The sequence below is a fragment of the Streptomyces sp. DSM 110735 genome (assembly GCF_016482685.1).
Classification (GTDB): Bacteria; Actinomycetota; Actinomycetes; order Streptomycetales; family Streptomycetaceae; genus Streptomyces.
Genome location: NZ_JACYHF010000002.1, coordinates 342762 through 458104 on the forward strand (window position 1 = coordinate 342762; position 115343 = coordinate 458104).

At 72.0% G+C, this 115343-nt stretch carries 94 protein-coding genes and 1 pseudogene (2 of these 95 cut by a window edge); 57 read left to right on the forward strand and 38 right to left on the reverse strand.

Translation table 11 applies throughout. The features are described 5' to 3' along the window. Nucleotides 1–131: the 3' portion of a tetratricopeptide repeat protein gene (locus IF655_RS04330; protein ID WP_199582145.1), read on the forward strand. Its footprint begins 1027 nt before the window's first position; the window shows 131 of its 1158 coding nt (coding positions 1028–1158); its start codon lies off the left edge, out of view; it ends in the stop codon at nt 129–131. A 17-nt stretch (nt 132–148) separates the two neighbouring features. Here IF655_RS04330 and IF655_RS04335 read toward each other — a convergent pair whose 3' ends face one another. Next, nucleotides 149–1141, reverse strand: a complete 993-nt coding sequence (locus tag IF655_RS04335) for a DUF5937 family protein (RefSeq protein WP_199582146.1) — start codon at nt 1139–1141, stop codon at nt 149–151. A 70-nt stretch (nt 1142–1211) separates the two neighbouring features. Between IF655_RS04335 and IF655_RS04340 the strand changes: the two genes are divergently transcribed. Then, a complete protein-coding gene (locus IF655_RS04340) occupies nt 1212–2111 on the forward strand; it encodes an oxidoreductase (protein WP_199582147.1) in 900 nt (299 codons plus the stop codon). A gap of 5 nt (nt 2112–2116) precedes the next feature. On the opposite strand, the gene IF655_RS04345 is transcribed toward IF655_RS04340, so the two are convergent. Continuing rightward, nucleotides 2117–3583: an MFS transporter gene (locus IF655_RS04345; RefSeq protein ID WP_277952646.1), complete on the reverse strand. Its 1467-nt coding sequence runs from the start codon at nt 3581–3583 to the stop codon at nt 2117–2119. A gap of 81 nt (nt 3584–3664) precedes the next feature. Between IF655_RS04345 and IF655_RS04350 the strand changes: the two genes are divergently transcribed. The 8 genes from IF655_RS04350 to IF655_RS04385 all read left to right on the forward strand — a co-directional run bounded on the left by IF655_RS04350 (nt 3665) and on the right by IF655_RS04385 (nt 10914). Then, nucleotides 3665–4042: a helix-turn-helix domain-containing protein gene (locus tag IF655_RS04350; RefSeq protein WP_199582149.1), complete on the forward strand. Its 378-nt coding sequence runs from the start codon at nt 3665–3667 to the stop codon at nt 4040–4042. A gap of 133 nt (nt 4043–4175) precedes the next feature. Further along, the gene (locus tag IF655_RS04355; RefSeq protein ID WP_199582150.1) at nt 4176–4577 is read left to right on the forward strand and encodes a PPOX class F420-dependent oxidoreductase; all 402 of its coding nucleotides are present in this window, start codon (nt 4176–4178) and stop codon (nt 4575–4577) included. Nucleotides 4578–4683: 106 nt separating this feature from the next. Continuing rightward, the gene (locus IF655_RS04360) at nt 4684–5028 is read left to right on the forward strand and encodes a hypothetical protein (RefSeq protein ID WP_199582151.1); all 345 of its coding nucleotides are present in this window, start codon (nt 4684–4686) and stop codon (nt 5026–5028) included. 202 nt (nt 5029–5230) lie between these two features. Continuing rightward, nucleotides 5231–5605: a hypothetical protein gene (locus tag IF655_RS04365; RefSeq protein ID WP_018546566.1), complete on the forward strand. Its 375-nt coding sequence runs from the start codon at nt 5231–5233 to the stop codon at nt 5603–5605. 204 nt (nt 5606–5809) lie between these two features. Further along, a complete protein-coding gene (locus IF655_RS04370) occupies nt 5810–6184 on the forward strand; it encodes a helix-turn-helix transcriptional regulator (RefSeq protein WP_199582152.1) in 375 nt (124 codons plus the stop codon). A 98-nt stretch (nt 6185–6282) separates the two neighbouring features. Beyond that, nucleotides 6283–8004 (forward strand): ABC transporter ATP-binding protein, encoded by a 1722-nt coding sequence (locus IF655_RS04375; protein ID WP_199582153.1) that lies wholly within the window; start codon nt 6283–6285, stop codon nt 8002–8004. Then, nucleotides 8001–9830 (forward strand): ABC transporter ATP-binding protein, encoded by a 1830-nt coding sequence (locus tag IF655_RS04380; protein WP_199582154.1) that lies wholly within the window; start codon nt 8001–8003, stop codon nt 9828–9830. The genes IF655_RS04375 and IF655_RS04380 overlap by 4 nt, the downstream gene beginning before the upstream one ends. A 13-nt stretch (nt 9831–9843) precedes the next feature. After that, nucleotides 9844–10914 (forward strand): iron-siderophore ABC transporter substrate-binding protein, encoded by a 1071-nt coding sequence (locus IF655_RS04385; RefSeq protein ID WP_199582155.1) that lies wholly within the window; start codon nt 9844–9846, stop codon nt 10912–10914. Nucleotides 10915–10984: 70 nt separating this feature from the next. On the opposite strand, the gene IF655_RS04390 is transcribed toward IF655_RS04385, so the two are convergent. Together IF655_RS04390 and IF655_RS04395 are read right to left on the reverse strand one after the other, a co-directional pair. Then, nucleotides 10985–11188, reverse strand: a complete 204-nt coding sequence (locus IF655_RS04390; protein WP_199582156.1) for an MbtH family protein — start codon at nt 11186–11188, stop codon at nt 10985–10987. Nucleotides 11189–11210: 22 nt separating this feature from the next. Beyond that, complete coding sequence (locus IF655_RS04395) at nt 11211–33212, reverse strand: non-ribosomal peptide synthase/polyketide synthase (protein ID WP_199582157.1); 22002 nt, start codon at nt 33210–33212, stop codon at nt 11211–11213. 227 nt (nt 33213–33439) lie between these two features. Between IF655_RS04395 and IF655_RS04400 the strand changes: the two genes are divergently transcribed. The 3 genes from IF655_RS04400 to IF655_RS04410 are packed head-to-tail and all read left to right on the forward strand — an operon-like array spanning nt 33440 to nt 36478. After that, nucleotides 33440–34465, forward strand: coding sequence for an iron ABC transporter permease (locus IF655_RS04400; protein WP_199582158.1), 1026 nt, complete (start codon nt 33440–33442; stop codon nt 34463–34465). 2 nt (nt 34466–34467) lie between these two features. Beyond that, nucleotides 34468–35595 carry an iron chelate uptake ABC transporter family permease subunit gene (locus IF655_RS04405; RefSeq protein WP_199582159.1) on the forward strand — a complete coding sequence of 376 codons (1128 nt, stop codon included), beginning with the start codon at nt 34468–34470 and terminating at the stop codon, nt 35593–35595. 4 nt (nt 35596–35599) lie between these two features. Beyond that, nucleotides 35600–36478, forward strand: coding sequence for an ABC transporter ATP-binding protein (locus tag IF655_RS04410; RefSeq protein ID WP_199582160.1), 879 nt, complete (start codon nt 35600–35602; stop codon nt 36476–36478). A gap of 28 nt (nt 36479–36506) precedes the next feature. Here IF655_RS04410 and IF655_RS04415 read toward each other — a convergent pair whose 3' ends face one another. Beyond that, entirely contained in the window at nt 36507–37463 is a 957-nt protein-coding gene (locus tag IF655_RS04415) for a methionyl-tRNA formyltransferase (RefSeq protein ID WP_199582161.1), read from the reverse strand. Between the two features lie 53 nt (nt 37464–37516). Between IF655_RS04415 and IF655_RS04420 the strand changes: the two genes are divergently transcribed. Continuing rightward, nucleotides 37517–38872: a SidA/IucD/PvdA family monooxygenase gene (locus IF655_RS04420; protein WP_206775399.1), complete on the forward strand. Its 1356-nt coding sequence runs from the start codon at nt 37517–37519 to the stop codon at nt 38870–38872. A 39-nt stretch (nt 38873–38911) separates the two neighbouring features. Here the strand turns inward: IF655_RS04420 and IF655_RS04425 are convergent, their stop codons facing one another. From IF655_RS04425 to IF655_RS04475, 11 genes are all read right to left on the reverse strand, one after another. Then, nucleotides 38912–39613: an isochorismatase family protein gene (locus tag IF655_RS04425; RefSeq protein ID WP_206775400.1), complete on the reverse strand. Its 702-nt coding sequence runs from the start codon at nt 39611–39613 to the stop codon at nt 38912–38914. Between the two features lie 290 nt (nt 39614–39903). Then, nucleotides 39904–41424: an amidohydrolase gene (locus IF655_RS04430; RefSeq protein WP_199582163.1), complete on the reverse strand. Its 1521-nt coding sequence runs from the start codon at nt 41422–41424 to the stop codon at nt 39904–39906. A 60-nt stretch (nt 41425–41484) separates the two neighbouring features. After that, nucleotides 41485–42249, reverse strand: a complete 765-nt coding sequence (locus tag IF655_RS04435; protein WP_199582164.1) for an alpha/beta fold hydrolase — start codon at nt 42247–42249, stop codon at nt 41485–41487. A gap of 119 nt (nt 42250–42368) precedes the next feature. Further along, on the reverse strand, nt 42369–42815 hold the full coding sequence (locus IF655_RS04440) for a response regulator (RefSeq protein ID WP_199582165.1): 447 nt from the start codon (nt 42813–42815) through the stop codon (nt 42369–42371). Then, nucleotides 42812–44356 (reverse strand): CHASE3 domain-containing protein, encoded by a 1545-nt coding sequence (locus tag IF655_RS04445; protein WP_206775465.1) that lies wholly within the window; start codon nt 44354–44356, stop codon nt 42812–42814. Before IF655_RS04445 ends, IF655_RS04440 begins: the two co-directional genes overlap by 4 nt. 95 nt (nt 44357–44451) lie before the next feature. Beyond that, nucleotides 44452–45675: a PP2C family protein-serine/threonine phosphatase gene (locus tag IF655_RS04450; RefSeq protein ID WP_199582167.1), complete on the reverse strand. Its 1224-nt coding sequence runs from the start codon at nt 45673–45675 to the stop codon at nt 44452–44454. A gap of 237 nt (nt 45676–45912) precedes the next feature. Further along, on the reverse strand, nt 45913–46620 hold the full coding sequence (locus tag IF655_RS04455) for a potassium-transporting ATPase subunit C (protein ID WP_199582168.1): 708 nt from the start codon (nt 46618–46620) through the stop codon (nt 45913–45915). Nucleotides 46621–46624: 4 nt separating this feature from the next. Continuing rightward, the gene (gene kdpB, locus IF655_RS04460) at nt 46625–48724 is read right to left on the reverse strand and encodes a potassium-transporting ATPase subunit KdpB (protein WP_199582365.1); all 2100 of its coding nucleotides are present in this window, start codon (nt 48722–48724) and stop codon (nt 46625–46627) included. Between the two features lie 32 nt (nt 48725–48756). Then, nucleotides 48757–50418, reverse strand: a complete 1662-nt coding sequence (gene kdpA / locus IF655_RS04465) for a potassium-transporting ATPase subunit KdpA (protein ID WP_199582169.1) — start codon at nt 50416–50418, stop codon at nt 48757–48759. 8 nt (nt 50419–50426) lie between these two features. Next, a complete protein-coding gene (gene kdpF, locus IF655_RS04470; protein ID WP_199582170.1) occupies nt 50427–50516 on the reverse strand; it encodes a K(+)-transporting ATPase subunit F in 90 nt (29 codons plus the stop codon). A gap of 201 nt (nt 50517–50717) precedes the next feature. Further along, nucleotides 50718–51977: an MFS transporter gene (locus IF655_RS04475; RefSeq protein ID WP_199582171.1), complete on the reverse strand. Its 1260-nt coding sequence runs from the start codon at nt 51975–51977 to the stop codon at nt 50718–50720. 139 nt (nt 51978–52116) lie between these two features. On the opposite strand from IF655_RS04475, the gene IF655_RS04480 reads away from it, so the two are divergent. Genes IF655_RS04480 through IF655_RS04495 form a run of 4 tightly spaced genes read left to right on the forward strand, consistent with a single transcriptional unit; the run spans nt 52117 to nt 54497 of the window. Beyond that, on the forward strand, nt 52117–52593 hold the full coding sequence (locus IF655_RS04480) for an NUDIX domain-containing protein (protein ID WP_199582172.1): 477 nt from the start codon (nt 52117–52119) through the stop codon (nt 52591–52593). A 37-nt stretch (nt 52594–52630) separates the two neighbouring features. Next, entirely contained in the window at nt 52631–53200 is a 570-nt protein-coding gene (locus tag IF655_RS04485) for an NUDIX domain-containing protein (RefSeq protein ID WP_199582173.1), read from the forward strand. Continuing rightward, a complete protein-coding gene (locus IF655_RS04490; RefSeq protein WP_199582174.1) occupies nt 53197–53721 on the forward strand; it encodes an NUDIX domain-containing protein in 525 nt (174 codons plus the stop codon). Before IF655_RS04485 ends, IF655_RS04490 begins: the two co-directional genes overlap by 4 nt. Continuing rightward, on the forward strand, nt 53718–54497 hold the full coding sequence (locus tag IF655_RS04495) for a PIG-L deacetylase family protein (protein WP_199582175.1): 780 nt from the start codon (nt 53718–53720) through the stop codon (nt 54495–54497). The genes IF655_RS04490 and IF655_RS04495 overlap by 4 nt, the downstream gene beginning before the upstream one ends. Before the next feature lie 69 nt (nt 54498–54566). Here IF655_RS04495 and IF655_RS04500 read toward each other — a convergent pair whose 3' ends face one another. Further along, on the reverse strand, nt 54567–55475 hold the full coding sequence (locus tag IF655_RS04500) for a UTP--glucose-1-phosphate uridylyltransferase (RefSeq protein ID WP_199582176.1): 909 nt from the start codon (nt 55473–55475) through the stop codon (nt 54567–54569). Between the two features lie 193 nt (nt 55476–55668). Here IF655_RS04500 and IF655_RS04505 point away from each other — a divergent pair, with 193 nt between their 5' ends. The 4 genes from IF655_RS04505 (at nt 55669) to IF655_RS04520 (ending at nt 61050) form a co-directional block, all read left to right on the forward strand. After that, nucleotides 55669–57195 (forward strand): M1 family metallopeptidase, encoded by a 1527-nt coding sequence (locus IF655_RS04505; RefSeq protein WP_206775401.1) that lies wholly within the window; start codon nt 55669–55671, stop codon nt 57193–57195. A gap of 254 nt (nt 57196–57449) precedes the next feature. After that, nucleotides 57450–59378, forward strand: a complete 1929-nt coding sequence (locus IF655_RS04510; protein WP_199582177.1) for an N-acetylmuramoyl-L-alanine amidase — start codon at nt 57450–57452, stop codon at nt 59376–59378. 105 nt (nt 59379–59483) lie between these two features. After that, complete coding sequence (locus IF655_RS04515; RefSeq protein ID WP_199582178.1) at nt 59484–59846, forward strand: DUF779 domain-containing protein; 363 nt, start codon at nt 59484–59486, stop codon at nt 59844–59846. Nucleotides 59847–59853: 7 nt separating this feature from the next. Continuing rightward, complete coding sequence (locus IF655_RS04520; protein WP_374100164.1) at nt 59854–61050, forward strand: phosphodiester glycosidase family protein; 1197 nt, start codon at nt 59854–59856, stop codon at nt 61048–61050. A gap of 27 nt (nt 61051–61077) precedes the next feature. On the opposite strand, the gene IF655_RS04525 is transcribed toward IF655_RS04520, so the two are convergent. The 5 genes from IF655_RS04525 to IF655_RS04545 form a co-directional block, all read right to left on the reverse strand. Then, nucleotides 61078–61272: a hypothetical protein gene (locus IF655_RS04525; RefSeq protein ID WP_199582179.1), complete on the reverse strand. Its 195-nt coding sequence runs from the start codon at nt 61270–61272 to the stop codon at nt 61078–61080. A 135-nt stretch (nt 61273–61407) separates the two neighbouring features. Next, nucleotides 61408–62520 carry an acyl-CoA dehydrogenase family protein gene (locus IF655_RS04530; protein WP_199582180.1) on the reverse strand — a complete coding sequence of 371 codons (1113 nt, stop codon included), beginning with the start codon at nt 62518–62520 and terminating at the stop codon, nt 61408–61410. Beyond that, nucleotides 62517–63734 (reverse strand): acyl-CoA dehydrogenase family protein, encoded by a 1218-nt coding sequence (locus IF655_RS04535; protein ID WP_199582181.1) that lies wholly within the window; start codon nt 63732–63734, stop codon nt 62517–62519. The genes IF655_RS04530 and IF655_RS04535 overlap by 4 nt, the downstream gene beginning before the upstream one ends. Beyond that, a complete protein-coding gene (locus IF655_RS04540; RefSeq protein ID WP_199582182.1) occupies nt 63731–64702 on the reverse strand; it encodes an NADPH:quinone oxidoreductase family protein in 972 nt (323 codons plus the stop codon). Before IF655_RS04540 ends, IF655_RS04535 begins: the two co-directional genes overlap by 4 nt. Before the next feature lie 129 nt (nt 64703–64831). Further along, nucleotides 64832–65455 (reverse strand): helix-turn-helix domain-containing protein, encoded by a 624-nt coding sequence (locus IF655_RS04545; RefSeq protein WP_199582183.1) that lies wholly within the window; start codon nt 65453–65455, stop codon nt 64832–64834. Between the two features lie 70 nt (nt 65456–65525). Between IF655_RS04545 and IF655_RS04550 the strand changes: the two genes are divergently transcribed. The 8 genes from IF655_RS04550 to IF655_RS04585 all read left to right on the forward strand — a co-directional run bounded on the left by IF655_RS04550 (nt 65526) and on the right by IF655_RS04585 (nt 73407). Continuing rightward, entirely contained in the window at nt 65526–66545 is a 1020-nt protein-coding gene (locus IF655_RS04550) for an NAD(P)/FAD-dependent oxidoreductase (protein ID WP_307814856.1), read from the forward strand. Between the two features lie 81 nt (nt 66546–66626). After that, a complete protein-coding gene (locus IF655_RS04555; protein WP_199582185.1) occupies nt 66627–68165 on the forward strand; it encodes an ATP-dependent DNA ligase in 1539 nt (512 codons plus the stop codon). Next, on the forward strand, nt 68162–68635 hold the full coding sequence (locus tag IF655_RS04560) for an NUDIX domain-containing protein (protein WP_199582186.1): 474 nt from the start codon (nt 68162–68164) through the stop codon (nt 68633–68635). Before IF655_RS04555 ends, IF655_RS04560 begins: the two co-directional genes overlap by 4 nt. 74 nt (nt 68636–68709) lie before the next feature. Next, a complete protein-coding gene (locus tag IF655_RS04565; protein ID WP_199582187.1) occupies nt 68710–70095 on the forward strand; it encodes an NADP-dependent succinic semialdehyde dehydrogenase in 1386 nt (461 codons plus the stop codon). A gap of 25 nt (nt 70096–70120) precedes the next feature. After that, nucleotides 70121–70351, forward strand: a complete 231-nt coding sequence (locus tag IF655_RS04570) for a DUF6213 family protein (protein ID WP_199582188.1) — start codon at nt 70121–70123, stop codon at nt 70349–70351. Between the two features lie 251 nt (nt 70352–70602). After that, complete coding sequence (locus IF655_RS04575; protein ID WP_199582189.1) at nt 70603–71655, forward strand: type III polyketide synthase; 1053 nt, start codon at nt 70603–70605, stop codon at nt 71653–71655. Between the two features lie 11 nt (nt 71656–71666). Continuing rightward, nucleotides 71667–72881: a cytochrome P450 gene (locus IF655_RS04580; RefSeq protein WP_199582190.1), complete on the forward strand. Its 1215-nt coding sequence runs from the start codon at nt 71667–71669 to the stop codon at nt 72879–72881. Nucleotides 72882–72888: 7 nt separating this feature from the next. Further along, nucleotides 72889–73407 (forward strand): cupin domain-containing protein, encoded by a 519-nt coding sequence (locus tag IF655_RS04585; RefSeq protein WP_199582191.1) that lies wholly within the window; start codon nt 72889–72891, stop codon nt 73405–73407. 85 nt (nt 73408–73492) lie between these two features. On the opposite strand, the gene IF655_RS04590 is transcribed toward IF655_RS04585, so the two are convergent. Then, complete coding sequence (locus tag IF655_RS04590) at nt 73493–74719, reverse strand: acyl-CoA dehydrogenase family protein (protein WP_199582192.1); 1227 nt, start codon at nt 74717–74719, stop codon at nt 73493–73495. A gap of 172 nt (nt 74720–74891) precedes the next feature. Between IF655_RS04590 and IF655_RS04595 the strand changes: the two genes are divergently transcribed. Beyond that, nucleotides 74892–75536 (forward strand): TetR family transcriptional regulator, encoded by a 645-nt coding sequence (locus IF655_RS04595; RefSeq protein WP_199582193.1) that lies wholly within the window; start codon nt 74892–74894, stop codon nt 75534–75536. A gap of 17 nt (nt 75537–75553) precedes the next feature. Here IF655_RS04595 and def read toward each other — a convergent pair whose 3' ends face one another. Then, on the reverse strand, nt 75554–76093 hold the full coding sequence (gene def, locus IF655_RS04600; protein ID WP_199582194.1) for a peptide deformylase: 540 nt from the start codon (nt 76091–76093) through the stop codon (nt 75554–75556). Between the two features lie 150 nt (nt 76094–76243). Here def and IF655_RS04605 point away from each other — a divergent pair, with 150 nt between their 5' ends. The 8 genes from IF655_RS04605 to rocD all read left to right on the forward strand — a co-directional run bounded on the left by IF655_RS04605 (nt 76244) and on the right by rocD (nt 83566). Beyond that, entirely contained in the window at nt 76244–77482 is a 1239-nt protein-coding gene (locus IF655_RS04605) for a MurT ligase domain-containing protein (protein ID WP_199582195.1), read from the forward strand. A gap of 19 nt (nt 77483–77501) precedes the next feature. After that, complete coding sequence (locus IF655_RS04610) at nt 77502–78230, forward strand: type 1 glutamine amidotransferase (RefSeq protein WP_161183228.1); 729 nt, start codon at nt 77502–77504, stop codon at nt 78228–78230. Between the two features lie 214 nt (nt 78231–78444). Further along, nucleotides 78445–79470: a 6-phosphofructokinase gene (locus IF655_RS04615; protein ID WP_199582196.1), complete on the forward strand. Its 1026-nt coding sequence runs from the start codon at nt 78445–78447 to the stop codon at nt 79468–79470. Between the two features lie 104 nt (nt 79471–79574). Beyond that, nucleotides 79575–80525 carry a cytochrome c oxidase assembly protein gene (locus tag IF655_RS04620; RefSeq protein WP_199582197.1) on the forward strand — a complete coding sequence of 317 codons (951 nt, stop codon included), beginning with the start codon at nt 79575–79577 and terminating at the stop codon, nt 80523–80525. A gap of 123 nt (nt 80526–80648) precedes the next feature. Further along, entirely contained in the window at nt 80649–80828 is a 180-nt protein-coding gene (locus IF655_RS04625; protein WP_199582198.1) for a hypothetical protein, read from the forward strand. 51 nt (nt 80829–80879) lie between these two features. After that, nucleotides 80880–81365, forward strand: a complete 486-nt coding sequence (locus tag IF655_RS04630; protein ID WP_199582199.1) for an Lrp/AsnC family transcriptional regulator — start codon at nt 80880–80882, stop codon at nt 81363–81365. Between the two features lie 165 nt (nt 81366–81530). Then, on the forward strand, nt 81531–82343 hold the full coding sequence (ddaH, locus tag IF655_RS04635) for a dimethylargininase (protein WP_199582200.1): 813 nt from the start codon (nt 81531–81533) through the stop codon (nt 82341–82343). After that, nucleotides 82340–83566: an ornithine--oxo-acid transaminase gene (gene rocD, locus IF655_RS04640; RefSeq protein ID WP_206775402.1), complete on the forward strand. Its 1227-nt coding sequence runs from the start codon at nt 82340–82342 to the stop codon at nt 83564–83566. Before ddaH ends, rocD begins: the two co-directional genes overlap by 4 nt. A 53-nt stretch (nt 83567–83619) precedes the next feature. On the opposite strand, the gene IF655_RS04645 is transcribed toward rocD, so the two are convergent. The 6 genes from IF655_RS04645 to IF655_RS04670 all read right to left on the reverse strand — a co-directional run bounded on the left by IF655_RS04645 (nt 83620) and on the right by IF655_RS04670 (nt 88243). Further along, nucleotides 83620–84240: a DUF305 domain-containing protein gene (locus IF655_RS04645; RefSeq protein ID WP_199582201.1), complete on the reverse strand. Its 621-nt coding sequence runs from the start codon at nt 84238–84240 to the stop codon at nt 83620–83622. A gap of 74 nt (nt 84241–84314) precedes the next feature. After that, nucleotides 84315–84707 (reverse strand): DUF6153 family protein, encoded by a 393-nt coding sequence (locus tag IF655_RS04650; RefSeq protein WP_199582202.1) that lies wholly within the window; start codon nt 84705–84707, stop codon nt 84315–84317. 114 nt (nt 84708–84821) lie between these two features. Continuing rightward, the gene (locus IF655_RS04655; protein ID WP_199582203.1) at nt 84822–85382 is read right to left on the reverse strand and encodes a cysteine hydrolase family protein; all 561 of its coding nucleotides are present in this window, start codon (nt 85380–85382) and stop codon (nt 84822–84824) included. A gap of 19 nt (nt 85383–85401) precedes the next feature. Continuing rightward, nucleotides 85402–86358, reverse strand: coding sequence for a TIGR03557 family F420-dependent LLM class oxidoreductase (locus IF655_RS04660; RefSeq protein WP_199582204.1), 957 nt, complete (start codon nt 86356–86358; stop codon nt 85402–85404). Between the two features lie 109 nt (nt 86359–86467). Further along, nucleotides 86468–86953: a hypothetical protein gene (locus tag IF655_RS04665; RefSeq protein ID WP_199582205.1), complete on the reverse strand. Its 486-nt coding sequence runs from the start codon at nt 86951–86953 to the stop codon at nt 86468–86470. Nucleotides 86954–87055: 102 nt separating this feature from the next. Next, nucleotides 87056–88243 (reverse strand): zinc-dependent alcohol dehydrogenase, encoded by a 1188-nt coding sequence (locus tag IF655_RS04670; protein WP_199582206.1) that lies wholly within the window; start codon nt 88241–88243, stop codon nt 87056–87058. 225 nt (nt 88244–88468) lie between these two features. On the opposite strand from IF655_RS04670, the gene IF655_RS04675 reads away from it, so the two are divergent. The 11 genes from IF655_RS04675 (at nt 88469) to IF655_RS04725 (ending at nt 97688) form a co-directional block, all read left to right on the forward strand. Then, entirely contained in the window at nt 88469–89500 is a 1032-nt protein-coding gene (locus tag IF655_RS04675) for an NAD-dependent epimerase/dehydratase family protein (protein WP_199582207.1), read from the forward strand. A 25-nt stretch (nt 89501–89525) separates the two neighbouring features. Next, nucleotides 89526–90314 carry an Fpg/Nei family DNA glycosylase gene (locus tag IF655_RS04680; protein ID WP_199582208.1) on the forward strand — a complete coding sequence of 263 codons (789 nt, stop codon included), beginning with the start codon at nt 89526–89528 and terminating at the stop codon, nt 90312–90314. 214 nt (nt 90315–90528) lie between these two features. Continuing rightward, nucleotides 90529–91326, forward strand: coding sequence for a GAF and ANTAR domain-containing protein (locus IF655_RS04685; protein ID WP_199582369.1), 798 nt, complete (start codon nt 90529–90531; stop codon nt 91324–91326). An 84-nt stretch (nt 91327–91410) separates the two neighbouring features. Continuing rightward, on the forward strand, nt 91411–91647 hold the full coding sequence (locus IF655_RS04690; RefSeq protein ID WP_307814857.1) for a hypothetical protein: 237 nt from the start codon (nt 91411–91413) through the stop codon (nt 91645–91647). A gap of 111 nt (nt 91648–91758) precedes the next feature. Continuing rightward, nucleotides 91759–92895, forward strand: a complete 1137-nt coding sequence (locus IF655_RS04695; protein WP_307814858.1) for an aromatic acid exporter family protein — start codon at nt 91759–91761, stop codon at nt 92893–92895. A gap of 91 nt (nt 92896–92986) precedes the next feature. Continuing rightward, nucleotides 92987–93295 carry a hypothetical protein gene (locus IF655_RS04700; RefSeq protein WP_199582210.1) on the forward strand — a complete coding sequence of 103 codons (309 nt, stop codon included), beginning with the start codon at nt 92987–92989 and terminating at the stop codon, nt 93293–93295. After that, nucleotides 93292–93486 (forward strand): hypothetical protein, encoded by a 195-nt coding sequence (locus IF655_RS04705; RefSeq protein ID WP_199582211.1) that lies wholly within the window; start codon nt 93292–93294, stop codon nt 93484–93486. The genes IF655_RS04700 and IF655_RS04705 overlap by 4 nt, the downstream gene beginning before the upstream one ends. A 232-nt stretch (nt 93487–93718) precedes the next feature. Continuing rightward, the gene (locus tag IF655_RS04710) at nt 93719–95236 is read left to right on the forward strand and encodes an MFS transporter (protein WP_199582212.1); all 1518 of its coding nucleotides are present in this window, start codon (nt 93719–93721) and stop codon (nt 95234–95236) included. Between the two features lie 174 nt (nt 95237–95410). Continuing rightward, nucleotides 95411–97105, forward strand: a complete 1695-nt coding sequence (gene ctaD, locus IF655_RS04715; protein WP_199582213.1) for a cytochrome c oxidase subunit I — start codon at nt 95411–95413, stop codon at nt 97103–97105. A gap of 15 nt (nt 97106–97120) precedes the next feature. Continuing rightward, nucleotides 97121–97474 (forward strand): cytochrome C oxidase subunit I, encoded by a 354-nt coding sequence (locus IF655_RS04720; protein ID WP_199582214.1) that lies wholly within the window; start codon nt 97121–97123, stop codon nt 97472–97474. Between the two features lie 67 nt (nt 97475–97541). After that, nucleotides 97542–97688, forward strand: a complete 147-nt coding sequence (locus tag IF655_RS04725; protein ID WP_199582215.1) for a hypothetical protein — start codon at nt 97542–97544, stop codon at nt 97686–97688. Nucleotides 97689–97735: 47 nt separating this feature from the next. Here the strand turns inward: IF655_RS04725 and IF655_RS04730 are convergent, their stop codons facing one another. Beyond that, the gene (locus tag IF655_RS04730; protein WP_199582216.1) at nt 97736–98464 is read right to left on the reverse strand and encodes an SAVMC3_10250 family protein; all 729 of its coding nucleotides are present in this window, start codon (nt 98462–98464) and stop codon (nt 97736–97738) included. 131 nt (nt 98465–98595) lie between these two features. Here IF655_RS04730 and IF655_RS04735 point away from each other — a divergent pair, with 131 nt between their 5' ends. From IF655_RS04735 to IF655_RS04755, 5 genes are all read left to right on the forward strand, one after another. Next, nucleotides 98596–100434 carry a hypothetical protein gene (locus IF655_RS04735; RefSeq protein WP_199582217.1) on the forward strand — a complete coding sequence of 613 codons (1839 nt, stop codon included), beginning with the start codon at nt 98596–98598 and terminating at the stop codon, nt 100432–100434. A 44-nt stretch (nt 100435–100478) separates the two neighbouring features. Beyond that, entirely contained in the window at nt 100479–101651 is a 1173-nt protein-coding gene (locus tag IF655_RS04740; protein ID WP_199582218.1) for a serine/threonine-protein kinase, read from the forward strand. A gap of 227 nt (nt 101652–101878) precedes the next feature. Further along, complete coding sequence (locus tag IF655_RS04745; protein WP_199582219.1) at nt 101879–103288, forward strand: hypothetical protein; 1410 nt, start codon at nt 101879–101881, stop codon at nt 103286–103288. An 88-nt stretch (nt 103289–103376) separates the two neighbouring features. Continuing rightward, nucleotides 103377–104606: an AAA family ATPase gene (locus IF655_RS04750; protein ID WP_374100165.1), complete on the forward strand. Its 1230-nt coding sequence runs from the start codon at nt 103377–103379 to the stop codon at nt 104604–104606. Further along, nucleotides 104603–106003 carry a VWA-like domain-containing protein gene (locus tag IF655_RS04755; protein ID WP_242488534.1) on the forward strand — a complete coding sequence of 467 codons (1401 nt, stop codon included), beginning with the start codon at nt 104603–104605 and terminating at the stop codon, nt 106001–106003. The genes IF655_RS04750 and IF655_RS04755 overlap by 4 nt, the downstream gene beginning before the upstream one ends. A 32-nt stretch (nt 106004–106035) precedes the next feature. On the opposite strand, the gene IF655_RS04760 is transcribed toward IF655_RS04755, so the two are convergent. Beyond that, nucleotides 106036–108450, reverse strand: coding sequence for a glycoside hydrolase family 32 protein (locus tag IF655_RS04760; RefSeq protein WP_199582221.1), 2415 nt, complete (start codon nt 108448–108450; stop codon nt 106036–106038). A 136-nt stretch (nt 108451–108586) separates the two neighbouring features. Continuing rightward, nucleotides 108587–109213 (reverse strand): TetR/AcrR family transcriptional regulator, encoded by a 627-nt coding sequence (locus tag IF655_RS04765; RefSeq protein WP_199582222.1) that lies wholly within the window; start codon nt 109211–109213, stop codon nt 108587–108589. Nucleotides 109214–109317: 104 nt separating this feature from the next. Here IF655_RS04765 and IF655_RS04770 point away from each other — a divergent pair, with 104 nt between their 5' ends. Continuing rightward, nucleotides 109318–109770, forward strand: coding sequence for an SRPBCC domain-containing protein (locus IF655_RS04770; protein ID WP_199582223.1), 453 nt, complete (start codon nt 109318–109320; stop codon nt 109768–109770). On the opposite strand, the gene IF655_RS04775 is transcribed toward IF655_RS04770, so the two are convergent. The 5 genes from IF655_RS04775 to IF655_RS04795 all read right to left on the reverse strand — a co-directional run bounded on the left by IF655_RS04775 (nt 109758) and on the right by IF655_RS04795 (nt 113808). Further along, nucleotides 109758–110231, reverse strand: coding sequence for a pyridoxamine 5'-phosphate oxidase family protein (locus tag IF655_RS04775; RefSeq protein WP_199582224.1), 474 nt, complete (start codon nt 110229–110231; stop codon nt 109758–109760). The two genes, IF655_RS04770 and IF655_RS04775, sit on opposite strands and share 13 nt — an antisense overlap. An 86-nt stretch (nt 110232–110317) precedes the next feature. Further along, nucleotides 110318–111142: a maleylpyruvate isomerase family mycothiol-dependent enzyme gene (locus tag IF655_RS04780; RefSeq protein ID WP_199582225.1), complete on the reverse strand. Its 825-nt coding sequence runs from the start codon at nt 111140–111142 to the stop codon at nt 110318–110320. A gap of 107 nt (nt 111143–111249) precedes the next feature. After that, nucleotides 111250–111849: a hypothetical protein gene (locus tag IF655_RS04785; RefSeq protein WP_199582226.1), complete on the reverse strand. Its 600-nt coding sequence runs from the start codon at nt 111847–111849 to the stop codon at nt 111250–111252. 86 nt (nt 111850–111935) lie between these two features. Then, nucleotides 111936–112985, reverse strand: coding sequence for an amidohydrolase family protein (locus IF655_RS04790; protein ID WP_199582227.1), 1050 nt, complete (start codon nt 112983–112985; stop codon nt 111936–111938). A gap of 187 nt (nt 112986–113172) precedes the next feature. After that, nucleotides 113173–113808 (reverse strand): TetR/AcrR family transcriptional regulator, encoded by a 636-nt coding sequence (locus tag IF655_RS04795; protein ID WP_199582228.1) that lies wholly within the window; start codon nt 113806–113808, stop codon nt 113173–113175. Between the two features lie 212 nt (nt 113809–114020). Between IF655_RS04795 and IF655_RS04800 the strand changes: the two are divergent. Continuing rightward, nucleotides 114021–115343 (forward strand): annotated as a pseudogene (locus IF655_RS04800) (bifunctional 3-(3-hydroxy-phenyl)propionate/3-hydroxycinnamic acid hydroxylase); its annotated part runs 63 nt beyond the window's last position; the annotation flags it as partial.

The following is a 115343-nucleotide window of genomic DNA, read 5'->3' on the forward strand; positions in this document are numbered from 1 at the left end:
GCGAGCGCGCCGAGGCAGCCGACCTGCTGCGCCGCTGCCAGTCCGACTACGCCCGCGTGTTCGGTCCGAACCACCCGCTGACCCGGACGGCCGCCGAACGGCTCGCGTGGCTCCGGGACAACCCCGCCTAGCGACCGGACCTTCGGCGTCAGGAGGAGGCGTTGAGGAGGGTCTCGGCGGCGGCGGTGCGGGCGTAGAGCACGGAACGTCCGGCGCGATGGGCGCTGACCAGCCCCGCGTCGCGCAGCGCGGTGAGGTACTGGGACACCCCGGCCGGGGAGAGTCCGGTGCGGTGGGACAGGTCGGTGGTGGAAGCCGGGGTCGCCAGCTCGGTCAGCAGCAGCGTGCGTGAACGGCCGAGCACGGGGACGAGGGCACGGGCGCCGGTGGTGGTCGTCCGCGTCTCCCACAGCGTGCCGATGCCCCGTGCCGGATAGGCGAGTTGGGGCGCGTCCGGCGGGCTCACCTGGGTGCGCAGTCCGGGTCCGGTGAACACGGAGGGGATCAGCAGCAGCCCCGCGCCCACGGACGGGCGGGGCATGTTCCGCTTCCGGCGGACCAGCGTGAGCGCGTTGTCGTCCCAACTCATCGAGGGATGGAGGTCGTTGAAGAGCCGTCCCGCGCCGTGCTCGGCGACCGTACGGGCCCGGTGGAACACGTCGGCGTCCAGTACGGCCCTGATCCGCGCCCAGTACGGGGCGAGGGCCAACTCCCAGTAGGTCTCGATCTCTTGGGTGAGCCTGGCCAGGCGCGCGGGCGGGTCGGCGCGCAGGCTCGACAGGCGGGGGCCGAGGTGTCCCTGGTGGCGCGCGAGATGGTCGAGGTCCCGGCGTATCCGGTCGGTGGGCGAGGTCCGGATCGCGTCCCACTCGGACGCGGGTGTGGGGGCAGGCTCAAGGGGAGCGGGGGTGAGGAAGTCGGGCACGTAGCCGGACGATCCGATCAGCTCGGCCAGCCATCCTCGGTCCAGACCGGCGGCGAGCACGCGTGGCCGCGCCTGCTGGATCCAGGGGCGGTGCACCGGGTGCGCCGTGTCCGACATCAAGAGCCGGAAGCTGGGCGCGACCTCCCACATCGGGGAGACGGCGAACCGCACCTTCGCCAGGTCGTTCGCCGAGAACGCCAGTTCCGCCACGACCATCGCCTCCCGGAGGATTCAGACATGCCTTAATCAATGGTCCGCCAGGCTAGCGTGCGCCGATCATCCCGCCATGACCTCACAGACGATCACCGCGGCGGCAGCGGGCACCTGGAAGCTCGGGGACCGTACGGTCCACCGGATCGGATTCGGCACGATGCGCCTCCCCCAGCACGGCGAGGCGCTCGTGCCCGACGCCGTCCCGCGCGACCGCGACCAGGCCGTCGCGGTGCTGCGCCGGGCGGTCGAACTCGGCGTGAACCACCTCGACACCGCCGCCTTCTACTTCTCGCCCCTGCGCTCCGCCAACGAGCTGATCAACCGCGCCCTCGCGCCCTACCCGGACGACCTCGTCATCGCCACCAAGGTCGGTCCCGGCCGCGACCCGTCGGGCGACTGGCTGCCCCACGCCACCCCCGAGCGGCTGCGCGGCCAGGTCGAGGAGAACCTGCGCCAGCTCGGCCGCGACCACCTCGACGTGGTCAACCTGCGCATCGTCGGCACCGATTCCATCGCCGACCGCTTCGGCGCGCTCGCCGAACTGCGCGACGCCGGGCTCGTCCGGCACCTCGGTCTGTCCAACGTCCGCCCCCACCACCTCGCGGAGGCGCAGGCGATCGCACCGGTGGTGTGCGTCCAGAACATGTACGGCATCGGCGCGTCGCCCGAGCAGGAGGAACTCCTGCGGATCTGCGGCGAACAGGGCATCGCGTTCGTGCCGTTCTACTCGATCGCGGGCAGCGGACGTACGGTCGGCGCCCCCGCGCACGACAGCGATCAGGTGCACGCCGTAGCCCGCGCCCGTGGGGTGAGCGCGGCGCAGGTACGGCTGGCGTGGACGCTGCACCGCGGGTCGCACGTCCTGGCCATCCCCGGCACCGGCGACCTCGACCACCTCGCCCAGAACGTGGCGGCCGGCTCGCTGCGCCTGTCCGAGGACGAACTGGCCGATCTCCAGCGCGCGACGGCGTGACCGGGTCATGGGGCGGCGTTCTCGGTGACCGGCTTTCCCTCGGTCGCCGGGCGTCGCACCGTGGCGCGGGACCGCAGCAGGGTGGCGGCGAGGAGGAGGGCGACGGCGACGAGGCAGGCACCGGCACGGAAGGCGAGCCGGTAACCGCCCGTGAGAGCAAATGAGTTGCTCGCGCCGTCGCCCAGCAGGGTGTCCGTGTGCGCGGTGGCGAGGGTGGTCAGGACCGCGAGCCCGAAGGCGCTGCCGATCTGCTGCATGGTGTTGAACATGCCGGACGCGATCCCGGAGTCCTGGGGCGTGGCCGCCGACATCGCGAGCGTGGCCAGGGACGGCATCGCGAGACCGAAGCCGATGCCGAGGGGCAGCAGCGCGGGGAGGACGTCCACGGCGTAGCTCCCGTCGGCCGGTACGCGGCCGAGCGCGGCGAGACCCGCGGTGATGAGCACGAGTCCGGGGAGGAGTACGGCGCGGGGTCCGAAGCGTGCGATCAGGCGGGGCGCGAGACTTAGGGAGAGCGCGCCGATCGAGACGGAGACCGGGAAGAGCCCGAGCCCGGTGCGCGTCTCGTCGAAGCCGAGCACCTTCTGGAGGTAGAGCACGCACAGGAACTGGAAGCTGAACATCCCGGCGACCATGAGCGCCTGGATGCCCAGCGCGCCCGAGACGTCGCGCGAGCGGAACACCCGTAGCGGCAGGAGGGGATGGGACGCCGTCGCCTGGCGGGCGACGAAGGCCAGGAGCAGGGCGAGTGCGGCGGCGCCGCGGCTCAGCGTGTGGGCGGAGGTCCAGCCGTGGTCGGTGGTGCCGACGATCGTGTAGACGCCGAGCATGAGGGCGGAGGTGACCAGCAGCGCACCCACCGCGTCGGTGCCCTTGCCGAGACCGACCCCGGGCTCCGGGGCGAGGACCCGTACGGCCGCCAGCGCTGCCGCGATGCCGATCGGGACGTTGACGAAGAAGATCCAGTGCCAGCCGACGGTCTGGGTCAGGGCGCCTCCGGCAAGGAGACCCAGCGAGCCACCGGCGGACTGGACGAAGCTGTAGACGCCGATGGCCCTGGCCCGTTCCCTCGGCTCCGGGCACAGGGTGACGACCATGCCGAGCGTGACGGCGGAGGTCACCGCGCCGCCGACGCCCTGGACGAACCGGAAGCCGAGCAGCGTCGCCGGGTCCTGCGACACACCGCACAGCAGCGAGGCGGCCGTGAAGAGGCTGAGGCCGGTGACGAAGACGCGCTTGCGTCCGACGAGGTCGCCGAGGCGTCCGGAGAGCAGCAGCAGACCGCCGAAGGGGACCAGATAGGCGTTGACCACCCAGGCAAGACCGGACGAGGAGAAGCCGAGGTCTCCCTGGATGGCGGGCAGCGCCACGCTCACGACGGTCCCGTCGAGGATGACCATCAACTGCCCGGCGCAGAGCACGGCCAGCGCCGACCACCGTGAAGTCCCTGCGGATGTGTGGGTTCGCCACATGTGGATTCCCTCCCATGGTGCACGACTTGTTACAGCGGTCATCGTCTGTAACCATGGCGCGCGGCGGAAGGAGGCACTTTCGTGTCACACAGTCACACCGATGTGTCCGACCAGGTCAGCAACGAGGCGTGCCCGCTGACCGAGGTCCTCGACCATGTCGCGGGCAAGTGGAGCATCGGCATCATGGTCGCCGCCGCGCACGGACCGGTCCGGTTCACCGAGCTGGAGCGCGCCATCGCGGGCATCAGCCGCCGGATGCTGACCCTGAACCTGCGCAAGCTGGAACGCGACGGTCTGCTCGTCCGGACCGTCTACCCCACCGTGCCGCCCAAGGTGGAGTACACCCTCACGCCCATGGCCCGCGAACTCCACGCGACCCTCGCCGGACTCGTCGGCTGGGCGGAACGGCACCGGGCGGACATCACCGCCGCGCGCGCCGCGTACGACGCCGCGCCCTGAGGGTCCTCGACGACGGCGCCGGGGCGACGGCGCCGGGGCAACGCCCCTTCGGCGAGGGCGACGCCCGTCGGCGGTGCGGGAGGCGGTCCCGGATACGGTGGCCCTCTCAGCGAACAGATCCGGGAGAAGCCCCATGCCCGTCCCCCTCGGCCAGGACCTGGTGGCGCTGCTGCGCCGCCCCAGCACCTGCTACATCGCGACCACGATGCCCGACGGCTCGCCCCAGCTCACCCAGACCTGGGTGGACACCGACGGCGAGTACGTCCTGATCAACAGCGTCGAGTCGCACCAGAAGACCCGCAACATCGAGCGCGACCCGCGCGTCGCCGTCGCGGTCTCCGACCCCTCGGACCCCTCGAACTACGTCCAGATCCGCGGCCGGGTCGTGAAGGTGACCAAGGAGGGCGCGGTCGAGCACATCGAGGCGCTCTCGCAGAAGTACCTCGGCGGCCCGTACCCGTGGTTCGGCGGACGCGACCAGGTCCGGGTGATCTACGTGATCCAGCCGGAGCGGATCAGCAGCCCGCGCGGCTGACGTCGTCGGCGTCCTGCGGCGCGGCTCGCGCGGCTGCGGGACGCCCGCCTCAGAGTCTGCTCAAGTCGCTTGGCGGACCCTCCTGTTGACCCGCACGATGATCCGCATGACCGACATCAAGCACCTCAAGGATCTCACCGGCAAGCGCGAGTTCGCCCTGGTCGTCCGGGACACGGACCTGGTGACGGCGGCACTGCGGCAGGCGCTCGCGGATGCCGCGCCCGAGGAACGCCCGGGTCTGGAGCGGGCGTTGGCGGTCGTCGCGGACGCCGGTACCGCCGACGACGAACGGCTCTGCGCCCGCTGGTTCCGGGACCGGCTGGCCGCCACCGGATTCACGGGGGACATCGGCTCGGTCGCCGCCCTGAAGGCGCTGCGCCAGGCGGAGCGAGGGCTCGGTCTGCTGACGGCGGTCCGGCTGCAGAAGGCGGCGGTGGCTCACCCGGAGTGACGGTCGAGTCCACGCCATACGGTCAACTTCCGTCACTCGACGCCCAATTGTGCTCGGTGAGCGATCAGCAATCGACACCAGCCCGTCAACAAACGTCACTCCCGAAGACCTTCGCACCAGCCGCGGTGCGGCTCGCCTAGCGTGCGGGCACCGGGCGGATCACGTCGCACCGGTTCGGACGAGGTTCAAGGGGAGGATCACCATGGCGAGTGTCGAGGTTTCGCTGAAGGAGATGATGGCCGGGGTCGAGGGCGCCGTGGGGGCGGCGGTGGTCGACTACACCAGCGGCATGGCCCTGGGCACCCTGGGTGGGGGCAAGGACCTGGACCTGAACATCGCGGCGGCGGGGAACACGGACGTGATCCGCGCCAAGGTCCGCACGATGGAGGAGCTGGGGCTCAAGAGCCAGATCGAGGACGTGCTGATCACGCTCGGTTCGCAGTACCACCTGATGCGGCTGGTCACCGGCCGCAACGGCAACGGTCTCTTCCTCTACCTGGTGCTGGACAAGTCGCGTTCCAACCTCGCGATGGCCCGCCACCAGCTCAAGCGCGTCGAGGAACAGCTTGAGGTCTGACGTCTTCTCCTGTCCCGGGCCGACGCATGCCCATGATGTGAAGACTTCTTCAAGTCGCTACATCAGCATGATCCCAACTCGCGGTTGCGCGCGGCCCGGGACGAGAAGGATCGCCCGTACAGGGCGTATGGCACGCGGCGGCGCCCTCCGGACCGCCGCCGCGTCCTGGACCGACCGACCCCGACGCGGCAGGGAGCGAGCCCGATGCAAGTCCCCCTCTACCAGGCCAAGGCGGAGTTCTTCCGGATGCTCGGACACCCCGTGCGCATCAGGGTCCTCGAACTGCTCCAGCACGGCCCCGTGCCGGTGCGGGACCTGCTGGCGGACATAGAGATCGAGCCGTCCAGCCTCTCCCAACAGCTCGGCGTGCTCCGGCGGTCCGGGATCGTCGTGTCCATCCGGGAGGGCTCCACGGTGAGTTACGCGCTCGCCGGGGGCGACGTGGCCGAGCTGCTGCGCGCTGCCCGCCGCATCCTCACCGAGCTGCTGGCCGGGCAGAACGAACTCCTGGCGGAACTACGGCAGTCGGACGCGTCCACCGCCGACGGCCCCGCGATGCCCTCGCGTACGGCGCACTAGCGGCGCCCGTGCGCCCACCTCCCCGTCGAAAGCATTGACGCGGGCGCGCTTACTTAGACTAGCCTTCCCTAAGTTGACCGGTTCCGGAGGGTGGGCTGGTGGGAACAGGGAAGCCGTCGGGGCGGGACGTCCTGGCACATGCCGTCCGGCGTCAGGGGCGCCGCCTCACGCTCGCCGTGCTGCTCGGCGCGGGGCACCAACTGGGCGAGGTCGCCGTGCCGGTGCTCATCGGCGTCGTCGTGGACCGCGCCCTGGCCCGGTCGGACGGACGCCTGCTGGTCCTCTGGCTAGGCGTGCTCGCCGTGGTCTACGTGGCTCTGTCCTGGAGCTTCCGGCTGGGCGCCCGCGCCGGTGAACGCGCCGCCGAGGAAGCCGCGCACGATCTCCGGGTGGCGCTGGTACGCCGGGTCCTGGACGCCCGGGGCGGCGCGGAGACGGGACGGCTGCCCGGCGAGCTGGTCAACGTCGCCACCGAGGACGCCAAGCGGGTCGGTGCGGTCAACATGGCGCTGATGAGCGGCATTTCGGCGTTCGTCGGCGTCGCGGCGGGTGCGGTGGCGCTGCTGTTCGTGTCCGTGCCGCTCGGTCTGATCGTGCTCCTGGGGACGCCCGCGCTGCTGTGGGCCGGGCATCTGCTCGGCAAGCCGCTGGAGCGGCGCAGCGAGGCGGAGCAGGAGCGGGCCGCGCACGCCTCCGGGGTGGCCGCCGACCTGGTCGCCGGACTGCGGGTGCTCAAGGGGCTCGGTGCCCAGCGGGCGGCGGTGGAGCGGTACCGGCGCACCAGCCGCGACTCCCTCGACGCGACGCTGCGGGCGGCTCGCGCCGAGTCCTGGCAGACCGGTCTCGTCCTCGCCCTCACCGGTGTCTTCATCGCGCTGATCGCCCTGGCGGGCGGTCGGCTGGCGCTGAGCGGCGCCATCACGCTCGGGCAGTTGGTCTCCGCCGTCGGTCTTGCCCTCTTTCTCCTGGGGCCACTTGAGGTGTTCGCCTGGGTCAACGCCGAACTCGCGCAGGGTCGCGCCTCCGCCACCCGCGTCGCCGCCGTCCTCGCCGCCGAGCCCGCTGTACCTGCCGTGCCTGCCGCGTCCTCGGGCGACGCGGCTCTGCCGAGCCCGCTCCACGGTGGACTGCGGCTGCGCGACGTACAGCTCGGCAGTCTGGCCGGGGTGGACCTCGACCTGCGTCCCGGCGAGCTGACCGGCATCGCGGTCACGGACCCGGCCGACGCCCAGGCGCTGCTGCGCTGCCTCGCCCGCGAGCGGGACCCGGAGACGGGCGGCATCGAGCTGGACGGCGTGCCGCTGACCGCCCTGGACCCGGCGCTGCTGCGCACGGCGGTCCTGGTCGCGGCGCACGACGCGGCGCTGTTCGAGGGCACACTGGCGGAGAACCTGGGCTCCTGGGCGACCACCGGTCCAAGCCTCGCGCAGCACGACCACGTCCTCACCGCCTCCCGGGCCGACGAGGTCGTCCGCACCCTCCCCCACGGTCCCGCCACCCCCGTCGGCGAAGGCGGGCGCTCCCTCTCCGGCGGCCAGCGACAGCGCGTTCTCCTCGCCCGCGCCCTCGGCGCCGCACCGGACGTCCTGGTCCTTCACGACCCGACAACCGCCGTGGACGCGGTCACCGAAGCCCGGATCGCCCAGGGCGTGCGGGATGTGCGCGGCGGCCGGACCACGGTCCTGGTGACCAACAGCCCCGCCCTGCTGTCCGTCACCGACCGGGTGGTCCTGCTGGCCAGCGGCCGCGTCGAGGCGGAGGGCACGCACGCGGACCTCGTACGGACCCACGCGGCCTACCGGACGGCGGTACTGGCATGACCCTGCCCGAGACAGCTCCGCCCGCACCGGACCCCGACCTCCTGCCCACCGCCACCCCCGCCCGCACCCGCGCCGCCGTACGCGAGCTGCTGCGCCCCCAACGCGCCCTAGCCGCAACAGGGTTCGGGCTGCTGATCGTCTCCACCTCCGTCGGGCTGGCCACCCAGCCACTGCTCGGACGGGTCGTGGACCTGGTGACCGGGCACCGACCGCCGAGCGCGCTCACGGCGCCGGTCGTCGCCCTGGCCGCCGTCGCGGTGGTGCAGGGCGTGACGACCGCGCTCGGCATGGCCCGGGTGTCCCGCCTCGGCGAGACGGCACTCGCCCGGCTTCGCGAACAGTTCGTGGAGCGCGCCCTCTCCCTGCCCCTGGACCGGCTGGAGCGAGCCGGGTCCGGGGACCTCAACTCCCGTGTCACCCGCGACGTTTCCCGCGTCGCCGAAGCGGTCCGCAGCGCACTGCCCGAACTCGCCCGCTCCGCCCTGTCGATCGTGCTGACCCTCGTCGCCCTCGCCGTGCTGGACTGGCGGTTCCTGCTGGCCGCGCTGGTGGCGGTTCCCGTGCAGGCGCACACGGCGCGCTGGTACGTGCGCAACGCCGTGCCGCTGTACGCCCGCGAGCGCGTCGCCACCGGCGCCCAGCAGCAGCAACTCCTCGACAGCATCGGCGGCGCGGCGACCGTACGCGCCCTGCGCCTTGAGGCACCGCATCTGCGCCGGGTGACCGAGCGCTCGCGTGCCGCGGTGGACCTGACCATGCGCGGGGTCGGTCTCGTGCTGCGCTTCTACGCCCGTCTGCACATCGCGGAGTTCGCCGGACTCGCGGCGGTCCTGGCCACCGGCTTCCTGCTGGTCCGCTCCGGTTCGGCCTCCCTCGGCACGGCGACGGCCGCGGCGCTGTACTTCCACAGCCTGTTCGGTCCGGTCAACACCGCGCTCGTCCTCCTCGACGACGCCCAGTCCGCCACCGCCGCGCTCGCCCGGCTGGTCGGTGTCGTGGACGAACTTCCGGCCGAGGAACGGCGAGTTGGGGAGCCGGACGACTCCGATGCGGCTGTCACGGTCGACGCTGTCTCCCACGCCTATCTGCCCGGTCGCCCCGTGCTGCACGACGTCCACCTCACCGTCCACCCCGGCGAGACCGTCGCCCTGGTCGGCACGACCGGAGCGGGCAAGTCGACGCTGGCGAAGCTGGTTTCGGGGCTGCACCGCCCGGACGCGGGACGGATCGAGGTGGGCGGCGCGGAGCCGGACGAGTACGGCCGCTCGGTCGCGCTGGTCACGCAGGAGGTGCACGTCTTCGCCGGACCCCTCGCGGACGACCTGCGGCTGGCCCGCCCGGACGCGACCGACGGGGAGCTGCTGGAGGCGCTGACCGCCGTGGGCGCGCTGGACTGGGCCGAGGCGCTGCCGGAGGGGCTCGCCACGGTGGTGGGCGACGGCGGGCACCGGCTCACCGCCGACCGCGCTCAGCAACTCGCCCTCGCGCGACTGTGGTTGGCCGATCCGCCGGTCGCCGTGCTGGACGAGGCGACGGCGGAGGCGGGCAGTTCGGGCGCCCGGCTGCTGGAGTCAGCCGCCCGGCAGGTGCTCAAGGGGCGGACGGCGATCGTCGTCGCGCACCGGCTCGGGCAGGCGGCCACCGCCGACCGCGTGGTGGTGATGCGCGAGGGCCGGATCGTGGAGGAGGGCCGTCACGAGGAGCTGCTCGCCGCCGAGGGCGCGTACGCGGAGCTGTGGCACGCCTGGTCCGCTCAGCGCCCCGCGTCCCCCGACCACTCCCCCGCCCAGGAACCCCCCGCACCGACCGACCGTTCACGACCGTAAGGATGATCACTCGATGGCCCGTGCCCGTAGAGCCACCCGGCTGACCGGACTGCTCACCTCCGTACTCCTGCTCGTCGGCGCGGCCGTCGCGTGCGGCTCCTCCTCCGACGACGACCACGCGGGGTCGTCCGGCGGTTCGGGCGCGTCGGCGTCGAGCGGCGCCTTCCCCGTCACCATCGCGCACAAGTTCGGCACCACGACGATCAAGTCCGAGCCCCAGCGGATCGTCACCGTCGGTCTGACCGACCAGGACGCGGTGCTCGCCCTCGGCAAGGTGCCCGTCGGCACGACCGAGTGGGTGGGCGGGTACAAGGGTGCCGTCGGACCCTGGGCCACCGGCAAGCTGGGCTCGTCCCCCGCGCCGACCGTCCTCAAGGACACCGGCACCGGACCGCAGGTGGAGAAGATCGCCGCGCTCAAGCCGGACCTCATCCTGGCCCTGTACTCCGGGCTGACCAAGTCCCAGTACGCGAACCTGTCGAAGTTCGCCCCGGTGGTGGCGCAGCCCAAGCAGTACAACGACTACGGCATCCCCTGGCAGCAGCAGACCGAGGAGATCGGCAAGGCGCTCGGCAAGCCGGCCGAGGCGAAGCGCCTGGTCGAGGGCGTGCAGGACAAGTTCGCGGCGGCCAAGAAGGCGCACCCGGACTTCGCGGGCAAGACCGCCGTGATGGCGACGCCGTACCAGGGCGTCTTCGTCTTCGGCAGCCAGGACCCGCGCTCACGCCTCCTGGCGGACCTCGGCTTCTCGCTGCCGAAGGACCTGGACAAGCTGATCGGCGACCAGTTCGGCGCCAACATCAGCAAGGAGCGGTACGACCTGCTCGACCAGGGTGTGGTGGTGTGGATCGCGCCCGACACGACCTCGTCGGTCACCAAGCTGCACAAGAACCCGCTGTACGGCGACCTGAAGGTGGTCGAGCAGGGCCGTGAGGTCTTCGTCAAGGAGAGCAGCGACTACGGCAACGCGGTGTCCCTGTCGACCGTGCTGAGCATTCCGTACGTCCTCGACCGGCTGGTGCCGCAGCTCGACCAGGCGGTGGACGGCAAGGCGTCGACCAAGGTGGAGCAGCCGGCGTCCTGAGCGATCCCGGTCAGCGCGGAAGGGGCGCCTCCCCGGTCCGGGGGCGCCCCTTCCCCATGCCTGCCGCCCCTCAGGACCGCTCGATCAGGCTCTTGGGTCGCAGGTCCGTCCAGTGGGTCTCCACGTAGTCCAGGCACTCCTGGCGTCCGGCCGGTCCGTGCGCGACCTGCCAGCCCGCGGGTACGTCGGCGAAGTCGGGCCACAGGCTGTGCTGGCCCTCGTCGTTGACGAGGACGGAGTAGACGCCGTCGGGGTTCTCGAACGGGTTGGTCATGGGATGCCTTTCCGGGTCGGGGTCAGTCGGTCTCGGCGCGGGCGTCGGCCCGTCGTACGAGGGCTTCCAGGGCGCGGAACCAGGTCCGGGCGAGGTCGTCCACCGCCTCCTCGGTGAGCAGGTGGGTCGCCCAGGCCCAGTGGGCGTTCAGCCGGGGACCGTCGGCGCGGTCCTCGGTGAGGGCGTTGAGCGTGAGGGCGTGCGACATCGGCATGGCGGGGTCGGCGTCGAGGTCGGCGGCGTCCTCCTCGGGGGCGTAGGACCAGTCGGCTGCCTCGGCGTGGCCGAAGCGGCCCATGTAGTTGAACTCGATCTGGGGTTCGTCGAGTTCGGCGAGCAGCGGTCCGGTCTCCGGGTCGAGGTGGCGCAGGAGCCCGTGCCCGATGCCCGAGGCGGGCAGCTCCGCGAGGTGGCGGCCGATCGCGGCGAGCGCGGTGTCCACCGCGGGTCCGCCCGCGAGGGCGTCGGCGGGGTCGATGCCGCCCGGGTCGAGCCGGACGGGGACCACGCTGGTGAACCAGCCGACGGTACGGGACAGATCGGCGTCCCCGGTCAACTCCTCCTCGCGACCGTGCCCTTCGAGGTCCACCAGGACGGCTCCGCCCGTGTTCCCGGTGTCCAGTGCGCGTTCCCGCCAGTCCGCCACGGCGAGCGCGAACGCGGTGAGCAGCACGTCGTTGACGGTGGCGCCGAAGGCTGCGGGGACGCGCCCGAGCAGCGGTCCGGTGATCTCGGGTGGCAGCGTGAGGGACAGATAGCGGGTGGTCTCCACCGTGTCCCGCGCGGGGTCCAGCGGTCGGGCCAGCGGGAGTCCGGCGCCGGGGGCGAGTTCGGTGCGCCAGTGGGGCAGTTCGTCGGTGCGTGCCGGGTCGGTGGCGTGGGCGGCGAGCAGCCGGGACCAGCGGGCGAACGAGGTCTCCACGGGCGCCAGTTGGGGCGTGCGGCCAGCTCGCAGGTCGCCCCAGGCGGTGGCGAGGTCGGGCAGCAGGACCCGCCAGGACACGCCGTCGACCACCAGGTGGTGCACGAGGAGCAGCAGCCGTCCCGGGCGGTCGGGTCCGGCGTCGAACCACACGGCCCGGACCATCGCCCCGCCGTCCGGGTCGAGCCCGTCGCGGGCGCGGGCGGCGTGCCGGGCGATGGTCTCACGCAGTCCGGTGTCGTCGGCGTCGCGGACATCGACGCGGGTCAGCCAGGTCTCCGTGTCCTGGGAGGCGGGCACCCGCAGGGTCCACGTCTGCCCGTCCGGACCCCGGTCCAGGCGGGCGCGGAGCATGTCGTGGCGGTCGGCGAGCGCCCGCAGCAGGGTGCGCAGACCGGGTTCGTCCAGGTCGGCCGGGGTCTGGACGAGGACTGCCTGGTGGTAGGCGGCGATGGGGCCGCCGCGCTCGCGCAGGGCGTACATGATCGGTGTGAGCGGGACGGTCCCCGTGCCGTCGTCGTGCCCGGGCACGCGCTCGGCGGCGCCGAGGGGTAGGGCGACGGTGGCCAGCTCGGCGACCGTGCGCAGCCGGAACACCTGGCGGGGCGTGATCCGCAGCCCGGCGGTCCGGGCGCGGGCGACCAGGTGCATGGCGACGATACTGTCCCCGCCGAGGGCGAGGAAGTCGTCGTCGGCGCCGACCGTGTCCTCCGGCAGACCCAGCACCTCCGCGAACAGGTCGCGCAGCAGACGCTCGGTGTCGTTCGCGGGTGCCCGCCCGGGCGCTCCGGTGAGCCGGGGTGCGGGGAGGGCGGCACGGTTCAGCTTGCCGTTGGACAGCAAGGGGAGTTGGTCGAGCACCACGACTGCGGCCGGGACCATGTACTGCGGCAGCCTCGCGGCCAAGTGGGCGCGCAGATCGCCCGGTTCGGCGTCACCGCCGGGGACCTCGGCGTACGCGACGAGCTGGCGTACGCCCGGCCGCGGTTCGCGTGCGGTGACGACCGACCGCGTGACCGCCGGGTGGGTGTTCAACGCCGCCTCGATCTCCGCCAGTTCGACGCGGTACCCGCGGATCTTCACCTGGTCGTCGGCGCGGCCCGCGAACTCCAGCAGTCCGTCCTCGGTCCAGCGGGCCAGGTCGCCGGTGCGGTACATCCGGGCGCCGGGTGCCCCGAAGGGGTCGGCGGTGAAGCGCTCGGCGGTCTGACCGGGCAGACCGAGATACCCGCGCGCCAGTCCGGGTCCGGAGAGGTACAGCTCGCCCGTGACACCGGGCGGGACCGGGCGCAGCGCCGAATCCAGCACATAGGCACGGGAGTTGTGCACGGCCCGCCCGACGACGGGACGCTCGCTGTCGCTCACCCGCCCGATCAGGGCGTCGACGGTCGCCTCGGTGGGTCCGTACAGATTCACCGCGTCGGTGTCGCGCAGCGCCGCCAGCCGGGTCCACAGCGACTCGGGCACCGCCTCCCCGCCGAAGCCGACGGCCGCGAGCGGGCACTCGCCGTCCGGGGTGAACAGTCCGGCGTCCGCCATCCGGTCGAGCACGGACGGGGTGACCTCGATGAAGTCGATGCCCCTCTCGCGGATGAACGGGGTGAGCAGCTCCGGGTCGCGGCAGGTGTCGTCGTCCGCGATGTGCAGCGCGTGCCCGTCCAGGAGCCAGAGCTGCGGCTGCCAGGAGGCGTCGAAGGCGAACGACCAGGCGTGGCCGACGCGCAGGTGACGGCGGGCGGTGCGGCGCTTGGCCGGGTCGTGGAGGTCGTGCCGGTGGCTGTGGAAGAGGTTGACGAGCCCCCGGTGGGTGACGACGACACCCTTGGGGCGCCCGGTGGAGCCGGAGGTGTGGATGACGTAGGCGGGGTGGTCGGGTCCCGGCGGGGTGACGGGCGCCTCCGGGGCGTCGGTCAGGTCCTCCAGGCGTACGACCGGAACGTCCGTCTCGGGCAGGGCGGTTGCCAGGTCGGCGGTGGTCAGGATCAGGGTCGGGCGGGTGTCCGCGAGCAGGTCGCGCAGGCGGGACTCGGGCAGGTCCGGGTGGAGGGGTACGTACGCGGCGCCCGACTTCAGCACGGCGAGGATCGCGGCGATGTGGTCGGCGGTGCGGGGCAGCGCGAGGGCGACCAGTCGCTCGGGGGCGGCACCCCGGGCGGCGAGGGCACGGGCCAACCGGTCGGTGCGGGCGTCGAGTTCGGCGAAGGTCCAGGTGGTCGTGGCGTCGCTGACGGCGGGTGCGTGCGGGGTGGCGGTCGCCTGTGCGGTGAACAGGGCGGGGACGGTCGCGCTCGCGGAGTCCGCGTCCTTGGGCAGCGTGGTGTCGTTCCAGGTCTCCAGGACCCGTTGGCGGCTCTCGGTGTCGAGCAAGTCGAGTGCAGTGACCGGCAGTTCGGGCTGGTCGGCCATCGTGGTCAGCAGGGTGACCAGGGCGGCGGCGATGTGCCGTACGGTCCCCTCCTCGAAGAGGTCGGGGCGGAACTCGGCGGTGAGCCGGAGCCGTTCGGCGGGCTCGACCGCCCAGGCGAACGGGTAGTGCGTGGCGTCCTCGTGGTCGCGGACGGTGCTCCGGGGTCGGTCCGTGTGCTCGTCGTCGGGCTCCTCGGCCACCGGGTACGACTCGAACACCATCAGGGTGTCGAAGAGTTCACCGAGTCCGGCGGCTCGCTGGATGTCGGCGAGTCCGAGGTGCTGGTGGTCGATGAGCCGGGACTGCTCGTCCTGGAGGCGGGCGAGCAGGGTCGCGACGCTCTCCCCCGACCGCGTGCGGACCCGTACCGGCACGGTGTTGATGAACAGACCGATCATCGTCTCGGCGCCGGGCAGTTCGGGCGAGCGGCCCGCCACCGTGGCGCCGAACACCACGTCCTCACGCCCGGTGAGCCGGCCGAGCAGGATGCCCCAGGCCGCCTGGACCAGGGTGTTGAGGGTGAGCCCCTGGGCGCGGGCGAAGGCGTCGAGGGCGGCGGTGCGGTCCGGGTCCAGCTCGACGGTGTGCGTGTGCGGGACCCCGGAGGCGCGGCCGGGGTCGGCGGGGGCGAGCCGGGTGGGCTCGGTGAGACCGTCCAGGGCGTCGGTCCACGCCGTGGCGGAGACCTGGGGGTCACGGGCGGCGAGCAGGCGGAGCTGGGCGCGGTAAGGGGCGGGTGCGGGCAGGTCGCGGCCCTCGTAGAGCTGCCACAGCTCGGCGGTGAGCAGCGGCAGTGACCAGCCGTCCAGCAGGAGGTGCTGGTGGGAGAGGACGAGCCGGTGCCGGTGCGGACCGAGGCGGGCGAGGAGCAGCCGCAGCAGGGGCGGGCGGGCGGTGTCGAAGCGGCGGCGCTCCTCGCGCAGGAGCCGATCCCATGTGCCCTGGTCACCGGCGTCCTCGGCGCCGAGGTCGACCTGCCGCCAGGGCACGGCGACCGTGCGCGGTACGACGGCGACGGGACGCCCGGAGGACAGGTGCCGGAATCCGGCGCGCAGGTTCTCGTGCCGGTCGAGCAGGTGCTGGGCGGCGGCGCGCAACCGCTCGGCGTCCAGGGGACCTTCGAGGTCGTAGGAGACCTGGACGGTGTACACGTCCGGTCCCTCGTCGCCGTCGTCCAGGGCGGCGTGGAAGAGCAGTCCGGCCTGGAGCGGGGTGACGGGCAGCAGCTCGGTGCCCGGGGGCAGCGCGGCGAGTTCGGCGCGTTCGGCGTCGGTGAGGGCGAGCAGGTCGGTGGTGTCGTCGGCGCCGTCGGACGGGGTCGGGTCGGTCGCCGTGGCGGCGAGTCCCGCCGCCGTCTTGTGGCGGAAGACGTCACGCGGGCTGAAGGCGAGACCGGCGGCGCGGGCGCGCGCGACGAGCTGCATGGCGACGATGCTGTCGCCGCCGAGGGCGAAGAAGTCGTCGTCGGGACCGACCCGTTCGAGCCCGAGGACTCCGGCGATCAGGGCGCACAGGGTCGCCTCGCGCGGGGTGCGCGGGCGCGTGTCCGTGACCTCGGCGGCGAAGTCGGGCGCGGGCAGGGCGGCGCGGTCGAGCTTGCCGTTGGGGGTGAGCGGGAGCGCGTCGAGGGTGACGACGGCGGCCGGGACCATGTGGTCGGGCAGGGTGGTCGCGGTATGGGCGCGCAGCAGCGCGGAGTCGAGGTCCCCGTCGCCGGACGGGACGACGTAGGCGACGAGGTGTTCGTCGCGGAGCAGGACGGTCGCGTGGGCCACGGACGGGTGGGCGGCGAGGGCAGCCTCGATCTCGCCGGGCTCGACGCGGAAGCCGCGCAGCTTCACCTGGTGGTCGGTGCGCCCCAGGTACTCCAGCTCGCCGTCGACCGTCCACCGGGCCAGGTCTCCGGTGCGGTACATGCGGGTGCCGGGCGCGTCGAAGGGGTTGGCGACGAAGCGTTCGGCGGTGAGCGCCGCGCGGCGGAGGTATCCGCGCGCCAACTGGGCGCCGGACAAGTACAGTTCACCGGCAACTCCGGGCGGCACCGGGCGCAGTCCGGCGTCGAGGACGTAGGCGCGGGTGTTCCAGACCGGTCGGCCGATCGGCACGGTCAGCGGGTCGGGGCGCACCTCGTGCGCGGTGACGTCGACGGCAGCTTCGGTGGGACCGTAGAGGTTGTGCAGCGCGGTGTCCGGGAGCACCCGGTGGAAGCGGGCGGCCAGCGGTGCGGGCAGCGCCTCGCCACTGCTGAACACCCGGCGCAGGACCGTGCCGTTGGCGGCCGTGGGCTCGTCCAGGAAGGTGCGCAGCATGGACGGCACGAAGTGCGCGGTGGTGACGCCCTGTTCGCGGACGAGGTGTGCGAGCCGGGCGGGGTCCTTGTGTGCCTCGGGCGGGGCGACCACGAGGGTGGCGCCGGTGATCAGCGGCCAGAAGAACTCCCACACCGACACGTCGAACCCGGCGGGGGTCTTCTGCAACACCCGGTCGTCGGCGCCGAGTTCGTAGGCGTCCTGCATCCACAGCAGCCGGTTGACGATGGCCGTGTGCAAAACGGTGACGCCCTTGGGGCGGCCGGTGGAGCCGGAGGTGTAGATGACGTAGGCGGGGTGGAGCGGGTCGTAGGCGTCCGGGAGCGCCGCCTCCCGGGTGGTGGCGGGGGTGCCGTCCGGGTGCACGGTGAGCCGGGGGACGCCGGTGTCCGGGAGGTCGATGCCGTCGGCGGTGACCAGGCAGACCGGGCGCGCGTCGGTGAGCGTGTACGCCAGCCGGTCGGTCGGGTGGTCGGTGTCCAGCGGCAGGTAGGCGGCGCCCGCGCGGTGTGCGGCGAGCAGGGCGACGACCAGTGCGGTGGAGCGGGGCAGCGCGACGGCGACCGTGGACTCCGGCCCGGCGCCGTGGGCGCGGAGGGCGCGGGCGAGCCGGTCGACGCGTCGGTCCAGCTCGGCGTAGGTGAGTGAACTGCCCTCGAAGACAAGGGCGGTGGCGTCGGGGGTGCGGGTCACCTGGTCGCGGAACAGCTCGGGCAGCGTGACGGACGGGACGGGGTGGTCGGTGGCGTTCCATTCCGTGCGGACGCGGGCGCGTTCCTCGTCCTGGAGCACGTCGAGGTCGCGGACCCGGCGCCCGGGATCGGCGGCGGCCTGCGTCAGGAGCCGTTCCAGACGGCGGGCGAGCAGCTCGGCGGTGGAGTGGTCGAAGAGGTCGGCGCTGTACTCGATCCAGCCCTGGATGCCCTCGCCCTCCTCCACGAAGTCGAAGCTCAGGTCGAACTTGGCGCTGGTCTGCCCGACCGGTTCACGGCGGGCTTCGACGCCGGGCAGCGCGGGTCCGGCGCCGGTGCCCGCGAGGTGGACGACCATGACCTGGAACAACGGGTGCCGCGCGAGCGAGCGTTCGGGGTTCACCGCCTCGACCAGCCGCTCGAACGGCAGCTCCTGGTGGTCGTAGGCGGCGAGGTCGGTCTCCCGTACGCGGGCGAGCAGATCGGCGAAGCTCGGATCGCCGGACAGATCGGTGCGCAGCACAAGGGAGTTGACGAAGAACCCGACCAGGTCCTCCAGCGCCTCGTCGGTACGCCCCGACACCGGGGCGCCGAGCGGGATGTCGTCCCCGGCACCGAGCCGGTGCAGCAGGGCGGCCACGGCTGCCTGGGCGACCATGAACATGCTGACGCCGTGCGTACGGGCCAGTCCGCGCAGGGAGTTGGCCAGTTCCGTCGGCACGGTGAAGCCGACGGTTCCGCCGCGCCCGCTGGACTCGGCGGGGCGTGGCCGGTCGGCGGGCAGGTTCAGCTCGGCGGGCAGTCCGCGCAGCACCTCGGTCCAGTGGGCGAGCAGCTCGGTTTCCGTCGCCTCCAGCAGGTCGCGCTGCCAGAGGGTGTAGTCGGTATAACTCGCGGACAGCGGCGCCCAGTCGGGGGCGCGACCTTCCGTGCGCGCCGCGTAGGCGGTACTCAGGTCCTCCAGCAGGGGCCGGTCGGACCACTCGTCGGTGGCGATGTGGTGGAGCAGGAGCAGCAGCACGTGCTCGTCCGGACCGGTCTCGAAGAGGGTTGCCCGAAGGGGCAGTTCATGCTCCAGTTCGAAGACATGGGCGGTGTGGACGGCCAGTTCCTCGTACGGCGCCTCGGCGAATGGCACCTGAGCCTCTGCCGGGTCGAGCACCCGCTGGTACGGCACTCCGTCGACGGCCGGGAAGACCGTGCGCAGCGGGGCATGCCGTGCCACCACGTCGTTGAGCGCGTCCTCCAGCGCCCGCCGGTCCAGCGCACCGGTCAGCCGCCAGGCGGCCGGGACGGTGTACGCCGTGCTGTCCCGCTCCACCTGCGCCAGCAGCCACAGCCGTCGCTGGGCCGCCGACAGCGGCAGCGGCTCCGGGCGCGGCCGGGGGTCGGCCAGGGCGGGGCGCTGCGCCGAACCGGGCGTGTCGAGGCGGGCGGCGAGCCGGGCCGGGGTGGGGGCGTCGAAGACGGTGCGCAGGGTGAGTTCCGCGCCGAGGTGGGCGCGGACGCGGCTGACCAGGCGCATCGCGAGCAGGGAGTGGCCGCCGAGGGCGAAGAAGTCGTCGTCCGGACCGACCCGTTCCGCACCGAGGACGGCGGCGAACTGCTGGCACAGCAGCTCCTCGCGCGGGGTGCGCGGCGCCCGGCCGCCCGGCGCGGAAGACGCGACCGGATCGGGGGCGGGCAGCGCCGCCCGGTCGAGCTTGCCGTTGACCGTGCGGGGCAGCGCGTCGAGGGTGACGAAGGCCGCGGGGACCATGTGCTCGGGCAGCCGGGCGGCGGCGTGAGCCCGCAGGTCGGCGGGGTCGGGACCGGCGGTGTCCCGCACCGGGACGACATAGCCGACCAGACGCGGCACCCCCGGCTGGTCCTCCCGTACGACGACGGCGGCAGCGGATACACCAGGGTGCCCGGTGAGGACCGTCTCGATCTCCCCCAGCTCGATCCGGAAGCCGCGCAGCTTCACCTGGTCGTCGGCGCGCCCGAGGAAGACGAGCGTGCCGTCGGGACGGCGCCGCACGAGGTCGCCCGTGCGGTACATCCGCGCGCCGGGTTCCCCGAAGGGATCGGCCACGAAGCGCTCGGCGGTCAGCCCGGGGCGCCCCAGATAGCCCCGCGCCAGTCCGGCGCCCGCGAGGTACAGCTCGCCGGGCGCCCCGACGGGGGCGGGGCGGAGCCGCGGGTCGAGGACGTGGGCGCGGAGGTTGTCCAGTGGAGCCGCGCTGTCGCCGTCGGCGGTGTGGTGCCAGCCGTAGGCGTCCACGGCGCACTCGGTGGGTCCGTACAGGTCGTGGACGGCGGTGCCGGGGAGCGCGGTCAGGCGCTGCCACAGGGCGGGCGGGGTGGCTTCGCCGCCGACGGCGAGTACGGCGGGCACCCGGGTTCCGGGGGTCAGGAAGCCGTGGTGGATCAGTTCGCGGAGATAGGTCGGCGTGAGGTCGGTGAAGTCGATCGCGCTGTCGTCCAGGCGGCGCAGCAGCGCGGCGGGGTCGAGCATGGTCGTCTCGTCCACGACGTGCAGTTCGTGGCCCGCGAGCAGCCAGAGCAGGGGTTCCCAGGAGCCGTCGAAGACGAAGGAGGCGGCGTGTACGGCGCGCAGCGCGTCGCGGCCGGTGTCGCGCATCGCCGGTTCGACGAGGTCGCGCAGGTGGGAGCCGTAGAGGTTGCTCAGCCCCTGGTGGGTGCCGACGACACCCTTGGGGCGGCCGGTGGATCCTGAGGTGTAGATGACGTAGGCCGCGTCCTGGGGCTCGGGCGTCGTCCGGTACGCGCCGGGGGCGGGGAGCGGGTCCTCGTCCAGCAGGATCAGCGGGGTGCCTGGGGGGAGGCGGTCGGCGAGGGCGCGGGTGGTGAGGACGCGGACGGGTGTCGCGTCGCCGAGCATGAACTCCAGGCGTTCGGCGGGGAGTTCCGGGTCGAGCGGCAGATACGCGGCGCCGGAGGCGAGGACGCCGAGGAGTGCGGGCACCATCGCGTGCCGGGGCAGGGCGAGACCGACGACGGAACCGGGCGTGACACCCCGGGCGTGCAGAAGGGCGGTCAATCCCTCCACGTCACGCTGGAGTTCGGTGAAGGAGGTGCGCCGCAGGTCGTCGTCCGGACCGGTGACGAGCGCCGTACGGCCGGGGTACGCGCGCGCCGTGTCCGCGAGGATCCGCGGAACGCTGCGGGACTCCACCGTCCGCGCGGTGTCGTTCCAGTCGGCGCCCCGCTCCCCCTCGGTGAGCAGGTCCAGCGCGGCGATCGGGGCGTCCGGGGTGCGGGCTGCCTCGGCGAGGAGCAGGACGAGACGCCGGGCGAGGAGGTCGGCGGTCTCCGGGTCGGCCAGGTCGGTGGCGTACTCCAGCAGGAGCGTGATGCGCCCGGTGCTGTCGGACTCGTCCACGAAGGTGAAGTCGAGGTCGAACTTGGCGGTCCCGGTGTCCATGTCGTACCAGCGGCTCACCGGCAGCCCCAGCAGGGTGCCGGGGTCGCCGTCGGGGCGGTGGTGGTAGCCGAGCATGACCTGGAAGAGGGGGTTGCGCCCGCTGACGCGGGGCGGGTTGACGGCTTCCACCACGTGGTCGAACGGCACGTCCTGGTGCTCGAAGGCGGCGAGCGAGGACTCCCGTACCCGGTCCACGAGTTGGCGATAGGTGAGGTCGTCGCCGGTCAGGTCGGCGCGCAGCACCAGCGTGTTGACGAAGAAGCCGACCAGGTCGTCCAGTTGACTGTCGGTGCGGCCCGCGATGGGGGCGCCGAGGGGAATGTCGTCGCCCGCGCCGAGGCGGTGCAGCAGGGCAGCCGTGGCGGACTGGAGCAGCATGAACATGCTGGCGCCGGTCGCGGTGGACAGCTCGCGCAGGGCGCGCCCGGTGTCCTCGGGGACGGTGCACCGCACGGTGGCACCCGCACCGGTGGGCGCGGCGGGACGCGACCGGTCGAGCGGCAGGGTCAGCTCGTCCGGGAGACCGCTCAACGCCTGCTGCCAGTAGTCGAGTTGCTGCACCCCCAGCCGGTCCAGCAGACCGTCCTGCCAGAAAGTGTAGTCGGCGTACTGCACCGGCAGCGGTGCCCACTCGGGGGCGTGCCCGGCGACCCGCGCGGTGTAGGCGGTGTCGAGGTCGGCGAGGAAGGGACGGTCGGACCACTCGTCGGTGGTGATGTGGTGGAGGACGATCGCCAGGACGTGGTCGTCGGGCGCGAGGTGGAACACCTCGGCGCGCAACGGGAGTTCGCGGGTGAGGTCGAAGGGGCGCCGCTGGGCTGCCTCGATCAGCTCGGGCAGCTCGCCCTCGGTGCGGTCGGTGACGGTCAGGGTGGGCGCGGTGAGGGGCGGAAGGATGTGCTGGTACGGCTCTCCGTCGTGCTCGGCGACGAGTGTGCGCAGGGATTCGTGGCGGGCGGCCACGTCACGCAGCGCGAGCCGCAGGGCTTCCGTGTCGAGGGTGCCGCGCAGCCGCACGACCAGCGGGAAATTGTAGGCGGCGCCGTTGCCGGTGAGGGATTCCACGAGCCAGAGGCGCCGTTGCGCGGCTGACAGGGGCACGCGGTCCGGGCGGTCGGCGGCGGCCGTGACGGCGGGGCGGGCGGGCCTGCCGTTGTCGGCGCGGGACGCGAGCAGGGCGGGGGTGGGGGCTTCGAAGAGGTCGCGGATGGCGAGTTCGGTGCCCAGCTCGGTGCGGGCGCGGCTGACCAGCCGGGTCGCGAGCAGGGAGTGCCCGCCGAGGTCGAAGAAGCCGTCCTCGGCGCCGACTTCGGGCAGTCCGAGCACCTCGGCGAAGAGCCGGCACAGCGTCTCCTCCTCGGGGGTGCGGGGTCCGCGTCCGCCGCCGAGCGCGGTGACGGGCTCGGCGTCGGGCAGGGCGCGCACGTCGAGCTTGCCGTTGGCGTTCATGGGCAGCGTGTCGACGGTGACGAAGGCGGACGGGACCATGTAGTCCGGCAGTTCACGCCCGAGGTCCTCGCGGAGTCGGCGTACCAGCGCGCTGGTCTCGCGGGCGGCGGTGGGGTCGTTGGCGTAGGGGGCGGTGCCCGCGCCGGGACGGTAGAGACCCGCGGTGAGCCGGAGTTCGCCGGGGGCGATGAACACGGCGTCGTAGGTGCCGGGCGTGGCGGACCAGGTGGTGAGGACCTGGTGACCGGTGCGGGCGCCGAGGTCGTGCAGCGCCTCGGGCTCGATTCCGCCCTCCGCGGTACGTCCGTCGGGGACACCGGTGACACGCAACGGACCGTCCGGCAGGCGCTGTTCCAGCGACGCCGTACCGGGCCACGCGAGGGTAGGCAGCTCGTCCAGGCGGACATCCGGCTCGCCCCGGTACATCACCACGTCGTACCGGTGCCGGGTGAGTTCGTTGTGGTGGTGACCGCGCTTGGTGCGCAGGTCCACCCGGTGACCGAGCGTGGTGAAGTAGTCGGGATCGACCAGGAGTTCCTTCTCCAGTCGCAGCCCGCGCTCCACCGCCCGCTCCAGGTCGGACTCCTCCGTGCCCCGGGCGCGCTGGATCTCGGTGTGGAAGAGGCGGGCGTTCCGGAGGTTGCGTACGTCGCCGACGAACAGGGCGCCGCCGGGCGCGAGGAGGTCCATGGCGCCCTGGACGACCGTGGTGAGGTGGTCGATGCTCGGGAAGTACTGGACGACCGAGTTGATGACGACGGTGTCGAACCAGCCGGTGGGCAGCCCGGTGAAGTCCTCCGCGTGCTGACAGCGCAGCTCGACCTTGACGGCCGACTCGGGCACGTGCGCACGCAGTTCCTCACCGATCTTGCGGATGACGGGTGCCGCGAAGTCGGTCGCCCAGTACGCCTCGATGTGCGGGGCGAGTCCGGAGAGGAGCAGCCCCGAGCCGACGCCGATCTCCAGGACGCGGCGCGGGCGCAGCGCGGTGATGCGGGCGAGGGTGCCCTCGCGCCACTCGTGCATCTCCTCGAAGGGGATGGGCATCCCGTCGTAGGAGCTGTCCCAGCCGTCGTAGCGCTCGGTGCGGACGGCGGTGCCGATCTCCTCGTACTCGTCGGAGTAGATCTCCTGCCACTCCCCCACCTGGGCGTCCTCGGCGGTGGAGCGTTCCTCGGCAGCGGTGCGGGCGGGGACGACGTAGCCGACGAGGCGTTCGTCGCGGACGACGACGGCGGCCTGGGCGACGAGCGGGTGGCGGCTGAGGGCGGTCTCGATCTCGCCGGGCTCGACGCGGTAGCCGCGGATCTTCACCTGGTCATCGGTGCGCCCGAGGAAGTCGAGGTTGCCGTCGGGACCCCGGCGCACCAGGTCGCCGGTGCGGTACATGCGCTCGCCGGGCTCTCCGAAGGGGTCGGCCACGAAGCGGTCGGCGGTCAGTCCGGGGCGGTCCAGATAGCCCCGGGCCAGACCGATGCCCGCGATGTACAGCTCGCCGGGCACGCCGTCGGGCACCGGGCGCAGCCAGGCGTCGAGGATGTGGGCGCGGGTGCCCCGGATGGGGCGTCCGACGGTGGGGGTGGCGCTGTCGTGGGTGCCGCCGCCGAGGGTGTTGATGGTGTACTCGGTGGGTCCGTAGAGGTTGTAGCCGTACGTCCCCTCGGTGTCGCGCAGCGCCGTCCACACCGTCTCGGGGACCGCTTCGCCGCCGAGCAGCACGAGCGGCGGGACGTGCCCCTCCAACAGACCCTGTTCGATGAGGATGCGGGCGTAGGTGGGGGTGACGTTGACGACGTCGACGCGGTGTTGTTCGCAGTAGGCGGTCAACGCCTCGGCGTCGCGGCGCAGTTCCTCGTCGCAGATGTGCACCTCGTGGCCCTCGACGAGCCAGAGCAACTCCTCCCAGGACATGTCGAAGGCGAAGGACACGGTGTGCGCGATGCGCAGCCGCCGTCCCCCGGCGGAGGCGACGGCGGGGGCGAAGATCTCCTTCTGGTGGTTCACCTGCATGTTGGTCAGCCCCCGGTAGGGGGTGACCACGCCCTTGGGGCGGCCGGTGGATCCTGAGGTGTAGATGACGTACGCGGGGTGCTCCAGGCTGAAGCGCCGCCGTACGGGTGTGGCGGGCAGGGCGTCCAGGGCGGCGCGCGTGGCCGGGTCGTCGAGGAGCACGCGGGGCAGGTCGCCGTCCAGGGTCGCGGAGACGGCGGTGGTCGTCAGGAGCAGCAGGGAGCGGGCATCGGCCAGCATGAGCGACAACCGGTCGGCGGGGTGGTCGAGTTCGAGCGGGAGGTAGGCGGCGCCGGTGCGCAGGACCGCGAACAGGGCGATCACGGTGTCGAGCGAGCGGGGCAGCCCGAGGGCGACGATCTTCTCGGGTCCCGCGCCGTGGTCGAGGAGCAGGCGGGCCATCCGGTCGACGGCGGTGTCGAGTTCGGCGTAGGTCAGGGCGCGGTCGCCGAAGACGAGGGCGCGCGCGTCGGGGGTGCGGGTGGCTTGCGCGGCGAGCAGGTCGGCGATGGTGTCCTCGGGGTCGGGAACACGGCTCGCGGCCCACTGCCGGGCGAGCGCGCCCCGCTCCTCGGGAAGCGCCGGGTCGAGGGAGCCGACGGGAGCGGCGAGGTCGGCGGTCAGCCGGTCGAGCAGCAGGGCGAAGCGGTCGAGCAGGGTGCGGGCGCGGTCGGCCGGGATCAGGTCGGGGCGGTGGGTGAGGGTGACCTGGACGTTCGGGCCGGGGGTGACGACGAGGTTGACCGGGTAGTGGGTGGCGTCCACGTTGGCGACGGCGGTGGCACCGTGCCGGGTGCGCAGGTCGCCCAGCCGTTCGGCGGTGTCGTTGTTCCGCAGCACGAAGAGGGTGTCGAACAGCTTGCGGTGCCCGGTCTCCGCCTGGAGCACGCCGAGGCTCAAGTGCTCGTGCGGCATGAGGTCGAGGCGTTCACCCTGGACGCGGCGGAGCAGGTCGAGCACCGGTTCGGCGGGGTCGTAGGCGATGCGCGTGGGAACGGTGTTGAGGAAGAGCCCGATGATGCGCTCGACCTCCGGGACCTCGCTGGGTCGTCCGGCGACGGTGGTGCCGAAGACCACGTCGGTGCGGCCGGTCGCGGAGGCGAGGGTGAGCCCCCAGGCGGCGTTGAGCAGGGTGTTGAGGGTGAGACCGTGCGCGCGTCCGGTCTCGCGCAGCCGGTCGCCCAGGGCGGTGGGCAGCCAGAGGTCCAACTGGTCGGGAATCACGGGGTCGAGACCGTCGGCGGTGGGAGCGAGCAGCGTCGGCTCCTCCAGCCCCGCGAGCGCGGTGCGCCAGGCGGTGGTGGCGTCGCTGTCGTCCTGTGCGTCGAGCCAGGTGAGGTAGTCGCGGTAACTTCCGGGCGCGGGAAGCTCGTTGGCGTCACCGCCGGTGGCGTACAGGGTGAACAGCTCGTCCAGGAAGAGCCATGCCGACCAGCCGTCCCACAGGATCAGATGGCGGCCGACGATCAGCCGGTCACCGCGCTCGGCGCCGAGCCGTACCAGCAGCAGCCGGAACAGCGGCGGCGCGGTCAGGTCGAAGCGGCGCTCGCGCTCGGCGGCGGTCAACTCGACCAGCCGGGCGTCCTGTTCGGCGGGCGGCAGCCCGGAGAGGTCTGCCTCTTCGAGCGGGACGCCGGGGTCCTCGGTGATGAACTGCACCGGACGGCTGAGCCCGTCACTTGTGAACCCGGCGCGCAGACCGGGGTTGCGGGCGAGCAGGGTGCGGACGGCTGCGCGCAGCCGCTCGGCGTCGAGGCGGTCCGCGAAGTCGAAGGTCTCGTGGACGGTGTAGACGTCCAGGGTGGAGGCGTCGTCGTAGTTCGAGTGGAAGAACAGACCCTCCTGGAGCGGTGCCAGCGGCCACACGTCCGCGAGCCCGGCCGCTCCGGCGAGGGTCCGCACGCGGTCCCGTTCGGCGTCGGTGAGAGCGAGCGCGCTGACCGTACGGTCGCCGGACGCGGCGGCGACAGCGGGTGCCGCCTCGGCCAGTGCCGCCGGGGTGCGGTGGGTGAACACATCGCGCGGGCTGATGTCGAGCCCCGCCGCGCGAGCCCGGCTGGAGACGGCGATGGAGCTGATGCTGTCGCCGCCGAGCAGGAAGAAGTCGTCGTCGGGACCCGCGTCCGGGATGCCGAGGACCGCGCCGAAGATCCCGGTGAGCAGCCGCTCCCGCTCCCCCTCGGGCGCCCGGCGTACGGCGCGCTCGGTCTCCGGCGCGGGCAGCGCGGTCTGGTCCAGCTTGCCGCTCGGGGTGAGCGGCAGCGCGTCGAGGACCACGTAGTCGTCCGGCACCATCGCTGCGGGGAGTGCGTCGGCCAGGGCGGCGCGCAGCTCGGCGGGCTCCACCGTGCGGCCGCCGGCCGGGACGACATACGCGACCAGGCGCCCGTCCCGTACGGTCACGGCGGCCCGCGCCACCATGTCCCGCGCCGTGAGCGCCGCCTCGATCTCGCCGGGTTCGATGCGGTTGCCGCGCAGCTTGACCTGGCGGTCGGCGCGGCCGAGGTAGTCGAGGGTGCCGTCGGGGCGGCGGCGCACGAGGTCGCCGGTGCGGTACATCCGCGCGCCGGGCGTGGCGGCGTACGGGTCGGCGAGGAACCGTTCCGCGGTGAGACCGGGGCGCCCGTGGTAGCCCCGCGCCAACTGGACGCCGGTGAGGTACAGCTCGCCGGGCACGCCGTCGGGCACCGGGCGCAGGCAGGAGTCGAGCACGCGCAGACCGGTGTTCCACACCGGGCGGCCCAGCGGCACGGTCGGGTCGGGGGCGCTGTCGTAGGTGTGGTGAGTGACGTCGACGGCAGCCTCGGTGGGACCGTAGAGGTTGTGCAGCGGCACCCCGGTCAGGGCGTGCCAGCGGGCGGCGGCGTGACCGGGCAGCGCCTCGCCGCTGCTGAAGACCCGGCGCAGGCTCGCCGCCCAGTGGGGGTCCGCGGTGACCTCGTCCGAGGCGAGGAACGCCTCCAGCATCGAGGGCACGAAGTGCAGGGTGGTGACCCGCTCGGTCTCGACCAACTGGGAGAGGTACGCCGGGTCGCGGTGTCCGTCGGGAGCCGCGAGTACGACGGCGGCGCCTTGGCAGAGCGGCCAGAAGAACTCCCAGACGCTCACGTCGAATCCGGCCGGTGTCTTCTGCAACACCCGGTCGTCGGCGGTCAGTCCGTACGCGCCCTGCATCCAGGCAAGCCGGTTGAGGATCGCCCGGTGGGTGACGACGACGCCCTTGGGGCGGCCGGTGGAGCCGGAGGTGTGGATGAGGTAGGCGGGGTGGTCGGGGTGCGGGACGTGGGCTGCCGCGGCGCCGGGCTCACCCGCGGCACGCTCGCCCGCATCGGGCTCGCCCGCGACGGCATCCTGCCCGGCGTCCACGCACACGAGGTCCAAGTCACCCGCGTCCGGCAGCCGTTCGGCGTCCCGTACCGTCGTGACGACCGTGCGGGCGCCGGAGTCGGCGAGCAGATACGCCAGCCGGTCCGCCGGATAGTCCAGGTCCAGCGGCAGATACGCGGCACCGGTCTTCAGCACGCCCAGCAGCGCCACCATCAGCTCGGCCGACCGGGGGACGGCGACGGCGACGAACCCCTCGGGACCCGCGCCCCGGGCACGCAACTGTCGGGCCAACGCCCCCGCCCGGGTGTCGAGTTCGGCGTACGTCAGCGAGGTGCCCTCGAAGACGACGGCGGTCGCGTCCGGGGTGCGCGCGGTCTGGGCGGCGATGACGGCGGGGAGGGTGCTCGCGGGGACCGGGTGCCGCTCGCCCTCGGGGTGGGCGCTCGCCCGCTCGGCCGGGGTGAGCAGGTCCAGCGAGGCGACAGTACGGCCGGGGTCGTCGGCCAGGGCGTCGAGGACCAGGGTGAGCCGGTCCGCGAGGGTCTGCACAGCCTCCCCGGACAGCCGTCCCGCGTGGTACTTGAGACGCAGGTCGAGGCGCTTTCCGGGCTTCACGATCAGCGCGAGCGGATAGTGCACGGTGTCGTGGAAGGCGTGCCCGGCGATCCCGACCGTGCCGGTGGGGTCGGTGAGGTGCGGTTCGGCGGGATAGTTCTCGAACACCACGAGGGTGTCGAAGAGTTCACCGCCACCGGGGTGCCCCACCACGCGCTGGATCTCCGCGAGCCCGAGGTGCTGGTGGTCGAGGAGGGCGCTCTGCTCCCGCTGGAGCCGTTCCAGAAGGGCGCCGAGGGTGTCCGAGGCACCCCAGGTGAACCGGGTGGGCAGGGTGTTGATGAACAGACCGATCATCGACTCGATGCCGTCCACCGCCGCGTCCCGCCCGGAGACGGTGGTCCCGAACAGCACGTCCTGGCGCCCGGTCATACCGGACAGCAGCAGTCCCCAGGTCGCCTGGACCACGGTCCCGAGGGTCACGCCGTGCTCACGGGCGCGGGCGGCGAGCAGCGCGGTGGCGCGCTCGGGCAGGACGACCCGGATCTGGGCCGGGGCGAGCGACCCGGACCCTGCCGGGGTCTCCACCATCCGGGTCGGCTCCTCGACCCCGGCGAGCGCGGTACGCCAGGCGTCGCGCGCGGCTTCGTGGTCGGCGCGGGCGATGCGAGCCAAGTACGCGCTGTAGGGAGCTGGTTCGGCGAGGGCTGCGGGCTCCTCGCCGTACAGCGCGAGGAGTTCGCGGTGCAGGACCGGCAGGGACCATCCGTCCGCCACGATGTGATGGAACGTCAGGATCAGCCGACTGCGTTCAGTGTCGAGATGGACGAGGGCGCAGCGCAGCAGGGGCGGCTGGGCGAGGTCGAAGCGGTGGGCGCGTTCGTCGGCGGCGACCGCCTCGGCGAGACCCGCGCGTACGGCGGGTTCCTGGGCGGCGAGGTCCACCTCGTGCCAGGGCAGTTCGAGTCCGGTGGCGACGATCTGGGCGGGGCGCCCGTCGGGGAGCTGGCGGAAGCAGGCGCGCAGCGGGGCGTGCCGGTCGAGCAGGCGTTGGGCGGCTCGGCGCAGCAGGGTGCCGTCGACAGGACCGGTGAGTTCGATGACCTGCTGGACGACATAGGCGTCGCTCTCGCCGCCGTCGACCAGGGCGTGGAACCAGAAGCCCTCCTGGAGCGGTCCGAGCGGCAGCACTTCGCCCACGTCGAGGGGGTACTCCCCTTGCAGCGCGGCGAGTTCGGCGTCCGTCGGCGCGGACCAGGGAGTGTCCTTGGTGTCGTCCTGGGCTGCCGGTACGCGCGCGGCGGTGGCGAGTTGGGCCACGGTGCGGTGCCGGAACACATCGCGCGGGGTCAGTTCCAGACCGGCGCGGCGGGCCAGGACGAGCAACTGGATGGCGGTGATGCTGTCGCCGCCGAGGGCGAAGAAGTCGTCGTCCACGGTGACGGAGGGCACCCCGAGAGCGCGGGCGTACAGCTCGCACAGCAGACGTTCGCGCGGGGTGCGCGGGGCACGCCCCGAGCTGAGCAGCCCATAGTCGGGAACGGGCAGCGCCGCCGCGTCCAGCTTGCCGCTCGGCGTGACGGGCAGCCGGTCCAGCGGGACGAGGGCGGCCGGGACCATGTACTCGGGCAGCGACGCGGCGGCGTGCGCGCGCAGGGCGGTCATCAGGGCGGTGACGTTGCGGAACGGCGCGGGGCGGTTGGTGAGGGGGTGGCGGCTCTGGCCGGGGACGTAGAGCGGCAGGGGCGGGGCGCCGTCGCCCTCGTCGCCCTCGTCGCCCTCGTCGCCCTCGTCGCCCTCGTCAGCCTCGTCGCCGAGGGAGAACACCGCGTCCACGCTGCCGTCCTCTGCGTCCCCGTTCCAGGTGAGGTCGGCGCGGTAGCCGTGCCGCGCGGCGGTCTCGTACAGCGTCTCGGGGTCCACGCCCGCGCCGCCGGTCCCGGAACGGCTGCTGTCGTCCAGGGCGCCGAGGGCGGCGAGGTCGGGGGCGAGACGCGCGTTGGGCACACCGGTGACGCGGAGTGCGGTCGGACGGTCGCCGCCGAGGCGGTCACCGAGGGCGGCGGGGCTGCCGAAGGCGGACCACGGGACGGTCTCCTCCTCCCGGGCGCCGTCGGCGAGTTCGGACGACGGACGCAGCACCACGTCGTACCGATAGCGGGTCAGCTCGTTGTGATGGACACCCCGCTTGATCCGCACCTCGGCGGTGAACCCGTCCAGCGTGGCGAAGTAGTCCGGATCGACGAGGAGTTCGCCCTCCCAGGCGACCGCCCGGTCCACGGCCGCCCGCAGCGCCTCCTTGTCGGTCCCGTCCTCGGCGCGGGTGTGCTCGATCGCCGCGCACAGCGTGCGGTGCAGGCGCAGATTGCGCACGTCACCGACGAAGAGGGAGCCACCCGGGGCGAGCAGCCGGGAAGCGGCACGCAGCACATCGGTCAGGTACTCCGCGCCGGGGAAGTACTGGATCACCGAGTTGACGACGACCGTGTCGAAGTGGCCCTCCGGCAGCCCTGTGGTGTCGTGCGCGGGGCGGGCGAGCAGGGTCACCCGGTCCGCGAGGCCCGGTACGGCGGACACCTGCGCGCGGAGGGCGCCGACCGCCTCCTCGGACAGGTCGGTGCCCCAGTACTCGGCGCAGTCAGGGGCGAGCCGGGACAGCAGCAGACCACTGCCGACGCCGATCTCCAGGACGCGTCGGGGCCGCAGCGCGCGGATGCGGGCCACGGTGGCGTCCCGCCATTCGCGCAGGTCGGCGAGCGGGAGGGGCAGCCCGTCGTACATGCTGTTCCAGCCCGCGAAGTTCTCCTCGAAGCCCTCCGCACCCGCCGCCGAGTAGAGGAGTTCGTGCAGGTCCTTCCAGTCCGCGACCTCCGCCTCCCCGTCCAGCGAGGGCACGACGTACGCGGCGAGCCTGCGGTCGCCCGGGCGGTCCTCGCGGACGACGACGGCGGCCTGGTCGACGGCAGGGTGGGCGCGGAGTACGGATTCGATCTCGCCGGGCTCGATCCGGAAGCCCCGGATCTTGATCTGGCTGTCGGCGCGACCGTGGAACTCCAGCCTGCCGTCGGCCTTCCAGCGCACCAAGTCGCCCGTGCGGTACAGCCGTTCGCCGGGCGCGCCGAAGGGGTCGGGCACGAACCGCTCGGCGGTGAGCGCGGGGCGCCCGAGATAGCCGCGCGCGAGCCCGTCGCCGCCGAGGTACAACTCCCCGACGACACCGGCGGGTACGGGTCGCAGCCGGTCGTCGAGGACATAGGCGCGGGTGCCCGGGTCGGGGACGCCGATGGGCACGATGGTCCCCGCCGGGGTGTCCGGATCGCACAGACCCAGCGTGGAGTTGGTGGTCGCCTCGGTCGGACCGTAGGCGTTGAACATCATCCGGCCGCGCGCGTACCGCCCGACCAGCTCGGGCGAGACCCGCTCGGTTCCGGCCAGCAGGGTTGCCGTGGCGGGGAGTTGTACGTCGTCGGGCAGCGCGGCGAGCAGGGCGGGCGGCAGGATCATGAAGGTGATGCCGCGCTCCAGGGCGTACTCCGCGAGCGGTGCGCCGGGGTAGCGGCGGTCGGCGGGGACGACGACGAGCCGACCGCCGGAGAGCAGTCCCAGGCAGAGGTCCCAGAACGCCACGTCGAAGCTGGGCGAGGCGAACTGGAGGACGCGGCTGTGCGGACCGATCCCGAAGCGCTCGCTCTGGGTGGCGACGAGCCCCGCGACGCCCGCGTGGGTGAGGACGACGCCCTTGGGGCGGCCGGTGGAGCCGGAGGTGTAGATGACGTAGGCGGCGTGGGCGGTGGTCAGGGCGCGGGCGGTCTCGGGGTCGCGCGGCGGAAGTCCCGCCAGTTCGGTCTCGGTCTCCGGGGCGTCCATGACCAACAGCGCGATGTCCGAGGGCAGTTCGCAAACGACATCGCTGGTGGTCAGCACGCAGACCGGCTCCGCGTCCCCGAGCATGTACGCCACGCGGTCCGCCGGATAGTCGGTGTCCAGCGGGAGGTAGGCAGCCCCCGACTTCAGCACGGCGACCTCGGCGACGATCAGGTCCGCCGAGCGGGGCACCGCGATGGCCACGACCTGCTCGGGTCCGGCGCCGCGCGCGGCGAGTGCCCGCGCCAACCGGGAGGCGCGGTCGTCCAGTTCGGCGTAGGTGAGGGTCACGTCCTCGTGGACGAGGGCGACGGCGTCGGGGCGGGCGGCGACCTGGGCGGCGAACATCTCGGGCCAGGTCAGCGCGGGCACGTCGTGTGCGGTGTCGTTCCAGGCGTCGAGGACGACCGCGCGTTCCGTCGCCGTCAGCAACTCCAGGTCGCCCACCGGGGTTTCGGGGCGGGCGAGGGCGTCGGCGAGGAGGGTGGCGTAGTGGCCGAGGACGCGGTCGGCGGTGGTGGGCTCGAAGAGGTCGGTGCGGTAGGAGAGTTGGAGGGCGTCCGTGACGTCGAGGGCGAGGTCCGGCGGGCTGCCCCAGGGCTCCGGTCCGAAGCCGGTGGCGCACAACAGGGTTCCCCCACGGCCCGGTTCGAGGGTCAGCGAGGCGAGCACCTCGGCGGTGGGCAGCCGGTGTTCCTCGGCGGCGGCGATCTCCGCCTCCACCCGGGAGCACAGCTCCGCGAAGGTCGTCGCACCTTCCACGGCGACCCGCAGCGGGAGTCCCGCGCGGGCCACGACGACGTCGGTGGCCGCTCCGCCGTACCGGTGCAGGAGCGCGAAGTGGGCGGCGAGCAGGACGTGTTCGGCCGGGCGCGGCACGCCGAGCGGGCGGCGCCGGGTGGCGGTGGGAGCCGGACCGGCTGCCGCGTCAGAGGCGGGGTCGGCCGGGGCGCGGGGTGCGGTCAGGTCGACCGGCAGGGCGGTGTCCGCCGGTGGGCGGGCGAACCGTTGCCGCCAGTACTCCATGGTCGCGCCCCCTGGGGTCCGCGGTCCTTCGGTCATCGCCTCTTCAGCAGAACGCGTGTTACCCGACACAGCGGCCCGTGCCTCCCTTGTCGCGAGACGGAACCGGCTCCGGGGAGCCGCAACCGCTCGCATAGTAAGGTAAGCATTGCCTTACCTGATAGCCCTCTTCGAGAAGATCGACCCGATGGGCGACAACTGAGGTTATGCTCGCCTTACCTGTCAACCAGGCGCCCGCGAACGGACGATGACGTGGAGAGAGTCCAGTGGCCCCAGGCGGAAAGCTGCGCGGCTCGGTGCTCGTCGGGCTCGTCGTCGCCGCGCTCCTGCTGCTGTCCCTGCTGTCGGTCGCGCTGGGCGCGCTGAGCGTCCCGCTGGACCAGGTGGTCCACGCCCTTCTCGGGCACGCGCCCAACAGGACGGTGGACAACGTCATTTGGGAGGCGCGCCTCCCCCGCACCCTGCTCGGTCTGACGACCGGCGCCGCGCTCGGTCTGTCCGGGGCGCTGATGCAGGCGCTGACCCGCAATCCGCTGGCCGACCCGGGCATTCTCGGGGTCAGCGCCGGGGCGTCGTTCGCGATCGTCGTCGCGGTGGGCGTGTTCGGGCTCTCCTCGCTCTACGGCACCGTGTGGTTCGCGTTCGCCGGGGCGCTCGCGGCGAGCGTCCTCGTCTACTTCCTCGGCAGGCTGGGGCGTTCGGGGGCGACGCCGGTGAAACTGGCGCTCGCGGGCGTCGCCATCACCTTCATGCTCTCCTCCTGCACGAGCGCGATCGTGCTCACCGACCCGGACGCGCTGGACCGCTACCGCTTCTGGTCGGCGGGTTCGCTGGCCGACCAGGACTGGGGCGATCTGACCAGCGTGCTGCCGTTCCTCGCCGTCGGCGCGGTGCTCGCGCTCGCCTCGGCGCCCGCGCTCAACAGCCTCGCGCTCGGCGACGACGTCGCCGCCTCGCTCGGGCGCCGTCTCGGGCTGGTACGGCTCCAGGGGGTGACGGCGGTCATGCTGCTGACCGGCGCCTCGGTGGCCGTGATCGGACCGGTGGTCTTCCTCGGTCTGGTCGTCCCGCACATCGCCCGCGTGCTCGCCCAGGCGGCCGGCATCGGACCCGACCACCGCTGGCTGCTGCCGCTGTCGGCGGCCATCGCGCCCATGCTGCTCCTCGCGGCGGACATCCTCGGCAGGCTCGCCGCCCGCCCGACCGAGATCCAGGCGGGTGTCCTGGTGGCGTTCGTCGGCGGTCCGTTCTTCATCGCCCTGGTACGGCGCCGCAAGCTCGCGGAGGTCTGAGGATGCCCAGCCGCTCCACCACAGCACGCTCCAGCACCGCACGGTCCACCACCGCACCCTCCGCCCCCGCGATCCCGGCGCCCCCCGTCCTGCGCGGGCGTCCCTTCCGCCTCGCGGTGCCCCCCGTCTCGGGCGTCCTGCGCCCGCGGCTCCTCGTAACCGGCGTACTGGTCGGCGTCGCCGCGTTCCTGCTGTTCTGCTGGGGGCTGACGCTCGGGGACTACCCGATCTCGCTGCCCGACGTGGTCCGCGCGCTCACGGGCGCGGGCGATCCGGGCACGGTGATCGTCGTCCAGGATCTGCGCCTGCCGCGCGCGCTGACCGGGCTGCTCGCCGGGATCGCCTTCGGGGTCTCGGGCGCGGTGTTCCAGACGATGACGCGCAATCCGCTGGCCAGCCCGGACATGATCGGGCTGACCGAGGGCGCGGGTACGGCGGTCGTGGCGGCGGTCGTGCTCGGCTGGACCGGCGGGCTCGGACTGCAGACGCTGGGGCTGCTCGGCGCGCTCGCCACCGCCGCCGTCGTGTACGCGCTCGCCTGGCGGCGCGGAGCCACCGGGTACCGGATCATCCTGGTCGGCATCGGGGTGTCCTGGATCTGCACCAGCGCGACCGACTTCCTGGTGGCGCGCGGCAACCGCTTCGAGGCGCAGGAGGCGGTCGGCTGGCTGGTCGGCAACCTCAACGGTCGCACCTGGGAGCAGGTGGACACCCTCGCCGTGGCGATGGCGGTGCTGCTGCCCGTCACGCTGGCGATGGGCCGCTGGATGCGCACGCTCCAGCTCGGGGACGACGTGGCGGCCGGGCTCGGCACGCCGGTGCAGCCGGTGCGGCTCGCGCTGCTGGTGACCGGGGTGGGGCTGGTGGCCTTCGCGACGGCTGCGGCCGGTCCGGTCGCCTTCGTGGCGCTGTCCGCCCCGCAGATCGCCCAGCGGCTGGCCGCGACCGACTCGCCGCCGCCGCTCGTCTCCGGTCTCACCGGCGCCCTCGTCGTCCTCGGGTCCGACCTGATCGCCCGCGAGGCGATCCCCGGTACGGAACTGCCCGTGGGGATCGTCACCGGTGTGCTCGGCGCGCCGGTCCTGCTCTGGCTGCTCATCCGCGCCAACCGCGCGGGCTCAGGAGGCTGATCGCATGGCATCCACCGACGCGCGCACCCCGCTCACCGAGAAGGTCACACAACCTCAGGCGCACGAGCCGAGGTTGACCGCGCACGACCTCCATCTCGCCTACGACGGACGAGCGGTGGTGGAGGGTCTGGAGCTCGCCGTGCCGACGGGTCGGATCACCGCCATCGTGGGCGCCAACGCCTGCGGGAAATCAACACTGTTGCGGGCGCTCGCCCGGCTGCTGGCTCCGCGCCAGGGGGCGGTGGAGCTGGACGGCGCCGCGCTGCGCTCGATCCCCACCCGCGAACTCGCCCGCAAGCTCGGCATCCTGCCGCAGACCCCGGTCGCCCCCGAGGGGCTGACCGTGCTGGACCTGGTGAGCCGGGGTCGCGCACCGCACCAGACATGGTGGCGTCAGTGGTCGAAGGCGGACGAAGAAGCCGTGAACGGCGCCCTCGCGGCGACGAACCTGACCGACCTCGCCGACCGGCCGGTGGACGAACTCTCCGGCGGTCAGCGGCAGCGCGCCTGGATCGCCATGGCCGTCGCCCAGGGCACCCCCGTCCTGCTCCTGGACGAGCCGACCACCTACCTCGACCTCGCCCACCAGATCGACGTGCTCGACCTGATCACCGACCTCAACCGGCGCGAGAGCCGCACCGTCGTCATGGTGCTGCACGACCTCAACCAGGCGTGCCGGTACGCCGATCACGTCATCGCCATGAAGGCGGGGCGGATCGTCGCCGAGGGACCCCCGGTCCAGGTGGTGACCGAGGAGACGGTCGAGCACGTCTTCGACCTGCGCTGCCGGATCACCACCGACCCGGTGAGCGGCACCCCGTTGGTGATACCGATGGGCCGCCACCACGCGGACTCCAAGGAGCCCGCGACAGCGGCGGATTGACGCTCATTCAGGCGACGGCAGCGCGCGGTCATTCGGGTCGCGAGGTGAGATACCCGCCCATCGTGCGGAAGTACTCCGTGGCGGCCAGCTCCGTGCCGTCCTCGGTCCGCACCCGCCGCACCAGCAGTCCCCGCCCCTGTCCGCTGTGCGCGTCGGGACCCGCAACGACCACCACGCCGTCGCCCTCGCGGATGAAGATCCTGCCCGGCGTGCCGCCGTAGCGCCCCTCGGAGACGGCGGCGGACACGATCCGCAGGCGTTCGCCGCGGTGGAAGGCGTACGCGTTCGGATACGGGTCGGACTGCGCCCGCACCAGGCGTTCCAGGCGCTCGGCCGGCCAGCTCCAGTCGATGCGGCTGTCCTCCAGCGAACGCTTGTGGAAGAAGCTCGCCCGGCTGCGGTCCTGCGGTCGCCAGCGCCCGGCGTCGGCGCCGGAGGCGATCAGGTCGAGGGACTCGCGGACCACGGGGGCGATGAGGTCCACGGTCAGGTGGAAGAGGTCGGTCGCGGTGTCGGACGGTCCGACGGGCACCGCGCGCTGGATGAGGATGTCGCCCGCGTCCAGCTCGCCGTTCATGCGGTGCGCGGTGACGCCGACCCGCTCCTCGCCGTTGACGAGCGCCCAGATCAGGGGCGAGAACCCGGCGTAGGACGGCAGCAGGGAGTCGTGGATGTTGAGCGTGCCGTGCGGGGGCAGGTCGAACAGCTCCGGGGGCAGCCAGGTGCGCCAGTTGTTGGCCACGATGATGTCGGGGCGCGCCTCCCGCACGGCGGCGAGGACTTCCTCGTCGTCGGGGCGGTTGCGCAGCAGCACGGGTATGTCGTGCTTCTCGGCGAGTTCGGCGACGCTGTCGTCCCAGATTTTCTCGTACGCGTGCTCGCTCGCCGGATGGGTGAGGACCAAAACGACCTCGTGACCGGAGTCCAGCAGAGCCTGGAGGGTGCGGTGGCCCCAGGTCTGATAGCCGAACATGGCGACGCGCATGAGGATCTCCTCTTCGACGACTCCGTTGCTAGGTAAGGCTAACCTTATCTAACATGTGGCTGCCTGAGGGAGGCGATGCCACGGTGAAGTCACCCCGCACGGAGTTCGACAGCGTCCACGATGTCCTCGGAATCGGGTTCGGTCCGTCAAATCTCGCACTGGCCATAGCCGTTGAGGAACACAACGCGGGGCGCCCGGAGGGAGAACGCCTCGCCGCCCGCTTCCTGGAACGTCAGCCGCGCTTCGGCTGGCACCGGGGGATGCTCATCGACGACGCCACCATGCAGGTGTCGTTTCTCAAGGACCTGGTCACCCTGCGCAATCCGACCAGCGACTTCAGCTTTCTCTGCTTCCTGCGCGAGCGCGGCAGGCTCATCGACTTCCTGAACCAGAAGACGCTGTTCCCGCTGCGCGCCGAGTTCCACCAGTACTTCGAGTGGGCCGCCGACCGGGTCGGACATCTCGTCGGCTACGACAGCGAGGTCACGGCCGTCGAGCCGGTGCGCGACGAGGTGGGCACCATCGCGTACTTCGACGTGCACTGCCGTGACCCGGAGCACCCCGACCGCACGGTCACGTACCGGACGCGCAACATCAGCGTGGCGATGGGGCTTGAGCCGCATGTGCCGCCCGGTCTGGAGCTGGGTGAACGCGTCTGGCACAACAGCCAGTTGATCCCCCGCGTCGCCGAACTCGGCACCACAGGAAAGCCCGTGCGCCGGGCGGTCGTGCTCGGTGCCGGGCAGAGCGCCGCCGAGGCGGTGGACTTCCTGCACCGCTCCTTCCCGGACGCGGAAGTGTGCGCGGTCTTCGCCAAGTACGGCTACACCCCGGCCGACGACAGCCCGTTCGCCAACCGCATCTTCGACCCCGAGGCGGTGGACCTGTACTTCGGCGCCCCGGCCGAGGTGAAACAGTCCCTGTTCGACTACCACCGCTCCACCAACTACTCGGTGGTGGACATGGAGTTGATCGAGGCGCTGTACGCGACCTCGTACCGCGAGAAGGTAGCGGGACGCGAGCGGCTGCGCTTCCTCAACGTCTCCCGGGTGCGCGACGTACGGCCCCGGTCCGGCGGCGAGGCGCTCGACATCACCGTGGAGTTCCTGCCGACCGGCGAACACGAGGCGCTGGAGGCGGACTTGTTCGTCCTGGCCACGGGGTACCGCCCCCGCGACCTGACCACGCTCCTCGGGGAGTCGGCCAAGCTGTGCCTGCGCGACGACGGCGACGAACTCCGGGTGGGGCGCGACCACCGGGTGGCGACGGCACCGGAGGTCACCGCCGGGATCTACCTCCAGGGCGGGACCGAGCACACGCACGGTCTGACCAGCACCCTGCTGTCCACGACGGCGGTCCGCGCGGAGGAGATCCACCGCTCCCTGCTCGCGGGACGAACGCCCGCCTAGCGGACGGCACTTCGGCGCCCCCGGACCCCCGGAGCAGGTTCACCCGGGGGTGCCGGCCCACCGCTCCACCGGCGCCTCCTGAGCCGTCCCGCAGCCGCCGAACGCCGCCACCAGCGCGTCGGTGTCCATGACGACGGCACAGGTGGCGGCCAGCCAGCGCACGGCCATCGCATGCTCGGCGGCCGTGCGGTCGGCCACCGCGTCGGCGGCGACGAACGGCTCCAGGTCCTGCATCCAGGCGTCCGCCGCGGTGAGCAGTATGTCCGTCGCGGCGGCGACCCCGGCGACCACCACCTGGTCGCGACCCAGCTCCGTCAGCCGCGCCCGCAGCCGGGTCCCGGCGAAGGCGCTGCACCGCTTCCCGGTGAACAGGCTGTCCCCTGGCCGGGGTTGGACGGCGTCGACGACACGGCGCCCGACCCCGCGCCCGGGCTGGGCGGCGCCCTGCTCCGGCACCCGCACCGCGTAGACGACCGGCACTCCGGCGTCCCGCGCCGCCCGGACCAGCCGCTCGGCGTGCCCGACGAACCCGGAGCCGTCCTCCACGGGACAGCCGCGCACGTCACGGACGAGGAGCACGGCCCGGCCCGCCTCCAGACACCAGGAGGGACCGCCACCGGGCTCGGGCGTGCCGTACGGAGCCGCCGCGCCCGGGAGTTGGGCGGGTCCGGGCGGCGGGACGGCGTCGGCGGGCGGGATCGTTCCGGACGGCGTCACGGTCTCGGGGAACGGGAACGGCATGGGCTTCGCCTCTCGCGGTCGGCTCGACGGGTCGCACCCCGCCCTCGGGTACGGCCGCGCGTCGACGCGCCCGGGTGTCGCCGGGCGGGGCGAAGCCGTCCGGGGCGCCGCCACGCGTTCCGGCGCCGACGGGCGCCGCCACACCTTCCGCACACGGCGGTCGTGCCGCCGCCCACCCCGTGCGGCGCGCGCACCGGCGCACGCCGTCCACGGCTCCGCTCCGGAGACGAGAACCCAAGTTAGGGTACCCTAAGTATGCGCCCGGAACGGCGAAGCGCAAGCTCCCGCGCTCACGCCGGTCCGTGGGTCCAGCGACCGCCGAGCATGGTCGCGAAGACGGGCATCGTCCGCAGGGTCGCCAGGTCCGCCTCCAGCGGGTCCACGTCCGTGACCACCAGGTCGGCGGCGTCGCCCACCCGGATCAGCCGCCTGCCCCGGGCCGAGGCGGCGAGCGCGGTCGCGAGCGGCACCCGCTGCTCGGGATGCCACGCGGGCCGCTGGTCCCCGGTGCGCCCCACGGCCGACGCGATGCCGAGCCAGGGGTCCAGCGGCGAGACCGGCGCGTCCGAGCCGAACTCCAGTCGCGCCCCCGCCGCGAGCAGGTCCGCGTAGGCGAAGGCGCGGTCCGTGCGACCCGCCCAGTGCCGGTCCGCGATGTCCCGGTCGTCGGTGGCGTGCCGGGGCTGGACACTCGCCGTCACCCCCAGCACGGCGAACCTCGGCAGGTCGGCGGCGGCGAGCAGTTGCGCGTGTTCGATACTGCCCCGGCAGCGCACTGCCTCGAAGGCGTCCAGGGCGACCGTGTTGGCGTGGTCGCCGATGGCGTGCACAGCCGGTTCGATGCCGTGGGCGGCGGCGCGGCGCATCAGCGCGACCAGCTCCTCCGTGCCGGTCTCCTGGATGCCGTGCGCCCGCGGGGTGTCCCCGAGCCCCGGATAGGGGTCGCGGCACAGCGCGGTACGGGTGTTGAGCGAGCCGTCCGTGAACAGCTTGAGCGGACCGACGCGCACGATCCCGGCGCCCCCGTCCACGACGGAACCGGTGCGCAGCCCGCGCCCGATCGCCGCGTCGAGGTACGCCGGATAGACGGCGGCCGACACCCGCACCGGGAGCCGGGCGACCGCACCGCGCCGCGTCCAGTCCGTGACCGTGTCGCCGTACTGGAAGTCGACGATCCCGGTGACCCCGCGTGCGGCGGCGGCGCGGCACGCCTCCTCGATCCGGCGGTCCACGGTCTCGACGGGCGCCTCGGGCAGCGCGGCGAGAGCCTCCAGGCACTCGTGCTCCCGCAGCACCCCGCTGGGGTGACCGGCGCGCCCGACGAGGGCGAGGCAGGCGGAGTTGAGCCACGCGGTGTGCAGATCCTGGCTCACCAGGGCGACGGGCACCCCGGGGACGACGGCGTCCAGGACGTCCTTGTGCGGGGCGTCGGACCAGAGCCCGTCCCGGAAGCCGAACCCGGTCAACACCCCGTCTTCCAGAGACCCTTGAGCCCGCTCGCGGACAGCCTCGGCGACCGCGCGGGCCGAGCCGAGACCGGAGACGTCCAGCCGGGTGCGCGCGACGGCCCACTCCCCCATGTGCACATGGGCGTCCCACAGCCCGGGCAGTACGGTCCGCCCGGCGAGGTCGAACACCGGCTCGCCGCAGCCGCGTTGAAGCCCTTCGTCCGCCCAGATCCCCGTGATCCGCCCGCCCGCGACCCGGAGGCGCGCGAGCGGTCCTCCGGCGCCGAGCCGTACCCGGGCGAGCCACAGCGGCGCCCCCTCCGTGCCGTCCGTGGCGGTGGACACATCGGCGGTGCTCGTCATGGCGGCCTCCAGCGAGAGACGGGGCGTCCGGCCACCGCACCCTACTTAGGCATGCCTAACTCACGCCAGGGCGGCGGCCGTCTCGCGCGCGAAGACCTCGGGGTTGTCCAGCATGATGTTGTGCCCGCAGTCGGGGACGGCGACGACCCGCACCCCGGCCGCCTCCAGCCCCTGCGCGCCGGGGAACGGTCCGTCCGCCTCGGGGAAGAGGAAGGTGCGCGGTATCGGCAGCTTCAGCAGCAGTTCGCGCATCGTGGGGGTCGTACCCCGCGTGAGCCGGACCGCGCTGCGGTGCAGGGCGGTCGGGTCGGTCAGGCGCATGGTGGCCCACCAGTGCGGTCCCGCCGTGTCGCGGACCTTCTCCCAGCCGCCGTCCAGGAACTCCCGCTCCGAGAACGCGGTGATGCCCGAGCTGCCGGGGGCGCCGGGGACGGGGGTGACCGGGTCGAGGTTGGCGTCGACCAGGACCAGCCGGGAGACCAGTCCGGGGTGGCGCGCGGCCAGGACGATCGCCACGGAGCCGCCCATGCTGTGCGCGATCAGTTCGGCGCCGCTGACCCCCGCGGCGGTCAGCGCGGCGGCCAGGGTGTCGGCGTGGGACTCCAGGCTGTAGTCGAAGTCCGCCGGGCGGTCGCTGATGCCGTGGCCAAGGAGGTCGATCAGCAGCGAGCGGTGACCGGCGAGCAGCGGGTGCGCTGCGGTCCCGGTGAAGTACGCGGACGAACTGGCGCCGAGTCCGTGGACATAGACGCGCGGGGCGTCCCGGCCGGGCAGCTCGACCCAGCGCATGAGGTCCCCGTGGGGCGTGACGGCGGCGTTGCGCATGGTCTGCTCCTTGATCACTACGAGCGGACGAGTGTAACCGCCCGTACGGACCGGAAGGACGGCGGCACGGCAACTCACCCGCGGCGCGGCAGCCCCTCGCCGAACCGCCGGAGACCCCCTCAGCCCTGGCGCGGCAGCCGTACCACCTGGACGAAGAAGTCGTCGATCTGGCGGACCGCCGCGATGAACTGGTCCAGGTCCACCGGCTTGGTGACATACGCGTTGGCGTGCAGCTTGTAGCTGCGCAGGATGTCCTCCTCGGCGGCGGAGGTGGTGAGGACCACGACGGGGATGTGCGCCAGGTCCGGGTCGGACTTGATGCGCTCCAGGACCTGACGCCCGTCGTACTTGGGCAGGTTGAGGTCGAGCAGGATCAGGTCGGGGCGCGGGGCGCCGGCGTGCTCGCCCTCCCGGTAGAGGAAGTGGAGCGCCTCCTCGCCGTCCCGGACGACGTGAAGGGTGTTGCCGATCTTGTTGTCCTCGAACGCCTCCCGGGTCATCAGCTCGTCGCCCGGGTCGTCCTCGACCAGGAGTACGTCGATGGGGGTGGCGGAGGGGGTCGTCATGTCAGGGCCTTTTCCTGGGGTTCGGCGCCGGACTCGTCCGGGACGGGGGCGGCCGGGGGGAGGGTGATGCAGAAGCGGGTGCCGTCCGTGCACTCGGTGTCGAGCCAGATCCTGCCTCCGTGATGTTCCACGATCTTCTTGCAGAGCGCCAGTCCGATGCCCGTGCCACCGTAGGCGTCCCGGCTGTGCAGCCGCTGGAAGATGACGAAGACCTTCTCGGCGAACTCGCCGGGGATGCCGATGCCGTTGTCCTTGACGCAGATCCGGGCCATGCCGGGTTCGTCGGGGTCGGGTTCGCAGGTGATGGTGATGTGCGGGGCGCGTTCGGGGTGGCGGAACTTCAGGGCGTTGCCGACCAGGTTCTGCCAGAGCATGGCCAGCAGGGTGGGGTCGCCGACGACCTCGGGCAGCGTGTCCGGGCGGTCGATGACGGCGCCGGACTCCTCGACGGCGGCGCCCAGGTTGGCCAGCGCCTTGTCCAGCGCCGGGCCGAGACCGACGGGCACGCGGGCGTCGTTGAGGCGCCCGACGCGGGAGAAGGTGAGCAGGTCGTTGATGAGCACCTGCATGCGCTTGGCGCCGTCCACGGCGAAGTCGATGTACTGCCGTCCCCGGTCGTCCAGTTGGTCGCCGTAGCGCTTCTCGAGGAGCTGGCAGAAGGAGGCGACCTTGCGCAGGGGTTCCTGGAGGTCGTGCGAGGCGACGTAGGCGAACTGCTCCAGCTCGACGTTGGAGCGGCGCAGTTCGACGGCCTGGGCGTCGAGGTCCGCGGTCTGCCGGGCGAGGACGCGCTCCTGGTCGCGGGAGGCGTCGAGTTCGGCGACGATGCGCTTGCGCATCCCCTCCACGTCGTCGGCGAGGGCGGTCAGGTCGGCGGGTCCGCCGCTGGTGATGACGTGAGCGAAGTCACCGCCCGACACGCGGCGGGAGGCGGTGCCGAGGATCTCCAGCGGGCGGGCGACCAGCATGCGGACGAGGAAGGCGAGGGCGACGCCGGTGAGCAGGAAGGCGGCGACCATGCCGCCGAGCACCGAGTTGCGCACGGTGCGTTCGTGGGCGATCTCGGTGTGGCCCTGGCGGACGGTGCGGGCGAGGTCGGCGTTCTGCTTCGCCCAGGTGGCGCGCAGGTGGTCGAAGTTCCGTCGACCGCGTTCGGCGGTGGTCTTGTCGACGCGCTTGGGCTCGCCGGGGGTGACGGAGGCGGCCATCGGCTCGGCGTAGGCGCGGCGCCAGTCGGCTGCCTGCCGCTCGACGGCGTCCAGGTCCGCGAGCAGGGCGGGACGGTCCCCGATCAGCTCGCGCAGCCGGGCGGCCGAGTGTGCCTCGTCGGTCTTGCCCTGGGTGTAGGGGGCGAGGAACTGCCGGTCGGCGGCGATCGCGTAGCCGCGGATGCCGGTCTCCTGGTTGACCAGGGCGGCCTGGAGCCGGTACGCCTCGGTCTGCGCGGGCTGGACGCGCAGGAGCAGCCCGTCGGTGGCCTCGGCGGTGCGGCCGAGCAGGTCGGCGCCGATCACGGTGCCGACCACCACGAGCAGGGCCATCAGCGCCAGTACGAGCTGGAACCAGCCCTGCACCGTCAGGCTGCGCCGGCGCGCGCCCTTGTCGTTCCTCACCGTGTGCTCCGACTCCGTATGGGTCACTTCTGGTTCCAGCTCACATGGACGACGGCCACGTCGTCCGCGAGTCCGCCGCGTTCCTCGGCCAGTCCCTCGGCGCGGTCGATCAGGGTGTCCACGAAGTCCTCGGCGGGCAGCGTGGCCGACTCCCGGGCGAGGGCGAGCAGACCGTCCTCGCCGAGGCGTTCGGTGCCCCGGCTGACGTGCCCCTCGAACAGACCGTCGGTGAACATCACCACGGACGCGCCGGGCGGCACCGGCAGCTCGGCGGTGGGCCAGCCTGCCACGCCGGGGATCATGCCGAGCGCGGGTCCGCCGGGCACCTCGACCCAGTCCACCTGGGTGCCGGTACGGCGCAGCAGACCGGGGTGTCCGGCGCGTACGACGCTGGCGCTGTGGGAGCCGGGGACGGCGGCGAGGCTGACCAGGGTGGCGAAGACCTCGTCCCGGGCGCGCTCGGCGACCAGCAGTTCCTCCAGGCGGGCGACCTGTTCGGCGCCGGTGACGCCGCTGAGGACGAGGGTGCGCCAGGCGATGCGCAGGGCGACGCCGAGCGCCGCCTCGTCGGGACCGTGCCCGGAGACGTCCCCGACCAGGGCGTGGACGGCGCCGTCGGCGCTCTGCACGATGTCGTAGAAATCACCCCCGAGCAGCGCCTGGGCGCGGCCGGGGCGGTAGCGGGCCACCACCTGGACGCCCCCGGCGCGCAGCAGCGGGCGGGGCAGCAGACCGCGCTCCAGGCGGGCGTTCTCCCGCGCCTGCATCTGGCTGGCCTGGAGGGCGACGGCGGCCTGCTCGGCCTGCTTGCGCTGGATCGCGTAGCGCACGGCGCGGCCGAAGAGTTCGGGTTCGACGCGGCCCTTGACGAGGTAGTCCTGGGCGCCCGCCGCGACGGCGGCGAGCCCGGTCTGCTCCTCGGCGAGACCGGTGAGGACGACGACGGCGACCTGGTCGGCGTGCGCCTGGACCATGGACAGGGCTTCAAGACCCTGGGCGTCGGGCAGGTGCAGGTCGAGGAGGACGCAGTCGGGGACCTCGGTGGCGAGCACCTCGGCAGCCTCGGTCATCGAGCGCACCCAGCGCAGGCTCATCTTGAGCGCGCTGTCGGTGACCAGTTCCTCCACCAGGAGGGCGTCACCGGGGTCGTCCTCGATCAGGAGCACCGACGGCTCTCTGCCGTCCCACTCCCCCTCGATCCGTGCCGTCGGCACGAGCCGCGCAGCACCCGTCCGCGACGTCACCATGGCCCCGCCTCTCCCCACCCTTACCCGTCGCCTACGCTCAGTGGACGCCGACCGCCAGGGGCCGAGCATACTCATCGCACACATCCGATGGTCACCAGTCCCCTATGCCCAGGAGCGGGGAAAGCGATCCGGGCGGAGCGGGGCGCGGTCGCGTTTTTCGCGAGGGTGCCGGAAAGCCGGCCGCAGGACGTGCCCCGACCGGCTTCCCCGGGGGCGCCGGAGCGCCCCCTGCCCGTGTCAGCCTCGCGCCACCGCCTCGCTCAGTGCCACGTTCAGCTCCAGGACATTGACCCGGGGCTCGCCGATGAAGCCGAGTGTCCGCTTCTCCGTGTGCGCGTCGACCAGTTGACGTACGCGGGAGACGGGGAGGTCGTTGCGCTCGGCCACGCGGCGGACCTGGAGGAGGGCGTAGCGGGGGGAGATGTCGGGGTCGAGTCCGGAGCCGGAGGAGGTCACCGCGTCCGGCGGGATGTCGGCCGGGGTGACCGGGTGGCCGGGGACCGAGTTGTCGCGGGCGACGGCGGCGCGGGCGGAAAGCACCTGGGCGCACAGGGTGCCCTCCTCGGGCACCGCAGGGCAACGACCGCGTACGGCACCGCTGTCGGCGGCGAGGTTGGTCGCGCCCGAAAGCAGCAGGTGGTAGCGGGTGTTGACGCTGTTGACGCCGAGCCCGTTCGCCGGGCGCCCCTGGAACCAGCGGAGGTCGGGGCGCGGCGCGCCCTCGCCCTTCTTCGGCGGGAGGTCGTAGGACTGGCCGATGAGGGAGGAGCCGACGGTACGGCCGTCCGCGCGGACCTCGGAGCCGCCCGCCGCGCCGGGGAACAGCGACTGGGCGACGCCGGTGACGGCGAGGGGGTACAGCACGCCGGTGATCACGCTGAGCACCAGCAGCGCCCGCAGTCCGGCGCCGAGCAACCGGGCGGTGGTGGCAAGGGAGTTGTTCATGTGGTCATCCGATCCCGGGGATCAGCGAGAGAAGGAGGTCGATGAGCTTGATGCCGACGAAGGGCGCGACGAGTCCGCCGAGGCCGTAGACGGCGAGGTTGCGCCGCAGCATCCGGTCCGCGCCGACGGGCCGGTAGCGCACACCGCGCAGGGCGAGCGGCACCAGGGCGACGATGACCAGTGCGTTGAAGATCACAGCCGAGAGGATCGCGGAGTCCGGCGAGGAGAGCCGCATCACGTTGAGCGCGTCCAGGCCGGGGTAGACCGCCGCGAACAGCGCCGGGATGATCGCGAAGTACTTCGCGACGTCGTTGGCGATGGAGAACGTCGTCAGCGCGCCCCGGGTGATCAGGAGCTGCTTGCCGATCTGGACGACCTCGATCAGCTTGGTCGGGTCGGAGTCGAGGTCGACCATGTTGCCGGCCTCCTTGGCGGCCGACGTACCGGTGTTCATCGCCACGCCCACGTCCGCCTGGGCCAGCGCGGGCGCGTCGTTGGTGCCGTCGCCGGTCATCGCGACGAGCTTGCCGCCCGCCTGCTCCCGTTTGATCAGCGCCATCTTGTCCTCGGGGGTGGCTTCGGCGAGGAAGTCGTCCACGCCCGCCTCCTGAGCGATCGCCTTCGCGGTGAGCGGGTTGTCCCCGGTGATCATGACCGTACGGATGCCCATCCGGCGCAGTTCCGCGAACCGCTCCCGCATCCCGTCCTTGACCACGTCCTTGAGGTGGACGACACCGAGGACGCGCGCCCCCTTGTCGTCGCGCACGGCGACCAGCAGCGGGGTGCCCCCGGCACGGGAGATGCGGTCCACGACCGCCTCCGCGTCCTCGGCCACCGAGCCGCCCCGCTCGCGCACCCAGGCGACGACCGAACCGGCCGCGCCCTTGCGGACCTCGCGCCCCGCCACGTCGACCCCGGACATCCGGGTCCTGGCGGAGAAGGCGACCCACTCCGCGCCCGTCAGCTCGCCCTGGTGCCGCTCGCGCAGCCCGTACCGCTCCTTGGCGAGGATGACGACGGAGCGGCCCTCGGGCGTCTCGTCGGCGAGCGAGGAGAGCTGGGCGGCGTCCGCGAGTTCGGCTTCGGCGGTGCCGCGCACGGGCACGAACTCGGCGGCGCGGCGGTTGCCGAGGGTGATGGTGCCGGTCTTGTCGAGGAGCAGGGTGGACACGTCCCCTGCCGCCTCGACGGCGCGCCCGGACATGGCCAGGACGTTGCGCTGGACGAGCCGGTCCATGCCCGCGATGCCGATCGCGGAGAGCAGCGCGCCGATGGTGGTCGGGATCAGACACACCAGCAGGGCGACCAGGACGACCAGGGTGAGGTGGGTGCCCGCGTAGTTGGCGAACGGCGGCAGCGTGGCGCAGGCAAGGAGGAACACGATGGTCAGCGAGGCGAGCAGGATGTCGAGCGCGATCTCGTTGGGTGTCTTCTGCCGGGCCGCGCCCTCGACCAGACCGATCATCCGGTCGACGAAGGTCTCGCCGGGCCGGGTGGTGATGCAGACGACGACGCGGTCGGAGAGCACCCGGGTGCCGCCGGTCACCGCGCTGCGGTCGCCGCCGGACTCGCGGATGACCGGCGCCGATTCGCCCGTGATCGCGGACTCGTCCACGGAGGCGACGCCCTCGACCACGTCACCGTCGCCGGGCACGATGTCCCCTGCCTCGCAGACCACCAGGTCACCGATGCCGAGCGCGGTGCCGGGCACGCGCTCCTCGCGCCCGTCGACCAGTCGGCGCGCCACCGCGTCCGTCCTGGCCCGGCGCAGACTGTCGGCCTGCGCCTTGCCCCGGCCCTCGGCGACCGCCTCCGCCAGGTTGGCGAAGAGCACGGTCAGCCACAGCCAGGCGCTGATCGCCCAGCCGAACCAGTCGGTGGGGTCGGTGAGGGAGAACGCGGTGGTCAGGACCGAGCCGATCCAGACGACGAACATCACGGGCGACTTGACCATGACGCGCGGATCGAGCTTCCGGGCGGCGTCCGGCAGCGACCTGACCAACTGCCGGGGGTCGAACAGTCCCGCGCCGACCCGGTGTTGTGCCTCGCGCGGCGGGGCGGGCGGGTCCTGGCGGGGGGTGCGGGCGGGGGTGAGTGCGGACATCGCGTCCTCTTGCCTGTCCATACGAGTGGTCATCACGCCAGCCCTTCGGCGAGCGGACCCAGCGCGAGCGCCGGGAAGTAGGTCAGCCCGGTGACGATCAGGATCGCCCCGACCAGCAATCCGGTGAACAGCGGTTTCTCGGTGCGCAGGGTGCCCGCGGTGACCGGCACCGGGCGCTGGGCGGCGAGCGATCCGGCGAGCGCGAGCACGAACACCATGGGCAGGAACCGGCCGAGCAGCATCGCGAACCCGGTGGTGACGTTGAACCAGTCGGTGTTGGCGTTCAGTCCGGCGAACGCCGAGCCGTTGTTGTTCGCCGCCGAGGTGAAGGCGTACAGCACCTCGGAGAAGCCGTGCGCCCCGGAGTTGAGCATCGAGTGCGGCGGGGTCGGCAGCGCCATGGAGGCGGCGGTGAAGACCAGCACCAGGGCGGGGGTGACGAGGATGTAGCAGGCGGCGAGCTTCATCTCGCGCGCGCCGATCTTCTTGCCCAGGTACTCGGGGGTGCGCCCGACCATCAGACCGGCCAGGAACACCGCGATCACCGCCATGATCAGCATGCCGTAGAGACCGGAGCCGGTGCCGCCGGGCGCGATCTCGCCCAGCATCATGCCGAGCATGGTGAGACCGCCGCCGAGCCCGGTGAACGAGGAGTGGAAGGAGTCCACCGCGCCGGTCGAGGTGAGCGTGGTCGAGGCGGCGAAGATCGACGAGGCGCCGACGCCGAAGCGGACCTCCTTGCCCTCCATCGCCCCGCCTGCCGCCTGGAGCGCCGGGCCGTGATGGGCGAACTCGGTGGCCATCATCAGCGCGGTGAAACCGAGCCAGATGACGCCCATGGTGGCGAGGATCGCGTACCCCTGCCGCACCGAGCCGACGAGCACGCCGAAGGTGCGGGTCAGCGAGAACGGGATCACCAGGATGAGGAAGATCTCGAACAGGTTGGTGAAGGGCGTCGGGTTCTCGAAGGGGTGGGCGCTGTTGGCGTTGAAGTAGCCGCCGCCGTTGGTGCCCAGCTCCTTGATGGCCTCCTGGGAGGCGACGGCGCCACCGTTCCACTGCTGCGTACCGCCCATGAACTGTCCGACCTCGTGGATGCCGGAGAAGTTCTGGATGCCCCCGCAGGCGACCAGCACGAGGGCGGCGAGCACGGCGAGCGGCAGCAGGATGCGTACCGTGCCGCGCACCAAGTCCGCCCAGAAGTTGCCGAGTTCACCGGTGCGGGACCGGGCGAAGCCGCGTACGAGGGCGATGGCGACGGCCATGCCGACGGCGGCGGAGACGAAGTTCTGCACCGCGAGACCGGCGGTCTGCACGACGTGTCCCATGGTCTGTTCGCCGTAGTACGACTGCCAGTTGGTGTTCGTCACGAAGGAGACGGCCGTGTTGAACGACTGCGTCGGCGACACCGAGGCGAAGCCGAGCGAGCCGGGCAGCACGCCCTGGAGCCGCTGGAGGAGGTAGAGGAAGAGGACACCGGCGACCGAGAAGGCGAGGACCGCCCGCAGATACGCGGTCCAGGTCATCTCGGTGCCGGGGTCGGCGCCTGTGCCCTTGTAGATCCACCGCTCCACGCGCAGATGTCTGCGGGAGTCGTAGACCCGGGCCATGTAGCCGCCGAGGGGGACGTGGACGAGCGCGAGCGCGCCCGTCAGGGCGAGCAACTGGAGCACGCCCGCGAGTACGGGACTCATGACCGCGCTCAGAACCTCTCCGGGAAGATCAGGGCGAGGACGAGATAGGCGAGGAGGGCGACGGCCACGACGAGACCGACGACGTTCTCGGTGGTCACAGCTTCGTCACCCCCTTGGCGACGAGGGCCACCAGCGCGAAACCCGCGAGGACGGCGAGAACGAGGGCCGTATCGGCCATCTTGGACTCCCGAAGGGAAAGGAATTGATCGCTTACCCTCCGAGCAAACCCCTCCTCCGACCGCTCCGGACCCCACGTTGACAGCCCTCTTACGCCCCCGGGCCCGCCCTTGACGAGGCTCTTACGGCGACGGCCGTACCCCACGCTCTCCTGCGTCCGGAGAGGGACGCAGCTCGGCCGTGGTCGCGCCCACGGCGATCACCGCGAGCACGCACAGCAGACCGCCGCTGACGAGCGCCGTCGTGCCGGTGGTGACGGAGGCGACGAGACCGCCGCGCAGGTTGCCGAGGTCGGGTCCCGCCTGGCCCACGATCTGCTCGGCGGCGCCGACCCGCCCGAGCAGCGCGCGCGGGGTGTGTGCCTGGACCACGGTGCTCCGGGCCACCACGGAGACCGTGTCGGCGGCGCCCGCGAGGACGAGGAAGAACAGCCCGAGCCAGGGATCACTCGCCAGTCCGAAGAGGATCAGCGCGGCTCCCCACGTGGCGGAGGCGAGGAGCATGACCCGTCCGGGACGCGGGCTGCGGGTGAAGGTCCCGGACAGCAGCGACGCGACCACGCCGCCCACGGCGACGGCGGTCAGGAACAGCCCGAGGGTGCGCGGGTCGCCGCCGAACCGTTCCGCGTTGACCAGCGGGAACAGGCTGATCGGCATGGACAGCACGGTCGCGGCGAGGTCGGTGAGCAGGGCTCCGCGCACGACGGGGGTGCGCACGACGAAGGCCAGACCGTCCCGTACTCCGCGCAGACCGGGGCGGGCGGGCTCGGTGTCGGCGTCCGGGCTCATCGGGGGCAGTCCGAGGGCGCCGAAGAGCGCGGCGAGGAAGGTGAGGGAGTCGATCAGATAGCACCCGCCGACCCCCACACCGCTCACGAGCAGTCCGCCCAGCGCGGGTCCGGCCAGCATCGCGGCCTGGAAGGCGATGCGCCGCAGCGCGAGCCCGGCAGCGCGCTGGTGTTCGGGCAGCAGATGCGGCACGAACGTCCGCGAGACCGGCGCGACTCCGGCGCCGAAGCAGGACTGGAGGGCGACGAGTCCCAGGACACCGGCGGGCGGCAGATGCCCGAGGAACCCCTGGAGCGCGAGGAGCACGGAGCACAGGGCTTGGCCGCCGGTCGTCCACAGATAGAAGCGGCGCCGGTCCACCCGGTCGGCCAGCGCCCCCGCGAAGAGCCCGAGCCCGATGAGCGGCACCGCCTGCGCCAGTCCGACGGCGCCGGTCCACGCCGTGCTGCCGGTCGTCCGCCAGATCTGGAACATCACGGCGACAGCCGACATCTGACCGCCGAACCCGGACAGCGTCTGCCCCAGCCACACCCGCCGGAAGGCGGGCGACGACCGCAGCGGGGTCACATCGAGCAGCACGCGTTCCAGACCCATGACCGGCCAGTCTGCCCCAACGGCAACCACGTTCACGCCACCCGCCCCGAACCGGTCATCCCCTCCCCCACCCCGCATGACCCCGCCCATGCCGGGGCAGTCTCAGCAAGCCCGCCGTATCCCCCCGAGAGGTACCGAAATGCCCATCGACGCCGCCGACTTCGCACCAGCGACGCACGGACGCATCCTGAACGTCATCGGCGTCCACCTGTACGCGGAGGACCCGGAGGGACGGGTCCTGCTCGGGCTGCGCCATCCCGACTCTGCCTACGAGGGCGGGAGTTGGCACTTCCTGGCCGGACACTGCGAGCAGGAGTCCGCCGTGGCGTGCCTGGTGCGGGAGGCGTACGAGGAGGGCGGGCTGGTGATCGACCCCGCCGACGTGGAGTTCGCGCACGTGGTGCATCTGCTGGACGCCCCGAGGAGACGGCCGCGCATGCAACTGATCTTCCAGGTGCGGGAGTTGAAGGGCGTCCCGGAGGTCAGGGAACCGGACAAGTGCCTGGCCTGGCGCTGGTGGCCCCCGGACGACCTCCCGGACCCCGTCGTCCCCTACGCCCGCGCGGCCATCGAGGGCATCCGCGCCGGACGCGCGTACACGGAGCTGGGCTGGTGAGCCGCGTGAAGGCGAAGCCGCCTGAGCGGAGCCGCCGTTGAGCAGCGAACGCCGTCACACCGAGCCCGTCGACGTTCATCTGATCCTGCGCCGCGAGGGCGTCGGCGGGTCCGAGGTGCTGATGTCGCGGCGGGCCGGGCGGGTCTACGCCGCCGGGCTGTGGCATCTGCCGTCCGGGCATCTGGACGGACCGCACGAGGACGTGGTGACGGCGCTGATCCGGGAGGCGCGGGAGGAGACCGGCGTGCTCATCGCGTCCGACGACGTGCGCGCCGCCCTCACCGTGCACCATCGCGGACCCGGCGGTCACGCGCGCGTCGGTCTGTTCTTCGAGGTCCGCCGCTGGGCGGGCGAACCGGGGGTCAGGGAGCCCGAGGTGTGCGACGCGATGACCTGGGCGCCCCTGGACGCCCTGCCCGCGCCGGTGGTGGCGTACTGCCACGCGGGTCTGACCGCGTACCGCGCCGGAGCCCGACTCGCCCTGCATTTCCAGGAACCCGGCGACACCATCGCGCACGACCCGGCGACGGACCGGCTCGTCGTCGTCCCGTCGCGGTTCGACAGCGCCGCCGACGGTCCGAACCACCCCCTCACGGAGGCTCGTTGAAACACAAACCCCTCGGGAAGAAGGTCTGGCTGCCTCCGGCGGAGTACGCCGAGACGGTCATGAAGGCCACCGGTTTCGCCTGTGTCTTCTTCACCGACGACCGCGACCGGCCGCTGCAACTGCACGGCGTCTACAGCGCCACCCACCCCTGGCAGTTCCCCGGCGGCACGATGGAACCCGGGGAGCGGCCGTGGGAGACGGCGGTCCGGGAGTGCGAGGAGGAGACCGGCATCCGGGTGCCGGGACCGCCCCGGCTGCTGGCGACGGTGTTCGGGCTGCCGGGCTCCCCGTGGCCGTACAGCACGATGGGTCTCGTCTTCGACGGCGGGCGGCTGAGCGAGGCGGAGATCCGGGGGCTCGTCCTCGATCCGGAGGAGCACGACGAGGCGCGGGTACTGCCGCTCGCCGCCTGGCAACCGCTCATGCCGTCAAGGGACTTCGCGCGGCTGAGCGCGGTACTGGAGGCACGTGCCACCGGCGTCGCGGCCTACTTCGACTCCTGGGACTGGGGGTCCGAGTGAGCAGGGCGGCGACGACCCCGCCCAGCCTCCTCGCCGTCTTCGCCCACCCCGACGACGAGTCCCTCGTCTCCGGCGGTGTCCTCGCCCGCCACGCGGCGGCGGGCGCCCGGACGGCGGTCCTGACCGCCACCTGGTCTCCCGGCACGTATCGCGCCGCCGAACTGGCGGACGCCGTACGCGCCTTGGGCGCCGAGCCGCCCCACCTCCTCGGCTACGCCGACGACCGCGTCCCCGACTCGGCACCGGGGCAGCCGCGTTGGTGCGACGTGCCGCTGGACGAGGCGGTCGCCCGCGTGGTCGCCGTCATCCGCGCCACCCGCCCGGAGATCGTGCTCACGCACGACGCCTACGGCGGTCTGACCGGTCACCCGGACCACCGCCGCACCCACCGGGTCACCCTGCTCGCCGCCGCAGCCGCCGGACTCGGGCACCTCCACCCCGAGGCGGGCGAGCCCTGGCAGCCGAGCGCGGTGTACCTGGCCACCCACCCCGACACGGCGGTGACCGACCTCGGTCCCCTGCTGACCCGGGCCCGAAAGTCCGTCCTGGCCGTACCCCACGACCAGGTGAGCGCGGTCGTGGACGTACGCCCCTGGCTGGACCGCAAATGGGCGGCGATCCTGGCCCACCGCAGCCAGGTCGAACGCGAACGCCCCCTCCCCGGCATCCTCGCCCGCCTCCCCACCGAGACCCGGCACCGCATCATCGGCACGGAGTACTACATGCGAGCCGTCCTGACCCCCGCCTCCCGACCCCTGCCCGACCTGACGCCCTGAACCGCACCGCACCACGACGCCCTCGCGGACGACCTGGTGGTCATGCTCACCCGCGCCTGAGAACGCTCGTCAGCCGTCGAGCCGGTGCACCAACTCCCGCAGTACCGGCCCGTATTCGGGGTGGGACAGGGCGTGGGCCATCTGGGCGACCAGGTAGTCGGCGGGGTTGCCGGTGTCGTACCACTCGCCCTGGATGACCTGGCCGTAGACCGCGTGGTGGGCGGCGTAGGCGTTGAGGGCGTCGGTGAGGTAGACCTCGCCGACCGGCCTGCCCTGCCGTTCGGCGTCGTACCAGAGGCGGGTCTGTTCGCGGAGTTCGTCGACGATGCCGGGGGTGACGACGTATCCGCCGATGGCCGCGTACGCCGACGGCGCCGCATCCGGCTCGGGCTTCTCGACCAGACCGGTGATGCGGAGCATGCCGTCGCCGAGGTCCTCCTTGACGACGGGGACGCCGTAGCGGCGGGAGTCGGCGGGGTCCATGGGGAGGAGGGCGAGGACGGGGCAGCCGGTCTGTTCGTAGGCGCGGATGAGCTGCTGGGCGCGGGGGACGTCCGCCACGAACACGTCGTCGGGCCACAGGACCAGGGCGGGTTCGTCGCCGAAGCTGCGGGCGGCGTTGAGGACGGGGGTGCCGTTGCCGTACGGACCGTGCTGGTCGAGGTAGGTGATGTGGCCCTGGCGCGCCAGCTCCGCGACCTCCTCGACGGCGTCGGCGTACGCGTCCTTGCCGTCGGCGCGGAGCTGGCGCACGAGGGCGGGGTTGGGGCGGAAGTGATCCTGGATCAGGGATTTCCCGCCGGAGACGACGATGGTGATGTCGGTGATGCCGGAGTCCACCAGCTCGCGCACGGTGTGCTCCACGACCGGCTTGTCACCGACCGGCAGCATCTCCTTGGGCGTGGCCTTGGTCAGCGGCAGCAGCCGCGATCCGAGCCCGGCGGCGGGAATCACGGCCCGGCGGATGGTGGGGGGCATCAGCGCTCCAGGGGTTGTTCCGAGGGGGTGTCACATCAGGCACCGACGCTAACGACCAAGGCTGTGGAGGGTTGACATCCCCCGCACAGCCCGGGGACAGGAGAGCCTCGCGGGGTGCGTCCGGGGACACCGCCGACATCAGGGAACCCCCACAAAACCCCTATATCACCCCTCACCCTGACATAGTGCCGCCATGCCTCTCCCCCGCCGCACCCTCCCCCTCCTCGCCCTGACCGGTACCGCCGTCGCCCTCACCGCCACCGCCTTCCTGGTCCTCGAACCCCGCTCCAGGACCCCGGGCGCCCCTCCCGCCCCGGGTACGACCCGCACCGCCACGCAGGTCGCCGATGTGCCCCGGCCCGGCGCGCCCGGCATCGGTGATCCGCTCGTGCCGCTCGACGGCAACGGCGGGTACACGGTCGTCCGGTACACCCTCGACTTCGACTGGCGCGCCCCCCGCACGCCCTTCCCCGCCACCGCGACCATCGCCGCGACCGCCACCCAGGCGCTGTCCCGGTTCGACCTCGACTTCGCCGGGAACACGCTGGGCGCCGTCACGGTGGACGGCGCCCCGGCGAGAACCGAGCGGAAGGGCGACGAGCTGGTCGTCACGCCGGGACAGCCCCTCGCGCGCGGGCACCGGTTCACCGTGCGGGTGGCGTACACCGCCGACCCGACCCAGCGGCGCCACCGCGACGACGCGATCCAGGACTACGGCTGGGTGCCCACCGACGACGGCACGCTGCTGTCGCCCCAGCCCGACGGCGCCAAGATGATCTTCCCGGCGGACGACCACCCCAGCCTGCGCGCGCCGTACACCTTCCACGTCACCACCCCGCCGGGGATCACGGCCGTCGCGAACGGACGGCTCGTCAAGCGCGAGCGGCAGGCGGACGGGCGGACCCGGTGGACCTACGACTCGGAGCAGCCGCTCGCCGCGCAGTTGGTCCAGCTCGCGATCGGCAGGCTGACGGTGATCGACGGCAAGGGTCCGCACGGGCTGCCCGTGCGGGACGTGGTGCCGGACGACCTGGTGGCGGACACCAAGGCGTACCGCTCGCTGACGCCGGACCATCTCGCCTGGCTGGAGCAGCGGCTGGGTCCGTACCCCTTCCGCCGCTACGGCGTGCTCGTAAGCGCGGGCGATCTGCCCGTGGCGCTGGAGACCCAGTCGCTGTCGACGCTGCCGAGTGCCGATCTGCTGGGGGATCAGGTGACCGCCGAGCGGAACCTCGTGCACGAGCTGACCCACCACTGGACCGGTGACAGCGTGGCGATCCGCCGCTGGTCGGACCTGTGGCTGAGCGAGGGTCACGCCCGGTTCTACGAGCTGCTCTACGCCGACACGCGCGGCGGACCGAACATGGCGGACATGATGCGTTCGGCCTACGAGCAGCACGACCAGTGGCGCCACGACGACGGCGCCCCGGCGGAACCTGCCGAGGGAACCCTGTTCCGGCAGATCCGCTACGACGGCTCCGCGCTGGTGCTGTACGCCCTGCGGGAGAAGGTCGGCGCGGACACCTTCGGACGGATCGAGCGCTCCTGGGTGACGGAGTACCAGGGGCGGACGGCAGGGACCCGAGACTTCGTCAGGCTCGCCTCGAAGGTCGCCGGTGAGGACCTGACGCCGTTTCTGGACCCGTGGCTGTACGGCGCGCACACCCCGCCGATGCCGGGTCACCCGGACTGGCACACCGACCCGGTGACGGAGGACTGAGCCGCCGTCCGCCGGGCGGGGCGCGACTGCCGCCGACCGGGTGGCCTCGGCGCGGGGGATGGTCCACGCGGTTGACGCTCGGCGCGACGTGGCGCGCGAGGCAAGGAAACGTACGAGGGGTGACGTGCAGGGCCAGCCCCTGTGCCCTGGTCGCATTCTCTGGCCACGCCGACCTCGTTGGAGCCTCCCGTATGAGAAAACGCGTCGCCCCCCGCGTCTCCGGTTATGTGCGCGGACACCGGCGAATCGTCTGTGTGAGCGCTTCGGCGGCACTGCTGCTGCCGTTGCTGCTGCTCGACCACTCGGACGACGGCGGCGGTCCGTCCGACAACCGCCTGCAGGACGACTACACCGCCGCCGCGGCCGAGTACCACGTGCCCCGCAGCGTGCTGATGGGCGTGTCCTACCTCCAGTCGAGGTGGGACTCGCACCCCGGAGTCGCGAGTGTCGTCGGCGGCTACGGCCCGATGCACCTGGTGGACTCCGCCGGACCGCCGCCCGAGCAGCCCCGGCACCATGTGACGCCCCGGCCGCAGACGCTGACACCGAGTCCGGCCGCCTCCCACGGGACCGCCTCCCGGAACACCGGCGGTCAGGCGGACCTGCGGCGGGCCGCCGGACTCCTCAAGCTGCCGCCCGAGCGGCTCCAGAAGGACGACGCCGCCAACGTGCGCGGCGGTGCCGCCCTGCTCGCCGAGACCCAGCGGGGGCTCGGAAAGCCGCTCAGCGCCGACCCGGCCCAGTGGTGGGAGGCGGTGGCGAAGTTCGCCGGGACGACCGACACGGCGCAGGCGGAGGCGTACGCGAACGACGTCTTCGACGTCATCCGCAAGGGCGCCGACCGGGTCACCGACGCCGGGCAACACGTGATCCTCGCCGCGAGCCCCCAGGTGCGCCCGCACCCGGCCACCGCCCAGGGCGCGCAGCGCTCGAAGAACACCGAGTGCCCGCCTGAGCTGAACTGCTCCTGGCTGAGCGCGCCGTACGTCCGCATCAACGAGGACGCCTACGGCAATCACGACCTGGCGAACCGTCCCAAGGACCAGCGGATCGAGTACATCGTCATCCACGACACCGAGGCACCGCTGGCCTCGATGCTCGCGACCATCCAGGACCCGGAGGAGGCGTCCTGGCACTACTCCATCCGCTCCAGCGACGGTCATGTCACCCAGCACGTGAAGACCAAGGACGCCGCCTGGCACTCGGGCAACCAGTTCGTCAACGGCCGCTCGATCGGCATCGAGCACGAGGGTTTCCTGCGCCAGCCGGACGCCTGGTATACCGAGCAGATGTACCGGTCCTCCGCCCGGCTCGTGAAGTATCTGGCGAAACGTTACTCCATCCCGCTGGACCGGTGGCACATCTTCGGGCACGACAACGTTCCCTCGCCGACCGAGGGCAGCATCCCGGACATGCACGACGACCCCGGTCCCTTCTGGGACTGGCGGCACTACTTCGACCTGCTCGGCGCGCCGCTCAAGGCCACGGCCGGTCCTGACAGCGACGTCGTGATGATCCTTCCGGACTACGCCAAGCACAAGCCGGTCTTCACGGGCTGCTCGGAGAAGGGCGCGACCTGCGCGCCGCACGGTTCGAGCGCCGTCCGGCTGTACACCGAGCCCTCCGAGGACGCCCCGCTGATCCAGGACCCGGGCCGGCGCCCCGACGGCGACGACGCCACGGTGGACGTCGACGACCTCGCCTCGCGGGTCTCGACGGGGCAGTCCTTCGCGGTCGCCGAGCGCCGGGGCGACTGGACGGCGATCTGGTTCCAGGGCCACAAGGCGTGGTTCAAGAACCCGAAGAAGCAGCCGACGGCGGTCGGCGCGCGCGGCCACATGATCACCCCCAAGGCGGGCCGGAGCGAGATCCAGGTCTACGGCCGCGCGCTCCCGGAGGAGTCCGCCTACCCCGACGGCGTGGACGAGGCACAGGAGACCCCGCTGCCGTACACCATCAAGGCGGGCCAGCGGTATGTGACCGGGGCGCGGGTGTTCGGCTCGTACGTGGACCGCTCCTCCTTCCCGGACGTCCCGGCGCCCGTCATCAAGGGCCAGGAGCCGTACTACGAGATCCAGTTGGACCACCGGCTCGCCTACGTCCGGGCGAGCGACGTGGACGTGATCTCGACGCCCGGCGCGGCGGGCGCGCCCGCGCACGCGGGTCCGACACCGCAGCGCTGACCCCGGATCGAGGGCCGGCTCCGAGGGGGTCGGCCCTCCGCCGTGAAGTACGCGTGCTGGACGTGCTGTTGGTGAGCCAGCAGACTGGAGGCATTGGAGGAAGCGATGGCAGACGAAGAGGTCCCTCGCGTCCGGCTCACGCCGCAGGCGGCCGAGTTGGTGCGCAGACTGCGGGCCGAGCACGGTCCGCTGATGTTCCACCAGTCCGGCGGCTGCTGCGACGGCAGCGCGCCCATGTGCTACCCGGCGGGTGAGTTCCGCACCGGCGACTCCGACGTGCTCCTCGCCGAACTCGCCGTCGAGGACGTGCCGGAGACGGTGCCGTTCTGGATGTCCAGGTCCCAGTTCGAGGTCTGGAGCCACACCCGCCTGACGGTGGACGTGGTGCCCGGACGCGGCAGCGGCTTCTCCCTTGAGGCACCCGAAGGGGTGCGCTTTCTGATCCGCTCGCACGTGGTCCAGGGCTAGCCTCGCCGTGAACCGCCGGTCGGCGGTGGTCGCTTCGTGCGGCGCGGTGTTCGCACTGCTCACCGTGTTCGTGACCCCGGCGGGAGCCGCGCCGGACGGCAGTGCGGTCGTACGAGGCGTGCGGTACCGGCAGTTCGACGTGGCCGGGGCGGCCGGGACCGCGCGGGTGCATCTGCTCACCGTGGACCTGGGCGACCGGCATGTCCGGGTCCGGCTGCTCCATCCGGGCGCGGTGGCCGCGCGGGAGACGGTCTCGCGGCTGGCGGAGACGGCAGGGGCGGTCGCGGGGGTCAACGGGGATTTCTTCGACATCACCGAGACCCAGCATCCGGGCGTCGAGGCGACGGGCGCGAGCGTGGGACCGGCGGTCGCGGACGGACGTGCCATGAAGGCGGCGGTTCCGCCGGGTCAGCGCTTCGGACCGGCGCCGCCGCCCGGCACCACCGGGCGCGAGGTGTTCGGTGTGGGCGTCGACCGCAGGGCCCGGCCGGGACGACTGCGGCTGGTCGGCTCGGTCCGCACGGCGACGGGCACCTTTCCGCTCGGCGGTCTCAATCAGTACGCGCTCCCCCAGGACTCCATAGGCGCCTTCACCATGTGGTGGGGCACCGTCTCCCGGGCGCGTGCGGTGTGCGGCACCGACACCGACCGGGCGGCAGGCTGTGACACCGACGCCCGGGAGGTGGCCGTGCGCGCCGGACGGGTGGTGAGCGTGTCCGAGGGACCCGGTGCCGGTCCGATCGCCCCGGACACGACGGTGCTGCTCGGGCGCGGCAGCGGGGCACGCAGGCTGGCCGGGCTGTCGGTGGGCGACCGGGTGCGGGTGCGGTACGGGCTGGTGTCCGGGTCGGTGCCGTACGCCTTCGCGATCGGCGGCTTCCCCGTGCTGAGCGGGGGCGAACCGCTGCCCGGTCTCGACGACAGGGTCTCGGCCGTGCGGACGGCGGTGGGCGTGACCCCGGGTGGCCGTCGGCTGCTGCTGCTCGCGCTGGACGGGTCGGCCGACTACCGAAGCGGTCTGACCGTCGCCGAAGAAGCCGCGACCCTGCGGACGCTGGGCGCCGCCGAGGGGTTCAACCTGGACGGCGGCGGGTCGACCGAGCTGGTCACGCGGGAGCGGGGCGGCATCGTGATCCGCAGCCATCCGAGCGGCGGCGCGGAACGCCCCGTTCCCAACGGCATCGGGGTGTTCGCGGTGCCGTGAGCCACCGGGGCGGCGCCTCACGGAGGATCAGGGGCGCAGCCCGCTGACCAGCTCCGCCGTCGCCGTGAGCCCGCTGGAGATGCTCGGACCCATGCTCGTGCCCGCCAGGCAGAAGCCGAGCAGGACGCAGGTCAGGGCGTGGGACATCTTCAGTGCGCCGTTGCGCAGGAAGACCACCGCCAGGATCAGGAGCAGCAACATCACCGAGATGGAAACGGCCATCGGAAACCTCCTCCGCGCGCGCCCGTTGGGCGGCGTTCGGCCGCAAGTGTGGCGTAGCGGAGGGTTCGTCCGGGCTGCTGACGTGTCCCCCGTCCGGGTGATGTCGCGCGGACGGGGGCTGTCGGTGGTCCGGTGTCAGGGCGCCTGGAGGTCGACCAGTGCGGCCAGAGCCTCGCGGTGGGCGCCGGACGTGCCGTGGGCGAGCGAGTCCGCCTTGGCGCGCTTGAGGTACAGGTGCGCCGGGTGCTCCCAGGTCATGCCGATGCCGCCGTGGAGCTGGACGGCTTCCTCGGTGGCGTGCACGGCGACCGCGGAGGCGTACGCCTGGGCGACGGCCACCGCGACCTCGGTGTCCACGCCCGTGGCGAGCGCGTCGGCGGCGGCGCGGGCAGCCGCGCGAAGGTTGACGACCTCCAGCCACAACTGGGCGAGCCGGTGCTTGAGCGCCTGGAAGCCGCCGACGGGACGGTTGAACTGCCTGCGCTCCTTGAGGTAGCGCACCGTCTCGGTCAACGCCCAGTCGGCGACACCCAGTTGCTCGGAGGCGAGCAGTCCGGCGGCAGCCGTCAGGGCGCGTCGTACGGCGGGTTCGGCGGCGCCCACGCGGCGACCCGGCGCTCCGGTGAGGGTGACGGTGGCCAGCGGGCGGGTCAGGTCCAGCGAGAGCTGCGGGGTGACGGTCGCCGCGTCGGCGTGCACCGCGTAGAGCCCGCCGTCGTCGGCCGGGATCAGCAGCACGTCGGCGGCTGCCGCGTCCGCGATACCGGTGAACTCCCCGTGCAGCAGGTCCCCTTCGAGACGGGCGGTGGGGAAGTCGGCGCCGGGGGCGCGGTGCAGGGCGACGGCGAGGGCGGCGACGGTGCGCCCGGTGGCGAGGTCGCGCAGCAGCTCGGCGTCCTCGCAGGCGAGCAGCGCCTCGGTGGCGGTGACCGCGCTGGTGAGGTACGGCACGGGAGCGACGGAGCGTCCCAACTCCTCCAGGACGACCGCGACTTCGCGGTGCGTGGCGCCCTGACCGCCGAGATCCTCGGGGATCAGCAGTCCGGCAAGCCCCATGCCGTCGGCCAGCAGCTTCCACAGGGCGAGGTCGTGCGGGGTGTCCGACTCGATGCGGGCGAGCACGGATTCGGGTGCGCAGTGGTCGCCGAGCAGGTCGCGGACGGCGGCGCGGAGCGCTTCCTCCTCCTCCGAGTAGAGCAGATCGGGTTCGGTGGCCGGTGTGCGCACACCGGAGTTCGTCGTGCTCATCGGGCGAGGTCCTTCCAGGCGACGTCCTTGTCGGTGCGCGGTTCGGCGGGCAGACCGAGGACGCGTTCGGCGACGATGTTCAGCAGGACCTCGCTGGTCCCGCCCTCGATGCTGTTGCCCTTGGCGCGCAGATAGCGGTATCCGGCGTCGCGCCCGGTGAAGTCGACCAGCTCGGGACGGCGCATGGTCCACTCGTCGTACAACAGCCCCTCTTCACCCCGGAGTTCGACTTCCAGACCGCTGATCTCCTGGTTGAGGCGGGCGAAGGCGAGCTTCATGCCGGAGCCCTCGTAGCCGGGCTGTCCGGCGACGAGTTGCTGGCGCAGGCGTTCGGCGGTGAGGCGGGAGACCTCGGACTCCACCCAGAGTCCCAGCAGCCGCTGGTGCAGATCGTGGGTGCGCAGTTCGGGGCGTTCGCGCCAGGTCTTCGCGACCGGACCGATCATGCCGCCCTCGCGGGGCAGCCGCATGCCGCCGATGGAGACGCGCTCGTTCATGAGCGTGGTCTGCGCGACCCGCCAGCCGTCGCCGACCTCACCGAGGCGGCGGGCGTCGGGGATGCGTACGTCGGTCAGGAAGACCTCGTTGAACTCGGCCTCGCCGGTGATCTGGCGCAGCGGCCGGACCTCGACGCCCGGGTCGCTCATGTCGCAGATGAAGTACGTGATGCCCGCGTGCTTGGGCACGTCCGGGTCGGTGCGGGCGATGAGGATGGCCCAGCGGGCGAGGTGGGCGCTGGAGGTCCACACCTTCTGCCCGTTGACCACCCAGCTTCCCCCACTCTCGGCTTCGCTCGAGCGGGCGGTACCCCCATCCTCCCGCACGGCGCGGGTGCCGAGCGCGGCCAGGTCGGACCCGGCGCCGGGCTCGCTGAACAACTGGCACCACACCTCCTCGCCGGTCCACAACGGGCGCAGAAAGCGGGACTTCTGCTCGTCGGTGCCGTAGCGCAGGATCGTCGGCGCGGCCATGCCCAGACCGATGCCGATGCGCCGGGGGTCGTTGTCCGGCGCCCCCGCGGCTTCCAACTCGGCGTCCACCACGGCCTGGAGGGCGCGCGGGACACCGAGTCCGCCGAGTCCCTCGGGGTAGTGCACCCAGGCGAGTCCGGCGTCGAAGCGGGCGCGCAGGAAGTCGAGGCGGTCGGTGGTGGCGGGCGGGTGCGCGGCCAGCAACTCGGCTGTGCGGCGGCGCAGTTCCTCGGCGTCGGTCATACGGCGGCTCCGTTCTCCAGGACCACGGCGATACGCCCCGTGGTCGTACCGGCGGCGACCCGCTGCACGGCGTCGGCCGCGCCGCTCAGGGGGACGCGCTCGCTGATCAGCGGCTTGATGGCGCCGCGCGCGGCGAGTTCGGTGAGTTCCTCGTGGCACCGCAGGACCAGCTTGGGGTCCTTGGTGTTGTACAGCCCCCAATGCAGGCCCACGATCGAGTAGTTCTTCACCAAGGCGTGGTTGAGGGCGGGGCTCGGAATGGTGCCGCTGGCGAAGCCGACGACGACGATCCGGCCCTCGAAGGCGACCAGCTTGGCGGACTGCGCGTAGGCGTCGCCGCCGACGGGGTCGTAGATCACGTCCGCGCCCCGGCCGCCGGTCGCCTCCTTGACGGCGGCGACCACGTCCTCGCTCCGCCGGTCCACGACCACGTCACAGCCCAACTCGCGGGCCACGGCTGCCTTTTCGGGACCGCCGACGACGCCGATGACACGCGCCCCGGCCGCCTTGCCGAGCTGGACGGCCGCGCTGCCGACTCCTCCGGCGGCGGCGTGCACGAGCAGGGTCTCGCCCGCCTCCAGGTGCGCCCTGCGGTGCAGCCCGAACCAGCCGGTCTGGTAGCCGATGTGCAGGGCGGCGGCTTCCGCGTCGTCCAGCGAGTCGGGGGCGGGCAGCAGCGCGCGGGCGTCGGCGAGGGCGTACTCCGCGAAACCGCCGTACGGCAGCGCGGGGTTGGCGATCACCCGGCGCCCGTCCCCGGTCTCGCCGCAGATCTCGACGCCGGGCGTGAAGGGCAGCGGCGGCCGGATCTGGTACTGACCCCGGCACAGCAGGGCGTCCGGGAAGTTGACGTTGGCGGCACGCACCCGGAGCAGCACCTGCCCCTCGCCGGGCACCGGGCGGTCCACTTCCGCGAGGCGCATCACCGCACCCGGCTCGCCGTTCTCGTGCACCTGCCATGCCTGCATGTGAAGCCTCCACGGGACTGCCTCGTGCGACCGGGTTCCTCGGCATACTAAGCGGTCGCTTGCCAGTGTGGGAAGGGCGCTCCCGCGCCGCTCGCCGCCGATCACGCAGACCCCCGGACCGCCGACGGCTCACTCCTTCTCGCCCTGCCGTCCCGTCCGCGCCCGTACGTGCATCCGCTCCCCCTGCGGCCCGAACAGGCTCAGGAACTCCACCGGTCCCTCCCCCGTGGACCCGAACCAGTGCGGCACCCGGGTGTCGAACTCGGCCGCCTCCCCCGGCCCGAGCACCACGTCGTGGTCGCCAAGCACCAGCCGCAGCCTGCCGGAGAGGACGTACATCCACTCGTAGCCCTCATGGGTGCGCGGGTCGGGTTCGCGGACGCGCTGCGGCTCCAGCACCTTGAACGCCTGGAGCCCGCCGGGGCGCCGGTTCAGCGGCACAAAGGTGCGCCCGTCCCGCATCAGGGGCTTCGCCCGCACCCGGGGATCACCGACCGGCGGCGCCCCGACCAGCTCGTCCAGCGGCACCTGGTGCGCCTGCGCGATGGGCAGCAGCAGCTCAAGGCTGGGTCTGCGCAGCCCCGACTCCAGCCGGGACAGGGTGCTGACGGAGATGCCGGTGCGCTCGGAGAGGGCGGCGAGGGTGACGTCCCGCTGCTTGCGGATGCGCCGCAGGCGCGGCCCGACGCCCGCAAGCACCTCCTCGGTGCTCTCTTCGGTGCTTTCCTCGGTCCCCCGGTGGCTGTGGTTCATGTCTTTCATTGCAGAATCGGCAAACAGGTTTGTCAACACGGCAGGGGGCGCGCGACCGTCGGACCCGGAGGTGGTCACCTTGACCGAGAATTCCGGGAACGCGGACGGCTACGACGAGAACAGCGACGAGGACGGCTACGACGTGGTCGTCGTAGGAGGCGGCGCGGCCGGGCTGTCCGCCGCGCTGGTGCTGGGCCGGGCCAGGCGGCGCACGCTGGTGGTGGACGCGGGCGAACCGCGCAACGCGCCCTCGGCCCATATGCACGGCTATCTGTCGCGCGACGGCATGGCACCGGCGGACTTCCTGGCGGCGGGTCGCGAGGAGATCGCCCGGTACGGCGTGGAGCTGGTCCAGGACCGGGCGGTGACGGCGAGCCGCGACGCGAACCCGACACCCGACGAGCGTGCACCCGGCGGCTTCACCGTGACCCTCGCGAGCGGCCGGACCGTACGCGCCCGTCACCTCATCGTCGCCACCGGTCTCAGGGACGACCTCCCGCCCGTCCCCGGCGTGGCCGAGCGCTTCGGGCGGGACGTGATCCACTGCCCGTACTGCCACGGCTGGGAGTCCCGCGACCTGCCCACCGGCGTGCTCGCCACCAGCCCGCTCAGCGCGCACCAGGCGCTGATGGTGACCCAGTGGTCCGACGACGTACGGCTCTTCCTGCACGAGGTGCGGGAGTCCGACCTGGCGGAGGAGGACCGGCGCAGGCTGGCCGCCGCCGGGGTGGCGGTCGTCCCCGGCGAGGTGTCCGGGCTGGTGGTGAGCGGCGACCGGCTCACCGGGGTCCGGCTCGGCGACGGCACGGTCCACGAGCGCGCGGTGCTGTACGTCGCCCCGCGCGCCCTACCCCGCGACGAACTGCTGACCGCGCTCGGCGCCGAGATGCGCGAGACGCCGTTCGGCCGCTACCCGGTGATCGACGAGCGGGGTCTGACGAGCGTGCCGGGGCTGTGGGCGGCGGGCAACGCGAGCGGGTTCGCGGAGCAGGTGGTGAACGCGGCGAGCCGGGGGTACCGGGCGGGTGCCACGATCAACGGCGAACTGCTCTTCGCGGACCTGGACGCGAAGGCGGCGGAGCCCGCGTAGCCCCGGCCGAACCCGCGTAGCTCCACCCCAACCCGCCTGACCCCGGGTGTGATCCCGTCTCCCCCGAGGCACCATGACTGCATGCTGCTGACCCGCCTCGCGGAGGTCTCCCGGGAGGTCGCCGCGACGGCGTCCCGGAACCGCAAGACCGCCCTGCTCGCGGAGCTGTTCCGGGACGCGGAGCCGGCCGACGTGCCGATCGTCATCCCGTATCTCGCGGGGCGGCTGCCGCAGGGGCGGATCGGGGTCGGCTGGAAGGTGCTGGGCGCTCCCGTGCCGCCCGCCGCGGAGCCCTCGCTCACCGTGCGGGAGGTCGACGCCCTGCTGACCGAACTGGGCGCGGTGTCCGGGGCGGGCTCGCAGAAGGAGCGCGCCCGGATCCTCGGCGAGCTGATGGGCGCTGCCACCGAGGACGAGCAGCGCTTCCTGCGCGCCCTGCTCACCGGCGAGGTGCGGCAGGGCGCCCTGGACGCCGCCGCCGTGGAGGGGCTGGCCGCGGCGACCGGCGCGGACCCGGCGGACGTACGGCGGGCAGTGATGCTCGCCGGGTCGCTGCAGCCGGTCGCCGGGGCGCTGCTCGCCGAGGGTCCCGCGGCGCTGGACCGGTTCCGGCTCACGGTGGGGCAGCCGGTGCTGCCGATGCTGGCGCGCAGCGCGTCCTCGGTGGCGGAGGCGGTGGAGAAGCTGGGGGCGTGCGCGGTCGAGGAGAAGCTGGACGGCATCCGGGTCCAGGTGCACCGCGACGGCGACACCGTGGGCGTCCACACCCGCACCCTGGACGACATCACCGACCGGCTGCCGGAGGTGGTGGCGGCCGCGCTCGAGCTGCCGGGCGAGCGGTTCGTGCTGGACGGCGAGGTGATCTCCTTCGGCCCGGACGGGCGTCCGCGCTCCTTCCAGGAGACGGCGGGCCGGGTGGGTTCCCGGGTGGACGTGGCGCGGGCGGCCGAGGAGGTGCCGGTCTCCCCCGTCTTCTTCGACGCGCTGTCCGTCGACGGCCGCGATCTGCTGGATCTGCCCTTCGCCGAGCGGCACGCGGAGCTGTCCCGGCTGGTGCCGGAGCCGATGCGGGTGCGCCGGGCGCTGGTGAGGGGTCCCGGGGAGACCGGTGAGGCGGAGGCGTTCCTCGCGGCGACCCTCGCGCGCGGTCACGAGGGCGTGGTGGCCAAGGGGCTGGACGCGCCGTACAGCGCGGGGCGGCGCGGCGCGTCCTGGCTGAAGGTGAAACCGGTGCACACCCTGGACCTGGTGGTCCTGGCCGCCGAGTGGGGGCACGGGCGGCGCACCGGCAAGCTCTCCAACCTGCATCTGGGCGCCCGCTCCGCCGACGGCGGTTTCGTGATGCTGGGCAAGACCTTCAAGGGCATGACCGACGCGATGCTCGCCTGGCAGACGGAGCGCCTCGGGGAGCTGACCGTCGAGGAGAAGGGCTGGGGGGTGACCGTACGCCCCGAACTCGTCGTGGAGATCGCCTACGACGGTCTCCAGCGCTCCGCCCGCTACCCCGGCGGGGTGACCCTGCGCTTCGCGCGCGTGGTCCGCTATCGCGAGGACAAGCGGCCCGAGGAGGCCGATACGGTGGAGGATCTGCTCGCGGCCCACCCGGAGGTCATGGCGTGACAGTGCGTGCGACGAAGCGCAGCGCGGGACTGCTGGTGTTCCGCCACACCGATGACGGACTCGAGGTGTTGCTCGGCCATATGGGCGGCCCGTTCTACACGAAGAAGGACGCGGGCGCCTGGACGGTCCCCAAGGGTGAGTACGAGCCGGACGAGCCCGCGTGGGAGGCGGCGCGGCGGGAGTTCCGCGAGGAGCTGGGGCTCGAACCGCCGGACGGCGAGGCGCTGCCGCTGGGCGAGATCGCGCAGCGCAACGGCAAGATCGTCACCGCCTGGGCGGTCGAGGGCGACCTCGACCCCGGGACGATCTCGCCGGGCACCTTCACGATGGAGTGGCCGCCGCGCTCGGGGCGTACCCAGGAGTTCCCCGAGCTGGACCGGGTCGCCTGGTTCACCCCTCAGAAGGCGCGGGAAGTGCTCGTCGCCGGGCAGGGGGCGTTTCTCGACCGGTTGGCGGAGCACTCGGGCTGAGACGGACGACCACGCGTTGCGCTGCCCCGTACCGCGCGCGAAGGTCGAGGAAAAACCGGTCAGGGAGGCCAGCCATGCCCATCGCGACGGTGAACCCGGCGAACGGCGAGACGCTCAAGACGTACGAGCCGATGGACGACGCCGAGGTGGAGCGCAGGCTCCAGCTCGCGGAGGCCACCTTCCGCACCTATCGCACGACCCCGCTCACGGAGCGCTCCCGGCTGCTGAACCGCGCCGCCGACCTGCTCGACGAGGACCGGGACGAGGTCGCGCGCATCATGACCCTGGAGATGGGCAAGCCGATCGGGCAGGCGCGCGCCGAGGCCGCCAAGTGCGCCAAGTCGATGCGCTGGTACGCCGCGCGCGCCGCGGAACTGCTCGCAGACGAGATCCCGGACCCCGAGGACGTACGCGACTCGGGCGCCATCGGTGCGCGGGTCGTCTACCGCCCGCTCGGCCCGGTGCTCGCGGTGATGCCGTGGAACTTCCCGCTCTGGCAGGTGATCCGCTTCGCCGCGCCCGCGCTGATGGCGGGCAACGTCGGACTGCTCAAGCACGCCTCGAACGTGCCGCAGACCGCCCTTTACCTGGAGGACCTGTTCCACCGGGCGGGCTTCACGGAGGGCTGTTTCCAGACCCTGCTGATCGGCTCCTCCGCCGTCGACGCGATCCTGCGCGACGAGCGGGTGAAGGCGGCGACGCTCACCGGCAGCGAACCGGCCGGACGGGCGGTCGCCTCCACCGCGGGCGAGATGATCAAGAAGACGGTCCTTGAGCTGGGCGGCAGCGACCCCTTCCTCGTCCTGCCCTCCGCCGACCTCGACCGCGCCGCGCGCACGGCGGTGCTCGCGCGCACGCAGAACAACGGCCAGTCCTGCATCGCCGCGAAGCGGTTCATCATCCACCGGGACGTCTACGACGCGTTCGTGACCGAGTTCGTCGCCCGTATGAAGGACCTCACCGTCGGCGACCCGCTGGACGAGAACGTGGACATCGGCCCGCTCGCCACCGAGCAGGGGCGCAGCGACGTGGAGGAGCTGGTCGACGACGCGCGGCGCAGCGGAGCCGAGGTGCTGTGCGGGGGCGAGCGGCCCGAGGGCGTGGGCTGGTACTACCCGCCGACCGTCCTCGGCGGGATCACCCGCGAGATGCGCATCCACCGCGAGGAGGCGTTCGGACCCGTCGCCACGCTGTACCGCGCCGACGACCTGGAGGAGGCGATCCTGATCGCCAACGACTCGCCGTTCGGACTCAGTTCGAGCGTGTGGACCCACGACCCGGACGAGATGGCGCACTGCGCGCGGGACATCGAGGCGGGGGGTGTCTTCATCAACGGGATGACGGCGTCTCACGCGGCGTTCCCCTTCGGCGGTGTGAAGCGGTCGGGGTACGGACGTGAGCTGTCCGGGCAGGGAATCCGGGAGTTCTGCAACATCACGACGGTTTGGCAGGGTGCGTGAGGGTGGCCGGACTACGATCCCGACTGTGACCCGCGAAGTGACGTTGCCCTTGATCGTGGACGACCGTGGCGCGCTGTCGGTTTCAGCGGCCGATGTGAGTGCGTTGCTGCGCAGTGTGGGGGCGCGGTGGGTGCATCTTGTGGAGGCGGGGGAAAGGCTGGACGAGGATACGGTTGCCGTGCTGACCATCGAGTTGGCGAAGTTGGCGGACCGGATCGATGTGGCGTGCATTGCGCATAGCAGTGGGGCGCCGTAGTTCTTTCGGCCGGATGTCGGGTGCGGGTGCGTTGTGGCTTGTCGCGCAGTTCCCCGCGCCCCTTCAGGGAGTTGCCCTGAGCCTCGTTTTCAAGTGGGCCCTGACCTGCTAAAACAAAAGATCGTTACTCTCTGTTCTCGCCGGTTCGGAGTAACACCGCGCGAGTTCGTCGCTCTCTCGGGTGAGTGTGGGTGGACCACCTTCTGACCGGCGGACGAAGGCCCGCCGGACGGCGAAAGCAGGGACCGCTCATGGCGACTTTGTGCAGACCCTCGGTGTCCGTGCCGGAGCATGTGATCACGATGGAGGAGACGCTGGAGCTGGCGCGTACGCATCACGCGGACAACCCGCAGCTCCCGCTGGCTCTCCGGCTGATCGAGAACACCGGAGTGCGCACCCGGCACATCGTGCAGCCCATCGAGGAGACCCTGAAGCACCCGGGCTTCGAGCAGCGCAACAAGCTCTACGAGTCGGAGGCGAAGGCCCGGGTCCCGGCGGTGATACGCGAGGCGCTGGACGACGCGGAACTCCTCACCTCCGACATCGATGTCATCATCTACGTGTCGTGCACGGGCTTCATGATGCCCTCGCTCACCGCGTGGCTGATCAACGAGATGGCGTTCTCCAGCACCACCCGGCAGTTGCCCATAGCCCAGTTGGGCTGTGCGGCGGGCGGTGCGGCCATCAACCGGGCGCACGACTTCTGTTCGGCGTACCCCGACGCCAACGCCCTGATCGTGGCCTGCGAGTTCTGCTCGCTGTGCTACCAGCCGACCGACCTCGGCGTCGGATCGCTGCTGTCCAACGGCCTGTTCGGCGACGGCATCGCTGCCGCCGTCGTACGCGGTCAGGGCGGACGGGGTGTCGAGCTGGAGCGCAACGGCTCGTATCTGATCCCCAAGACCGAGGACTGGATCTCGTACGACGTGCGGGACACCGGGTTCCACTTCCTGCTGGACAAGCGGGTGCCGACCACGATGGAGCCGCTGGCCCCGGCGCTCCAGGACCTCGCGGGCACCCACGGCTGGAACGCCTCCGACCTGGACTTCTACATCATCCACGCGGGCGGTCCCCGCATACTCGACGACCTCAGCAAGTTCCTGGAGGTCGAGCCGCACGCGTTCCGGTTCAGCCGGTCCACGCTCACGGAGTACGGGAACATCGCGAGCGCCGTCGTCCTGGACGCGCTGCGCCGGCTGTTCGACGACGGCGGCGCCGAGGACGGGGCGCGGGGGCTGATGGCCGGGTTCGGACCCGGGATCACCGCCGAGATGACCGTCGGCCGCTGGTCCGACGGCAGTTGAGAGGAGGCGCCATGTCCGAGGAGACACTCACCGAGACCCAGCCTCCCGTCCGGCAGTGGCCGGCGCTCGACCTGGCCGGGACGGACTTCGACCCGGTGCTCACCGAGCTGATGCGCGAGGGTCCGGTCACCCGCGTCCAACTGCCCAACGGCGACGGCTGGGCGTGGCTGGTCACCCGGCACGACGACGTGCGCATGGTGACCAACGACCCCCGGTTCGGCCGGGAGGCGGTCATGGACAAGCCGGTCACGCGGCTCGCCCCGCACTTCATCCCGGACCGGGGAGCGGTCGGCTTCCTCGACCCGCCGGACCACACCCGGCTGCGCCGTTCGGTCGCCGCCGCGTTCACCGCGAAGGGCGTCGAGCGGGTCCGGGAGAAGTCCCGGCACATGCTGGAGGAGCTGGTCGACGAACTCCTCCAGGACGGTCCGCCCGCCGACCTCACCCGCTCCGTGCTGAGCCCCTTCCCCATCGGGGTGATCTGCGAGCTGATGGGCGTCCCGGCCGCCGACCGGCACTCGATGCACGAGTGGACCCAGCTCATCCTGTCCTCCGCGCACGGCAAGGAGGTCAGCGAGAAGGCCAAGCGCGAGATGGGCGCCTACTTCTCCGACCTGATCGCCCTGCGCGAGGGCAGCACCGGGGAGGACGTGGCCTCGCTGCTCGGCGCGGCCGTGGGCCGGGCGGAGGTCACCCTGGAGGAAGCCGTCGGGCTCGCCGTACTGCTCCAGATCGGCGGCGAGGCGGTCACCAACAACAGCGGGCAGATGTTCTATCTGCTGCTGACCCGACCGGAGTTGGCGGACCGGCTGCGCCGGGACCCGGCGATCCGCCCGAAGGCGATCGACGAGCTGCTGCGCTACATCCCGCACCGCAACGCCGTCGGCCTGTCCCGGATCGCCCTGGAGGACGTGGACATCAGGGGCGTGCGGGTCAGGGCGGGTGACGCGATCTACGTCTCCTACCTGGCCGCCAACCGCGACCCGGAGGTCTTCCCCGACCCGGAGACGATCGACGTCGAGCGCAGCCCCAACCCGCACGTCGCCTTCGGCTTCGGTCCGCACTACTGCCCCGGCGGGATGCTGGCCCGGCTGGAGTCCGAACTCCTGGTGGACACGCTCCTCGACCAGGTGCCCGGTCTCAGGCTCGCGGTGCCGCCGGATCAAGTCCCCTTCCGCAAGGGCGCGTTGATCCGGGGTCCCGAGGCACTGCCGGTGACCTGGTGAGCGGCCCATGACCACCGAGGGACTGCTGGTACCGCCGGGTCAGGGCCGGGTCGTCGAGACGGCCGCCCAGCGGGTCACGTTCAAGGTCACCGGCACCCACTCGCGGACGGCCTCCACCTTCGAGGTGGAGGTCCCGCCCGGGTTCGACGTCGGCGCCCATGTCCACACGCGCAGCGAGGAGTTGTTCTACGTCCTGGACGGCGAACTGGACGTCCTCGCCTTCGAGCCGCGCATCCGCACCCCCGACAACTGGCAGAAGTGGGAATCGACTTCGGGCACCCGAGTGGTAAGAGCCACCCCGGGCACCCTGATCGTCGTACCCCCCGGCTGCCCCCACGCCTTCGCCAACCCCACCGACACCCCGGCGAAGATGTTCTTCCAAGCCTCTCCCCCACCGGACCACGAACGCTATTTCGAGGAGCTGTTGGAGATCCTGGACAGCGAGGGCCCCCCGAATCACGAGGCGATAGAGGAACTGAGGAGGCGCTACGACATAACCCAACTGACACCTCTGAAACACCGCTGACTGGTCCCACCCAAAAGGGGCGCGGGGAACTGCGCGAACGGCCACGACGAACGCGCGGACCGAATCGCACAGTTCCCCGACGGCGCTACCGAATCGGCACCCCCGCAAGCGTCCGCGCAATAACGAGCCGCTGAATCTCGCTGGTCCCCTCAAAGATCGTGTAGATCGCCGCATCCCGATGCATCCGCTCCACGGGATACTCCCGGGTGTACCCGTTCCCCCCGAGAATCTGAATCGCCTGCCCGGTGACCTTCTTCGCTGTCTCGGAGGCGAACAACTTCGACATCGACCCCTCCGCCGCGGTGAACGGCTTCCCGTTGACCGCCATCCAGGAGGCTCGCCACACGAGCAACCGAGCCGCGTCGATGGAGGTCCGCATGTCGGCGAGCTGGAACGCGACCCCCTGGTTGTCCACGATGGGCCGCCCGAACTGCTCCCGGGTGACGGCATAGTCGAGGGCAACCTCATAGGCAGCCCGAGCCGTACCCACCGCCATAGCCCCGACGGCAGGTCGAGACGCCTCGAACGTGGCCATCGCCGCGTTCTTCACGCGCTCGCCCCCGCTGCGGGCCCGCTCCCGCGCCCGCGCCAGCCGCTCGTCCAGCTTCTCCTTGCCCCCGAGCAGGCAGGACCCGGGCACGCGGACGTTGTCGAGCACGACCTCGGCGGTGTGCGAGGCACGAATCCCGTGCTTCTTGAACTTCTGCCCCTGGGAAAGACCCGCCGTGCCGGGCGGGACGATGAAGGAGGCGTGCCCCTTGGAGCCGAGGTCCGGGTCGACCACCGCGACGACGACGTGGACGTTGGCGATGCCGCCGTTGGTCGCCCAGGTCTTGGTGCCGTTGAGCACCCACTCGTCCTTGGCCTCGTCGTAGACGGCGCGGGTGCGCATCGAGGCGACGTCGGAGCCCGCGTCGGGCTCGGAGGAGCAGAACGCGGCGACCTTCACATCGCTGGCGTCGCCGTACATCTGCGGGATCCAGGTGCCGATCTGCTCCTCGGTGCCGTTGGCGAGGACGCCGACGGCGGCGAGGCCGGTGCCGACGATGGAGAGCGCGATGCCCGCGTCGCCCCAGAACAGCTCCTCCATGGCCATGGGTATGCCGAGCCCGGTGGGGTCGAAGTACTGCTGGGCGTAGAAGTCGAGGGAGTAGATGCCGACCTTGGCGGCCTCCTGGATGACCGGCCAGGGGGTCTCCTCACGCTCGTCCCATTCGGCGGCCGCGGGGCGGATCACGTCGGCGGCGAAGCCGTGCAGCCAGTCCCGGACCTCCTTCTGTTCGTCGTTGAGCTCCATGGTGAACTCGGCCATGTCCCCTCCAGCGGCGGCGCGTACTACTGTTACTAGCGGTAACCAGAGTGTGTTACCGACCGGTAGCAGAAGTCAACTCCGCATGTCCTCTCGGTATCCCGTTCGATGTCAGGGGGCCTTTCAGTGTTACTTTGCGCAGGCGTCACCGAATCAGCACAGGTGGGGAGAGCACATGGACACCACGCAGCGGACCGATCAGCAGCGGTCCGCCGACCGCCGACGGCGCGAGTTGCTGGAGGCCGCCGACCGGGTGGTGCTGCGCGACGGACCGCAGGCGTCGATGAACGCCATCGCCGCGGAGGCGGGCATCACCAAGCCGATCCTCTACCGCCACTTCGGCGACAAGGGCGGGCTCTACGCCGCTCTCGCCAAGCGGCACACCGACGCCCTGCTCGACTCGCTGCGGGCGGCCCTGGACGCGCCCTCGGACCGGCGTGAGCGGGTGGAGAACACCCTCGACACCTACCTGGCCGCCATCGAGGCACGGCCGCAGGTCTACCGCTTCCTGATGCACCCCGCCGAGGGCTCCCCCTCCGGCGACCCGGGCTTCGACGTGGGCAAGCACAGCGTGCCGCTGCTGCGGCGGATGGGCGAGGAGCTGGCCCAGGTCATCGAGGAGCGCGTGGACCTCGGTCCGGGCAGCGAGCAGTTGGCCCGGGTCTGGGGGCACGGGATCGTCGGCATGATGCACGCCGCCGGCGACTGGTGGCTGGGCGAGCGACCCTGCTCCCGTGCCGAACTGGTACGTTCCCTCGCGGACTTGCTGTGGGGACGCCTCGCGGCCGCCGGGGACCGGGTCGGTGGCCCGGGCTTCTGACGGAGCCCGCAGAGCCCTCAGCGGCTCCAGTCCGCCCGCCTCACCTGCCGTTCCAGCCGCCGCTTGCGCCAGCCGGTGACCCGGTCCGCGTAGACCGTGCCGTCCAGGTGGTCGCACTCGTGCTGGAGGCAGCGGGCGAAGAAGCCCGTGCCGTGCACGGTCACCGGCTCGCCGTCCACCGTGAAGCCCTCGACCACCGCGTGGTCGTACCGCTCGGTGCCCGCCTCCAGACCGGGCAGGGAGAGGCAGCCCTCGGGACCGCGCAGCTCGATGCCGTCCGCCGTCACCAGGCGCGGGTTCACCACATGACCGAGGTGGCGGACCTCCTCGTCGTCGGGACAGTCGTATACGAACACCCGCGAAGGGACGCCGATCTGGTTGGCGGCGAGACCGACTCCCTGGGCCGCGTACATGGTCGCGAACAAGTCCGCGACGAGCTGAGCGAGTTCCGGGCCGAAGTCGGTGACCTCCGCGCAGGGGGCGTGCAGTACGGGGTCGCCGAGGAGGGAAAGCGGCCTGACGCGCCCTCGGGCGCCCGGGATGGAGCGTTGTCGCATGGCGGCAAGGGTACGGTTCGTTCGGCCCATGACGACCGCGCGGTGTGGGCCGGGATTCGGGTGTGCGAACGGTTCTCGATAGGCTGAGGCCCCCACCACGTTGCCGGATGGCCTGAGGCGCGGCGCGTACGCAAGGAGGATCGAGGACTGATGGCAGGCAACTCGGACCCGCTCTCCCCGCGGGCCAAGCTGGCCGTGACCGCGGGCAAGGCGGTCGCGGCGGCATCGCGCGCCGCCGGGCGCGGCAGCGGGTCGGTGATCGGCGGAAAGGTCGCCCTGCGGCTCGACCCCGACCTGCTGGCCCGGCTCGCCACCCACCTGGACGTCGTCCTGGTGTCGGCGACCAACGGCAAGACCACCACGACCCGGCTCATCGCGGAGGCGCTGCGCGCCGCCGGACCGGTCGTGTCCAACGCGCTCGGCGCCAACATGCCGGCCGGTATCACCTCCGCCCTCGCGGGCGGCTCGGACGCCAAGTTCGGCGTCATAGAGGTGGACGAGAAGTACCTGGCCGGTGTGGCACGCGACACCAGCCCGAAGTGCATCGCGCTGCTGAACCTCTCGCGCGACCAGCTCGACCGTGCCGCCGAGACCCGGATGCTCGCGGAGAACTGGCGTGAGGGTCTGTCGGACTCCAAGGCCGTGATCGTCGCCAACTGCGACGACCCGCTGGTGGTGTGGGCGGCGTCGTCCTCCCCCAACGTGGTCTGGGTCGCGGCCGGGCAGATGTGGAAGGACGACGCCTGGTCCTGCCCGTCCTGCGGCGGTGTCATGCAGCGTCCGGGCGACGACTGGTTCTGCGGCGAGTGCGGCTTCCGCCGTCCGACGCCGAGCTGGGCGCTCTCCGGCGACCACGTGCTCGACCCGCACGGTTCGGCGTGGCCGATCCACCTCCAGTTGCCGGGCCGCGCGAACAAGGCGAACGCGGCCAGCTCCGCCGCCGTCGCCGCCGTCTTCGGGGTGCCCCCGCAGGTGGCCCTGGAGCGGATGTACCAGGTGCAGGCGGTCGCCGGACGCTACGACGTGGTCCAGTTCCAGAACCGCGACCTGCGCCTGCTGCTGGCGAAGAACCCGGCGGGCTGGCTGGAGACCTTCTCGCTGATCGACCCGCCGCCGACCCCGGTGATCCTGTCCGTGAACGCGCGCGGCGCCGACGGCACCGACACCTCGTGGCTGTGGGACGTGGACTACACCCGGCTCACCGGCCACCCGATCTTCGTCGTCGGTGACCGGAAGCTGGACCTCGCCGTCCGGCTGGAAGTGGCGAACCAGCACTTCCAGGTGTGCGAGAACCTCGACGAGGCCGTCGCCGCGGCACCGCCGGGCCGTATCGAGGTCATCGCGAACTACACCGCGTTCCAGGACCTGCGCCGCCGGGTCGGCAACTGATCAGGAAGGGCGATCACCTATGAGCGACAACCAACTGCGGCTGGTGTGGATCTATCCCGACCTGCTGAGCACCTACGGCGACCAGGGCAACGCCCTCGTCGTGGAGCGCCGTGCGCGCCAGCGCGGCCTGGACGTGGCCCGGCTGGACGTGCGCAGCGACCAGCCGATCCCGACCTCCGGTGACATCTACCTGATCGGCGGCGGCGAGGACCGGCCCCAGCGGCTCGCGGCCGAGCGGCTGCGCCGGGACGGTCACCTCCAGCGGGCGGTGGAGAACGGCGCGATCGTGTTCTCCGTGTGCGCGGGCTACCAGATCCTGGGCCACGAGTTCATCAACGACCTGGGCCAGCGCGAGCCGGGTCTCGGTCTGCTGGACGTGGTCTCGGTGCGCGGCGAGGGCGAGCGGTGCGTCGGCGACGTGCTGGGCGACATCGACCCGCAGCTCGGTCTGCCCCCGCTGACCGGCTTCGAGAACCACCAGGGCGTCACCCATCTGGGCCCGACCGCCCGCGCCTTCGCCCAGGTCCGCCTGGGCCGGGGCAACGGCACCGGGGACGGCACGGAGGGCGCGTACAACGGGACCGTGTTCGGTACGTACATGCACGGACCCGTGCTGGCCCGTAACCCGCAGATCGCGGACCTGCTGCTGAAGCTGGCGCTGGACGTGAACGCGCTGCCGCCCATCGACGACCGGTGGTACGAGGCGCTGCGCGAGGAGCGGATCGCGGCGGCGAAGCAGCCCGCGTAAGGGCGACGCCCGAAAGGGTCAAAGCAGTACATTCCAGGCGGGCCTGTGACGGTGTCACGGGCCCGCCTGACTGTGTGTCCGCTCACCTGTGCGGGCACGTCCATCAGGCGGACGCCCGGTGGGGCGGCGGGCGATCCCGCCGTAGTCTGACCGGGAAAGCCGCCGGACAACGCGGTCCGGCCTCCCGGTACTCGTCGAGAAGGTATCTCGGGCTATGCGCATTGGTGTCCTCACATCCGGCGGCGACTGCCCCGGTCTGAACGCCGTCATCCGGTCCGTCGTACATCGCGCCCTCGTCGACCACGGCGACGAGGTGATCGGTTTCCGGGACGGCTGGAAGGGCCTCCTGGAGTGCGACTACGTCAAGCTCGACCTCGACGCCGTGAGCGGCATCCTCGCGCTCGGCGGCACCGTCCTCGGCTCCTCCCGGGTGCGCCCGGAGCGGCTGCGCGGCGGGGTGGAGCGGGTGCGGGGCCATGTCGAGGAGCTGGGTCTGGACGCGATCATCCCGATCGGCGGCGAGGGCACGCTCAAGGCGGCGCGGCTGCTGTCGGACAGCGGGCTGCCGATCGTGGGCGTGCCGAAGACCATCGACAACGACATCGCCGCGACGGACGTGACCTTCGGCTTCGACACGGCGGTCGGTGTCGCGACCGACGCCCTCGACCGGCTGAAGACCACCGCCGAGTCCCATCAGCGGGTGCTGATCGTGGAGGTCATGGGGCGCCACACCGGCTGGATAGCGCTGCACTCGGGCATGGCGGCGGGCGCCCACGCCGTCCTCGTCCCGGAACGACCCTTCGACGTCGGGGAGTTGGCGCGGCGGGTCGGCGCGCGCTTCGAGGCGGGCAAGCGGTCCGCCATCGTGGTCGCGGCGGAGGGCGCCGAGCCGCGCGCGGGCTCCATGGAGTTCGACGAGGGCGGCACGGACGTGTACGGCCACCGGCGCTTCGCCGGGGTCGCCCGGCAGCTCGCGGTGGAGCTGGAGCGGCGGCTCGGCAAGGAGGCGCGTCCGGTGATCCTCGGGCACGTCCAGCGCGGCGGCACCCCGACGGCGTACGACCGGGTGCTGGCGACCCGGTTCGGCTGGCACGCGGTGGAGGCGGTGCACCGCGGGGAGTTCGGGATGATGACCGCGCTGCGCGGCACCGAGATCGTGACGGTGCCGCTCGCGGAGGCGGTGAGCCGCCTGAAGACGGTCCCGGCGGAGCGGTACGCCGAGGCGGAGTGCGTGGTCTGAGGGTACGGGGGTACGGGCGACCCCGCTAACGGGCGGTCACGGCGGCGCCCGTACCCTGAGTGCGGACAGAATCCGCACAACCCCCACGAACCAGGAGCCGCCGGATGGACCACAGCGGGCACGGCATGATGCCGGATCTGCCGCCGTTCACGCTGGGACGGGGGCTGGAGTGGTCGGCGGACCCGTTCTTCCTGATCGCCTGTCTGGCCGGGCTCGGGCTGTACGGCTGGGGCGTGGTCCGGCTGCGGCGGCGCGGGGACACGTGGTCGATGGCACGGACGGCGTCGTTCGTGGCCGGTGTACTGACGATCGGCGTGACGATGTGCACCCGGCTGAACGACTACGGCATGGTCATGTTCAGCGTGCACATGGTGCAGCACATGATCATCAGCATGCTGTCGCCGATCCTGCTCCTGCTCGGCGCCCCGATGACGCTGGCGCTGCGCGCGCTGCCGACGGCGGGCAAGGGTCGCAAGGGCCCGCGCGAGTTGCTCCTCGCGCTGCTGCACAGCCGGTACATGCGGGTGATCACGCATCCGGCGTTCACGATCCCGATGTTCATCGCGAGCCTGTACGCGCTGTACTTCACCCCGCTGTTCGACTTCCTGATGGGCTCACCGCTCGGGCACATCGCGATGATGATCCACTTCCTCGCGGTCGGCGTGGTGTTCTTCTGGCCGATCATCGGCGTGGACCCCGGTCCGCACCGCCCCGGGTATCTGATGCGGATGCTGGAGCTGTTCGCGGGGATGCCGTTCCACGCGTTCTTCGGCATCGCGTTGATGATGGCGTCCGAGCCGATGGTGAAGACCTTCCAGCACCCGGCGGCGTCCCTCGGCATCGACGCCCTCTCCGACCAGAACGCCGCCGGCGGCATCGCCTGGGGGTTCAGCGAGGTCCCCTCGGTGCTGGTGCTGATCGCCCTGCTGTTCCAGTGGTACGGCTCCGAGCAGCGCCAGGCCCGCCGCAAGGACCGCGCGGCGGACCGGGACGGTGACAAGGAGCTGGAGGCGTACAACGCCTATCTGGCCTCGCTGAGCGGGCGCCAGGGCTGACGCCGACGGCGGAGACACGTGGTACGGGGCCGGTCGCGGAGAACGCGACTGGCCCCGAGTCGTGCCACGGACGGCGGATGCGGGGCACCATGGGGGTGGACCGACCACGAGGAGGGTGCCGCGATGCCCGGTTCCACGAACGGTTCCACCAACGGCTCCACCAGGGTGATGGGCGCCCTGACGGTCGGCGGGCTCGTCGTCGTCACCGCCTACACGGTCGCCCTGGGCGGCAACGGCTGGCTGTGGTTCGGCTGGATCGTCCTGGTGCTGCTGACCCTGGCGCTGGTCCTGACCAAGTCCTAGCGGCTGGGACTCACGGGGCGGCGCCCCGACAAGCTGACCTACAGTGCCCGCATGAGCAGCAGGGCCACGTCCTTCGACGACCTCGACCGGAAGATCATCACCGCGCTGATGGCGAACGCGCGGAGCAGTTTCGCCGAGATCGGGGCGGCGATCGGGCTGTCGGCCACGGCGGTGAAACGGCGGGTGGACCGGCTGCGCGAGACCGGGGTGATCACCGGGTTCACGGCGACCGTGCAGCCCACCGCGCTCGGCTGGCGCACCGAGGCGTACGTCGAGGTCTACTGCGAGGGCGCCGCCCCGCCCCGGCGTCTGGCCGAGGTCGTGCGCGGGCATCCGGAGATCGCGGCGGCCATGACGGTGACCGGCGGCGCGGACGCGCTGCTGCACGTGCGCGCGCGGGACGTGGAGCACTTCGAGGACGTCCTGGAACGCATTCGCGCCGAGCCCTTCATCCGGAAGACGATCAGCGTGATGGTGCTGTCCCACCTTCTCCCGGACGCTCCCGAAGCGGGCGCCACCCAGGCCGCACCGGAGTGATCGTCCGTTAAACCTCGGACGGGCGCAGGTGTCGTGCGTTCTCCTAGGTGGAGACGCAGCGATACTGCGCGGACACGCAGCTTTTGTTTCTTGTCCGCCGTCGCCGGGTGTTCTTACCGTGGTGACATCCCCGAGTGACACACCGGAAAGCGGAGGAAACCCTCTGTGGCCGAAACCCGTGTGCGGCGCCCCCGGCGCTTCCTGGTCTGCGAACCCAGACACTTCGAAGTGCGGTACGCCATCAATCCCTGGATGCGTCCCGACGCCCCCGTGGACGTGGAACTGGCGCGGACGCAGTGGCGCACGCTGATCAGCGCCTACCGCGACCACGGACACACCGTGGAGGAGATCGACCCGGTCCCCGGGCTGCCCGACATGGTGTTCGCCGCCAACTCGGCGATCGTGGTCGGCGGCCGTGTCTTCGGCTCGCTGTTCCACGCCCAGGAGCGGCGCCCGGAGTCCGAGCACTACGACGCCTGGTTCAAGACGGCGGGGTACGACGTCTACCGCCCGCTGTCGGTCACCGAGGGCGAGGGCGACCTGGTGTGGACCGGACGGTACGTGCTGGCCGGGACCGGCTTCCGCACCTCGCGCGAGGCTCACCGCGAGGCTCAGGAGTTCTTCGGGCACCCGGTGATCGCGCTGACCCTGGTGGACCCGTACTTCTACCACCTGGACACGGCGCTGTTCGTGCTGGACGACGACAACATCGTCTACTACCCGGAAGCCTTCTCGGCGGGCAGCCAGGAGGTGCTGCGCAAGCTGTACCCGGACGCCGTGCTCGCCACCCGGGACGACGCGCTGGCCTTCGGTCTGAACTCGGTGTCCGACGGCTGCCACGTCTTCATCGCCCCCCAGGCCGAGGCACTCGCCGCCCGTCTGGACGACCATGGATACACCCCCGTTCCCGTCGACCTGTCCGAGCTGCACAAGGCGGGCGGCGGCATCAAGTGCTGCACTCAGGAGATCCGCTCATGACCGCACCCGCGCACCCGCGCACGTCCGACGACCTCATCCGGGCGGAGGAGCCGGTCCTCGCGCACAACTACCACCCGCTGCCCGTCGTCGTCGCACGGGCCGAGGGCGCCTGGGTGGAGGACGTCGAGGGCCGCCGCTATCTCGACATGCTGGCGGGCTACTCGGCGCTCAACTTCGGCCACCGCCACCCGGCGCTGGTCCAGGCCGCCCACGACCAGCTCGACCGTCTCACGCTGACCTCCCGCGCCTTCCACAACGACCGGCTCGCCGAGTTCGCGGAGCGCCTCGCGGCCCTCACCGGGCTCGACATGGTGCTGCCGATGAACACCGGCGCGGAGGCGGTGGAGAGCGGCATCAAGCTGGCCCGCAAGTGGGCGTACGACGTGAAGGGCGTCCCCGACGGCCGGGCGAACATCGTGGTCGCGGCGGACAACTTCCACGGGCGGACGACCACCATCGTCAGCTTCTCGACCGACGAGTCGGCGCGGGCGGGCTTCGGTCCTTTCACACCGGGTTTCAAGGTCGTGCCGTACAACGACCTCGCGGCGCTGGAGGAGGCGGTCGACGAGCACACGGCAGCGGTGCTGATCGAGCCCGTCCAGGGCGAGGCGGGGGTGATCATCCCGGACGAGGGCTACCTCACCGGGGTGCGCGAGCTGACCCGGCGCAAGGGGTGCCTGTTCGTCGCGGACGAGATCCAGTCCGGGCTCGGCCGCACCGGGCGCACCCTCGCCGTCGAGCACGAGAACGTGGTGCCGGACGTCCTGCTGCTCGGCAAGGCGCTCGGCGGCGGGATCGTGCCGGTGTCGGCGGTCGTCGCCCGGCGCGAGGTCATGGAGGTGCTGCACCCGGGCGAGCACGGCTCCACCTTCGGCGGCAACCCGCTCGCAGCGGCCGTCGGCACGGCGGTGGTCGAGCTGCTGGAGACCGGCGAGTTCCAGAGCCGGGCCGCCGAGCTGGGACTCGTCCTGCGCGAGGGTCTCACGGCGCTCCTCGGTCACGGCGTGACCGGGTTCCGGGCGCGCGGGCTCTGGGCGGGCGTGGACGTCGACCCGGCGCTCGGCACCGGGCGCGAGATCAGCGAACGGCTGATGCGCGAGGGCATCCTCGTCAAGGACACGCACGGCTCGACCATCCGGCTCGCGCCGCCGCTGACCATCACGGCGGAGGAGCTGCGCGGAGCGCTGGACACCCTGGCGAAGGTGTTGGGGCGAACGGACTGAGCAGGGAGCCGGTGGGCCGGGCGCGGGTGCGTCCGGCCCACCGGCGCGTCCGGCTACTCGCCGCTGTCGAGGAGCTTCTTCATCTCGGCGATCTCGGCGCTCTGGCCCTGGACGACGGCGTCGGCCAGCTTCTGGGCGGGGGCGTAGCGGCCCTTGTCCTTCTCTGTGCGGGCCATCTCCACGGCGCCCTGGTGGTGGCGGATCATCAGGGAGAGGAACGCGGAGTCGAAGGTGGCGCCCTTCTTCTTCTCCAGGTCCGCCATGTCGTCGCCGCTCATCATGCCGGTCATGCCGCTCATGCCGGAGTGGGCGGAGTGGTCCATGCCGGTCATGGGCGGCTGCTCGCCCCAGGACTTCAGCCAGCCGCTCATGGTGCGGATCTCCGGTGCCTGCGCCTTCTCGATGCGCGCGGCGAGGTCCTTGACCCGCGCGGACCCGGCCCGTCCGGCGGCGAGCCCGGCCATCTCCAGTGCCTGCTGGTGGTGCGGGATCATGCCCTGCGCGAAGGCGACGTCCTGGGCGTCGTGCGCGGCGGCGGTGGAGGTGGCGGTGGCGCCGTGCGCCGGGTGGGCGCCGGTGTCGGTGGGGGCGCCGCCGCAGGCGGTGAGGAGCAGAGCGGCGGAGAGGGCGGCGGCGCCGAGCGCCGCTGTGCGGAAAGCGTGACGAGTGATCATGCTGGGACTCCTGTGGTCCGAGGGGTTCGAGGGCATACCGCTGGACGCGACCGCGTACGGCCGCGCGGGTGCCTCTAGATCCGCAGGAGTTGGAGTTCCGCCAGGGAGGGCGGGGCACGGGCGCCGTCCGGCGCCGTCACGGCACGGGCGGGCGCGAGGGCGCCGGGTACGGGGGTGACGGCGTCCGGGGAGGCGGGCAGCGCGAGTTCGGGTCCACCGGGTACGGCGCCCGACGCGCAGGTGGCGTCGGCGTGGTGGACGTGTCCGCTTCCGTCGTGCCCGTGCTCCGCCCCGCAGTCGCCGGGTGCGCTGAGCACGACGGCCATGTGCGGAGCGGACTCCCGGTGCATGGTCCCGAGTCCGCCGCCGGGTGCCAGCCCGTGCATCGCCAGCAGCCCGCCCAGCACCAGCAGCACGAGCGGGCGCCACGGCGGCGGACCTGGGGTGCGCTGACGGGTGCGGGACATCGCTCGCATCGTACGACGGCACTCCCCCGCGCCCGCGCCCGGACCCGCCGGGCGCGGCTCCCCGCCGGTCAGGACTCCGGGAGCAGGGTCCGGAAAGGTCGGGGCTGGCCCGGGTCAGCCCGTCAGGCCGGTCTCCTTCGCGTGGACGACACGGGCGCCCATGTTGCGCTCCATCATCTCCAGCGCCGCCTCCTCCAGGCGCGGGTGGATGGAGGCGACCGCGTCCCTCGGGACCGTGACGTCGAGGTGGCGGATGTGGGCGTCCAACGCGGAGTAGAGCACGCACTGTTCGGTGACCTGGCCGCACAGGACGACGTGATCGACGCCGAGTTGGGCCAGCAGATAGGTCATGGGCGTCTCGTAGAAGATGGAGTGGCGGGCCTTGACCACGAAGAGCGAGTCGTCCTCCGGTCTGATCGGCTCGACGAGGTCGCCGTGCGGTCCGGTCCGCGCGGTCTCCACAAGTTCGCCGTGGTGGGAGCGCCAGAGCCCGAAGTTGTCGTTCGCGTAGATCACGGGGACGCCCGTGTCGCGGGCGCCGCGGATCAGGTCCGCCACGACCGGTACGACGCGGCGGGCGGAGGGGATGAGGAGTTCGGCGTCCGGGTGGTCGTACGTGTTGATCATGTCGATCACGACGAGCGCGCGGCCCGCCGGTCCCGTCGATCCGCTCATGGCGCCACCGCCCAGGTCGTCAGCCCCGCAGGGCGGGCAGGACCTTGGTGCGGTAGAAGTCGAAGAAGCCGCGCTGGTCCTTGCCGATCTGGTTGACGTAGACCGCGTCGAAGCCCGCGTCGGCGAAGGCGGCCAGCGCCTCGATGTGGGCGTCGGGGTCGTCGCCGCACGGTACGGACTCGGCGATCTGCTCCTGAGTGACCAGCTCGCACGCCTGCTCGAAGTGGCGCGGGGTGGGCAGGACCTGCGGGAGTTCGCCGGGGAGCGATTCGTTGGGCCACAGCCGGTGGACGGTGCGGACCGCCTCCTCGCGGTCGGGTCCCCAGCACACCTTCAGTCCGCCGGAAACGGGAGAGACGCCTCCGCCGCCGCGCCGGTACCGCTCGACCATGTCGGCGTCGGGGGTCATGGTGATCAGTCCGTCACCGATGCGCGCGGCGACCTCGGCGGCCTGCGGACCGAACGCCGAGACGTCGATCGGAACCGGCTCGTCGGGCACGGTGTACAGGCGGGCGTTCTCCACCGTGTAGTGCGTGCCCCGGTGGCTGACCTGCTCGCCGGTCAGGAGCTTGCGGATGACCGCGACCGCCTCCTCCAGCATCTCCAGCCGTACCGGGGTCTCGGGCCAGGCGTCGCCCAGGATGTGCTCGTTGAGTGCCTCGCCCGAGCCGACGCCCAGCCGGAACCGGCCGCCGAGCTGGACGGCGCTGGTGGCGGCCGCCTGCGCGATCACGGCGGGGTGGATGCGCACGGTGGGGCAGGTCACGGCGGTCTCGACGGGCAGGGAGACCGCCTCGGACAGGGCGCCGATCACGGACCAGACGAACGGGCTCTGCCCCTGCTGGTCGTTCCACGGGTGGTAGTGGTCCGAGATCCACAGACAGTCGAACCCGGCCTCCTCCGCGAGCCGCGCCTGCTCCACCAGTTCGGCGGGGCCGTGCTCCTCGCAGGAGAGAAAGTATCCGAAGTGAGCCATGGTGCGTGCCTCCCGGGGCCGTGTGTACGAGGTCGTCCGTGACGCGGCTGCGCTCGCACCGGGTACCCGGTGCGAGCGGGGGCATCCACGGGGGTGCGGCCGGGACCGCTCAGTGGTGGCAGTCCGACGGGTGGTGGCAGTCGGACGCGGTCAGGATGCCGTAGGTGACGGTGCCGTAGATCAGGTGCGGGACCACGTCCGAGGTCCAGTCCACGGCGGACCAGGTCCTCGGGTCGCTCACGCCGAGCCGGGCCATCGGCAGGTCGGCGCCTGCCATGGCGAGGGCGCCGGTCACGATGCCGCCCAGCCACCACGGCATCCGGATGCCGACACCGCGCAGCACGGCGACGGCCACACCGGTGGCGCAGCCGACGCCGATGCCGGTGAGCGCGGCGATGCCGGTCACCCGGTTGTCCCGGGTCGCGCCCTCGCCGGGGACCGGGTGTCCCACGTCGTGGGCGACCTTGTCCACGACCTCGGACGGTGCCTCGCTGGCGGGCCTGCCCCGCAGGGCCATGTCGGCGTAGGTGACGGCGTTCAGCACGGTCGTTCCGGCGGCGCCCGCGACGCCACCGCGCAGAATGGTCTGGATCATGCCCCGCCGGGTTCCCAGGCGCGCCCGGCCGAATCCTGGATCGGGCCACCGTCTTGACCCGTCACGGTCACCCGCCTGCGACCCCTCACCCCCGGGACCCGTTCACCACGGTTCCAGGATCGTCTTGATCATGCCGTCGCTCTTGGTCTGGAACATCTCGTACGCCTGCGGGCCGTCCTCCAGCGACATGATCTGCGTCGCGAAGGTGTCGACGCCGAGCGGGTCCTCGTCGGTGAGCAGGGGCAGGATGTCGTCCACCCAGCGGTGCACGTTGGCCTGGCCCATGCGCAACTGGATCTGCTTGTCGAACAGGGTCAGCATGGGCATCGGGTCGGTCATGCCGCCGTAGACCCCGGAGACGGAGATGGTGCCGCCCCGGCGCACGGTGTCGATCGCGGCATGCAGCGCGCCGAGCCGGTCGACGCCCGCGTGTTCCATGAGCTTCTGGGCGAGCGCGTCCGGCAGCAGCCCGGTCGCCCACTGGGCTGCCTTGGCGACGGGGGCGCCGTGCGCCTCCATGCCGACCGCGTCGATGACGGCGTCGGGACCGCGCCCGTCGGTGAGGTCGCGGATCGCGTCGGGCAGCGAGTCGCCGTACTCGCTGATGTCGAACACCGTCACACCACGCGCCTCGGCGCGCTCCAGCCGCTCCGGTACGAGGTCGATGCCGATGACCTTGGCCGCGCCCCGCTCCAGCGCGATCCGGCACGCCATCTCGCCGATGGGTCCGAGTCCGAAGACGGCCACCGAGCCGCCGGGCGGGATGTCCGCGTACTCGACCGCCTGCCAGGCGGTGGGCAGTACGTCGGACAGGTACAGGAAGCGGGCGTCGGGCGGTCCGTCGGGCACCTTGACCGGGAGTTCGTTGCCGAAGGGCACCCGCAGGTACTGCGCCTGGCCGCCGGGCACCTGGCCGTACAGCTTGGTGTAGCCGAACAGGGAGGCGCCCATGCCCCGGTCGCGCACCTGGGTGGTCTCGCACTGGGAGTGCAGACCCTGGGCGCACATGTGGCAGGTGCCGCAGGAGACGTTGAAGGGGACCACGACCCGGTCGCCGGGGGCGAGCGCGGTGACCTCGGAGCCCGTCTCCTCCACCACGCCCATGGGCTCGTGGCCGAGGATGTCGCCCTCGTCGAGGAACGGCCCGAGGATCTCGTACAGATGCAGGTCCGAGCCGCAGATCCCGGACGACGTCACCCGGACGATCACGTCGGTGGGGTCCCGCAACTGGGGGTCGGGGACGGTCTGGACCTGTACGTCCCTCCTGCCCTGCCAGGTGAGAGCACGCATGGTTCGCCTCCAGGAGTGTCGGTGCTCGCGGCTCGTCCTGGTGCCGAGTACCCGGCGGCCGGGGGCTCACCCGGACGGGCTGCCACCGGGGTCCGGCACGGGTTCGGCACGGAGTCCGGCACAGGGTTCCGCGCCCGATACCGGGGCGCATGGCCCGTCGCGTCCACGGGTACCCGGCGGGCCGGACGAGCAGGGGATACGCGTACAGACCGGGAGGCGGCTGTCATGGCGGACACGGGGCTGAGCGGCACGGGCGGACTGCGGGTCGTGGTCGTGGGGGCGACCGGGAACGTCGGCACCAGCGTGGTGGGGGTGTTGAGCGAGCGCCCGGAGGTGGGGTCCGTCCTCGGGCTGGCCCGCCGGACACCCGACTGGCAGCCGGAGAAGACGACCTGGGCGGCCGTGGACGTCGAGCCCGGCGGCGACGACCTCGTCCCTCACTTCCGGGGCGCGGACGCGGTGATCCACCTCGCCTGGAAGTTCCAGCCCACGCACGATCCGCTGACGACCTGGCGGACCAACGTGCTCGGCAGCAGGCGGGTGTTCGACGCCGTCGCCGCGGCCGGGGTGCCCGCGCTGATCCACGCCTCGTCGGTGGGCGCGTACTCGCCGGGACCCAAGGACCGCGCGGTGGACGAGTCCTGGCCGACCGACGGCTGGCCGCAGGCGGCGTACTGCCGGGAGAAGGCGTATCTGGAGCGCTGCCTGGACGCCTACGAGCAGGCGCACCCGGAGATCCGGGTCGTGCGGATGCGCCCGGGCTTCATGTTCAAGCGGGAGTCCGCCTCCGAGCAGCGCAGGATCTTCGCGGGGTCGCTGATCCCGCCGCAGTTGATCCGACCGCAGTTCGTACCGGCGGTGCCGGATCTGCCGGGTCTGGTGTTCCAGGCGCTGCACACGGGCGACGCGGCCGACGCGTTCGCGCGCGCCGTCACCCTGCCGGTGCGCGGCGCGTTCAACCTCGCCGCCGAACCGGTCCTGAACGCCGACGAGTTGGGCAAGCTGCTGGAGGCGAAGCCGGTGCGTATTCCGCTGCCCCCGCTGCGCGCCGCGCTCGCGGCGGCGTGGTGGTTGCGGCTGGTGCCCGCCTCACCCGACCTCTTCGACGCGGTACTGCGGCTGCCGCTGATGAACTGCGCCCGCGCGCATGAGGAGTTGAGCTGGCAGCCGACGCGTACGGCGCTGGAGGCCATCAAGGACTTCCTCGACGGGCTCGGCGACCGCTCGGGCATGGACACCGCGCCGCTCGCCGCCTGAACTCACCTGACTTCAGGAGGCTTTGATGCCCGAGCTGCCCGATGTGGAGGGTTTCCGGGGCGTATTGGAGCGCTGCGGACAGGGTCGGTGCGTCCGGAAGGTGGACGTGCGCGACGCGGGGGTCCTCCGCGACGTCACCGCCGAGCGGCTCCAGGTCGCCGTGGAGGGACGGAGTTTCGCGGAGCCGCGCCGCCACGGCAAGTTCCTGGTCGCCCCGCTCGACGACGGCTCGGGACCGGCGCTGGTCTGGCACTTCGGCATGACCGGCGCGCTGCTGTGCGCCCCCGCCGACGAGCCGCCGCACGACCACGACCGGGTCCTGCTGACCCTGGACGACGGCAACCGGCTCGGCTACCGCGACCAGCGCAAGCTCCAGGGCGTACGCCTCGCGGAGACCCCGGACGACGTGGACGCCCTCCTCGCGGATCTCGGACCCGACGCGCTCACCATCGACCGCGCCGACTTCCTGGACCTGCTCGCGGACCGGCGCGGCGCGGTCAAGAGCCTGCTGATGGACCAGTCCGCCCTCGCGGGGCTCGGGAACCTGCTCAGCGACGAGATCCTCTGGCGGGCCCGCATCGCCCCCGACCGCCCGGCGCGCGAGATCGAGGAGGCGGAGGCGCGCGGGCTGTTCACGGCGATGGGCCGCGTCCTGGACACCGCCGTACGCGACGCACGCGTACCCCCGCGCCGGAACTGGCTCACCGGCCACCGCGACGACCCCGAGCCGGAGTGCCCGCGCTGCGGGAACCCGCTGGACTCGCGGCGGGTGTCGGGGCGGCGGACGGTGTGGTGCCCGCACTGCCAGCGGTGAGCGCGCGGATGGGTTCAGCCAGGTGAACCACAGGGTGCGGCGCAGCCCGGACACGCCGGCTCCCGCGACACCGGTCATGTTTCGCCTCGGTCCGCCTGGAGAACCGGCAGGTGGACGCGTGCCCGCCCCGGAGGGCGCCGGTCTTCCGGGAGACGGACGGGTGATGGTGGATCATGTCAGCAGACCGAGCCCGACAAGGCGGGCGGTGACGACGATGCGGCCGGGTGTCCCCGATCAGCCGTCCGACGACGGCACGCCCCTGGAGGCGCGGGAACGGCTGCGGGTCACGGAGATCCTCACCGCCGCCGGAGGGACCGACCCCGAGCGGGTGCCCGAGGCACTGTGCCGCGCCTGTGCGGGGCTGCTGCCGGTCACCGGCGCCTCGGTCTCCATCGCGGGCGGACCGAGCGTACGGGTCACCTGGTGCGCCAGCGACCGTACGGCGGCACGGCTCGCGGAGGCGCAGTACACCCTGGGCGACGGCCCCTGCCAGAGCGCGCTGGACGACGCGGTGGCGGTGCTGGCCGCCGATCTCACCCAGGGTCCGGACTCGCGCCGCTGGCCGGTGTTCGCCAGTGAGGCCGTGGCACTGGGCGTGCGGGCGGTGTTCTCGCTGCCGCTGGGCGTCGGCCGGACCACCATCGGCACCCTCGACCTCTACCGCGACCGCCCCGGCGGGCTCTCGGCGTCCGACCTGCGGATCGCGCTGTGGACCCGGGACGCGGTCACGTTCGCCATCATGGATCTCCAGCCCGGTCACGACGCGGGCGACCGCCCGGCGGATGAAGGCGTGGCGCCGTGGATGCAGGCTTCGGAAGCCGACCACAGCGAGGTGTACCGAGCGGTCGGCATGGTCATGGTGCAACTCGATCTGGACCCGGAACAGGCGCTGGACCGCATGCGCGCACGGGCGTTCGCCGAGAGCCGCACGGTCAGCGAGGTGGCGCACGACATCGTCCTGCGCCGGTTCGGCTTCGGGAACAGTGGCTCGCCGAGGCGTACGTCGGGCTGATGTCTGGCCCGGACGGTCGCGATGTTTGCCGCGCGCCGCGCCGGTGACTCGTCACAGGCAGCCCCGTGGGGACTCCGAAGGAAGATGAAGGCCGTGACCAGCGACATCGCCATGACCAAGGACACCGAGGACATCGAGGACTCCGACGACACCACCGTGGACACGAGGGAGTGGGCGTCCGTCCGCGTCGTCGAGACCGGCTGGGCCAGAGCCCGTCGGCTGCGCGGCGAACGGGTGCGCACCTGCGTGGCCGCGGTCGTCACCGAGGGCACGCCGTCCCGCACCGGGACCGAGGGGAACATCGTCAGGGGCGAGGACTGATCCTCCGGCGCCGTCCTGCCACGAGGCGGCATGGGTGGCGCCAGGTGTGGCACCCGTGTCCCTGTGCGAGGGACACGAGGGACGCAAGGGATACGAGCGACAGGGCAGGCGGTGGTCCGCGATCTGTCCGCGACGGCGCTGGGGGTGCGCCGCGCCTGGGAGGGACCGAGCCGGGAACGGGATCTGATCGCACAGGCGGCGAAGGCCGCGCTGGCCGCGTGGATCGCCTGGGCGGTGGCCGGCTGGTGGCTGCACGTGCCCGCCGCGTTCGTCGCGCCCTGGGTCGCGGTCGTCCTCGTGGAGTGGACGGTCTACCGCTCCCTCGCCCACGGACTCCAGCAGCTCGCGGCACTCGCCTTCGGCACCGTCGCCGCGACGGCCGTGGGACTGCTGATCTCCGACACGGTCGCGGCGATGGCCGTCGTGCTGCCCCCGATGATGCTGCTCGGTCACTGGCGGCGCCTGGGCAACCAGGGGATCTACGCGGCCACCGGCGCCCTGTTCGCCCTGACCGCCGGACCGGTGTCCATCGGCGCGGGTGCCGCCAGGATCGGCGCTGCCTGCTTCGGCGCCCTCGTCGGCATCGGCGTCAACGCCCTGATCCGCCCCCCGGTCTACCTGCGTGACGCCCGCGCCCTCCTCCAGAACGCGACCGACGAGGCACACGACATCCTGCGGGACGTGGCGGACGGGCTGACCGAGGGGCACATGGAGGACGCCGAGGAGGCGGGCGCCTGGCACGAGCGGGCGCTGCGGCTGTACGGGCTGGTGGAGCAGGCCCGCGCCACGATGGTCCACACCCGGGAGAGCCTCAGGGTCAACCTCCGCCACCGCAGTGGCGCCGTTCCCCTGCCCGGTCAGGCGTACGACGACGCACTGACCGTCCTCGACTACGCCGCCGTACACACCGCCGGAGTCACCCGCACGGTCCTGGAGGTGGCCTCGGACGACGGCTCGGCGCCCCGGCTGGACCCCCAACTCGCGCGCCGTTACGGAGAGTTCCTGCACCAGACCGCCCACGCCCTGCGGCTGTACGGCCACAGCCGCTTCGGGCACGGCGGCGACGAGGCGCTGCGCGAAGCCGTTCAGAACATGCGGGACACGCTCGTGACCCTGCGCCGCGACCTGATCCGCTCGGCCGCGGACGACCCCGAGCGGATCGCCACCTACGGCGCGCTGCTCACCCAGGCGCACCGGCTGGCGCATCAGTTGCGGACCTCGGTGCCCGTTTCCGACGTGCGGAGCTGACGGGAATTCATGTCCGCCGATACGCGTTTCACCTCATGTCCGCCGGATACCTGAAAGAAAGCTGATTCCTCCACCCAAGAGGGTGTTTTCCATGGAGACCGTCCACCTGTCCGAGCGGGAATTGCGGACATTGGCCGAGATGGAGAAATCCCTGGGCCGGGAGCCCTTCTCGACCCGGCACTCCTTTCTGGCCCGGCACACCCGGGGTCACCGGCTCGCCGTCTGGGTGTCGGTGCTCGCGCTCGTCTCCCTGAGCCTGCTCGCCCTGGACGTGCTGTTCGTGAACCCGCTGCTGACCAGCGCATTCATGATCGTCTGGGCGATCACCCTGGCCGGTCTCGCGGGGCTGGTCGTGCGCTGGAGCCGTCAGTGGAAGAAGCAGGTGACGATCCGCATATGAGCACCACCGGCGCTTGTACGGACATACGCATACCCAGGGCGCGGCGCCCGCTGTCCGACGAGGAATTCCTCAAGCTGATGAGCGAGGCACGGCAGGAGGCGCGGCGCCGCCGGATCGGCGATCCACCGAGAGGGGAATCCGCGCTCTCGTTGTGCACACAGCACGCGGAATTCGGGGCGTCCGCGCACTGAACCCCGCCGTCCGCGCAGTGAACCCCGCGAGGCGCCCGCCGGATGACGAGCCGGAGTGCCGTAGTGGCGGACTGTGCCGTAGTGGCCGACGGGCGGCCGACGCGACGTACCCGCCCGTATACGGCAGCGTCGTAACAGCCGACGTGCGGTGGCGCCGTACCGGCCGGTGTGTGGCCGCGTCCACCCGGGGAACCCGCCTCCATGGCGTGCGCCCCCGGCGAGAGGAGCCCAGGTGACAGCGTCGGCATCGGGAACGGGGAGCCGGAAGCCGGAGAGCGGAGAGCCGGGGTACGAGCCCGACCCGCGCCGGTGGCGGGCCCTGTGGGTCACTCTGGTCGCCGGGTTCATGAGCCTGCTGGACGTGACGATCGTGGCGGTCGCGCTGCCCACCATCCAGCGGGACCTGCACGCCTCCCCCGCCCAGGTGCAGTGGGTGGTCTCCGGATACGCCCTGACCTTCGCCCTCGCCCTCGTCACCGCCGGACGGCTCGGTGACGCCCTGGACCGGCGCCGTATCTTCCTGCTGGCCCTCAGCGGTTTCGTGCTGTTCAGCGCGGCCTGCGGGGCTGCCCCCGACATCACCCTGCTGGTGGTGGCCCGCCTCGCCCAGGGGCTCGCGGCGGGCTTCATGGCGCCGCAGAACTCCGCGCTGATCCAGCAGATGTTCCGGGGCGCCGAGCGCGGCCGGGCCTTCGGCTTCTTCGGCGCGACCGTCGGCATATCCTCCGCCGTCGGTCCCCTGACCGGCGGCGCGATCCTCGCCCTGGCCTCGGGCGACCAGGGCTGGCGGTGGATCTTCTACGTGAACGTGCCCATCGGCGTCCTCGCCGTCCTGCTGGGCCGACGACTGCTCCCCCGCACCCGGCGCAGCGGCCGGGGACACGTGGACGTCCCCGGGGTGCTGCTCCTCGGGCTCGGCGTGCTCGCGGTGATGTTCCCGATGGTCCAGGCGGACTCCGGGGGCATCGGGCGCCTGTGGTGGCTGTTCCCGGTGGGCGCGGCGCTGCTCGCGCTCTTCGCCCTCTGGCAGCGGCGGCTCGTCGCCCGGGGCACGCAGCCCCTGCTGGACCCGCGCCTGTTCACCACCGTGCGCGGCTACGCCGTCGGCGCGGGCGTCGGCACGCTGTACTTCATCGGCTTCAGCGGCGTCTGGCTGGTGTTCGCGCTCTTCTACCAGCACGGTCTCGGCTTCTCGCCCCTGATGTCCGGGCTCGCGGTGACTCCGTTCGCCCTCGGCTCGGCGATGGCCGCCGTCCTCGCCGGGCGCCTGGTGGAGCGCTTCGGGCGGGTGCTCACGGTGTGCGGTCTGACGGCGGTGATCGCGGGGCTCGGCGGCACCGCACTGCTGCTCCGCCTCGCCCCGCTCGGCAGCGCTCCCTGGCTGGCCGCACCGCTGCTGTTCCTGGGCGGCGTGGGCAGCGGGTTCGTGGTGTCCCCGAACATCACGATGACCCTGCGCGAGGTGCCCGTACGCATGGCGGGCGCGGCGGGCGGCGCCCTCCAGACCGGTCAGCGCCTCGGCGCGGCGGTGGGTACGGCGGCGCTGCCCGGGCTGTTCTATCTGGCGCTCGCCGGGCACAGCGACTACCGCTCCGCGCTCACCATGGCGCTGGTCGCCGCCCTCGTCGGCATGGCGGCGTCCCTGGCGCTCGCCGCCTTCGACTGGCAGCGGGACCGGCGCGCGTCCCGGGCGCGGCACGAGTGTCCCGACGAGGTCGCGAACGATCCGGTGAACGCCCGGCAGACCTGAGCCCCCTGGCGCCCGGTGCGCTTTTCCGACCACTGCTCCACTCGTGTGCGACAACCACCCGTACGGCGGTATGTCGGCCGCCCGGGGACGCCCTTCTCCGCCCCGAGCCACCAGGATTGCGGTCACCTACGCCATGGGGCGGCCGGACCGCGAACACCAGGAGAAGCGCAACCCGTGACTACCATCGACCGCCCCGAGCCGGCAGCGGAGGACTCGTCCGAGAACGAGCTGCTGGTCCGGCGCAGCGAGCCCGGCAGTGTCGTGGTGAAGTGGCTGACGACCACCGACCACAAGACGATCGGCACGCTGTACCTCACGACGTCGTTCGCCTTCTTCCTGCTGGGCGGTGTGCTGGCGCTGCTGATGCGCGCCGAGCTGGCCCGCCCGGGGCTGCAGATCATCTCCAACGAGCAGTTCAACCAGGCGTTCACGATGCACGGCACCGTGATGCTGCTGATGTTCGCGACGCCGCTGTTCGCGGGCTTCACCAACTGGATCATGCCGCTGCAGATCGGCGCGCCCGACGTGGCGTTCCCCCGGCTGAACATGCTGGCGTACTGGCTGTACCTCTTCGGCTCGCTCATCGCGGTGGGCGGTTTCCTGACCCCGCAGGGCGCGGCCGACTTCGGCTGGTTCGCCTACTCGCCGCTCTCGAACGCCATCCGCTCCCCTGGCGTGGGCGGCGACATGTGGATCATGGGGCTGGCGCTCTCCGGCTTCGGCACGATCCTCGGCTCGGTCAACTTCATCACCACGATGATCTGCATGCGCGCGCCCGGCATGACCATGTTCCGGATGCCGATCTTCTGCTGGAACGCCATGCTGACCAGCGTGCTGGTCCTGTTCGCCTTCCCGGTCCTCGCGGCCGCGCTGCTCGCCCTGGAGGCGGACCGCAAGTTCGGCGCCCATGTCTACGACGCGGCCAACGGCGGACCCCTGCTGTGGCAACACCTCTTCTGGTTCTTCGGCCATCCGGAGGTGTACATCATCGCGTTGCCGTTCTTCGGGATCGTCACGGAGATCATCCCGGTGTTCTCCCGTAAACCGATCTTCGGCTACATGGGGCTGATCGCCGCCACGATCGCGATCGCGGGTCTCTCGGTGACCGTGTGGGCGCACCACATGTATGTCACCGGTGGTGTGCTGCTGCCCTACTTCTCCTTCATGACCTTCCTGATCGCGGTGCCGACCGGGGTCAAGTTCTTCAACTGGATCGGCACCATGTGGAAAGGCTCGGTGTCCTTCGAGACACCGATGCTGTGGACCACGGGCTTCCTGGTCACCTTCCTGTTCGGCGGTCTGACCGGCGTCATCCTCGCCTCACCGCCGATGGACTTCCACGTCTCCGACTCGTACTTCGTGGTCGCCCACTTCCACTACGTCGTGTTCGGCACCGTCGTCTTCGCGATGTTCGCGGGCTTCCACTTCTGGTGGCCCAAGTTCACCGGACGGATGCTGGACGAGCGGCTCGGCAAGATCACCTTCTGGACGCTGTTCATCGGCTTCCACACCACGTTCCTGGTCCAGCACTGGCTGGGCGCCGAGGGCATGCCCCGCCGGTACGCGGACTATCTCGCGGCCGACGGCTTCACCGTCCTCAACACCGTCTCCACCATCGGCGCGTTCCTGCTGGGGCTGTCGATGCTGCCGTTCTTCTACAACGTCTGGAAGACCGCGCACTACGGCAAGCTCGTCAACGTGGACGATCCCTGGGGTTACGGCCGCTCCCTGGAGTGGGCGACCTCCTGCCCGCCGCCGCGCCACAACTTCCTCACGCTGCCCCGTATCCGCAGCGAATCGCCCGCCTTCGACCTCCACCACCCCGACATCGCGATGGCCGAGCACGCCGCCCACGCGATCCGGCCGTGACCACGCGGAGACACCATGAGCGACCCAGCGGGACGTGAGGCCGAGGACGCCAGACTCGGCAACGAGGTCGAGGGATACCTCCTGTGGCAGGCCACCATCGCCGTCGCGGAACAGCGCGCGCGTGACTTCACCGGTCCCCTGGACTGGCTGACCACCGCCCAGCGCGAGGAGATCGAACGGCACTACATCGCCGACAGCCTCCACCGCGCCCGCCAGGACCTGGAACGCGTCGCCGCCCGCTGCCGCTCCCTGCGCACCGAGTACGAACAGCGCTACCGCACCCTCCGCCTCCGCTGCGTCGCCTGCACCCTGGCAGCCGCCGCCTGCCTGACCTCGGTGACGACGGCGGCGGTCTCCCTGGCCAGGTGACCCGGCTCCCTCCGTGACGAATCCCCCCTCCCGGGTACCCGGGAGTCCTCACGGAGGGAGCCCGTCCATGAGCTTCGAGACCCCCACCCCGTCCCAGGCCGAGGGCGAACGAGACCCCGACATCGAACCCCCCGGCCGCCCCGTCCACCGCGACGTCGCCCGCACGACCCCGTCCCAGGCGGAGGGGGAGGACCCGGACGAGGAGGACGGCTAGGACGGACGCTGACGTGTGCCTCGTCGGAGTTCATCCGAGCGTGGTGCTCAGCTCGGAACCACGCTTGCCGCGTACTCCACGACAAGAGGGCTCGCCACTACACACCGGGAACGGGCGGGAGTACTCGAAAGAACCCCGGTGACCCGCGCGTATCCGGTCATCATCGCGGACGTGTCGAAGCTGTCGTTCGCCCTGTCCAGCGCGTCGAGCAGCTCCCGCACGCCCCGGCCATGCAGATTCGCCGCTGTCCCGGATCGGCTCTGCTCCTCCGCCAGCGGGTCACGGTGCGCGGTGAGTGCCTCCACGACCCGGCCCGCCCTGGTGACGAACGCGGTCCCCAGACTGGAAGCCGAGTTCTCCGCTTCCAGCACGGGACCGTCCACCGGCATCGGGGTCCAGCCCCTGAGATGGCGGGCCGACCCGTGCATGAGTAGACGGCAGCCTCGGTCGGCCGCTCCTGCGTCTGCGGGGTCCACGAACAGTACGAGGTCCTGGTGGGCGCCGCTGAGCATCACGCAACGCAGCGGCGCTTCGAACTGCACCCACTGACCAGGACGCAGGTCGGGGACCGCGTACCAGTCCGCCACGAGCTCGACGTGCTTGTGCACGTCACGCAGGTGACGCAACCGGCTCTGTTCCTCGTCGGTCGGAGGCGCGTCCATATCGACACCGCCGAGCGGCGTGGTCACGCGGAGGGCGCCGGTGCGCGGGACGCGACGCGGTTCGGGCACGAACTGCCGCAGCTTGTTCTCCGACAAGTAAACGATCTCGCGCAAGTGCGTCCCCGTCCGGTCGGCTGATCACGTGGCACGTCATGGTGCCACCTCCCACTGACAGTGGCTGGACCAGCCCGATACGCGAGTAAATCAAGCCAGTTGCCTGCCGGACTCTCTACAGGGAGCCAAGAATGGGCAGGCACGCACCGAACACGGCGATGACCTCGGGGGATGTCATGGAGGACGAGCTTGAGCCGGAGTCGGCACTGGACCGGCTCAGTGAACGAATCGAAGGTGTGGAGAAGGGGCAGGGGCGCCACGAGGAGAAGCTGGACGGCTTCGGCACCGGTCTGCACGGTGTGCGGACTGACCTTGTGAAGCTCAGCGATGAGGTCACCGGTGTACGGGCGAAGGTCGCCGGACTGGAAGGCGCGATCACCGATACACGTGAGACTCTGGACGGCTTCCTGGAGCAGTACGGACGCGACCGGGAAGTATCGAGAGCCCAGGCCGAGCTGTCGCGCCTGACGACCGAATGGCACGCGAACTTCGCCCAGCGCAAGCAGACCCGTGCCCTGGCCCGCGGTCTGGTGCACACCCTCACCGCCCACGCCGTCGAGCAGAAGGTGGTGAACACGACCACGGTGCGCGCCTGTTCCGAGGAACGGCTGCTCCTGGAACCGACGTACTGGCTCGCGCCTGCCACCATGGCGGTCGCGGCCGATTTCCGCCGCGAGCAGGACCAGGCCGACAGTGCCCAGTCACACGCCTGTGCCCTGGACGCCGCCAAGGCCAACCTCTTCTTCTCACTGACGTGCTCTCGCCTGGGAAACGAGGCCCAAGCCGCCGCATGGATGGACCTCTATCTCCAGTCCCTCGATCCTGACGAACTGGGTCAGGACTTCTGCGTCGTCCTGGACGCGATCGCCAGCAGAGAACTGGGCGAGAAGGCGCGTGGGTACACCCAGCAGGCCATGGCGCGATGGAACCGCGGAAGCTTGCGCCTCTCGGCCGACTCGCGCATAGCGCGGGACACACGTGATGGTGCTCACCTGGAGTCCCGGCTGCTGAATCTGCGCAGCCGCATTGCCGAGAACCGGTACGCGGCGCTGCGTACGACATGCGGGAAGGACTGGAAGGACCTCCTCAGCGGCTGGGAACTCGCGACCGTGCCCGGCGGGATCCTGACCCATCTCAAGCGCCGGTTCCCCGACGGAGCCGAGGGGGCGGACGCACCGGTCGGCGACGGCGGTCACGCGGAGAGCGCTCTGGACCGCCTCATCGAGCAACTGGAGCCGGACGAAGCGGATATGCGCGACAGGATGCGACGACTTGAGCGCGTCATCGAACACGAGGGAGACCTTGAGAAAGCCACGGCGGCACACCGGTCGTCGCTCGCCCCTGACGCGGCCCCGGTCTCGTTCATGACGCTCCTCGATCAAGCCGTCTTCGAGCCGGACGACGTTCCGCTCGGCGAACCGGCGCGCCACATGGCCCTGCGTGCCGTGTGGCCGGGATTGGAGAACGCCGCGCAGCGGTTCGTCGCCGCCTCCCGGAAGCGTCTTCCGCCGCACCTGACCTTGAGCGTCGCGGGCTGGAAATGCACCGTCACGACGGACTCGCGGACAACAGTCCAGCCAGGGCCGCTCGTTGACGAACTCGCCACGTACCTCGAGCGAAAGACCCAGGTCCAGTCGGATGCCGTGGTGCGCAGATGGCCGCGCGTGGTCGCCGCTGTCGTGATGAGCGTCGCCACCGGGGCGCTCGTGGTGCCGTTCGTCGACGGCATGTCCCAGTGGATGTTCGGCCTGCTCACGGCTGCCCTGTTCGGGTGGGCGATCTGCGAGTTCTGGAGCGTTCCGTTCCGGAAGAAGCGGGTCCGCGACCAGGGACATCGATTGCGGCACGAGGCCGTCACCACCTTGTCCCAAGCCCTGCGCCAGCGGGAGGAATTCTTCGATGACTGGCATGACGCGATGGATCAACTGCCATCCCTCATCCGATGGGGAGCGCACTACAGGCAGGACTGACAACCGGATGGAGCGATCCGGCCAGGACGTGGAAACGGGACCAGATGGACACCTCCAAGTTGATCGACGATCGGTACAGGCTGACGGACACTCCCGTCAGTGGCGCCATGGGCGACGTGTGGCCGGCCGAGGACATGAAGCTGCGGCGCCCCGTCGCCCTGAAATTCCTGGCACGACGACGCCTCCGCCAAGGAGGTGCCGCCACGGACTTCACCGATTGGACAGTGAAGAGGTTCGTGGACGAGGCCCATGCGATGGCGCGCATCAACCACCCTCATGTCGCACAGATCTATGACACCGGCGAACACGACGGCGAGCTCTACATCGTCATGGAGTACATCCGGGGCATGCCGCTCACCAGTCATCTGAAGAAAGGCCCCACACTCACACTTGAGCGGACCGTGCGGTGGACGCGCCACATCTGCGAGGGCCTTGCCGCCGCACATGCGTGCAAGGTGCTCCACCACGACATCAAGCCCGACAACATCATGATCACCCATCAGGGCGGCGAGGTGAAGGTCGTGGACTTCGGGCTGGCGTCCTTCGCGGACGTCACCCAGTCCCACACAGGTGTCGGCACCCCGCTGTACAAGGCGCCGGAGCGGTGGAACGGCACACCGGGCAGCGTGCGCAGCGACCTGTACTCCGTGGGCTGCGTTCTGTACGAGATGCTGACGGGGCGTCCGCCCTTCGGCAGCCCCCAGGACGACCCCATGACCGTGGGCCGCATGCATCAGGACAAGACACCGGCGCCTCCGAGCGCCCACCGGCCCGGCGTACCCGACCAGCTCGATTCCATCGTCCGGGTCCTCCTGGCCAAAGAGCCGGCCCACCGCCCACGCGACGCCGAAGCCGTCGCGGAGGTGATGCGGGACATCCACAGCACCTTGGACTTCGAAGATCCGGCCGACGCGCCCGGAACGGCGAACCTCCCCGACATCGCGACCGGCGGGGCTCGTCATTCGGAGCGTATCCGTGACCTGGACCGCCTCATCTTCGAACTCCAGCTCCGGTTCGGCCCGGACGACCGGACAGTGATCAAGACCCGCGCGGAACACGCCGAACTCACCGGCCGATCGGGCGACGTCCGAGGAGCCGCGGCCCTGTACAACCGCCTCGGCCGCGACTGCCAGGACTTCTTCGGCCCCTACGACGCACAGGCGCTCAAAGCCTTCACGGGCGTCGCACGATGGATCCGGAGATCGGACGGACAGTAACCGGCTTGAGTTGTGGTGGCCTCAGCACTGCATCCCGTGCACAGCGGGCTTCACCACCAAGCTCCGTCAGGCTGTCATCGCGCAGAGCCGCTTCCGCGTCGAAAGGTGAGCCGCAGGGCGGCCCGGTTATCCGCGTGACACCCCGCCGCCGGTCCGCCTACGATGCGCGCGATGAAGAACTTCTCCTCTTGTGGATCGGGGGAATCGTTCGCGCAAGGTGAGTGCTGATGGCACATCACTTCGTGAGCGTTCCGGCCCGACTGTCGATGTGGCGGCGCGTGCGGGAGTACGCGGTGCCGTTGTCCATGATCGAGACGGCCACCGCGCGGCGGGCGGCCGGTGACTGGGGCGGCGCCTGTGCGGCCGCCCGGGTGGACGTGGATCTCGATCTGCGCGCCGTGCGCAAGCGGCACGGCAATGAAATCACCGGTCGGCTGCGGGCGGATCTGCGGCGGCTGGCACCGGATCTGCTGCGGTGGCACATGCCCCGGGTCGTGCCCGACGGGCGACTGCGGCCCGGTCTCACCGTGACCCTCGCCCGCTATGCGGGAGCCACACCCGTGCATCTCGTCGTACGGACGCCGCCCGCCTGGGCGGACGCCGGGCAGCGGATGACGCTGGCGCTGTGGGAGGGATCGGGAAGCGGTTACGGCGGTCATCATCCGCATCCGCATCCCGACCGGCGTTTCCGGCTCGATCTGCACCGGCGTCTGTGGGACGCCCGGGAGTGCGCCGAGCCCTGGAGCCCGCCCGACCGGGGTGAGCCGCCCGAGGGGCTGGACCTGCCCGCCCCGTGGGACGCCGGGAACTGGGGCGCCGAGGCGGAAGCGCTGCTGCGTGCCGAGGGGCGGGATCGGGGGGCGTTCACCGTCCGGCTCGGGGCGCGTCGCCGTGTCGTACTCGAACTGGTCGCGCCCGACGACAGCCATGTGCCGACGGTTCGGCTCGTGCGGGAGGTGCCGCCTGCGCAGGAGGTCGCGGCGCTTCCGGTGCTGCCGGAGGCGGCGGCGCGGGTCCTGCCGGATGTGGAACTGCTACGGGCCGGTCTGGTGACGCCGCCGCGGTTGCATCCGCTTGTCGCGCGAGCGTTGGCGGGGTACGGGGCGGGTGAGTCCGCCGACGCCCCGGCCGAGCCGCACGACCCGCACGACCCGCACGATCCGCATCGGGTCGAGTGCCGGGGACAGGTGCACCGGATCGCGCTGCGGGAGGGTGTGCTGACCGCCGTCGACCACGACCCGGACGAACTCCGCCGCGAGGAGCTGCTGGTGGGGCTCGGCGGGCCACCGCTGCCGTGTCTGCGGGCGATCGACGCCGTGCACCGCAGTCCCGAGGCGCTGCCCGCGATCCGGGAGCGGCTGCGGCACGGGGACACGGCGGGGGCGCTGGCCGTGGTGGAAGGGCTGCTCGGTCCGGGGGCGCTGCTGCGCGACGGACCGCTGCGGGACGAACTGGAGTCGGCGGCGGTCGGCCGGATCGAGCACGGGCTGTACCGCTCGGGGCTGGTCGCCGTGCATCCCGCCGCCGAGGCGGTCTGGGAGGCGGACCGGCGCCCGCGCCTCGGCCGCCGCGCGCCCGTCCCCCTGCTCCTCAAGCGCGACAGAAAGAACCGGCCCCGAACCGGCCAGAGGTACTGACCGACTTCACGCGGGGTCCGGTCGACTCCGCATGTCCTCACATCCATTTGGGACCCGAACGTCCCCTTCTCCTCCTCAGGTGATGCCCATGAACCCCAGCCCGTCCACCGCGCCCCAACTCGTCCTCGCCCAGGACCTCTTGACCCTCCTGCGCACGACCACCACCGAGCCCCGCCCCGACGAGCAGCTCGAAGCGCTCGCCCTCGCCGTGGCAGCCGATCTGCCCGTACTGCTCTGGGGCGAGCCCGGCATCGGCAAGACCGCCGCGCTGACGCAGCTCGCCGACACGCTCGAACTGCCGCTGACGACCGTGATCGCCAGCGTCCACGAGCCGTCCGACTTCTCCGGGCTGCCGATCCTGGGCGACGACCCCGAGGTGCGCGGGGTGCCGATGGCGCCGCCGCAGTGGGCGGTCGAACTGGTGCGGGCCGGAAAGGGGTTGCTGTTCCTCGACGAACTGTCCACCGCCACCCCGGCTGTGCAGGCCGCGCTGCTCCGGGTCGTCCTGGAGCGCAGGGTCGGAACCCTCCAACTCCCGCCGGGGGTACGGATCGTGGCCGCCGCCAACCCACGCGCGTCGGCGGCGGACGGCTGGGAACTCAGCCCGCCGCTGGCCAACCGGTTCGTGCATCTGCACTGGGTCCACGACCGCGAGGTGGTGGTGCGCGGGCTGGGCGGCGTCTGGCCCCGCGCCGAACTCCCCCACCTGGTGCCGGAGTTGCTGCCGGACGCTGTGGCGCTCGCGCGGCGCACCGTCACCGGTTTCCTCAGTGCCCGCCCGACCCTGATCCACCGCCTGCCCACCACCGAGACCCGGCGCGGCGGCGCCTGGCCCTCGCCCCGGAGCTGGGAAGCCGCGCTGACCCTGCTGGCCTTCGGCACCGCCGCCGCCGTCTCCCGCGATGTGCTGGCGCTGCTCGTACGGGGCGCGGTCGGGGACGGTCCCGGGCTCGAACTCCTCGCCCACATGGACCGGTTGGACCTTCCCGACCCGGAGATCCTGCTCGCCGACCCGGCCCGCGCCGAGCTGCCGGAGCGGGGCGATCTGCGGCAGGCCGCGCTGGAGGCGGTGGTCGCCGCCGTGGGTGCCCGGCCCGAACGGCCGCGCTGGGAGGCAGCCTGGGCGGTCCTGGTCCGGGCGCTGGAGACCGGCACCCCGGACCTCCTGGTCGCCCCCGCCACGACGCTGGCCGCGCTCCGCCGCGACGACTGGGACGTACCGGACACGATGGAGCGGCTGGCGGGGGTGATCGGCATCGCCCGGGGAGCCGACCGGTCGGTGGAGCGGGTGGCCACGGCAGCCGGGGCGCGCCAATGACGGGGGTCGCCAAGCGCCGGGCGCCCGGCACAACCGCCCCGACCACCACGACCGTCACCACCGTCCCAGTCGCCACGACCGCCGCCACGAAGCGCCCCGCCCCGCGCCCCAAGCCCCCACCCCTCCGCCCCGCACACCCCATACGCCCCGCCAGTCCCCCACCCCTCCCCGACCCCGCCCTCCCCCTCGACCTCCCCAAGCTCCTCACCGCCCGCCTCCACGCGGTCAAGGTCCGCCCCTACCTCGCCGACGCCCTCTTCGCGCTGCATGTCGTGGAGGACCGCTCGGTGCCGACCATGGCGGTGGACCCGTACTGGCGCTGCTACGTCTCGCCCGCCTTCGTGGCCCGCACCCCCGTGGAGGAGCTGGCCGGGGTCTGGGTGCACGAGGTCTCCCATCTGCTCCGGGACCACCACGCCCGGGGCGAGCGGTACGCACGGGAGCACGAGGCGCACGGTCCAGGGGAGCCGCTGCGCCGGAACATCGCCGCCGACTTCGAGATCAACGACGACATCTACGGCGACGGTCTGCCGCGACCGGCCGGAGCCGTGCTCCCGGGGCTGCTGGACCTGCCCCCCGACCTGCTGATGGAGGAGTACCTGCGCACCGCCTCCCTGTCCGGGCTCACCTCCGACCTGGCGTGGCTGGACTGCGGCAGCGGTGCCGACGGGCGGGAGCGGCCGTGGGACCTCGGGCCCGAGGGGGCGTTCGGGCTGAGCAGGCAGCAGCGGGACGCGGTGCGGTTCCGGGTCGCGGAGGGGATCAAGGGCCGGCCGGGCAGCGCGCCGGACGGGTGGCGCCGGTGGGCGGACGAGGCGTTCCATCCGCCGCAGCCGTGGCGGCAGTTGCTGGGGGCGGCGGTCCGCTCGGCGGCGTCCGCGCCGGGGGTGGGCGAGAACCACACCTACCGGCGCCCGTCCCGCCGCTCGGCCAGTGTCCCCGGAGTGGCGCTGCCGAGTCTGCGCCGTACGCCGCCGCGGGTCTGCGTGGTGATCGACACCTCCGGTTCGGTGAGCGACGCCGAACTGGGCAGCGCGCTGCTGGAGGTGGCGGCGATCACCCGCGCGGTGGGCGGCCGTCGCGACCTGGTCTCGGTGATCTCCTGCGACGCGGCGGCGGGGATCGCCGTACCCCTCTGCCGTGCCGAGAGCCTTGAGCTGATCGGCGGGGGCGGCACGGATCTGCGCTCCGGGTTCGCCCGGGCGCTGCGCGCGCGGCCGCGCCCGGACGTGATCGTGGCCCTGACGGACGGCCAGACCCCCTGGCCGTCCGCCCCGCCGCCGTGCCGTACGGTCGTCGGTCTCTTCCCGCGTCCGCCCCGGGCGCGGGACGAGCAGGACCCCGACTACGTGCCGGAGGGTCCGCCCGTCTGGGCGCGGGTGGTCACCATCGGATGAGAGGGCGCACGCTCACCGGCTCTCGTGGCGGCTCAGCCGACCGAGAGGTTCTGCGCGACCGTGTTCCCGGCGAAGCCATTCACGCCGAACAGCCCGCTCGCGTACGTCGAGTCGGTGGCGTCGATGACCGGATCGGCGCCGTTGCCGAGCCAGACGCGGATGCGGTCGCCGTTCGTCTGCACCTTGAGGTGATAGGTGCGCCCCTCGACGACAGTCGTCTTGTACGTGGCGATGTCCTTGCCGGGGCGCCAGAGTTTGACGACCCCGCTGGTGTCGATGTTCGCCGTGTACCCGGCACCGGAGGCGTCCGCGCGGAACGTGAGACCGGTGGCGGTGCCGTTGGTGACGGACAGGTCGCCCTGGTAGGTGAAGTCGGTGCCGGTGCGGTCGCTGAGGTAGAAGCCGTCCTGTGCGGTGCGGCCGTGCAGCCCGTCGGGACCGACCGTCCAGGTGCCGCCGCGCGGGGTCCATCGTCCGGTGGGGAAGGAAGTGAAGCCGCCCGTACCGGTGTTGAGGTTCTGCACGGTGGCGGTGCCGCTGTAGACGTTCGCGCCGAACACCCCGCTGGTGTACGTCGAGTCGGTCGCGTCGATGACCGGGTCGGCGCCGTTGTCGAGCCAGACGCGGATGCGGTCGCCGTTCGTCTGCACCTTCAGATGGTGGGTGCTCCCGGCCGCGATGGGCGTGGCGTACGTCGCGATGTCCCGGCCGGGGCGCCAGAGTTTGACGACCCCGCTGGTGTCGATGTTCGCCGTGTACCCGGCGCCGGAGGCGTCCGCGCGGAAGGTGAGACCGCCGGCCCGCGCGGAGTCGAGGCTGATGTCGCCCTGGTAGGTCGCGTCGCCCGCGCTGGTGGCGCTGAGGTAGAAGGCGTCGCCGGAGGCGGAGGCGCGCTTGCCGCCGCTGACGTCGCTCCAGGTTCCGCCGGAGGCGTGCCAGGGTCCCTTGAGGTTGCTCAGGAGGGTCGACTGACCGGTTCCCCAACTGGTGTTGAGGCGGGTGAAGGTCGCGCTGTCGAGGGTCACCTTGCCGTCGAGCGCGAAGAGCCCGATGCCCTGGCTGTCGGCGCCGGAGTCGAAGTAGGCGTTGTCGGAAAGGGAGTAGAGACCGCCGTCGGCGAACAGCTCCAACTGCCCCCGGTCCACGAGGAGTCGCAGGGTCACCTTGCCGTCGCGCGGCTTGAGCGGCTTGTCCTGGAGCGTCTGCGCCTTGAGGTCGTAGACGACCCGGCGGTCGGCGGAGCCGTCGGAGCGCAGGTGCAGATCGAAGCCGAACCGGGAGGCGGTGGCGTTCTTGACGTCGAACTGCGCGGTCAGTTCGTAGGTGTCCGCCTTGATGCCGTCGAGGAGGTTGCCGGACTTCGCGGTGTCGATGGTCCGGTTCTTCCAACTGCGGCTGTCCGAGGCGAGGGTGGACAGTTCGGCGACCGGGGTGCGGGTGATCCGGGGTCCGGCGGGGGTGGTCACCAGGGCCAGGGTCGCGGGGAAGGTCGCGTTGCCGGTCCAGGTGCTGCCGTAGTTGCCGCCCTGCCAGGCCATCTGCACGGTACGGCCGTCGGGGGTGTTGGTGAACGTCTCGGCGGCGTAGAAGCTGCCGCCCGCGTAGGTGGTGCCGAGGTCCATCTGCTGGGGCTGGGTCCAGTCGGTGCTGAACGTTTTGCCGTCGAAGGAGCCGACGACGTACTGGCTGGAGGCGGAGGTGAGGATCCACTTCTGCTGGCCGGACTTGCCGTCCAGGTTCAGCGGATACATGTCCGGGCACTCGAAGAGCCAGGGCGCGCCGAAGCGGCTGGCGAACGTCCAGTCCAGGAGGTTGGGCGAGGTGTAGATGTTCACGCCGTTGCCGCCCTGCGAGGACCACACCACCATCGCCCAGCGGTGCCGGGCCGCGTCCCAGAACACCTTGGGGTCACGGCTCTCGTCCGGGATGTCGATGACCTTGCGGCCCTTGCCGTACGCCTGGAAGCTGCGCCCGTCGTCGTTGCTGTAGAAGACGCTGACCCCATTGGTGTTGGAGAAGACGACGATCGGGTCCAGCGAACCGGTCTTCAGACCCGAGGTGTTGTCCTTGTCGACGACGCCTCCGCCGGAGAAGAGCGTGCCGGGGTGGACGCCCGGCTCCAGCGCGACCGGCTTCTGGGTCCAGTGGACGAGGTCGGGGCTGGTGGCGTGACCCCAGTGCATGGTGTCCCAGGCCAGACCGTGCGGGTTGTGCTGGTAGAAGAAGTGGTAGAGCCCGTTGGCGTAGACGAGTCCGTTGGGGTCGTTCATCCAGCCGGACTGCGAGCTGAAGTGGAACTGCCCCCGGTACGGCTCGCTGTAGGTGGTCGGCGGGTACGGGAACTCGGGGTAGTCCTGCACCGTCCCGGCTGCCGCGGGGGTCCCCGGCAGCAGCGCCGCCAGGAGCGCGATCAGGGAGACGAGCAGGGCTGCGGCTCTTCGACGCACGGAAACCACCCTCACCTGGGACATGTTCATGTCATCGTTGACATCGTTATCGTCGCGCGGTCGATCAGATGATGGGGCCGACGCGTCAACTCGTCAACGGACCGGGCGAGTTCGGTTCACCCGGGGTTCGGTGCGCTCAGCGGGCGGTCTCCATCTCGCTCTGGCGCGACAGGAGTTCGTCCATCACGGTGGCGGCCATGTGACGTGCGGTGCGGAGGATGTCCTCGTCGCTGAAGTCGCCGTGCGCGGAGGCGTCCACGGCGGCGTTGATGCTCAACAGGGCCATGCGCAACTGGAGTACGTCCGCCGGTGTGCGGCGGGGCAGCAGCTCGGTCAGCGCGTCGACGAGCGCCGCGAGGGCGAATCCGATGCGGTTGCCGGTCTGTTCGGCGAGGGTACGCACCAGGAGCGGGTTGGCGGTCAGGAAGCGGATGCCGTGGAGCTTGTCGGCGGAGAACGACCCGACCCAGCGCAGTACGGCCGCCTTCGCCGACTCCGGTGTCCGGGGCTGGGTGCCGATCCACGCCAGCAGCTCCTCCGCCTCCGATCCCCGCTGGTCGAACAGGGAGCGGACGATGTCCTCCTTGCCCGCGAAGTGGTAGTAGAGCGACGCCTTCTTGATCCCCAGCGCCTCCGCGATCTCACGCATCGAGGTCGCCTCGTAGCCGGAGGCGGTGAACAGCTCCAGGGCGACGCGGCGGATCGCGGCGCGCGTTTCGGCGCCGGAGCGGCGGGGCGACTCGGGGGCGGACGATGTGACCATGCCCGCAGCCTACCGCACGGTAGGCTTGCCTACCTTCCGGTAGGTAGGCTACGTTCGGCGGCGCCGCCCCGGTCATGAGCCTTTGTCGCCCTTGGAGGAAGCAGATGAGCAGGTACGACGTCGTGTGCGAGTACCCGTATCCCATCGCGGAGGTCTGGCACGTCCTGACCGACCCCGCCCATGTGGCCCAGTGGACGACCACCGGTCAGGGCGGCCGACCGGACGGCTTCGCGCCGGTCGCGGGCACGGCGTTCCGCTTCGTCGGCAAGCCGGTCGTGGGATGGGCTGGCATCGTCTACTGCGAGGTGCGGGAGGTCGAGGCGCCCCACCGGCTGCGCTACACGTGGAAGGGCGACGCCGACAGCGACGAGGTCACCGAAGTCGTGTACGTCCTTGAGGAGATACCCGGCGGCACCCGCTTCACCTGGCGGCACACGGGGTTCACGGGCGTCGGCGGCTTCGCGATGTCGAAGCTTCTGGGGAACGTCCGCCGCAGGATGCTGACCGAGGGCGTGCCGCCGCTGCTCGCCGCCTGGCACGCGGCTCAGTCGGCCTGACCGTCCACCCAGACCCCGTCCCGCATGAGCACCCTCCCCCGCAGCTCCGGCACTCCCCGCCAGGCCAGCACGCCGCTCAACTCCACCCGCACATAGACGAACGGTCCCTCCTCGCCCCGCGGGTCCCACCCGAACTTCCCGGCGAACCCGTCCGCCGCCGTCCCGGGCACCTCCTCGGCCGGGAAGCACCGCGCCTCGCCCCGCAGCAGGACGACGTCGAGGCTGTCCGGCAGCGCCAGCCGCACCCGCGGGTCCGCCCGGAGGTTCCGTACGGTCGCGGAGCCGCCCCCGGTGCACATCCACACGACCTCGCCGTCCCACCAGAACCACAACGGCACCTGATGCGGGCCGTGTTCGGGGTGCGCGGTCGACACCCACACGTCCCGCTCCCCGGTGAGCCGTTCGAGCGTGTCGTTCCGTCGCCGCGCCGTGTCCCGGCGCCTGATGTCCGCGGTCTGCATGCCGGTCAACCTAGCCAGCGGCGCCGGGGTTGCGCCTGAGGCATTGGGCCTACGACCTACGACCCAAGCCTCGAGGCGCGGGGTGCTCAGGGCGCGGTGAACAGGGTGGGAAAGCGGGGTGCGAGCCAGGGCTTGCGTCCCCAGGCGAGTACGCCTCCGCGCGCCATCGCCTGCCAGGGTCCCAGGCGCCCCAGCGCGATGAGCAGGAAGGTGACCGGCTCGGTGAGGATGGTGCAGTCGGAGGGCCGCGGCGGGGCGGGGAGGACCTCGACCGTGCCGTCGGCGAAGGTGACGCCGAACGCCTCGCCGCCGCCCCGGACGCGCAGGGTGAATCGAGCCGTCATCCCGGCAGCGGCATCGGCGTTGGCGACACGCGGCATCGCCGTCTTCAGGAACGGCAGACACAGCTCGACCCGCGCCCGGTCGATCATGTGCGGGCGCCGCACCGCACGCGCGAGGTCGTAACCGTGACCCAGCATGTGGGTCAGGAGATACGAGGCGAGCACGGCCGGGTCCATGGGTCCGAGCGGGGTCAGCAGCGTCCGGTCCGGCGCGCCTCGCTCCACCGCGTCCAGGAACGCCGCCGCCTGCTCCACGATCATCGCGGCGAGCGGCTGCGCCCCGCGTTCGGGGAACTCGGCGAGGCTGCGCGCGTTGGCCGCCGCGAGGCTCTGCGGCGTGCCGTCTCCGTAGCGCCGTTCCGCTCCGTCCGCGAGACCGGCCATGAGCCCGTTGGCCAGCGCCAGGTGAGCGGCCGTCTCCCCGACGGTCCACTCCAGCCCCGGTACGGGCAGGCTCGTGTCCGTCGCGCCGTCGAGGAGCGCGGCGATGTCCCCGGCGGTCTCCCGTATCGCCCGCCCGAGCCCCTCCGGCAGGACACCCCCGGCATCCGTCTCCACTTCCCGCTCCACGCCGCCGCTCTCCTCGCACTTCGCTGATCACGCACTCGTAGCGCGGTACAAAACCAGACCCACCGGCCGGGGACAAGGCGCGGGCGGGGCTCGCATCGGGACGGCGGTCAGTGGCCGCCGCTCGGGGGCTCGCAGTGCGAGCCGTCGGGGTAGCCGCCGAAGGCGTCCGCCTGGGTGGAGTCGGTGGTCATCGTGCCCTCCAGACACCAGGGAGAGACACCGATGTCGACGAGGAAGCCGACCCCGGTCGGTCCGTTCTGATACGCCCGCACCGCGTCGGCGGAGTAGCCGAGCCGGGTGAGCGCGTCACGGACGCCGTCCGGGGCGAAGTCGCCGCGCTTGCGCAGCGGTTCGAGCGCGCTGGTGACGCTGGCGACCGCCGCGATCCCCTTGCACCGGTTCTCTCCGTGGAGCTTGAGGGGCACCCGGAAACCGTGGTTCTCGGCGTAGTGGTCCGGCGGTGACGCGGTGGCGGTCGGGGTGGTGGCCGCGGGTGTCGTCGGCACGGCGCTCTCACCGGGGCAGGGGAAGTCCGTCTGCGCGCGGGGAGTCGACACGGCGGTCGGCGTCGGCTGTGCGGGCGGGTTCGCGCCGGCGGTGTCCCCCGCCCGCTCCGTCCCGCACCCCGTCAGCAGGACCACCGCCGCCACCGGCACCGCCACCGGCAGGGTCCGGAGGCGGACTCTCGTCTTTCTTGGCAACGTCATGGCCCGATCCTGCCCGGCAGCGGGGAGGGTGTCATGAGCATTCCTACTCAGTCGCCCGTTCACCGGACTCGTCCGGTCACCCCGTCTCAGTCGGTGCCGGGCTGGACGAGCTTGAACGCCAGGCGTGCCGCCGCCCGTTGGGCGGACTGCCGCAAGCGGGTCGAGACGGGCGCCGCGGAGACCGGCGGGCGCGTGCCGGACGCGAGCCGGGGGAAGAGCAGTCCGGCGTTGAGGTGGTCGACGGCTGCCAGCGTCGTGGCGTCGACGCCGGTGTCGAGACCGTTGGCGAAGTACTGCCCGGCCGGGGCGGGCGCGAAGGGCCAGTCGCTGCCGAAGAGGACGTGTCCCTCCCGGGCGAAGGCGAGCAGGGTGGGGAGCGCGGCGGGGCTGGAGGACAGGGCGGTGTCGAAGTAGAAGGAGCGGAAGTCGTCCAGGACGTCCAGCGGGCTGCGTCCGGTGTCGTTGGCGATGGTGAGCGCCATGCGGTGGGAGGAGTAGGGGACGAATCCTCCGGCGTGACCGAGGATGAACCGGATGTCCGGATAACGGCGGACGACACCGTTGCGGACGAGGAGGTAGGCGGCGCGGGTGGTGTCCAGGAGGAAGTCGGCGGCGAACGGCGGGATGTCGTCGACCGGCGGAGCGGGCAGTTCGGCGGGGTGGACGAAGGCGACGGCGCGGCGGTCGTTCAGCACCTGCCAGAGCGGCTCCTGCCCTTCGGCGCCGAGGTAGGTGCCGCGGTTGTTGGCCAGCAAGGTCACGCCGTCGGCCCCGAGTTCGTCCAGCACGCGGGCTGCCTCGGCGGCGGCGTTCTTGACGTCGGGCAGCGGCAGCGTCGCGAACTGCCCGAAGCGGGCGGGGTGTTCGGCGACCAGGGAGGCTGTGTGGTCGTTGAGTCGCCGGGCGAACCCGGCGGCTTCCTCGGGGTCCGTGAGGAAGCCGACTCCGGGTGTCGAGACCGACAGCACCGCCGCGGCGATGCCCATCAGGTCCATGAACTCCAGCGCCGACTCCGCGCTCCAGTCGGGCAGGGCACGCCCGCCCGCTTCGTCGATGCCCGATGCGGCGAGCGCGTCGCGGTAGAAGGCGGGTACGAGGTGCTGGTGAACGTCGATGCGGTGGGTCGAGCGAGCCATGACGCGGCCTTCCGTGCGGGATCGGGGGTGCGACGCTGGACGTCTGGGGTTGCGGTGCCGGACGGGGATGCGTGTCCGGGTAGGGGTGCATATCCGGGCAGGGCTGCGTGTCCAGGCAGGACTGCGGGTCCGGGCAGCAGTCCGGTGCCGATGCGGTCGGCCTAGGCAGCGGTCTCGTCGGCGCGGATCACTGACCGCTCCGCGCGGCCAGCCGCGTCGCCGCCTCGAACACCAGCCGTGCGTGCAGCTCGAACAGGGCCACGAGGTCGACCGCGTCCCCGTCGATCTCCCGCTGCACGAACAGCCCGTCGGCACCCGCGACCGCATAGGTCGTCACGGTGGCGACGGCGTTCTCGTCGAGCGTGGGGAAGAGTTTCGAGACCGTCCCGGCGATCTTGGCGCGGGCGACCTCGCGGACCTGGAGGAAGACGGTCCGGCCTCGGGGCTCGGTGGGGCGTCGCTCCAGGGCGAGCATGAGACCCAGGCGCAGGAAGTCGGGGGCGTCCACGAGGGACTTGGCGACCTTGGCCGCCATGGCGACCACCTGCTCCAGCGGTGTGCCCTGACTCTCGTCCGGCAGGGCGACCTCCGCGAGCCAGGTGTCGAAGCTGCGCTCGATGACGGCGGCGATCAGGTCGTCCTTGTCGGCGAAGTGCCAGTAGATGGAGCTGGCGGGCAGACCGCACTTGGCGCTGACCGCGGCGATCGAGGTGCCCTGGTAGCCCCGCTCCCCGGCGATCTCCACGGTCGCGTCGAGGATGCGCTGCCGTGACTCCACGCCGTTCGCGCGCTTCTTCCGTGCCGTCTGCTGCGCCTTTGTCATCTGCCAGGCCCTCTCGTGTGGCGTGTCCGAGCCCTTGACCGTATCGCTGAGCCATGCCTACCGTAGCACTCGTTCCAATTGGAGTGAACGCTACATTAAGAGCCGAACGGCATGATCGACAGTGAGGTGGCCTGGTGAGTGAGATCAGGGCCGGGACAGCAGCCCCGGACGGGTCCTACGACGTGGCGGTGATCGGCTACGGGCCCACCGGAGTGACCGCCGCCAACCTCCTGGGAGCGGCGGGGCTCAAGGTGGTCGTGCTGGAGCGCGACAGCGAGATCTTCTCCCGCGCCCGGGCCATCTCCACCGACGAGGAGGTCGTCCGCATCTGGCAGCGCGCCGGTCTCGCCGAGCGGCTCAAGCAGGACATGCTGACGGAACGTCCCGTGGACTTCGTGGACGCGTCCGGCCGGTCCTTCATCAGCGCGCGCCCCACGCCGCGTGGCCATGGACATCCCCCGCAGATGTTCATCTACCAGCCGGCTCTGGAGCAGGTCCTGCGCGACGGGGTGCGGCGCTACCCCAACGTCGAGATCCTGCTGGGGCACGAGTGCCTGCGCGTGCGCCAGGACGCCGACGGGGTGGAACTCACCGTCGCGGGCACGACCGACGACACCGTCCGCCGCCTCCGCGCCTCCTACGTCATCGCCGCCGACGGCGGGTCCAGCCTCACCCGGGCGCAGTTGAACATCGGTTACGAGGGCCGGACGTACGAGGACCGCTGGGTCGTCATCGACACCAGGATGCTCAAGCCCTGGCCGGACCACGACAAGCTGCGCTTCCACTGCGACCCCGCCCGCCCCGCCGTGGACTGCCCCACTCCCCTGGGCCATCACCGCTACGAGTTCCCGCTGCTGCCCGGCGACGACGAGAAGCAGCTCACCACCAAGGACGCCGTCCACCAGTTGGTCTCCCGGTACGGCATCGGACGGGACAGCATCGAGGTGCTGCGGGCCACCGTCTACAGCCACCATGTCCGCTTCGCCACCCGCTTCCGCGTCGGCCGGATCTTCCTCGCGGGGGACGCCGCCCACGCCATGCCCCCGTGGATCGGCCAGGGCATGGCCGCGGGCGTGCGCGACGTGGCGAACCTGTGCTGGAAACTGGACGCGGTGCTGCGCGGCGAACTGCCCGAGAGCGTCCTCGACAGCTACGAGACCGAGCGCAAGCCGCACGTCCGAGAGGTCACCAAACGAGCGGTCCTGGTCGGCCGTGTCATCACCGAACGCCGCCCGCCCGTCACACGCGTCCGTAACACCGTGCTGCGCACTCTGGGACGCTTCCCCCGCTTCAGTGCCCGGCTGCAGGACGCGAACTGGATCCCCGTCGCCCGGTACGACGCCGGTCTCCAAGCCCCGTCCCGCACCAAGGCGACCGGCCACCAGGTCCCCCAGCCCTGGGTCACCGACGCCGACGGCGAACGGGTCCGCCTCGACGACGCCCTCGGCGGCCGATGGCTCGTGCTGCACGCCCGTGCTGCCGCGCCCACGCCCGCCTGGGACCTCCCCGGCGTCCCCGCGCTGACGATCACCCCG

What these genes read in the sequence shown, in the direction of transcription:
- IF655_RS04335 (WP_199582146.1), bottom strand. Translation starts at nt 1,141, where the DNA reads ATGGTCGTGGCGGAACTGGCGTTCTCGGCGAACGACCTGGCGAAGGTG.
- IF655_RS04340 (WP_199582147.1), top strand. Translation starts at nt 1,212, where the DNA reads ATGACCTCACAGACGATCACCGCGGCGGCAGCGGGCACCTGGAAGCTC.
- IF655_RS04345 (WP_277952646.1), bottom strand. Translation starts at nt 3,583, where the DNA reads ATGTGGCGAACCCACACATCCGCAGGGACTTCACGGTGGTCGGCGCTG.
- IF655_RS04355 (WP_199582150.1), top strand. Translation starts at nt 4,176, where the DNA reads ATGCCCGTCCCCCTCGGCCAGGACCTGGTGGCGCTGCTGCGCCGCCCC.
- IF655_RS04360 (WP_199582151.1), top strand. Translation starts at nt 4,684, where the DNA reads ATGACCGACATCAAGCACCTCAAGGATCTCACCGGCAAGCGCGAGTTC.
- IF655_RS04365 (WP_018546566.1), top strand. Translation starts at nt 5,231, where the DNA reads ATGGCGAGTGTCGAGGTTTCGCTGAAGGAGATGATGGCCGGGGTCGAG.
- IF655_RS04370 (WP_199582152.1), top strand. Translation starts at nt 5,810, where the DNA reads ATGCAAGTCCCCCTCTACCAGGCCAAGGCGGAGTTCTTCCGGATGCTC.
- IF655_RS04380 (WP_199582154.1), top strand. Translation starts at nt 8,001, where the DNA reads ATGACCCTGCCCGAGACAGCTCCGCCCGCACCGGACCCCGACCTCCTG.
- IF655_RS04385 (WP_199582155.1), top strand. Translation starts at nt 9,844, where the DNA reads ATGGCCCGTGCCCGTAGAGCCACCCGGCTGACCGGACTGCTCACCTCC.
- IF655_RS04390 (WP_199582156.1), bottom strand. Translation starts at nt 11,188, where the DNA reads ATGACCAACCCGTTCGAGAACCCCGACGGCGTCTACTCCGTCCTCGTC.
- IF655_RS04395 (WP_199582157.1), bottom strand. Translation starts at nt 33,212, where the DNA reads ATGACCGAAGGACCGCGGACCCCAGGGGGCGCGACCATGGAGTACTGG.
- IF655_RS04405 (WP_199582159.1), top strand. Translation starts at nt 34,468, where the DNA reads ATGCCCAGCCGCTCCACCACAGCACGCTCCAGCACCGCACGGTCCACC.
- IF655_RS04410 (WP_199582160.1), top strand. Translation starts at nt 35,600, where the DNA reads ATGGCATCCACCGACGCGCGCACCCCGCTCACCGAGAAGGTCACACAA.
- IF655_RS04415 (WP_199582161.1), bottom strand. Translation starts at nt 37,463, where the DNA reads ATGCGCGTCGCCATGTTCGGCTATCAGACCTGGGGCCACCGCACCCTC.
- IF655_RS04420 (WP_206775399.1), top strand. Translation starts at nt 37,517, where the DNA reads ATGTGGCTGCCTGAGGGAGGCGATGCCACGGTGAAGTCACCCCGCACG.
- IF655_RS04425 (WP_206775400.1), bottom strand. Translation starts at nt 39,613, where the DNA reads ATGCCGTTCCCGTTCCCCGAGACCGTGACGCCGTCCGGAACGATCCCG.
- IF655_RS04430 (WP_199582163.1), bottom strand. Translation starts at nt 41,424, where the DNA reads ATGACGAGCACCGCCGATGTGTCCACCGCCACGGACGGCACGGAGGGG.
- IF655_RS04435 (WP_199582164.1), bottom strand. Translation starts at nt 42,249, where the DNA reads ATGCGCAACGCCGCCGTCACGCCCCACGGGGACCTCATGCGCTGGGTC.
- IF655_RS04440 (WP_199582165.1), bottom strand. Translation starts at nt 42,815, where the DNA reads ATGACGACCCCCTCCGCCACCCCCATCGACGTACTCCTGGTCGAGGAC.
- IF655_RS04445 (WP_206775465.1), bottom strand. Translation starts at nt 44,356, where the DNA reads ATGGCCCTGCTCGTGGTGGTCGGCACCGTGATCGGCGCCGACCTGCTC.
- IF655_RS04450 (WP_199582167.1), bottom strand. Translation starts at nt 45,675, where the DNA reads ATGGTGACGTCGCGGACGGGTGCTGCGCGGCTCGTGCCGACGGCACGG.
- IF655_RS04455 (WP_199582168.1), bottom strand. Translation starts at nt 46,620, where the DNA reads ATGAACAACTCCCTTGCCACCACCGCCCGGTTGCTCGGCGCCGGACTG.
- kdpB (WP_199582365.1), bottom strand. Translation starts at nt 48,724, where the DNA reads ATGTCCGCACTCACCCCCGCCCGCACCCCCCGCCAGGACCCGCCCGCC.
- kdpA (WP_199582169.1), bottom strand. Translation starts at nt 50,418, where the DNA reads ATGAGTCCCGTACTCGCGGGCGTGCTCCAGTTGCTCGCCCTGACGGGC.
- IF655_RS04475 (WP_199582171.1), bottom strand. Translation starts at nt 51,977, where the DNA reads ATGGGTCTGGAACGCGTGCTGCTCGATGTGACCCCGCTGCGGTCGTCG.
- IF655_RS04480 (WP_199582172.1), top strand. Translation starts at nt 52,117, where the DNA reads ATGCCCATCGACGCCGCCGACTTCGCACCAGCGACGCACGGACGCATC.
- IF655_RS04500 (WP_199582176.1), bottom strand. Translation starts at nt 55,475, where the DNA reads ATGCCCCCCACCATCCGCCGGGCCGTGATTCCCGCCGCCGGGCTCGGA.
- IF655_RS04505 (WP_206775401.1), top strand. Translation starts at nt 55,669, where the DNA reads ATGCCTCTCCCCCGCCGCACCCTCCCCCTCCTCGCCCTGACCGGTACC.
- IF655_RS04515 (WP_199582178.1), top strand. Translation starts at nt 59,484, where the DNA reads ATGGCAGACGAAGAGGTCCCTCGCGTCCGGCTCACGCCGCAGGCGGCC.
- IF655_RS04525 (WP_199582179.1), bottom strand. Translation starts at nt 61,272, where the DNA reads ATGGCCGTTTCCATCTCGGTGATGTTGCTGCTCCTGATCCTGGCGGTG.
- IF655_RS04530 (WP_199582180.1), bottom strand. Translation starts at nt 62,520, where the DNA reads ATGAGCACGACGAACTCCGGTGTGCGCACACCGGCCACCGAACCCGAT.
- IF655_RS04535 (WP_199582181.1), bottom strand. Translation starts at nt 63,734, where the DNA reads ATGACCGACGCCGAGGAACTGCGCCGCCGCACAGCCGAGTTGCTGGCC.
- IF655_RS04540 (WP_199582182.1), bottom strand. Translation starts at nt 64,702, where the DNA reads ATGCAGGCATGGCAGGTGCACGAGAACGGCGAGCCGGGTGCGGTGATG.
- IF655_RS04545 (WP_199582183.1), bottom strand. Translation starts at nt 65,455, where the DNA reads ATGAACCACAGCCACCGGGGGACCGAGGAAAGCACCGAAGAGAGCACC.
- IF655_RS04555 (WP_199582185.1), top strand. Translation starts at nt 66,627, where the DNA reads ATGCTGCTGACCCGCCTCGCGGAGGTCTCCCGGGAGGTCGCCGCGACG.
- IF655_RS04565 (WP_199582187.1), top strand. Translation starts at nt 68,710, where the DNA reads ATGCCCATCGCGACGGTGAACCCGGCGAACGGCGAGACGCTCAAGACG.
- IF655_RS04575 (WP_199582189.1), top strand. Translation starts at nt 70,603, where the DNA reads ATGGCGACTTTGTGCAGACCCTCGGTGTCCGTGCCGGAGCATGTGATC.
- IF655_RS04580 (WP_199582190.1), top strand. Translation starts at nt 71,667, where the DNA reads ATGTCCGAGGAGACACTCACCGAGACCCAGCCTCCCGTCCGGCAGTGG.
- IF655_RS04585 (WP_199582191.1), top strand. Translation starts at nt 72,889, where the DNA reads ATGACCACCGAGGGACTGCTGGTACCGCCGGGTCAGGGCCGGGTCGTC.
- IF655_RS04590 (WP_199582192.1), bottom strand. Translation starts at nt 74,719, where the DNA reads ATGGCCGAGTTCACCATGGAGCTCAACGACGAACAGAAGGAGGTCCGG.
- IF655_RS04595 (WP_199582193.1), top strand. Translation starts at nt 74,892, where the DNA reads ATGGACACCACGCAGCGGACCGATCAGCAGCGGTCCGCCGACCGCCGA.
- def (WP_199582194.1), bottom strand. Translation starts at nt 76,093, where the DNA reads ATGCGACAACGCTCCATCCCGGGCGCCCGAGGGCGCGTCAGGCCGCTT.
- IF655_RS04605 (WP_199582195.1), top strand. Translation starts at nt 76,244, where the DNA reads ATGGCAGGCAACTCGGACCCGCTCTCCCCGCGGGCCAAGCTGGCCGTG.
- IF655_RS04610 (WP_161183228.1), top strand. Translation starts at nt 77,502, where the DNA reads ATGAGCGACAACCAACTGCGGCTGGTGTGGATCTATCCCGACCTGCTG.
- IF655_RS04615 (WP_199582196.1), top strand. Translation starts at nt 78,445, where the DNA reads ATGCGCATTGGTGTCCTCACATCCGGCGGCGACTGCCCCGGTCTGAAC.
- IF655_RS04620 (WP_199582197.1), top strand. Translation starts at nt 79,575, where the DNA reads ATGGACCACAGCGGGCACGGCATGATGCCGGATCTGCCGCCGTTCACG.
- IF655_RS04625 (WP_199582198.1), top strand. Translation starts at nt 80,649, where the DNA reads ATGCCCGGTTCCACGAACGGTTCCACCAACGGCTCCACCAGGGTGATG.
- IF655_RS04630 (WP_199582199.1), top strand. Translation starts at nt 80,880, where the DNA reads ATGAGCAGCAGGGCCACGTCCTTCGACGACCTCGACCGGAAGATCATC.
- rocD (WP_206775402.1), top strand. Translation starts at nt 82,340, where the DNA reads ATGACCGCACCCGCGCACCCGCGCACGTCCGACGACCTCATCCGGGCG.
- IF655_RS04645 (WP_199582201.1), bottom strand. Translation starts at nt 84,240, where the DNA reads ATGATCACTCGTCACGCTTTCCGCACAGCGGCGCTCGGCGCCGCCGCC.
- IF655_RS04650 (WP_199582202.1), bottom strand. Translation starts at nt 84,707, where the DNA reads ATGTCCCGCACCCGTCAGCGCACCCCAGGTCCGCCGCCGTGGCGCCCG.
- IF655_RS04655 (WP_199582203.1), bottom strand. Translation starts at nt 85,382, where the DNA reads ATGAGCGGATCGACGGGACCGGCGGGCCGCGCGCTCGTCGTGATCGAC.
- IF655_RS04660 (WP_199582204.1), bottom strand. Translation starts at nt 86,358, where the DNA reads ATGGCTCACTTCGGATACTTTCTCTCCTGCGAGGAGCACGGCCCCGCC.
- IF655_RS04665 (WP_199582205.1), bottom strand. Translation starts at nt 86,953, where the DNA reads ATGATCCAGACCATTCTGCGCGGTGGCGTCGCGGGCGCCGCCGGAACG.
- IF655_RS04670 (WP_199582206.1), bottom strand. Translation starts at nt 88,243, where the DNA reads ATGCGTGCTCTCACCTGGCAGGGCAGGAGGGACGTACAGGTCCAGACC.
- IF655_RS04675 (WP_199582207.1), top strand. Translation starts at nt 88,469, where the DNA reads ATGGCGGACACGGGGCTGAGCGGCACGGGCGGACTGCGGGTCGTGGTC.
- IF655_RS04680 (WP_199582208.1), top strand. Translation starts at nt 89,526, where the DNA reads ATGCCCGAGCTGCCCGATGTGGAGGGTTTCCGGGGCGTATTGGAGCGC.
- IF655_RS04685 (WP_199582369.1), top strand. Translation starts at nt 90,529, where the DNA reads ATGCGGCCGGGTGTCCCCGATCAGCCGTCCGACGACGGCACGCCCCTG.
- IF655_RS04690 (WP_307814857.1), top strand. Translation starts at nt 91,411, where the DNA reads ATGAAGGCCGTGACCAGCGACATCGCCATGACCAAGGACACCGAGGAC.
- IF655_RS04700 (WP_199582210.1), top strand. Translation starts at nt 92,987, where the DNA reads ATGGAGACCGTCCACCTGTCCGAGCGGGAATTGCGGACATTGGCCGAG.
- IF655_RS04705 (WP_199582211.1), top strand. Translation starts at nt 93,292, where the DNA reads ATGAGCACCACCGGCGCTTGTACGGACATACGCATACCCAGGGCGCGG.
- IF655_RS04720 (WP_199582214.1), top strand. Translation starts at nt 97,121, where the DNA reads ATGAGCGACCCAGCGGGACGTGAGGCCGAGGACGCCAGACTCGGCAAC.
- IF655_RS04725 (WP_199582215.1), top strand. Translation starts at nt 97,542, where the DNA reads ATGAGCTTCGAGACCCCCACCCCGTCCCAGGCCGAGGGCGAACGAGAC.
- IF655_RS04735 (WP_199582217.1), top strand. Translation starts at nt 98,596, where the DNA reads ATGGGCAGGCACGCACCGAACACGGCGATGACCTCGGGGGATGTCATG.
- IF655_RS04740 (WP_199582218.1), top strand. Translation starts at nt 100,479, where the DNA reads ATGGACACCTCCAAGTTGATCGACGATCGGTACAGGCTGACGGACACT.
- IF655_RS04745 (WP_199582219.1), top strand. Translation starts at nt 101,879, where the DNA reads ATGGCACATCACTTCGTGAGCGTTCCGGCCCGACTGTCGATGTGGCGG.
- IF655_RS04750 (WP_374100165.1), top strand. Translation starts at nt 103,377, where the DNA reads ATGAACCCCAGCCCGTCCACCGCGCCCCAACTCGTCCTCGCCCAGGAC.
- IF655_RS04755 (WP_242488534.1), top strand. Translation starts at nt 104,603, where the DNA reads ATGACGGGGGTCGCCAAGCGCCGGGCGCCCGGCACAACCGCCCCGACC.
- IF655_RS04765 (WP_199582222.1), bottom strand. Translation starts at nt 109,213, where the DNA reads ATGGTCACATCGTCCGCCCCCGAGTCGCCCCGCCGCTCCGGCGCCGAA.
- IF655_RS04770 (WP_199582223.1), top strand. Translation starts at nt 109,318, where the DNA reads ATGAGCAGGTACGACGTCGTGTGCGAGTACCCGTATCCCATCGCGGAG.
- IF655_RS04775 (WP_199582224.1), bottom strand. Translation starts at nt 110,231, where the DNA reads ATGCAGACCGCGGACATCAGGCGCCGGGACACGGCGCGGCGACGGAAC.
- IF655_RS04785 (WP_199582226.1), bottom strand. Translation starts at nt 111,849, where the DNA reads ATGACGTTGCCAAGAAAGACGAGAGTCCGCCTCCGGACCCTGCCGGTG.
- IF655_RS04790 (WP_199582227.1), bottom strand. Translation starts at nt 112,985, where the DNA reads ATGGCTCGCTCGACCCACCGCATCGACGTTCACCAGCACCTCGTACCC.
- IF655_RS04795 (WP_199582228.1), bottom strand. Translation starts at nt 113,808, where the DNA reads ATGACAAAGGCGCAGCAGACGGCACGGAAGAAGCGCGCGAACGGCGTG.